Raw genomic sequence first — 114487 nt, forward strand, 5'->3', positions numbered from 1 at the left:
CGCATCCCGAGCCAACCCCAGACTCACATTCAACTCCACCTGCCGCACCCGCAACCGATCCGCATCCCGCACCGCGAGCACCAGGCGCACCGCACCGACCAACAGAGTGCAGAACGAGACGAAGACGGCAAGCGAGGCGAGCGGCACGAACTCGTTCACGACGATCACGCCGAGTGCGCCGATGCTGAAAATCGCGGGTGCGGCGAGAGCGAGCGTGGCGCTCGCTCGGTCGGGCAGGGCCGAGACGCCCGGGCTCCATGCGGCAAGACCGAGCAGGACGCCGACAATGGGCCACGCGACATCGACGATTCCGCCCCGGACATAGCTGCCGTCGGCGACGCCGGCGACCAGGAAGGTGTTGGCCAGCGCGAAGCCCAGGAAAGCGATGACCAGGAGGTACCACGCCCGGCTCGGGCGTCGGCCGTAGACGGTGAGGGCGCACACGAGCAGGGCCACGAGGATGAGAGGCGAGACCGGGTAGGCGAGGCCCAGGATATCGTCCAGGACGATGTCCGACACCGGTCGGAACAGGACCGCCGCCGCAACCGCCACGAGCCCGAGGCCGGCAATGACACCGTCCAGCCACACTGTCGCCGACGTCGGGTTCAGCCGTCGCCGCATCAGAACGAGCAGGAACGACACCGACAACACCAGGAAGAGGGCGAAGAAAATGATGGCCGTCAGGGAAGCCGCGTGGGGAGCCCGCGGCGGGAAGAGAATCGACTCGACCGTGTCGGCCGCGGCGATGCACAGCATCGCCGCGCCGAGCAACGCCCAGGCGAGCCGTTCGGCCTTCACGAGAATGACGCGAGCCAGCACCAGGCCCGCCACCGCGAATTCCAGGCCGAGGTAGTACGCGTAGTCAACCCAGACCGGACGTTCGGCCACGCTGGTGGCCACGGTTGCCCAGGCATAGGCGGCGATTCCCAGGCTCACCGCGACGAAGACAACAAGCATCAGTCGAGGCATCACGAACGCGTCGCGCGGCGACGAGCGCGACGGGTCGGAGCCGGTGCGGTCAGGTCCCATGTCTGGGGCCTCTCTTCTTGGTCGAACGAGGAAACGGGTAGGTATGTGCACATTCCGGATCGACCAGATTTGCATACAAATTACCCTGAGGATACGTCATACTGTCTCTGCACGGTACCCCCGAAGATGCCGCGCAAACACAGGAGCAAGTCAGGTGGCGCAGTGCCCGGTTTCACCACGAGATGTGCTCGGTTCCGAGCTCGTTGGGCAGGCAATTGAGTACAACGCGACCGCCGGCGAGCGCCGTTCCGGTTTTCACGATCCACAGGGGGTACGCATGAACCCAGACGCTCCAACGTCGTCGGGCCCGGTACCGGCCCGATGAGCGGGAAACTGCGGGTCGGTGTCGTCACGGCATTTCCCCCCGGCCGCAACAGCCTGAACGAGTTCGGCTTCCACCTCGTCAAACACCTCGCCCGGCAGGCCGAGGTCGCAGAGGTTCTGCTGTACGCCGACGTGACGGATGCCGGCACTCCCTCCCCCCTCGACGGCGTGACGGTGTACCCGAGCTGGACCTTCAACAGCGTCGCGAACATCGTGCGACTCACCCGGACGATCCGGCGCACGCGCCCGGACGCCGTGCTGTTCAACCTCCAGTTCGCCACGTTCGGGGACAAGCGCATCCCCGGAGCACTCGGCCTGCTGATTCCGGCGGTGCTCCGGATGTTCCGGGTGCCGACCATCGTCGTGCTGCACAACCTCGCGGACAACGTCGACATGCAGGATGCCGGCTTCGCAGGCTCCGCGGCGACGGCGCGCCTGATGAAGTTCGCGGGACGCATCCTCACCCGCGCCCTGCTTCGCGCGGACCTCGTGGCGCTGACCATCCCGCGCTATGTCGAATACCTGCAGGAGAGCTATGGCGCGACGAACGCCCTCCTCGCACCGCACGGGAGTTTCGAGGAGGTCGCCCTCCCGTCTTTCGGCGTACCGGCCGGACGCCGGCGCATCCTCGCGTTCGGAAAGTGGGGCACGTACAAGACCGTCGACGTGCTCGTCGAGGCATACCAGGAGCTCCTCGACCGCGGGTACGGAGACCTCGAACTCGTACTCGCGGGCACGGACAGCCCGAATTCCGCCGGCTACATGCAGTCGGTCGCTGAACGCTTCTCCGACCTGCCCGACCTCGTCTTCACGGGCTATGTCGCGGAGGAGGAGGTGGCGCCGCTTTTCTCCTCAGCGACCGTCGTCGCCTTCCCATACACGTCGACGACCGGGAGTTCGGGTGTGCTGCACCAGGCCGGCGAGTACGGTCGCGCCGCCGTGCTGCCCCGCATCGGCGACCTGGTCGACATCATCGAAGAAGAGGGCTTCCTCGGCGTCTACTTCGAACCGGGCGACGCGACCAGCCTCGCCGACGCCCTTGCCGAGGTGCTCGACGACCCCGAACAGCGGGTGTCCCTCGGCCGCCGCAATTTCGCGGCCGCCTCGGGCATCCCGATGTCCGAGGTCGTGCACTGGCACCTGATCCACATCCAGCGCCTGATCGACAGGCGGACCATGCGATGACGAAGGAATCTTCCTCTACACGCCCCTCCCTGGTGGGTGGCGGAACCGCTCTTGCGGTGGCCATGATCGTGGCCAATGCCGGGAATTATGTGCTCAACCTGTTCCTTGGCCGGGTACTGACACCTGCCGAGTTCTCGGATGCCAATCTGATGGTGACGCTCATGCTCACGATCACCTCGATCGCGCTCTGCCTGCAGCTCGTGGCGGCCCGGTTCGTCGGGATCTATGACGAGTCGGGCCAGCCGGACCGCTCCGACCGGCTCGCCCGCACCCTGCGCGGCTATGCGCTCGGCGCCGGGATCCTGACCGGGTTGGTCCTCGCGGGAGGGAGTGCACTCTGGTCGCAGGTATTCCACACCGCCTCATTCTGGCCATTCGTCATCCTCGGCGCCGGGATGCCGTTCTACCTCGTGCAGTCTGTCGGCCGGGGCGTGATGCAGGGGCGGCTGCGCTTCCCCGGCCTCGCCACGTCCTTCGTGGTGGAGATGGTCGTGCGTCTCGGCTGTGGCGTGGCCCTCGTGGCGCTCGGCTTCGGCGTCAACGGCGCGACCGTCGGTCTCACTGCATCGTTCGTCGCGACCTGGCTCGCCGTGAAACTGCTCGCCAGGACCGGACCAGGGCGGACCGGGGTCGCCCCCGACCTGGTCGCGGTGCGCGGCTACGCGGTCCTGGTGTCCGTGCTCCTGCTCGGTCAGATCATCGCCAACAACAGCGACGTCCTCGTTGCAAAGGCATTCTTTTCCCCCGATGCCGCCGGGATCTATGCCGCGATAGCCCTCGTCGGCCGGGCGGTGTTCTTCCTGGCGTGGTCGGTCGCGACCGTCGTGTTCCCGGTCGTGGCGCGACGCCACGCGAGCGGTGGTGACACCGGGTCGCTCCTGACCGGCGGCATCGCGGCCGTCGCCGGAATCGGTGCGGCGTGCACACTCGGTGCTCTACTCCTCGGCGGCCCCGTGCTGGGCTTCATCCTCGGCCCGGCCTATGGTGACCTTGCTGCGCCCCTCGCCGCATACGCGGGGATGACGACCCTCTTCGCCATCGCGAACCTCGTGGCCAGCCACGAGCTGTCGCAGGGACGGAACACCCAATCGTGGCTGCTGCTCGGAGCCTCGCTCGTGCAGCTCATGCTGCTGCTGGTCTGGCACGAGTCGACCGCGCAACTGATCATCGTGCAATTCGTGGCGATGGTGCTCCTGCTCGGCGTGATGGTCGCCCGGCACCTTCTCACCAGATCCTCTCCCTATATCCCCACCGAAGAAGGGCTGCCCAGATGAGCGCGGAGACCAGCACCTACCAGGCGTACCGCAGGTGGGTCACCGAGAAGTCGACGGTGCCGCCGCGCGTCTCCGTTGTGATCCCCGCCTACAACGAGGAATGGCGGATCCTGCCGACCGTCGGTGCTATCGCCACCCACATGTGTTCGAGGGGCGAGCCCTGGGAATTGATCATCGCCGATGACGGCTCGACGGACACGACGGTATCCCTCCTGCAGGACCTCCGCTTTCCGAACATGACCGTGCTCGTCGCAGCCAAGAACACGGGCAAGGGCGACGCCGTCCGCCGGGGAATCCTCGCGGCCCGCGGCGAATTCATCCTGTTCGCGGATGCGGACCAGTCGACGCCGATCGAGCAATTCGACCGGCTGATGGAGAAGATCGATGCCGGCTACGACGTCGTCGTCGGCTCCCGCGCGGCCGCAGGCGCCGCAGTGAGCGGCAAGAGCGCCCTGCGCAAGGTCCTGAGCCGGGGCCTTCACCTCGTGGTCTCCGTCGGGTTCGGCATCGAGATCGCCGACACGCAGTGCGGCTTCAAGCTCTTCACGGCCCCGGCGGCCCGGTCGCTGTTCAACCTCCAGGTCGTCGACGGCTTCTCCTTCGATCTCGAGGTGATCTACCTCGCCGGACGTCTCGGGCTGAGCACGGCCGAAGTCCCCGTCGAATGGATCGACGCGCCAGGCTCCACAGTCGACGCCGCCAAGGTGAGCCTGCAGTTCGTTGCGGACCTCGTCAAGATCAAGGTCCACGATCTGCGCGGCGGGTATACCGTCACCGGCCATTCGCCGGTCTCGCGCGCCTCCTCCCCCGCATCCGTCGCATCGATCAAATAGGAAACCACGATGAGAATACGCACCGAATCCGGAATCGGCCACACGACCGTCAGCCTTGCCGGTCGTTTCGACGCCCACGAAATCGGGGACTTCCGCAAGGTCGTGGACCTTCTGATCGGCCCGGGTAGCGCAACCCTGCGACTCGACCTCTCGAACGTCGTGTTCGTCGACTCGAGCGCCCTCGCCGAGATGTTGCGCTCCCAGAAGGCAGCCAAGGCGGTCGGCGGCGAAGTCATTCTCGTGAACGTCTCAGACCCCGTCCGGATCATTCTCGAGCTGACCGAACTCCAGCAGGTGTTCACCCTGGAGTCCCGGACGGACCCGACCACGACCACGACCACGACCACGACCACGACCACGACCACGACCACATCATGACGCCGGCTTCCACCGAAACCCACCTGATCGAGAGCGACCTCGCCGACGCCGCTCTCGAACGTTTGCTGGTGGCGGCAGGGGCCGGAGAGATCCACCGGTCACCCGGTTCCGACTGGACCGTCTCCGGGGATACGGCCCCCGATGCCATCGACGCAGCCAACGCCATCCGCCGCGCGATCCACGGGATCTACTCTGCGCAGGACGACGTCACGGAAGCCCTGATCACAAGCCAGGACCATCTGAGTGCCCTTCGGGCGCTCACCCAGGTGAACCTGAGCACCCTCGGCAGGTCCGAGGCCATTGACGACCTGCTCGAGCAAGCCAGGGCGCTGACCGCGTCGGACCTCGTCGCGATGGTCGACGATCGCCTGGTGCACACCACGGGAGGCCGGTCCGCGGACTCGCCCGAGCTCACGGCGGTCATCCGCGAGGCGACGAAGGGAACGGACGACCCGGAGCCGAGGCTCGTCGGCCAGGGGAACGCCGTGATCGCACCCCTCAGCGACCAGAGTGGAGGCATCCGCGCCCTCGCATTCGTCAGGACGAACGGACCGGTCTACAGCACGGGCGACCTGCGCCTCGTCAGGGCGGCCGTTGCCGCCACCGACATGCAGTTCACGCTCACCCGGCTGCATCTCCAGGAGATCAAGCGCGCCACGTTCGAGCGCGAGCACCAGGTCGCATCAAGCCTTGCCCAGGCGGTCTTCTCCCAGCCGGCGCCGACCCTCTCCGGGGTCGAGGTGTTCTCCCACACCACTCCGGCGAGCCTCGCCGGCGGGGACTTCTTCGCCTTCGCCGTGGTGGGCGACGTGCTGTGGTTCACCGTGGGCGACGTCGCTGGAAAGGGTCTTCCCGCGGCGATGGTGATGACGCGCGCCGTCAGCGCCGCCCGGGTGGCCTTCCTCACCCACGACGCAGACGATCCTGCGGGGGCGATGCGGGCGATGGGTATCGAACTCTACGACTATCTCGACGATGTCGGCCTGTTCATCACCGTCGCCCTCGGCACATACCGGCCCAGCTCGGGCGCCCTGCACGTGTGCAACGCCGGCCATTCCCCGGTGATGCTCGTGCTGGGCGGCACCGTCACGCTGATCCCGGCGTCCATGCCGCCGCTCGGCGTATTGCCCGAGCCACGGGGTCGGACAGTGCGCTTCGACCTGCAGCGGAACGACGCGCTGGTGCTCGGTTCCGACGGACTCGCCGAACAGGAGGACTCCGGCGGGGTGATGCTCGGCTACGACCGCCTGGCCGAACTCTGTGCCGAACTCCCGGAAGAGTCCGCCGAGCGGCTCGGACACCATATTCTGGATGCCGTGGAAACGCACGCGGATGGGATCCCGCCCTCCGATGACCGCACCCTCGTCATCCTCCGAGCAGTGGAGGCGATTCATGACCGCGACAGCTGACCCGATCGACCTCGTCATCGAGGGCACCACCGCGATGGTCCGCAAGATCGGTCCGTGGCTGCACGGGGTGCTCGGCGAACTCCCCGACGATGAGGCCGGCGCGATCGCCGCACGCCTGGAACTGGCCGTACACGAGGTCGCGATGAACATCATCGACCACGCCGGCTTGCCGGTCGCCGCGGAGATCCGCTTCACCGCGGGAATCACCGATTCCGCCGTCGAGATCTGCGTGTCCGATCCCGGCCGGCCCTTCGACCCCACCGGGGTCAGGATCCCTGTTGCCGGGGTCCCCCAGGAACGCGGATACGGCCTCATGCTCGTCCGCAAACTCGTCGACGATCTCGACTACCGCCGGCTCGACGCCGGGAACCGATGGACCCTTCGTGTCAACCGCACCGCGCCGGCCGACCCTCAGCAGACCGGAAATGAGCACCAGCCATGATCGACCCAGACACCTTCCACACATCTCGTCACACTGGCCTCACGGTCGGCGTCGCGACGCCGGCAGCGGGACTCTCCATCGTGACGCTCGGCGGTCGACTCGACGCTGTCGCCGCGCCCGACCTGCGCGCCAGGCTCGACGAATCCGACGTGGCCGGATGCCCCCAGATCGTGTTCGACCTCGCCGCCGTCGATTTCGTGGACAGTGCCGGCCTGGCCGTGCTCGTCTGGCAGCGGCGTACCTGCCGGGCGCACGGCGGCGACGTTGCGCTCGTGCGTCCGGACTCGGACAATGCGATGCGGGTGTTCCGGCTCACCCAGTTCGACCAGATCTTCCGGATGCTGCCGCAGCAGCAGAACGACTGAGGACGCCCCATGAACGCCGAACCCCTGTCGAAGACCGCCCTGGTCGTCGACGATGAAACAGTGTCCCGCCTCGTGCTCTCCCACATGTTGCGCAGGGCGGGCTGGGACGTCACCGAGGCAGACGATGTCGCCCCGGCGATCGCGCTCGCCCGATCGGGCACCTTCACGGCGATCTTCTCCGACTTCTCCATGCCGGGCGGCACCGGTGTCGACCTCCTGGACGCGCTGCCACCGACGCCGGCTCGCCCGCTCTTCGTGCTCGTAACCGGCATCGTGGAGCACTCCTCCGTCGGACTCGACCTCGCGAGCATGATCGATGGGCACCTGATCAAGCCGATCAGCTCCCGCGCGCTCTCCGAGTGCCTCGCGGCGATCCTGCCGCGCCAAAGGGACCGGTGACTCGCGGCGTCACGCGTGCCCTGACCCGGACTGCGTGCGGCCTCGGCTGGCTGGCGGCAGGCGGCATGACCGCGATCGCCCTGGCCCGGGCGCTCTCCAGTGAAACCGAACCGCTGCTGATCGGGGTGCAAGGGATCGCGGCATGGCTGCTCCTCCCGGCGTACCCTCTGCTCGCGTGCGCGGGAATCGTGGCCGTACGGCGGGCCCGCAGACGTTCCGACGGCGCGGCCCCCCTCCGATGGCCGCTCGCCCTCGGCACGGTTGCGCTTGCCCTCGCGGTCGCGCAGGCCACCCTGCTCGTCCCGGCCATCGGCTGGAACGGCCCGCGCACGGCACCCGTCGGCGCCACTCCGCTCCGGATCGTGAGCGCCAACGTCCTCCTCGACAACACCGAGCTCGCCTCGCTCGCCGGCGAGCTCGTTGCGACGGATGCCGACGTGATCGTACTCGAAGAGGTCACCCCCGAACACCTCGCCACGCTCGCGGCCTCGCCGCTCTGGGCGGCCTACCCGGAACGGCTGCTCGACGCCCTGCCCGGATACCAGGGCTCGGCGATCTTCTCCCGTCTGCCGATCGAAGACGGCGGCCCGATCGACGTGGCCGGGTCCCCGATGCTCGAGGCGCGCATCCGCACCCCCGCGGGGCTCGTACGGGTCATCGATGTGCACGCGGTGGCGCCCGTCACCGTTGAGAACACCGTGCTCTGGCGGGGACAGTACGCCGAGCTGGCCCGGATCGCGGCACGTGACACCGGCACCCTCATCCTCGCGGGCGATTTCAACGCGACCCTCGACCATGGGCCGCTGCGCCGGCTCGTCGCCACCGGGCTGCGGGACGCTTTTATGGAGTCCGGCCGCGGTTTCGGGGCGACCTGGCCGCGCTGGGACGGCCTCGTACCGCCGCTGATGCGGATCGACCACGTGCTCGTGAGCCAGCAGGTCACGGTCGTCGCCGTGACCGACCAGATGAGCGCGGGGAGCGACCACCGCCGGCTCGTTGTCGACCTCGCCCTTCCGCAGCCGCAGGGTCCTTCGTCGCTGAAAACCCCGACGCCATGACCCTGGTCGCGGAGCCGGCCCCGGTCCCCGTGCCGGCGGCGGAGAAGGCGAAGGTACACCGGCCGGAAGAAGCGCCGGACGGGCGCTCGCGCAAGGGCTTCGTGCGCCGTCACCGCCTGCTCTTCATCGCGCTCATCCTCGTGCTCGTGTTCCACGGCTCTTTGCTGCTTGCCGGAAGCTACCAGCGCACGTACGACGCCTACGTGCACATCTTCTTCGCCGACCACTACGCCAGAGACTGGTTCTCGAGCTGGGACACCCGCTGGTACACCGGGTTCTCCACCCTGAGCTACCCGCCGGGCGGCCACTTCCTGATCGCGGCCCTGAGCAAGATCATCGGGTTGCGCCCCGGCTTCGTGGTCGTTCAGGTCTTCGCCCTCCTGAACCTCACCATCGGGGTCTACCGCTGGAGCGGGATCTGGGTCAACCGCACCTCAGCCGGCTGGGCGGCCATCGCCCTCGTGCTGGCGTCGTCCATCGCCGAAACCGTGCACGTCTTCGGCCAGCTTCCCACCACGCTCTCTCTCGGGTTCCTACTCAACGGGCTGCCTTTCGCGAATACCTGGGTGCGCACGGGCAACCGGAAGGCCCTCCTCGCCGGGGTCGGCTGTATCATGGCCACCACGGCCTGTCACCACGTGACGACCCTGTTCGGATCGCTCTTCTTCCTCGGGCCCGTGCTGCTCGGGGCACTCGTGTTCGCCGTGCGCACCCCGCTCGCCGGCGAAAAGGACGGACACCCGCCCCGGTTCAGTTTCCGGCTGCTCTGGCCGTTGATCGCCCGTCGGATTCGCCGGGTGATGCCTTCCCTGGTGCGGACCGGGATCCTCGGTGCGCTGGTGGTCACGGCCCTGCTCTGCGTCGTCCTGCCGTACTGGCTGTACTCCAAGAGCGACCCGATCACCCAGGTCTCCATCCCGCACGCCAGCCGCGACAATTTCCTGGTCAATGTCAATGCCGGCCTGGTCTTCTGGCTGGTCCCGTGGGGCACGACGCTGCTCGTGCTGCCATACGCATTGATTCGCGGCATGGCGGGCAAGGCGTGGCCGCTCACCCTCTCGCTCGGCGTGCTCGCGTTCCTCGGCACCGGCGGCACCACACCGTTCCCCAAGATCCTCCTGGGCGGCGCGTACGACATTCTCACGCTCGACCGCTTCACCTTCTGGGCGACCATCTCCATCCTGCCGCTCGTCGGGCAGTTCATATCGAGCGTCACGAACGGTTCGATCCGAGCGTGGCTCCTCGCGCATGTCGGACGGACGCTTTCGGTGGTCCTGCCGGCCCTCCTGCTCGCCGCACACCTCACAACGACCCTCTATGCGGCGAACCTCACGCAATACCGGGCATTCCAGCCGGCCCCGATCGACGTCACCCCGATCACCACCTTCATGGACAAGGACCAGCACTCCCAGTGGCGATACCTCACGCTGGGATTCGGCGACCAGATGGCGTGGCTCGGCGCCAATATGACGGCCGGCACCGTCGACGGCGACTATCACTCCGCCCGGCAGCTGCCCGAGCTGACGTCCCGGCCGATCGAGCGCCTCGAGGGCGCAAAGTACTCGGGTGTGCCCGGGATCGGGAGCCTGCAACAGTTCCTCGCGGTGCCCGGCCGGTACTCGCTCAAATACGTCTTCAGCAATGACGCCTTCTACTCCCCGCTACTCGACGCGAGCGGGTGGACCGACCTGGGTCCCCTCGAGAACGGCATCGAAATCTGGGAGCGCTCCGACGTTGCCCCGCTACCGACGAACGAGGTCTCGCATCAGGCGCCGCTCTGGGAGCGCCTGTGGTGGGGACTGATCCCGCCCGCGTCCATCGCCCTCGCGCTCATGCTCATGGTGTGGTCGTTGATCGGAGCGCCCACGCGGGCGCCCGGCGTCGGCGCCGTCGCGCGCCGTCTCGTGCCGGCCAGGCTGCGACGGATGCTGTCACGCCCGCCCCGCGCGGTCGCCCACCTCGTGCGCTCCGCACTGAAGAGGCTCACGAGCCCGGTGACCCGAGCGGTCGGCACCCTCGACGCCGCCCTCGCCAGGGCGAGCGACCGCATCCCGCACACCGAGGAGCCCGCGCCCCCGGCCGGCGGCTGGCTGCCCTGGGGTGCGGCGCTTCCGCGCCTGCGCACGCGGGCACGCGCCCGGGTGCGGAAGCGCCGCCGCCGCTGGCAGGCCGCCGTCGTGACCGTGATGCTCGTCCTTGTCGCTGCCGGCGGCGCCCTCGCGGTGGCGAAACCGCGACAGCCCACGGCTGCCGAAGTGGTCGAGGACTACTACGGACACCTCGATTTCCGCCGCTTCGCCGCCGCATACGCCCTGCTCGACCCCTCGACCCGGCCGGACTACACGGTGTACCAGCAGGAACTCGGCAGGGACGGAGGCCTTGTCGCTTCCTTCGCGAAGCTCGCATCCGTCACCGCAGTGCCGGCCTCGAGCACGCCGGGCAGACAGGTGATGACCGCAACCCTCGATTACCTCACCTCCCTGCAGTCCTATCGGGTGACCTCGCCCGTGACCCTGATCCAGGAGCCGACCGGATGGTTCATCGACCTGCCCGCCGCAGACGCGACATCTCCGCCCGACCAGTTCACCAGCCGACCCGCCGTCGGCTTCCTCTCGCAGGGTCGTCGCGCGCTCAGCTCGGACGGGACCTCCACGATGGATGTGCTCGACCGGCCGGAACTGACCCTCGGCAACGTCAGCTCCCTGCTCGTGAATGGTCGCTGGGTCGTGATCGGCGAGGTGACGAACACCGACGTCGACCCCGCAGACGTCACCGTCGAAGCACAGCTGCGCGATCCGGACGGCGCGCTGCTCGCCAGCTGGGACGCCTCCCAGGTACTCGTTCACAAGCTGCTGCCCGGAGCGACGAGCCCCTTCCGCATCGAGTTCCAGAGCATCGCCGGCACCGGCGACTACGGCCTCGAAGCCGACGGCGGCCTGAAGAACACGACGGCGGTAACGCCCCCCTCTGCGACAAGCGTCACCGTCGCAGCACCGGCCACGTCCTCCAATATTCGCGGCCCTGTCGAGTTCGACCCGCAGACGATCACGCCCTTCGTGCTCGCCGCCGGCGCGAAGGTGTCGTCGGTGGCCGTCTACGCGCGCGCCGTTGTGACCCCACGGGCGAGCGCGCGCGGCCTTCAGGTGCAGCACCTGCGGCTCACCGGCTCGGCCGCCGACGGCTACGCCGTTGTCGGCGAGCTGCGCAATGACGGCACGGTCGAAGCCGCCGTTCCGCACCTCCTGGTGTCCTATACAGCAGCGGACGGCAGCCTGGCGTGGGTCGACCACGCCTATCTCGAGCACAGCATCGCTCCGCAATCGGTCAGCGATTTCCGCATTCCGCTCGCGTCGAGCACCCCGATAGCGGCCTCCGGGGTGGCGACGACCGGCTACGCCGGACCTGCCCACTCTCCGCCGGTGTCCGCGCTCGCCGCCTCGATCGCCCTGCCCGCCGACACGGGCTTTTCCGGGCTGTCCCTCACGGCGACGACATACGCCAGAGCGAGCCAGCCGTGACGCGGCCGGGCACGCGCCGCACCGCCGGCATGATGGTCGCCCTTTCCCTCGGCCTGGCGATCGGGCTCGCGACGGAATCCGGCACCGGCTTCCGCGCGGACGCGCGAGCCGACCAGGACGCCGCGGCCGCCCTCGTGTTGCAGGTTGCGCCGACCGCGCCCGCCGGCGTGGAGCTTCCGGTGACCGTCGCAGGGGCCGCCGACGGCGCCCCGGTGCAGCTCCTCGCGGTCGGTTCCCTCGGCCAGCTCGTGCTCACCGCCGTGAGCAGGGACGGCACGGCGGAATTCCGGCTTCCCGTCGCCCTGACCCGCAGCGCAGGGTCCGTCACACTCGTGGCGAGTTCCGCAGGCTCGATCGGGCGGGGGACGGCCGAACTCACCCCCGGGGATGCGGTCGGCCCTGTGCAGGCTGTCGTCGGCGCCCGCTCCATCGTGGCCGACGCCGCAGACATGTCCATGGTCGTCACGATCCCGGTCGATGCCTGGGGCAATTCCATCGCGGAGGGTTCACCGGTGCTGGTCTCCCGCGAGAACCCCGTCGGAGTGCAGAGTTCGAGCGGAGCGGTCGTGTCGCACCTGCTCGCGTTCCAGGAACTCTATTCGGGCACCCTCGCCGGTCGAGGCCTGGTCTGGGTCGCCACCGGCCCCGTCACCGGGCCAAGCGTCAGCCTCGACGAAGTCGCCGGGCCGCCGCTGCCCTTCTACCTCGAACCCGTCGAGCCCGTGCTTGCCGCAAAGGCCGGGGCCGACGGCCAGACGCTCGTCCCGATCCGGACATCCGTGCTGCGGGATCGCTACGGCAATGTCGAGCCGGACGGCACCCAGGTCACGGTGGAATGGACGGGCCCTGAGGGCGCGGGGCGCACGACCGCGGCCACGATCTCGGGCGTCGCCCAGCTCTCGCTGCAGGCGCCGGCGATGCCCGGCGCGTTCCAGATCACCGGGTTCTGCCGCGGCGTACACTCGGCGAGCGCCCTCACGCTGCCGTTCGCGGCCACCGTCGGCATAGTGAAGATGAGTGCACGCCTCGTCGACGCCGGCGTCTTCGTGAGCATCGGCCCGGTCAACCGCTTTGGCGGCACCTTCGTACCGGATGGCACGACGGCCCGCGTCTCCGTGGCCGACGCCGACGGCGAGGCCGGCTTCGCGAGCGCCGGTCTCGTGGACGGGCTGCTCGACATCCTCGTCGCGACCAGGCCGCTCGTCAGTCCGGTCACCGTCACCGTCTCGGTGCTCGGAGCAGAAGACGTGGAGACGCTTCGATGACGAGGCCCAGGCTCCCGTTCCGCACAGCGCGGAACTTCCGGCGCAGCCGTATCAAACGGCTGATCGCCGCGCTTCTCGGCCTCGGCCTCATCGCCGCGACCATGGGGTTCCTCGTGCTCAGCGGGCAGATCACCCTGCAGAGTTCGACGGGGGCCAAGGTCTCGTCCGGACTTCACGAAGTCGCGACGGTGCCGGTCAACGCGAGCCAGCTCGTCACCTGGCTGCCGGATGCGTGGCAGCGCGAACGTGTCCTCGAGCCGGCGACGCGGATGATGATCGCAGCCAGCTATATCCGGGCCTGGGCGGCGATCGGGCGCTTCCAGTCCACGGGCGAGCGGCCTGCCGTCATAGACACCTTCAGCGGTGCGGCCAGGCGGGCGGTGCTCGAGCTGCCGCGCACCGGCCCGAGCGCGACCTGGGACCTGCGCCACTCCCTCGAGCTCGAGTTCTACGCCCTCGACGGCGCCACCGTCGCGTTCCACGACGGGGGTGCGAACATCGCACGCACGGTCGGCACCGGGGTGAGCGAGACGGTTCTGCTCAGCCACGAGAGCTATGACGTCGTGATGGTGCTCGAGGACGGGTTCTGGCGCATCCGCCAGCTTCGGCGCTCCGCAGGGAGCGACACCGCCACACTGACGACGGATGCCGCCGGTGCGACCGCGATCACCGGCGCCGCGGCGACGACCCCCCGCGCCATCCCGGCGAGCCTGGCCACCGAATACCGGCCGGCCGGCTGGGCGCCCGTTGTGCCGGTCGCCGTCAAGGCGACAGCCACGCCGACTCCGACTCCCGGTGCGACCCTGACCCCTGCGCCCTCCGTCACTCCCACACCCGCACCCGCACCCGCACCCGCACCCGCACCGACCCTGCTCGCCCCGGCCACTCTGGGGACCGACTTCGCCCGCCTGCGGGCTCTCGGTTTCGACACCATCCGGGTTCCGCTCCCGTACACCGAGCTGGGCGGCGCGACACCCACCGATGACGCCATCACGGGCCTGATCACGTTGCTCGAGCAGGCTGACCGGCACGGACTGCGGGTCCAGCTCGTCCTCTTCGACGGCTTCCCGGACCTCACCCCAGCGAACTGGCTCGCTGCCGACGCCCACCTCACGGCCATCGCGACCGCGGTGCGCGGCCAACCGGCCCTCGCCCTCTGGGACCTCGCCGACCGGCCGGAGCAGCGCACGATCGGGTCTCCGAGCCCCGCCGAGATCCGCGCGTTCCTCCTGCACATCGGTGCCACCCTGCGGGAGCTCGACCCGGGCACGCCGCAGACCATCTCCTGGGCGACGAGCACGGCCGCGGCCGATCCCTCGATGGCGGGCCTGGTCGACGCCGTGTCCCTGCACCTGACCGGCGGCGGCGACCCGACCGCAGCGATCGAGGCTGTGCGCACCGCGCTCCCCGACCGGGCCATGCTGCTGACGGTGACCGGGCTCAGCACCGAGGGCGGCTGGGGACCCCTGCCGAAGACCGAGACCCGACAGGCCTCCGACGTCGCCCGGGTCCTCCTGGCCGCGGAGCGGGCCGGGCTGTCCCACCTCAGCGTGGCGACCTTGACCGACACGAAAACGGATGCCGGTGGGCTGCTCCGCACAGACGGCTCTGCCAAGCCCGCCGCCGCGCTCTTCGAGGCCGGCGCCCCCCTCACCACGATTCCGGCAGCGGGCGTGCTCGACTACGCCACCTCGAAATTCTGGATCCTGGTGGTCGCGGTCCTGCTCGCCGCCGCCGGGGCGCTGCTGTGGGCCCGTCGCCTTCGGCGCACGCGCATGCCGCAGAAACCGGGGTCAGCGGACTCCCCGACGACGGAGCTGCACAAGCACCCAGGGGACACACCCGAATGACGACCACGCGCCGCCCTCGCCCACGTCGTGGGCGCAATCTCGGCTTCCGTCCCGACCTGTTCGACACCTCCCGGTCCGTGGCCCTGTTGCTCGGCGGAATCGCTCTGCTCACGGGAACGACCGTCGCGGTCTATACCCTCCGGGAGGTCGCCAGCCTGGGGTCTGTCGGGCTCACGACCCTTCGGAGTGTCGCCTCCGCCCTCCTGGTCGGCGGATTCGCCATCCTCGTTCTTCGGAGGCGCATCACGCTCCCGCTGCGTCACGTCATCCTCTGCGGGCTCATCGCCCTCGCCGTCGCGAGCGTTGTGGCGACCACCGGCACTCCCATCGCATCCACGTTCTCCGGAGGCCTCGGTGTCACGATCCTGCTCGCCTTCGCGGTCATCCGGTCCCGCGCGATGCTCTGGTATCCCCTCGTCGTTATCCCCCTCGGCATCGCTGCAACGGCGTGGCAGCCGGGAGCGCAGGCAGGCGACGTCGCGTTGACCGGTCTCCTCGCCGTTGTGACCACCTCGGTGCTCACCTGGTTCGTGCGCAGTGCGTCCGCATTCGACACGGACTGGCTCACCGGCATCCTCAATTTCGGCGGCTTCGAGCGAGCGACCGCGACCACCGTGCAGGATGCCCGCGCGAACGCACGAACAGGCGTACCGCTCACCCTCGCCCGCCTCGACATCGACGAGTTCGCCCTCGTCAACCAGCGCTTCGGGGCGGATGCCGGTGATGACGCCCTCGGCGAGTTCGCGACCGATCTCGCCTCGCTCCTCCCCGCCGACGCCGTCTTCGGCCGGATCGAGGGGGACGCCTTCGCCGTCCTGATCTCCGGGAGCACCGCGGACGAGGTCCGGGGCCTGCTCCGGAAGGCGCGGTCCACCGTCCGGGGGTTCTCGGCCGGTATCGCCCAGCACGAGGGGGACGAGTCCGCCTCTGAACTGTTCGGCCGGGCCGGCGCCGCCCTCTACGAGGCCAAGCGCGGCGGCCTCGGCCGAATCACCGTCCACGGCGGCTACTACGCGTCGCCCATCGAGGTGCGTCATGGCATCGAGACCGGTGAGATCTTCGTGGTGTACCAACCCTGCGTCGACATGCGAACGGGAGCCATCGTCGGGGTTGAGGCCCTCGCCCGCTGGCACCACCCGACCAGGGGTGCGATCTCTCCCGTCGAGTTCATCCCGCTGTGCGAGGCCAGCGGATCGATCATGATTCTGGGCGACTGGGTGCTCGGTCAGGCGATCGCCGCGGCGGCCGGCTGGAACCGGGGCTTGCCTACCGGCCGCTCGGAGGTCGCCGTCGCCATCAATGCCTCGGCCAGGGAGCTCTCCACGGCCGGCTATGCCGAGCGAGTGATCGCCCTGTGCACGGCGGCGGGCCTGCGCGTGTCGCTGCTCAGGATCGAAGCGACGGAGTCGGACTTCGGATCGGGGTCGGAGGAGGTCGCCGTGAACATTGCGCAGTTGCGCGGCTCCGGTGCCCTGATCTCGATGGACGACTTCGGCACGGGATTCTCCAGTCTCGAACGCCTGACCCGAACCCGCGTGGATGTCGTCAAGATCGACCGCCAATTCGTGTCCGCGATCGACTCCCTCGCGACGGAGGCCCCTGTCATCGACCTCGCGATCGGCCTCGCAACTGCCCTGTCGCTCGGGATCGTCGCCGAGGGGGTGGAAACACCGGTACAGGCACAGTGGCTGGTCGAACGCGGCTGTTATTTCGCGCAGGGCTTCCTCTACTCCCGGCCGATCCGCTACGGCGAACTCGTCCAGGTCCTGCGTGACAATGAGTTCTGACGCCGTGTCGTCGACAGGGTGATCTGGCACCAGGGTGATGTACTGTAACGACGCCATCCACCGAGACTGCCCACCGAGAGAAGAGCCCGATGAGCGACGCAGACGACGCCGGTCACCGCAGGGCCGGAAGGCCGCTTGAGACGGTTCTGACAAGACCGCGCATCACCGCTGCGGCCCTCCGGCTGATCGGGGCGACCGGCTACGAGAGCTTCACGATGTCCGGCCTGGCCAGGAGCCTCGGAGTCGCTCCGTCCGCGCTGTACAACCACGCGGCATCGAAGCAGGTCGTGCTGCAGTGGTTGCAGGACCACGTGATGACGATGGTCGATGTGGCCGGCTTCGGCGCAGAACCGTGGGACACGGCCCTGCGCCGCTGGGCCTGGTCGTACCGTGACATCTTCGCGACGCACGTTCCGTTGATCTCGATCATGGCGGTGCTCCCGGTGACGGGCGCCCCGCAGACCCTGCGCATGTACGAGACCGTCGCGGCCGGACTAGCCTCCGCCCGGGTGCCTACGGCACAGATCGTGCCCTCGATCGTCGCCCTCGAGTCGTTCATCTTCGGCTCGGCGTTCGATGTAGCGGCCCCTGCTGACATCTTCGAGACCGGTGCGCTCGCCGAGTCGAGCCCGATCTTCAGCGCGGCGGTGCGGCAGGGGGAGCAGATTCAGGGCAAGGCGCGGGCGGATGTCGCGTTCGAGTTCGGGCTGGAGGCCCTCGTTGACCGGATCGGCCGCCTGCGCCGACCCTGAGCATCCACCCGGCTTGTCGCGCTGTGCACGGTGCCGCGGGTGCCACCGGTCGTGCGCACCTTGGGGCGACCGCTCAGGCGCAGGGCTTGAGTGCCGCCACGTCGCCCGTGAGCGCGGTCGCCGTCCCGATCAGAACCACCCGGGTCGCGCCGAGGCGGGTGATCGCGGCAAGCGTCGCCCGCGGCACACACGTCGCGGGCGTGAGATACAGCGGCGCCGACTTCGCCCCGGCGAGCGCCGAGCCGACCAGGGCGTCCTGGTAGCTCGTGCCGCTCGCGAGGTACACAGTCGTCGCGGACGTGAAGGCGTTCAGGTTGAGCGCCGCGTTCGTCGCGTAGCGATCTGCGCCGCCGTACCTGCTCACCGAGGCGCCGCCGAGTTGCAGCTTCAGCCAGAACTCGGTGAGGCCCGTCACGTCGGCCGTCCCGCCCACAATCTTCACGGTCTTGGTGTGCAGCGCACGGAGCAGTCCGGCCGTCGCGAGGTCGGGCAGGAAGCCGCCGGCCGGCACGAGAACGACCGGTGCTCCCGCCCGGGCGGCGGCGGATGCTGCCGCGAGCGCTCCGGGGTAGTCGGCGCCGGTCGCGACGTAGGCCGTCGCCGCGAGGCTGCCGAAGGCATCCGCTGCCACGAGGCGGGAGGTGGCGTACCGGTCGGCACCGGCGAGCCGTGCGACGGGGGCGATGCCCACGAGCTGGGCCGCGACCGCCGCGGAGACGCTTGCGGTTCCGCCGACGATGACGATCTTGCCCGGGTGCAGCCGGACCAGTTCGGCCCTGACCCCGGCCGGAAGCGCCGTGAGCGTGGTCAGGAGCACGGGGCCGCCGAAGTGCGCAGCGGCGGGCCCGGCGCTGAGGGCGTCGGCGAAGCTCGTGCCACTGACGAGATAGACGCGGGAGACTCCGGGCGCGAAGCCCTGGGAGACGGATATCGCCGTCGAGTACGGGTCGGTTCCCGCGATCCGGGTGACCGTCGAGAGGGAGACCGGGGCTGTGGGCGCCGAGACCGCTGACGCCGACTGATAGCCGGGAGCGGTTCCGGTGACCCGGACGGTGAGGGCCTTGCCGGCATCCGCGGCGACCGGGGTGTACCCCGCGGCGGTAGCCCCCACGATGGGAGTGCCGTTCGCGAGCCACTGGTAGGCGAAGCTCACCCCGGCGGGCGTCCAGGTTCCCGGGCTCGCGGTCAGGAGCGCGCCGACCGAAGCCATTCCGGAAATCACCGGTGTCGCCGTTCCGATCCCGCCGGTCGCGACCGCGCCGGTGGGCGCCGAGACCGCTGACGCGGACTGGTAGCCGGTTGCCGTTCCGGTGACCCGGACGGTCAGCGTCGCGCCGGCATCCGCTGCGACCGGCGTGTAGCCGGCGGAGGTGGCGTCCGCGATGGGCGTGCCGTTCGCGAGCCACTGATACGCGAGGCTCAGCCCGGCCGGAGTCCAGGCGCCCGGTGTCGCGGTCAACAGTGCGCCGACGGCGGCCGTCCCCGTGATCGCCGGAGTGCCGACGCCGAGTGCGCCGGCGACGACGACCGCTGTCGGTGCCGAAGTCACCGCGGCGGCGGGCGGCAGATAGCCGGAGGCCGATCCGGTGACGCGCACGGACAGGGCCTTGCCCAGGTCACCTGCGACGGGCGAGTACGTGGCGGACGTAGAGCCCGCGATCTCGACCCCTCCTGCCAGCCACTGATAGGCGAAGGCGGTGTCGGCCGGCGACCAGGCGCCGGGATCCGCGGTCAGGGTGCCGCCGACGACGGCGGAACCCGTCACGGTCGGGGTGGCAGGCACCAGGATTCCCGGGGCGCCGACGCTGTCGTAGAGGGCGTAGTCGTCGGTCACGAGGGTTCCGTTGAGGATCAGGTTGAGGCCGAAGCTTAGGCCGGTCGTGCCCGCCGGGATGGCTGCCGTCGTGTAGAGCGCTTGGGCATAGTCGGTGCCGGCCGGGAAGTACGGGCTCGACGTCCAGTAGCTCCAGCTGCCGATCGCGTTGCGCAGGTAGACGTCGAACTGGGTCGTGACCGTCGAGGTGTACCAGGCGCGGAGCGAGTAGGTGTGGCCAGGGGTGACCGTGGGGGCGCACGCGCCCAGGTCCTGGGTGAGGATGAGTTTGGAGTCGCCGCTGACGAGGTTGCTCACGACCAGTTGCTCGGCCCTGGTGCCGGTGTGTGCGGTGGAGACCGTGCTGAAGCTCGCGGTGTTGGTGCCGAAACCGCCGACCGCCCAGCACTGCGGGAGGCCGTTGGTGCCCGCGGTCTCGAGGCTCGGGTTGACGACTCCGTTCACGCCGGGGCCGGGGGCCGCGGTCGACGTCGTCGCCACGGGAACCACCGGCTTGACGGCGCCGCCGATGACGTCTCCGACGGTCTTGACCGTGGTGTTGTTGGAGGCTGCTCTCAGGGAGAGCCAGGCGGCGAACTGGGCGAAGATCGCCGGATCGACCGAGAGCGCGTCACAGGTGCCTGCGCAGACGTGGTGGAAGGTGAGCTGCACCCAGCCCCCGCCCGCCGTCTCGGCGTTCGTGACCGTGTTCTCGAGGTCCGCGAGGGTCCAGGTCGTGTCGACCTCGTCCGGGGCGCGGGTGAGAAAGGGGTCGGCCGGCGGAAGGGTTTCGGCGAATCCGCAGCCCGTGCAGCCGAACCGGGTGTCGATGTCGCCGAGGCCGCGGGCGCTGTTGAAACCGCAGGCTTGGACGATCGCCTCGGTCGCGGCATCCGTCGTTGCGAAGGGGTAGGCGAAACTTCTCGTCGGGAAGCCCCAGTCGGCGAGGGTCGCCCGGCCCTGGCAGACCTGCCGGGTCGCTTCGTCGGCGGTCAGGGTGATGAGATCGGGGTGGGTGACCGTGTGGCCGGCGATCTCGTGACCGGCGGCGGCCATGGTCGTCAGGTCTGACCTGGTCAACCAACCGGGGTTGTCGATGAAGCCGGTCGTGATGAAGAAGGTGCCCTTCATTCCGAACTGATCCAGAGTGGCCACCGCGGCGAGCTGGTCGGCGTTGCCGTCATCGAACGTCAGGCTGACGACGGTCGGCGGGTCCGTGACCGCGGCCCGCGCCGAGGTCGCACCCAGGGGGATGCCCAGGGCGACGGTGGCGAGGACGGCGATCGCCGTGAGCACGCGTGCGGGAGCGAGCGAAGATCCGGTCATGGAGGAACTCCTCGTGAATCGTGAGTGATCCTGGAATCCCAGCACCCGCGCTAAGTGTGCTGAGCGAATCGCAGCCGAACAACAGGTGCGCCCAAAAAAGGCGGTTTACCTGCGAATTACCACGCAAGTATGCGGTTAACCACACGCGCGGCGCCCGCGTCTGCCGGTGAATCTGCGCTAAGTGCTTGCAATCGGCCCGATGCACCCCCAGAATAAACGAACTCAATTCATTTAGTCCATCGGATACACCGCAGTACCCGAACGGGCCGTTCGCGCATCGATGCGCCCGGCCCGAGGAAAGGGACCACACATGACGGAACAGTCCACGCGAGGGTCGGCACCGACCTCATCGCAGCCGTTCACCGACATCCACCTCGTGCACAGCGCCACGACGCATGACGAGGCCGGCAGCAAGCACGGCATCACCAAGAAGGGCCTCAAGGGCGGCCAGCTCGGCCTGCTCGCCGTCGTCGTGCTCGGCATCTCCTCTGTCGCCCCCGCGTACAGCCTCACGAGCTCGCTCGGAGCGACCGTGGCCGAGGTCGGCAAGCAACTGCCGGCCGTTTTCATCGTCGCGTTCATCCCGATGATCCTCGTCGCGCTCGCCTACCGGGAACTCAATGCCGATTCCCCGGACAGTGGCACATCGTTCACCTGGACCACCAAGGCCTTCGGGCCGTTCGTCGGCTGGATGAGCGGCTGGGGGATGCTCGCGGCCAACATCATCGTGCTCTCGAGCCTCGCCGGCGTTGCCGTCAGCTTCTTCTATGTGTTCCTCGGGGAGGTCTTCGCCAACCCGGACCTCGCTGCGCTCGCCGACAATACCGGCATCAACATCGTCACCTGCCTCGCCTTCGTCGCCCTCGCCGTCTGGGTGAGCTACCGCGGCCTGCACGCCACCAAACTCGTGCAGTACAGCATGGTCGGTTTCCAGATCCTGGTCCTGCTCATCTTCAGCGTCTCCGCCGTCGTCAACGCGACCAACGGAGCATCCACGACCGCGCTCGCCTTCGACTGGTCCTGGTTCGACCCGACCCAGGTCGGCAGCTTCAGCCAGTTCGCCGCCGGGATCTCCCTCGCGATCTTCGTCTACTGGGGCTGGGATGTCTGCCTCACCGTGAACGAGGAGACGAAGGGAAAGAAGGGCACGGCGGGAAAGGCGGGAACCCTCACCGCTCTCGTCGTGCTCGGCCTCTACCTCGTGCTCATCGTGGCCACCATGATGGTGTCCGGTGTCGGGACAGAGGGAATCGGCCTGAGCAACCCGGACAACCAGGGCAACATCTTCGCAGCGATCGCCGGACCCGTGATGGGGCCCATCGCCATCCTGATGTCGATGGCCGTTCTGGCGAGCTCCGCGTCCTCGCTGCAGTCGACGATGGCCTCCCCGGCCCGCACCCTGCTGTCGATGGCGCACTACCACGCGCTCCCGCCCCAGTTCGCCGGCGTCAGCAAGCGCTTCGGCTCGCCCGGCTTCGCCACGATCGCGGCCGGGTCCATCGCCGCCGGGTTCTACGCCGTCATGACGCTCATCAGCGTCAACGTGCTCAACGACACCATCCAGTCGCTCGGGCTGATGATCTGCTTCTACTACGCGCTCACCTCCTTCGCGTGCGTCTGGTACTTCCGCCAGAGCCTCTTCTCGAGCGTGCGCAATTTCTTCATGCGCCTCCTGGTGCCGGCGGCCGGCGGCCTGATCCTCACGATCGTGTTCGTGCAGACGGCCGTAAGCGCGTGGAGCCCCGACTTCGGCAGCGGCTCCGAGCTCTTCGGCGTGGGACTGGTCTTCGTGATCGGCGTCGGGCTCCTCGTGCTCGGGCTCGCCGTGATGGGCCTCACCTTCCTGGCCCGGCCGAGCTTCTTCCGCGGGGAGACCCTGCGCCAGGACACCCCCGCACTGGTCGTTCCCGAGTAACAGCCGCGCCGGGTAGCCTCGGGGCATGAGCACCAGTACCGCGGCTACCCCGCACCTGTCGTCCGTCCTCCCGAAGCACATCCTGACCAGCGGCGACCACCACCCGATCGTGCTCGCAGAGGCGAAGCGACGTGCCGCGAGCGTGCAACTGCGCATCGCGGATGCCGTCACCGCCTTCGCCGGTTCGATGCGGTTCGTGTACCTGCATGCCGTCGTCTTCGCCGCGTGGATGCTGTTCTTCGAACCGAGCCCCTGGCCGACCCTGACCCTCGTGGTGTCACTCGAGGCCATCTTCCTCTCGACGTTCGTGATGATCGGCCAGAACCGCCAGGCCGGTTTCCAGCAGGCGAAGGCGGATCACGACTTCAAGATGAGCGACCAGGAGCTGCTCACCAACACCGAGCTCACCCGGCGCGTGCACGAGCTCACCAAGGAGATTCACGCTCACATCGTCGGAGTCACCCCGGCCGTCGGAACGACCGCGGACACCGCCACGGTCGCCACGGGTCACCTCGGTTCACCCACGAGTTGACCTCGCGGCGTAGGGTGGCGGCTCTAGGGAAGGCATACCACCATGACCGACGTTGAACTCCTCGTCTACGCCGACCGCATCGGCGGTACGTTCCCCGCGCTGACCGCGCTCCTCGACGGGCCGCTGCAGGCCTTCGGCAGCGTGCACGTTCTGCCGTTCTACGTCCCGTTCGATGGGGCGGATGCCGGCTTCGACCCGGTCGACCACACCGCGGTCGATCCCCGCCTCGGCGGCTGGCCCGAGGTGCGGGACCTGGCCGGCAGCCGCGGACTGACCGCCGACCTCGTCGTCAATCATGTCTCGGCGTCCTCGGTGGAATTCACCGACTGGCTCGCGCGCGGCGCGGAATCGCCCTGGGACGGCATGTTCCTCACCTATGGAACCGTCTTCCCCCACGGCGCGACCGAGGCAGAGCTCACTGCGTTCTACCGGCCCCGGCCGGGGCTGCCCTTCACGGGGTACCGTGGGGCCGACGGCTCCCGACACCTCGTCTGGACGACGTTCCTGCCGAGCCAGATCGACCTCGACGTCGCCCACCCTGTCGCCATCGCCTACCTGCGCCGGGTGCTCCGCGTGCTCGCCGCCGGCGGCGTCACGACGGTGCGGCTCGACGCGGTCGGCTACGCCGTGAAGACCCCGGGAACCGACAGTTTCATGACCCCGGAGACGCTCGCCTTCGTCGAGGTCATCGGGGACCTCGCCCGCACGGAGAACCTGGCGGTGCTCGTCGAGGTGCACGGGCACTACACCGAGCAGCTCGCGATCGCGCCCCTCGTCGACTGGGTCTACGACTTCGCGCTCGCGCCGCTCCTGTTGCACTCCCTCGGCACCGGCACGGTCGACCGCCTCGCCGACTGGTTCGAGATCCGCCCGGCCAACGCGGTCACGGTGCTCGACACCCACGACGGCATCGGTGTGATCGACGCCGGGCCCGCCGGAGGGCGGCCGGGGCTGCTGAGCGAGGTGGAAATGGCGGAGGTGTTCGCGCGAGCGGCGGAAGCCACGCACGGACACTCATCCGTCGCCTCTGTCGTACCGGAATGGGCGACGCTCCCGCACCAGATCAACGCGACGTTCTTCAGCACGCTCGGCGGTGACGTCGTCGCCTACCTCGTCGCACGCGCCGTGCAGCACTTCCTGCCCGGACGCCCGCAGACCTACTACGTCGGTCTGCTCGGCGGGCTCGACGACCGGGAGCTCTTCGCCGAGACCGGGAACGGACGCGACGTGAACCGGCACCGCTATTCTGCCGCCGAGGCGGAGGAGGCGCTCGCGAGCGAGGTGACCCGCGCCCAGCTCGGCCTCGTGCGGCTCCGTTCCGCCCATCCCGCGTTCGACGGCCAGTTCACCTGGTCGGCATACGGCAGGGACGTTCTCGAGTTGCGCTGGGTGAATGCGGCCCGCAGCGCCCGCGCTGTCCTGACGGTGTGCACCGCGCGAGGCGCGACGAGTTTCCGCATCCAGCTCGCGGATGCCGACGGCAGCGAGGTCCTCGACACGGTCGAGTCCCTCGCCGCCTGGAGGCCGGGGGCCTGAGGCCTGAGGGAGGCCACACTATCGGGACGGATGCGTGGTGTTGAGTACGACAGGCACCGTGGCTTTCAGCAGCCAACCGTTGGGGGTAGGACCGGACTCCAGGCGTCCGCTGAGCTGCTCGAGGCGCTGGCGAGACCGGACCATGCCGCGTCCGCCTCCTGACCAGGTCCGAGATGCGGCGCCGGACGGGGCGGCATTTGTCACGATGAGCTCGACGACATCAGATCGATCGGTGATGTCTATGCGGGCTGACCCTGAGGTCGGCGCGTGCTTGATGATGTTTGTCACGGCCTCAATAGCGATCTCCGTGAGCATGCGCTCGCCTGCTGGAGAAAGCGGGCACGACGTAACGGGTAGTGCCACGATTGTCGGTATTCCGGCGTTTCGCAGCAAGGTCGCCAGCGACGAGATCACGTCCACCAGACGTCCCTGGTAACGGGTGGTCTCATCGCCGTGCCGTGACGTTTCCCCGTCACGGATCAGTGTCAGCAAGGACTGAATATTCGCGAGGGCCCGTTCCGCATACTCCTCGATCGTGGTGAGCGACACGTTCCGCGCGGGCTCATCCGGTTGGAGAGGGAGAGCTCGGGCATGGAAGAGTACGAGTGTGAGGTCGTGCGCAATGCCATCGTGCAATTCATCAGCGATCTTTTCCTGTTCCTCACGTGCGAGCAGCCCCAGTTCTGTCATCACCCGCCCACGATCGGCGATAAGAATGGACTCGCGAGCAGCCACTATCCGAAAAGTGAGTCCGGCCAGGAGCGCAATCACGGCGATACCGACGACACCGTAGAGTCCACCTTCGGCAAGAGCCGACCCGGTGACCGAGATGTGCACGGTGAGTACGGTCAGGAGCGCCGCGTAAGCAAAGAGCACGCGTGGAACACAGGTTGCAGAAACAAGTGCTGCGGCAAGAGCGAGTTCGAGCAGATCGCCTCCGCTCCCGAGGAAGATCACTCCGACGGCACAGACAGACATCACCGCGAATGCTGCAGCGTTCGGGTTCCACGCGAAGGCTGCGAGCCCCGCGTAGAGAACGATCGCCAAGAGATCGGATTGAGTGAATTCCCGAGCAGCCACGATGAAGCCGACGGTGATGCACACGAGTATGGCGACGGTGACGATCAACAGAACCCGAACCACCGGATGCAGTGCGTGCTGCTGCCAGAATTTGCGCGTGCGAAGAATACGTCGGACGGACGTCAGAGGTGCGTCGACGGCAGACAGCGTTCGACCGCCTAGAGTCGCGCGTGAATCACGCGCATATGCCGCTGAACTTACAGAGCCAGTCGCCAAAATCAGCAACTGCAAAGGTTGCGGAGGCAACGACGGGGGCCGCTGTATAGAAAGAGAAGCGCATTGTGCTCATTTCCTCGGTCGTTCAGCCCATGGATCGGGACCAGTCGTGCAACACGGATGTCTGGAACCTACCCTACGTGTCGGCACGCACCAGCAGGCTACGCCCCAGGCTCGGTGCCGATGAAGTCCCCTGCGATATCGTGAGTACATGGGGGATGTGGTCAGAGTGCTCATCGTCGATGATGATGCCTTGGTGCGTCATGCGCTGCGAGCCTTTCTCGCGAGCGACGACCGTATTGCTCTGGTTGGCGAGGCTGCTGACGGCTCGGAGATCGTCGAGTTGTGCACGGCGGTGTCTCCCGATGTGGTGCTGATGGACGTCAGGATGCCCGTCGTCGGCGGAGTCGAGGCGACCAGACGTGTGCTGCGTTGGAATCCGCGCTGCCGTGTTATCGCTCTGACCACCTTCACAACCGAGTTGACGGCAATTGAAGTTCTGCGCGCGGGGGCCTGCGGTTATCTCCTCAAGAATTCCACGCCGGCCGAGATCATCGACGCGGTCCTCGTGGCTCACACTGCCCACCGAGTGGTCTCCCCTGCAGTGCAGACACCGACGATCAGTGACGCGGTCAGGTCACGTGATCCGTCACTCATCCGCTCGACCAGTCTGAATGATCGCGAACGGCAAGTCGTCGTCCTGATCGCCGCAGGTTTGTCCAACGCGGAAATCGCACACGCGCTGTGCTTCGCCGAAGGCACGGTCAAGGCGGACATCCGTCACATCAATCGGCTGTGGCACGTGCACAACAGGCTGCAGATTATGCTGCGTGCGACCGAACTGGGAATCGTCACGATCTGACGGATGCCTGCCGATCTTCATTCTGCATCGATCCGTCTCCCACGAATACTGATCGATAGACCTAGGGCTAGAGATCATCGTTTCCACTTGATGCACTGCGCCGGCGGGAGTCAGACTCACAGTGACAGGCACCTTCAGTGCTGGTCTACTAGGGGATGAAAAATTGAAAACGATGTCGCTACGAAGTCATGCGAGAACGAGATACACAAGCGCTCTGTTGGCCGCCGCGTTGGCCGTCGGACTGACGGTCACGGTGCAGGCTGGGCCGGCCTCAGCGGCCACCATTCCGGAGAACGATCCCGTGTCCGCAACCACGACCGCTACTGCACAGACGCAGGCCGTCGGTCAGTGCGCTGCTCTCAGTACTGGTGCCGGATCAGTCCGCGAGGCTCCGGCGCCTGAAATGATTCAACTCGATCAGGCAGCATCCACCGCGCTTGCAACGAGCGTTTCTGTACTCGCAGAGGCAGCAGGGATAACGTCGCATACCCCGGCGGAGTTCGTGCAGCGTGAGGGAGTCAAGGCCTACGCCATCGATGTCGACGGGGTAAAGGCCACTTCGGTGACTTTCCCGATCGTCGGAGAGCACTTCGTGCCGCCGAGCAACCTGACCTTCGTGCTGGACGAGACGGGCAACCTCAACCAGTACTCGGAGTCGACGGTCGTTGAGCGTGACAGCGGCATCCTGGACCTGACGACGTATCGTGACGGGGTGCAGGTGCATTCGGCGGAACTGGATCCCAGCACTCTCTTGGCCGCAGGCGCGGCGGAGCCCTTGTTCGCTGCGGCGGCTATCAGCCCGCAGCAGTGCATCGGGGCCGTGCTCGGAGTCGGCGCCATCACCGCCGGCATAATTCTGGTGTTGTGTGGCGGTTCCTGCAGTGTTCCGATTACGCCTCCCACCGCGATAGTCTGTGCCGCCTGCATCGGCGGAATCGCGGCCGTGGGTGGCGCCTCGATTGCCGCCGTCATGGGCTGCTTCAACTAGGGTGGTGGCACGATGAAACGATCTGTTGGGTGGTTCCTGGTCTTCTTCACCATCGTGGTGGTGACTGCTGTTTCCCTCATATTGGTGTTGCCCGCAAGTCTGGGTTCGGACGCCTTGATCCAGGCCTGGATACCCGCCACGCTCGGTGCACTCTTCGCGGCGAGCGCCTACGTCGCCTGGCTGGTTCGGCCGAACTGGAAACGGCTGTCCTCACAGTCGTTGGAGTAAGTGGGCCACTCCGCTGGCTGAATGGGCAAGCAGGTCGTGAACGTCGTCGTCAGACATTCTCTGGGACGTGGAGCGCTCGACTGACGGGCACGGTGAAGCGGTGCCGGGATGACTATTCCCGGCACCGCTTCTGCTTTTCCTTGTGGTGGTCCTCTGAATTTGCCGCGGGCCGCCGGCGGGCGGCTAGCCGATGATCTCGGCGAGGGTCAGCACGGGGGCACTGAACGCGGCGGCCACATGCTCGTTGGTGATGCGGCCGGCGTGCACGTTCAGGCCCTTGGCGAGCGCGGCGTCGTCGGCGACGGCCTGCTTCCAGCCCTTGTCGGCGAGCGCGATCACATAGGGCAGGGTCGCGTTGGTGAGTGCCCGGGTCGAGGTAGCGGGGACGGCGCCCGGCATGTTGGCGACGCAGTAGTAGATGCTGTCGTGCACGGCGAATGTCGGGTTGTCGTGGGTCGTGGCGTGCGAGCCCTCGAAGCAGCCGCCCTGGTCGATCGCGATGTCCACGAGCACGGAACCCGGCTTCATCGTGGCGACCATGGCGTCGGTGACGAGCTTCGGTGCCTGGGCGCCCGGGATCAGCACGGAGCCGATCACGAGGTCGGCGCCACGGACCTGCTCTGCGATCTCGTACCGCGTGGATGCGCGGGTCTGGATGGCCCCGGCGAACCGGTTCTCCAGCTGCCGCAGCCGGGCGATCGACAGGTCGATGATCGTGACGTCGGCGCCCATGCCGAGGGCGTTCGCGGCGGCGTGCTCACCGGCGACGCCGCCGCCGATGATGACGACCTTCGCCTTGGGCGTGCCGGCGACGCCGCCGAGCAGGATGCCGTTTCCGCCGTTCGCGCTCATCAGGTGGTACGCGCCGACCTGCACGGAGAGTCGCCCGGCGACCTCGCTCATCGGGGACAGCAGCGGCAGGCTGCGGTCGGCGAGCTGGACCGTCTCGTAGGCGATCGCCGTCGTGCCGGAGGTGAGGAGGGCATCCGTGGTCGGGCGGGACGCGGCGAGGTGCAGGTAGGTGAAGAGCACCTGCCCCGCACGCATCAGGGGGTATTCGGCCTCGATCGGCTCCTTGACCTTGAGCAGGAGGTCGGCGGCCGCCCAGACCTCGGCGGCCGTGCCGAGGATGGCCGCGCCCGCGACGCGGAAGGCGTCGTCGCTGAATCCCGAGCCGACGCCCGCGCCCTCCTGCACGAGGACCTCGTGGCCGCGGATGGCGAGCTCGTGCACCCCGGCCGGGGTGATGGCCACGCGATTCTCGTTGTTCTTGATCTCGGTGGGGATGCCGACCTTCATGGGGAGCTCCGTCTGCGGTGGATGGCCGGACTTACCGGTGGATAGGGAAAATAATGCTTGGTATTCGTTTCGTACACGTGACAAGCGTGGAATCCGCGATACTTGGTCGAAAGACAGCGCGATATTCAGTTGAGAGGGGCCCACGCATGACGGAAACGAAGAGGATTCGGGGCCGCGATGAGCTCGATACCGTGGACAATACGCTCGTGGCACTGCTCCAGGCCGACTCCCGGATGAGCAACAGCCGCCTCGCGACCGCGGCGGGGATCGCGGAATCGACGTGCATCGCCCGGGTGCGCTCCCTCGTCACGCGGGGCATCATCACCCGGTTCACGACGCTCGTCGACCCGAAGGCTCTCGGACTCGGCCTGCAGGCACTGATCAGCGTCAGCATCCGCTCGGGGGCGCGCACGCAGATCCCGGCGTTCCGGGACGAGATCCGGGCGATGCCGCGCGTCGTGCAGGTCTTCTTCCTCGGCGGCACCGAGGACTTCATCATCCATCTCGTGGCGCGCGACTCCGACGACGTGCGCGACTTCGTGCTCGAGAACCTGTCGGCAAACCCCGCGGTCGCCTCGACGCGCACGAGCCTGGTCTTCGAGCACCACTACAACGGGCTCTCCTCGGGCAAGTAGCAACCGGGCGCCGCGGAACCCCGCCGGTTCGTGCCGGTCGGCCGCGCCGGTCGGTCTGGTCAGTCCGTGATGCTGGTGGGCTTCCAGAAGCCGGTCATCCCGAGCAGCCGGGTCTCCTTGTCGGCGTCTGCAGGAACCTCGACCGCGGGAGGGAAGACACCATACTGGCGCCACTCGTCCACCTGCGGCAGGATCTGCTCCCAGAGCAGGTCGACGAGCGAAGCCGGCAGCGCGTACTCCAGGCCGAGGTAGTTCGCGATCGACCAGGCCTGGAACGCCCGGTAGATGCTCGTGTGCTGCAGGTACTCGGCGAGTGGGTAATCGCCATACTGAAGGTGCACGATCGCGGCAGGATCGAGGTCCTGCTGCACGACGGCTGTGGCCTCGTCGTTGATCCGGTCGTAGCTCGCGATCGGGTCCGACCCGAGCAGGTCGCCGTTGAAGCGGTCACCGACCTCCTCGATGGTGCGGCCCGCGAGCACGTCCCCGACCCAGGCCTCGTCGCGTGCGTGCGCGGCGAGGATATCCCTGATCGTGGGATTCTCTTTACTGGTCCACTCCGCGGGAGCCGGCAGGCTCAACTGCTCCGGCGTGATCCGGTCGATGACGGAGCGCAACGCGGCATCCGACTGAAGAAATAGCTCTCTCTGCTCCATGCCGCAAAAAGTAGCACGGGCCACTGACGCTGACCAGCGTTCGGCCGTGATCGGACAGAGGACCGACCAGCGAAGCTGCCAGACTACGAGAGGAGGCACGAGTATGACGACACACTTTTCCGGTGAGGCACTGCAGTTCCTGCGCGAGTTGGAAGGCCACAACGACCGGGGCTGGTTCGACGACCACAAGCCGGTGTACCTGAGCGAGGTCCGGGAGCCGATGCTCGACCTGATCGACCGGGTCAACGAGTCCCTCGCCGGGTTCGCGCCCGGGCACGTGCGACCGCCGCAGAAGGCGATGATGCGCATCTACCGCGACGTGCGGTTCTCGAAGGACAAGTCGCCGTACAAGACGAACGTCGCCGCGTCCTGGCCGCTCGCGGGTTCGGAGAAGACCGGTGCGAGTTACTTCCTCAGCGTGTCCGGCCATGAGGTCCTCATCGCGGGCGGCTGCTACGCACCCTCCCCCGAGCAGCTCACGGCGATTCGCGACCACATCGTTGCGCACCACGGCGAGCTTCGCGCCCTGCTGGCCGATCCCCGCCTCACGGGGATGTTCGACCCCGCGGACGGCAATCCGCTCGTGCGTCCACCGCGCGGGTACCCCGTCGATCACCCCGCGGTCGACCTGTTGCGCCGCCGCCAGTGGGCCACCTTCGCGACCCTGCCGGCATCCGTCGCCGAAACGGATGCCTTCCTCACGCTCGTGACCGAACGTTTCGAGGCGCTGACGCCCCTGATCGACTTTCTGAACGTGCCGCTGGCCACGCTCCGCCTCGAGCGGCGTCGCTGACCGGGGCCGTGCCGCTTCGCGCCTATCGCATCGGGTCTACCGTGCCGGGTCGTCGGCCGCCGGCGCGAGCACCTGCCAGCCGTGCGGCGCGATCGTGACACGCGACCCCTCGGGCTTCGGCGTACCGCCGGGGACGAGCGCGACCAGCCCGGACCGGCCCACGTCGACGCCGCACGGCTGATCGCCGAGGTTGAGCGCGACGACGAGGGCATCGTCGCCGGCCCTCGCCTCGTACACGAGGTGGTCGGTGCCGACGTCGAGGATGCGGGTGCGGGCCTCATGCAGCCACGGATGCCGTCGGCGCAGCCCGATCAGGTCCTGGTGCAACCGGTAGACCGCACGTTCGGTGTCGGTCAGCGCCGGCGGGCCGTCCGCAGGGAACTCCGGCCGGATCGCATCGTCGCCGCCGTACTCCTCGGTCTTCAGGCCCGAGTAGCCGTATTCGTCGCCCGCGTAGACCGAGGGGGTCCCCCCGGTTGTGAACAAGACGGCGAGAGCGTGCGCGAGGTGCCGGGGGTCGTCGAGGCGGCTTTCGATTCGCGTGACGTCGTGGTTGCCGACGAAGGTCGCCGGGGTGAAGCTGTCGAGGAAGCCGTTGTGCCGGCCGAGCGACCAGGCGAGCTCGTGCGGGTTGTGATCGTTGATGCTGCTCCAGATCGCCTTCCAGAGCTCGTACTGCGTGACGGAATCGAGGGTGGTCTCCGAGACGATCTCCGGGTAGTCACCGTGGATGACCTCGCCGAGGAACCACGCCTGCGGGTGCCGCTCCCGCACCCGCGGCAGGACCCGGGCCCAGAATTCGGCGGGGACGGCGTACGCGGCGTCGAGCCGCCAGCCGTCCCCGCCGCGGTCGAGCCAGTGCTCGAGCACTCCGGTCACGTAGTCGGCGACCTCCGGGTTGCCGTGGTCGAGGGCGATGAGCCCCGGATGCCCTTCGAAGGTTCCGAAGCCCGCCCCGCCTCCCGGGGTTCCGGCCTGGGTGCCGGCCTCTGCCCCGCCCTGGAACCACGCGGCGGCCGCGCTGCCCGGGCCCTTCTCGAGCGCCTCGCGGTAGCGCGGGAAGTCCGGCCCGACATGGTTGAACACCCCGTCGAGGAGCACCCGCAAGCCGCGGGCATGCGCTTCGGCGACGAGGGTGTCGAAGTCGGCCTCGTCGCCGAGCCGCGGGTCGATGCGGTAGAAGTCGCTCGTGTCGTACCCGTGGGTCGACGATGCGAAGATCGGGCCGAGCGCGATGCCGGAGGCGCCGAGCTCGATCGCGTGGTCGAGCCAGGCCACGATCCGGAGCAGGCGATGCTCGCCGGCCGTCGGGACGGTTCCGCCGGGGGCGATCGGGTAGCTGCCGACGAATCCGAGCGGGTAGAGCTGCCACCAGATCGCGTGGCGCACCCAGTCGGGTTCGACTCGCCCGACGGCATCCGTGTTGCTGATCATCATGTCACTCAGCTTTGCACTCCCCCGGGCGGCGTCGCACCGGTGGCCTAGGGTGTTGAGCATGTCCGACCAGACCGAGATCCTGCGCCTGACCGCCTTCGCCGCCGACCCCTCCGGCGGAAACCCGGCCGGTGTCGTGCTCGATGCGAGCGCACTTCCCGACGCCGAGATGCAGCGCATCGCGGCATCGCTCGGCTATGCGGAGACCGCGTTCCTGACCCGGCCGCCGACCCGGGAGTATCCGGGCCGGGCCGGCATCCGTTACTTCTCCCCCACGGCGGAAGTGCCGTTCTGCGGTCACGCGACGATCGCGACCGCCGTCGCGCTCGCCGGTCGCGGTGACGCCGATGACTTCGTGTTCGAGACGAAGATCGGGGAGGTGCGGATCGACACCCGGCGCACCGCTGACGGGATCGTGGCCTCGTTCACGAGTGTCGAGCCGCGGGTGGAGCCGATCGGGGCATCCGTGCTCGAGCACCTGCTGCGGCTCCTCGGCGTCGACGCCACCGACCTGCACCCGGACTACCCGCCCCGGCTCGCCTTCGCCGGCAACGTGCACCCGGTGCTCGTGTTCGCGGAGACGGCGACCTTCGACGGTTTCCGATTCGACCCGGCCGAGGTGCGTGCCCTGATGGATGCGGAGGGCTGGGCGGGCACCGTGACGACCCTCCGCGTGTTGGGCCCGCTCGAATTCGAGGCGCGGAACCTCTTCCCCGTCGGCACCATGACGGAGGACCCCGCAACGGGCTCGGCTGCGGCCTCCGTCGGCGGCTACCTCCGGGCGCTCGGCCTCGTCGACCCCCCGGCGCGGGTGCTGATCCGACAGGGCCGTCATGTCGGGCGCCCGAGCCTGCTCACCGTCGACATCCCGGCGACGGGCGGCATCGTGGTGTCCGGGACCGCAACGGTCATCTCCTGAGCCCGGTTTCCCCGACCTCCACCCCGGGCGTCCGACCCCGGCCTTCGTCCCGGACGTCCGGACGGCACGACCGGGTTACCGTGGAAGACCGAACCTCATCCCGGGAGTAGAACCATGAAACCAGCACTCAACAAAGACACACAGTTGTGCATCTCGCTCGCGGCCCGCCCGAGCAACATCGGCACCCGCTTCCACAACTATCTCTACGACGAGCTCGGCCTCGACTTCATCTACAAGGCGTTCACGACGACAGACATCACGGCGGCGATCGGCGGCGTGCGGGCGCTCGGCATCCGCGGCTGCTCCGTGTCGATGCCCTTCAAGGAGGACGTCATCGCTCTCGTCGACGAGATGGATGCCTCCGCGACCGCGATCCGGTCGGTGAACACCATCGTCAACGACCATGGTTTCCTGCGCGCGTCGAACACCGACTACCTGGCCGTCGCCGCCCTGATCGCGGAGCACGGCATCGATCCGGGCACTTCGTTCCTGCTCCGCGGCAGCGGCGGAATGGCGAAGGCCGTCGGTGCGGCGTTCCGCGATGCCGGCTTCGCCGACGGCGTCGTCATCGCCCGCAACGAGACCAGCGGCCGACGGCTGGCCGACGAGCTCGGCTATCGGTGGCTGCCCGACCCTGGAGCCGAGACCGCTCCGCTCATCGTCAACGTGACACCGATCGGGATGAGTGGTGGCGCGGAGTCCTCGAGCCTCGCGTACCCGCTCGGCACCGTCGACGCGGCCACGACCGTCTTCGACGTGGTCGCCCTTCCGGCCGAGACGCCGCTGATCCGGGCCGCCCGGGCGGCGGGGAAGCGGATCGTGACCGGGGCAGAGGTCATCGCGCTGCAGGCCGCGCACCAGTTCGAGCTGTACACCGGGGTGCGGCCGACGCCGGAGCAGGTCCTGGCGGCATCCGCTTTCTCGCGTCAGTAGATCAGTAGACGAACAGATCAGTAGAGGAACGCGGCGTCGAAGGAATTGAGGTCCACCCTGACACCGTTCAGCGTGCGCTCGAACTCCTGCTGCACGCCGATCCGGAGATTCTCCGGGTCGTTCCAGCCGCCGTAGGGCACCGGTCGGGGGGCGAGGACGTCGGCGGTCCAGCTCGGATAGTCGAGCGGGCCCGTCGACGTGTCCCAGAGCGCGACGTCGGAGAACTCGGTCGAGGTCCCCATCAGGAGCGGCCACATCGCGGCCCCGCTGTAGATGACCGGGCGCACCCCGAGACCCTGCACCCCGGTGATCATGTCGCGGGTGAGCGGCGGGCTGCCGGTTTCGATGTCGAGGGCAAAGAACTGGAGCACCGTGCTGTACGGACCGGTTGCCGCGATGCCGGCCTGCCAGCAGGCGGGGTCACGGGTGTACGCGGCGACCTTCAGCCCGGCATCGAGCGCCAGCTGCAGTTGCGGCTGGGTGCGGGCCGCGGGGGTGCAGGTGCCCCACTCGGTCGTGGCGAGAATGTAGAGGCGGAATCCCTCGGCGTACGCGGCGGCGAACCAGGCCGGGTCGGTGATGACCTGGTCGGAATCGAGGGCCTTCACCGAGGGGATGGCCGCGGAATCGGGGGAGCTGGTCGCTGCGGCCACCGCTACGGGGACTTCGGCGTCCGCCCGCGGCGCCGCCGTCGTGATGCCCGCGACGCTGAGCAGCACCGCCAGGATGCCGACGCCGGCTCTCCACCCGATCTGACGGCCCGACCACGTCGCCGAGGCCCGATTATGCCTGCCCATTCGTCACTCCGTGTTCGGCTTGTGCGAGATCTGAGCTGCTTCTGTCGGTCTCGATTCTGCCGCGACCCGGCGGACCATGAAAGGCCGTCCCGGCGACCTCACAGGTCCCGTGCCGCGACGCTCCCTCCCGCCGACCTGGCTCAGTCAGGAGAGCGACGTGTCGAATTCAGGAGATCCGGGTCCGGTGGCCGTCACTGCCCCGGAATACCGGGGGTGCCCGTGCTCCGGTCAGCGGATTCTCCTGAATTCGGCACGGGGGCGGCCTCTTCGGCGCCCTCATCGGCGGCGGCCGGAACCGGCTCCGTGAAGTCGAGGTCGGCCGTGGTCACCGTGCCCGCGGTCCGCCCCGGCGCCGTGTGGTACTCCCAGTACAGGTTGGTGTGGGCGATCACGAGCTCCGGAGCCGGCGCACCATACTCCTGGAGGTCTTCGGTGGTGTGGGCGTCGCTGACGAGGAGGGCGTCGTAACCGCGGACGATCGCGCCGTGAAGCGTCGACCGGATGCACTCATCCGTTTGCGCCCCGGCGATCACGAGCCGACCGATGCCGCGTTCGGCGAGCACGGACTCGAGATCGGTGTCCTCGAAAGCGTCCGCATACGCCTTGTGCACGAGCGGTTCGGCGTCGAGGCGCACGAGTTCGGGCACGAGCTGCCAGGGCGCGCTGCCCTGCGGCTGGTCGTCATCGTGGTGCTGCACCCAGACGACGTCGGCGCCGGCCGCACGCGCCTTGTCGACGACGGTGCCGACGTTCCCGACGATCGCGTCCCGATCGTAGGCGTCCTTCACGAAACCGATCTGGACGTCGATGATGACCAGGGCGGTGTTCGGCCGGTTGTCGAGCGTGGTCACTGTTCCTCCTCTGAGGCTGTCTGACGGTGTGAACAGCACACGCTACGCCACGCCGCCTCCCGCTGCGAGTGCCTGTCGCACCTTGATACAGTGACGACCATGGACATGCGACTGGAGCTCGTGCCGTTGCCCGTTGCGGACGTCGAACGGAGCAAGGCCTTCTACGTGGATGTCGTCGGTTTCCACCTGGATCACGATGTGCAGCCCGGCAACGGGATGCGGATCGTGCAGCTGACCCCGCCGGGCTCGGCGTGCTCCGTGGTCATCGGGACCGGCATGGGCAACGGCCCTGAGCAGGGCACGGTCAAGAACCTGCACCTGGTCGTCGCGGACATCGCCGCGGCACGGGACGAACTCGTGAATCGTGGCCTGCAGATCACCGAGATCCATGACATGGGCGGCGTCAAGTACGCCTACTTCAGCGACCCCGACGGGAATTCCTGGGCGCTGCAGGAGATCGGCCAGTACGCGAAGCCTGCCTGACCCCGCCAGAACCCACTTCGCACCAGCTCGTGGAGCTTCCCAGGCTGATCCCGTGATCCACGCCGAAAGGAAGCACCATGAAGGCCTTCGTCATCACCGCGCCCGGGGAAGCATCCGTGCAGGATGTCGCCCCACCGATTGCCGGGCCGGGCCAGGTCGTCGTCGATGTCGCGAGAGTCGGCGTCTGCGGCACCGACGTGGAGTTCTTCACCGGCGAGATGCAGTACCTGCACGACGGCAAGGCCCGGTATCCGATCCGGATCGGCCACGAGTGGACCGGGACCGTGACCGCCCTCGGCGCGGGCGTCGACCGGCGGTGGCTCGGGCGCCGGGTGACCGGAGACACCATGCTCGGTTGCGGTGTGTGCCGTCGGTGCCTCCGCGGACTGCAGCACGTCTGTGAGTTCCGCTTCGAGGTCGGCATCCTCGGAGGCTTCCCCGGAGCCCTCGCCGAGCAGCTCGCCGTGCCCGTCACGTCACTGTTCGAACTTCCCGACACCGTCGACGACGTGCTCGGCGCGCTCGTCGAACCGGGCGGCAACGCACTGCGTGCGGTGCGGGGTGCCGCCCTCGAGCCCGGCGACCGGGCGCTCGTTCTCGGCGCGGGCACGATCGGCCTGCTGATCGCGCTCTTCGCTCGGCAACAGGGCGCAGAGGTGCACCTGATGGGGCGATCCGCCCGGTCGCTGGACTACGCGCGAAGCCTCGGCTTCGACGGCGTCTGGACCGACGCCGACCTGCCGGACCTGCCGTTCGACGCCGTCATCGACGCCTCGAACGCGGCAACCCTCCCCGCCCGTGCGCTCGACCTGGTCGAGCCGGGCAAGCGCGTGGTCTACGTGGGCCTTGCCGGCAGCCCGAGCCTCGTCGATACCCGCACTCTCGCCCTCAAGGACGTGACAGCCGTCGGCATCCTGAGCGCCTCCCCGGGGCTCAGGGGCGCGATCGACCTCTATGCGAGCGGCGCCGTCGACCCGCGCCCGCTCGTCGCCGCGACGGTCGGACTCAGCGGCACCCGCGAGATCCTGGCCGGGAATCGCCCCGCCGGCGCCGGGCTCGGCCCCAAGCTGCACGTCGATCCCCGGCTCGCCTGACCTCGGCCCCCTCCCGATGACCGAGACCTCCCCAGGCACTCATCACCGCACCCAGTCCTCATCACCGCACCACGCAGTAAGGAATCCCATGACCCGCATCGGCACATCAGACCTCGACGTCTTCCCGCTCGCCCTCGGCGGCAACACCTTCGGCTGGACCTCGGACGAGGCCGCCTCCCACGCCGTACTCGACGCTTTCGTCGGGGCCGGAGGAAACTTCATCGACACCGCGGACGGCTATTCGGCCTGGGCTCCCGGCAACCACGGCGGCGAGTCCGAGACCATCATCGGCAGCTGGCTTGCGGCCGGGGGCCACCGCGACGACGTCGTGATCGGCACCAAGGTCAGTCAGCACCCCGACTTCCGCGGACTCTCCGCACGCAACGTCGCCGCGGCCGCCGCGGCATCCCTCACCCGCCTCGGCACGGACCGGATCGACCTGTACTACGCGCACTTCGACGACGCCAATACCCCACTCGAGGAGACCGTGACCGCGTTCAACGATCTCGTCGCCGCCGGCAGCATCCGCTACGTGGGCGTCTCGAACTACAGCGCCGCCCGGGTGAGCGAGTGGATCGAGATCGCCACCCGCAACGGCTTCGCCCTGCCGGTCGCGCTGCAGCCGCACTACAACCTCGTGCACCGCCAGCCCTTCGAACGCGAACAGCTGCCCGTCGTGCAGCAGAACCACCTCGGCGTTGTGCCGTACTTCGCCCTCGCGAGCGGATTCCTGACCGGAAAGTACCGCACCCTGGCCGACCTCGAGGGCAGCGCCCGCCGGCAGATGGCCGGCGGCTACCTCAACGCGGCGGGACTCGCCGTCGTCGCGGTGCTCGACACCGTCGCCCAGGCCCACGGGGTGTCGCTCGCGACCATCGCCCTCGCCTGGCTCCGCGCCCGGCCCGGCGTCGTCGCCCCTCTCGCGAGCGCACGCACGGTCGGGCAGCTGCCCGACCTGATGGCCGCCGCGACCCTCACCCTCACCTCCGAGGAGACCGAAGCCCTCGACGCCGCGTCCGCCCGCGTCCCCGAGTAGCCGGCCCCGACTCGACGAAATACCCGTCGCGGGCTCCCGCGAGAGTACGTTTTTGGCCCTTAAGACGCGGTTTTAAGGGCCACAAGTGCGCTCTCGCGGAAGGGCGAGCGGATGCCGCGGGCGACGCGGAATGGTGGGGAGGGCGGGTCAGGCGAGGAGCTTTTCGAAGCAGAAGGAGTGCGGGATCGCCTCGATGTACGGTTCGTAGATCGGGATCGGCGTGTAGCCGATCTTCTCGTAGAGGGCGACGGCATCCGGTTGCTTGCTTCCGGTCTGCAGGATGAGGCGCGGTACGCCGGCGGCCCGGGCGATGCGCTCGAGCTCGTTCATCAGCGCACGGCCGACGCCGCGGCCGCGCTGGTCGCCGGCGACGATCACGCGCTTGACCTCCCAATCGCCGTCGTGGGTGCGCAGGGCCGCGTGGGCGATCGGGGTTCCGTCGGAATCGAGCGCGAGCACGGTCGCGAGGATGTCGGCCGGGTCGATCCTGAGCGCCTCGGTCACGGCAGCGTCGAGTTCGGGGTTGCTCGGGCCGGCGTAGCGCGCGGTCATCTCCACGTCCATGCGAGCGCGCAGCAGGGCGGCGCGCGGGTCGGTCCACTCCACCTGTTCGAAACGGAACGGGCGTTCGGTACTGCCACTCATGGTGAATCCCTCGGGTGTCTGGCTGGGCCGTCTGGCTCGGGTGTCTGGCTCGGGTGTCCGGCTCGGGTGTCCGGCTCGACTGGGTGTTGTGGCCGTCTGCCGCGCAATCGTCGCAGACGCACAGCCTACCGAGCCGGGGGCGGATGCTGTCGCGTCCGCCCCCGGGCCTGGCCAGGTCGGAGAGATGCGAGTTACAGGCTCGCGGCGAGGCCCTCAGCGAGCGGGGTCGTCGGCCGGCCGGTCAAGCGGGCCAGGTCGCCGCTCGTCTCGCCGAGCAGCCCGTCGCGAATGTTGGCGTCGAGTCCCACGACGAAGCCCACCGTGCCCGCGTCGAGGCCGAAGGACGTGAGCAGCTCCGCGTGCTCGGCGGGGGCCAGGTTTCGGAACGCGACGGGCGAACCGATCAGCGTGCCGATCGTGGCGGCGAGTTCGGCGAAGTCCCAGGCGTGGTCGCCGGAGAGCTCGAAGGTCTGGCCCGCGAGCGAGTCGTCGAGGATGGCCGCGGCCGCGGCATCCGCGTAGTCTGCCCGGCTGGCGCTCGCGACCCGGCCGTCGCCGACGCTCGCGACGATCTCGCCGGGCTGGCGCGCCTTCTCGATCTCTCCGGTGTAGTTCTCGGTGTACCAGCCGTTGCGCAGGATGGTGAAGGGGACCCCTGAGGCGATCAGGAACTCCTCGGTGGCCTTGTGCTCCGGCGCCAGCAGGAGCGCGGAAGTCGTGGCCTTCGGGGCGCTCGTGTAGACGATGCGGCCGACTCCGGCGGACTGTGCGGCCGCGATGACAGTGGTGTGCTGCGGGACGCGCTGGCCGACCTCGGAACCGGAGACGAGCATCAGCACGTCGCCCGGTTCGACAACGGCCGTCACGGTCTCGGGCTTGCTGTAGTCGAGGACCGCGGTGCGCACACCGAGCGCGGCGAGAGCGGAAAGCTTGTCGACGTTGCGGGCCGTCGCGACGATGCTGTCCGGGGCCGCACCGCGGGCGAGGAGGGCCTCGACGATGAGGCGGCCGAGATGACCTGAAGTGGCGGTGACGATGTATGACATGTGTTGTCCTTTCGGTGGCGTGTCAGAGTCAACCACGAACCGGCCGAGTACCTTCCCACGCGCGGGTACCCACCTTTAGGTAAGCTACCTGCATGAAGGTAAGTTTTGATGTCTCGCGGGTGCGTCCCGGCGCCGTTGCAGGGGTCTACCCGGCCAAGTGCGCGACGCGCACGGTGCTCGACCACGTCACGAGCAAGTGGGGAGTGCTGGTGCTGCTCGCACTGCAGCAGGACTCGCTCCGCTGGGGCGAGCTGCGGCGGTCCATCGAGGGCATCAGCGAGAAGATGCTCGCGTCGACGCTGCGCACCCTCGAGTCAGACGGCTTCGTGAACCGCGAAGCGCAGGCGACGATCCCGCCGCGGGTCGACTACGAGCTGACCGCCAGGGGCCACGACCTAGCCGACCGCCTCGTCCCCCTCATGGACTGGATAGCCGACAACGCCGACGAGATCACCGGGGCACCGGCTTTCCCTCTCGCGAAAGCGGGCGAATCGTCGTTCTGACGGCGCCAGAACGACGATTCACCCGCTTTCGCGGACGGAGTGAGTGCTCGCGGTCAGCTGGTGGTACTGCCGGTCGAGGGCGCGGGCGCGCGAACGCACGAGCTTCATCTGCTCTTCATCCTCGCGGCATTGGCGCTCCCGGTCGAAGTCGTCCCTGCACCCCGTGCCGTAGGCGAGGGCGATCGCCCGCAGCGCCCGGCCGCTCCGTTCGGCGGCGAGGATCACCGCCAGTCGCTCCGATTCAGCGGCCAGTGACGCCCGCTCTGCTGCGAGATGTTCGAGTCGGGGATCCATATGCGCGCCTTTGCTCACGGGAGGATTGACGGCCTCGTGTGCCGTCAATGTCAAATGATTATAGAGAGTGGATTCTCGATGCAGGCCACGAACTGCGCCATCCATTCTGCGGCCACCGCCCCGTCGACCACCCGGTGGTCGGCCGACAGCGTCACCGTCATCGCCGTGCCGACCGAAAGCTGCCCGGAATCGACGACCGGCCGTTGTTTCGCGGCACCGACGGCGAGGATGCCCGACTGCGGCGGGTTCAGGATGGCCGAGAACTGGTCGACCCCGAACATGCCGAGATTCGAGACGGCAAAGCTGCCGCCCTCGAGCTCCTGCTGCCGCAGCTTCCCCTGTCGCGCCCGTCCAGCGAGGTCGGCGACCCGTTCGCTGATGTTCGTCAGCGTGAGGCCCTCGACGCCACGCAGGACCGGCGTGAGCAGTCCCGTTTCGGTGGACACCGCGACCGAGAGATCGACATGCTCGAATCGCCTCGTGGCGGTCTCGGTCCAGATGACGTTCGCCGCAGGCACCCGGACCAGCGCCACCGCGACGGCCTTGACGATGAAGTCGTTGACCGAGATCTTCCGCGGCGAGGTCGCGTTGATCTCGCTGCGGAGGGCGAGCAGGCGCTCGACACGGCAGTCCGCCGTGATGTAGAAGTGCGGAACGGTCGACTTGCTCTCGGTCAGGCGGCGCGCGATGGCCCGTCGCATCCCGGTGTGCGGAACATCGGTGAACCCGGAGGCGTCGACCGCGGATGCGGCGGTGACGCCAACCGTGGATGCCGCCGGTGCGGAGACCGGCGGAGACGCCACGGGCGTGACGGGCGTGACGGGCTCCGGCCCGGTGGCAGCTGCAGCGACAGGCGCGGGCGCGGGCTGGAGGTTGTCGAGGTCCCGGCGCACGATCCGCCCGTTCGGGCCACTGCCCACGACGCGGGACAGGTCGAGTGCGCGTTCCCTGGCGATGCGCCGCACGAGCGGACTGGCGAATTGACGCCCGCCGGTGGCTGCGGCGAGCGGTGCCTGCCCGCCCGGGGCTGATTCGACCGGGACTACCCCGGCCGGCGCCGCCGCCACCCGCGTTGCCGTGTCCGGGCTTGCCGTGTCCGGGGTGGGCGCCTGCGGGGTGGCCGAATTCGGGTTTGCCGAATCCGGGTTCGCGGCCCCCGCGCGCTCCGGCACTTCCCCGGCGAGTAAAGCGTCGATGTCCGCCTCCGCTTCACCGACGGCGGCGATCACGCCGATCGGCACGCCCACTTCGACGGGAACACCCTCGGGGACGATGACCCGCGCGAGCACCCCGTCCGTCTCTGCACGGTATTCGACGACGGCCTTTTCGGTCTCGATCTCGGCGAGCGGCTGGCCGATCGCCACGGTTTCGCCCACCTGCACCAGCCAGGTCTGGATGGCGGCTTCCGCAGCGTTGGCGAGCACTTCCGGCATACGCACGAGCGTGGCCATCAGCGGGTGCCCAGACCGAGCTTGATGACCTCGAGGCCGGCGACGACGTCCTCGGTGCGGGCGATGGCGGCGCGCTCGAGCACCCGTGAGATGCTCGGGCTCGCCTCGCCGCCGGTCACGCGTTCGACCGGCTGGTCGAGGTAGTCGAAGAACCGGCGCTGGATCTCGTCGGACAGCCAGGCGCCGTACGACGTGCCGCGGGCCCCCTGCTCGACGATGAGAACGCTGTTGGTCTTGCGGATGCTCGTGCCGATGGTGTCCCAGTCGATCGAGGCTCGGTCGAGCCAGCGCAGGTCGATGACGTCGGCGCTCATGCCGGTCTGCTCGACGGCCTCGAGGGAGTGTTTGACCATGGACAGGTAGCTGATCACGGTGACGTCGGTGCCTTCGCGGCGCAGGGCCGCCTTCCCCAGCGGGATGCAGTAGTCGAGGTCGCCAGCGGGCACCTCGCCGCTTTCGGCATAGAGGTCGACGTGCTCGATGACGAGCACGGGATCCTGCAGGGCGAGCGCGGTGTTCATCAGGCCGATGTAGTCGGCCGCGTTCGACGGCGCGACGATGCGCCAGCCGGGGCTCGTCGCGAAGATGCCGGCCGGGTCCATCAGGTGCTGCGAGCCGTAGCCGCTTCCCATCGCGACTTTCGTGCGCAGCACGAGGGGCACCGGGTTCTCGCCGCCGAACATGTGCCGCGCCTTGCCGATCTGGTTGAAGACCTGGTCGGCGGCCACCCACATGAAGTCCGGGTACATGAATTCGACGACCGGGCGGTAGCGCCCGTCGAGTGCCATCCCGCCGCCGAGGCCGGCGAACGCGTTCTCGCTGATCGGCGTGCCGAGCACCCGGCCCTCGAACTTCTTCGCCAGCCCCTTGGTGGCGCCGTTCGTGCCGCCGTTGAGGCGGTGCACATCCTCGCCGAGCACGACGATCCGGGCGTCCTCCGCCATGCGGCGGTCCATAACGCCGGCGACGGCATCGACGAACTTCTTCGTTTCGAGCTCGCCCCGGTAGTCGGTCGGCTCGAGCGTGCGCAGGCCGTCCAGCTCGCTCGCGTCGCCCCGCACGCCGACATTGACGAAGTCCACGTCCGGCCACAGTTCCGGGCGGATGCGGCGCTTACCCGCCGACTCCGGGTCTGCCTCGAGAAGTTGGGCCACGGCATCGCGCATCGCGGACTGGGCCTGCTCGCGTACCGCGGCGATGCCCGCCGGATCGATCTGACCGAGCGCGATCATCTCGCGGGCGACCCGGTCCAGCGGGTCGCGGGCGCGCCAGGCCGCCTCTTCCTCCTTGGAGCGGTATCCGAAGGCGCTGCCCGGGTACGGTCCGTTCTGGTGGAAGAACCGGTAGACCTCGACCTCGACGACCGCGGGCCCGTTGCCGGACCGCATCACCTGCTCGGCCTCCTTCGTCGCGAGGTGGACGGCGAGCGGGTCCATCCCGTCGACGCGCCAGCTCGGGATGCCGAAGCCCAGTGCCCGGGCCGAGAGCCGCGGCTCGCCGGTCGATTCGGCCACCGTGGTCGACACGGCGTAGAGGTTGTTCTCGATGAAGAAGGCGAGCGGCAGCTTCCACGCCGAAGCGAGGTTCATGGTTTCGAGCACCGAGCCGATGTTGGTCGCGCCGTCCCCGAAGTAGCTCACCGTGACATCCGTCGTGCCCGCGTGCTTCTGGGCCCAGGCGTTGCCGGCCGCGAGCGGAACGCCGCCGCCGACGATCGCATTGGTGCCGAGCGCGCCGGCCTCGAACCACTGCAGGTGCATCGAGCCGCCGCGGCCCCGGCAGTAGCCCTGGGCGAGCCCGAGGATCTCGGCGAGGGTGCGCTGCAGCACGGTCTGGATGTCCGCGGTCACCAGCGCGGCCGGATCGAGAGCACCGCCGGAGACGTGGTTGATCGCCTTGGCGAGGAACTGGTGATGTCCGCGGTGCGAGCCGTTGATCGCATCCGTCGACCCGAGGCCGACGATCGAGCCGACCGCCCCGCCCTCCTGCCCGATGCTGGAGTGGGCCGGCCCGTGCACGAGGCCCTCGCCGGCCAGTTCGAGCACGGTTTCTTCGAAGGCGCGGATGAGGTGCAGCTGGCCCAGCATGGTGGCCAGGAGCGCCGGGTCGGCACTCGCCCAGTCCTGTGCCGTGGTGCTGAGCTCGACCCAGGGGGCCAGGGGATCCAAACGTCGTCGTTCAGGCATGTGCCGGTCTCCATTGGTCGTGTCGATCGCGGGGATCGACTACATGTGAGGAACACTGTATCGTCGATTGAATCCAATGCCAAGGATTAGCCGCAACATATCCGATTGGGACGCGCTCAAATCATGCCTTTGGATACAATGAGAGAAATCAGCATCGAACGAAGGAGTTCTCGATGGTCACTGGCATCCCGGGTCTGCGCGGCACGGAGCACATCGGTTTCACAGTCCCCGACCTCGACGAGGCCGAGCGTTTCCTCGTCGACGTGATCGGCTGCGAGCTCGTCTATTCACTCGGCCCGTTCGCGCACCCCGACGACGAGTGGATGCTCGAACACCTCGGCGTGCACCCGCGCACAGTCATGCGCGAGCTCCGCTTCTTCCGCTGCGGCCACGGCCCCAATTTCGAGGTCTTCCAGTATGAACCGGCCACTGAAGCAGCCCCCGAACCCCGGAACAGCGACATCGGCGGGCATCACCTGGCCTTCTACGTGGACGACTTCGATGCCGCCCTCGGACACCTGCGGGCGCACGGCGTCGAGATCATGGGCGCCCCGACCGCGAGCTCCAGCTGGAGCACCGGCCAGCGCTGGGTCTACTTCCGCAGCCCCTGGGGCATGCAGTTCGAGCTCGTGAGCTATCCGGATGGCAAGGCCTACGAGAAGGATGCTCCCACTAAACTGTGGCATCCGGCCCACCCGGCCGAATGACCACCACCACCGACCGGACGGACCCCATGGCCAGCGCCCCCAGCCGCGACGGCAGCGCCGGCAGCCGGATCGCCACGCGACTGCGGGACGAGATCCTGTCCGGCGCCTACGCCCCCGGCGCCCGGATCCGCCAGGAAGACGTCGCCGAACAGTTCGGCGCGAGCCGGCTCCCCGTTCGTGAGGCCCTGCGCATCCTGGAATCCGACGGCCTCGTCACACTCGTGGCGAACACCGGCGCCTGGGTCTCCCACCTGAGCCTCGCGGAGTGCGAAGAGATGTACCAGATCCGCGAGCGCATCGAACCCCTGTTGCTGCGCTACAGCCTGCCCCAGCTGTCGCCGGAGACGCTCGGCCGCCTGCAGCACCTCGCCGATGAGATGCAGGCCGGACCGGACGTCGAGACCTTCCTGCGTCTCGACCGCGAGTTCCACCTGCTGTCGTACTCCGGTGCCGTGACATCCATCCTCGGCGAGACCATTCACCGGCTGTGGAACTCGACCCAGCACTATCGACGCGCCTTCACGACCCTGATCGGGCCAGACGTCAACCGCGCCGTGCACTACGAACACCAGTTGCTCGTCGGGGCCCTGCGGCGCGGCGACGGGGAGGAGGCCGAGCGGATGCTGGCCGGCCACATCCGCCGCACCCGGCTCGAGCTGTCCCAGCATCCCTCGCTCTTCGCTCAGTAGGCGGCCGCCCGGGACGTGGCGTCACTCCCCTCCGGCGCGCACCAGGACCTTGACCTGGTCGCCGGTCGGCGACAGCAGCGTGTCGAAGCCCTGAGCCACGACGTCCTCCAGTGCGATCTGGGCCGTGACGACCTTCTCCACCGGGTACCGGCCCCGGTCGATCAGGTCGATGATGCGCGGCCAGTCGGTGACCGGGAAGCACCAGGTGCCCGAGATCGTGATGTCGTGCTCGGAGATGACCATCGGGTCGATGGCCGCGGCCTGGGTGTGCAGCCCGGTCTGGGAGATCCGCCCGGCCGAGCGCACCGAGGCGATCGCCGCCTGCAGCGCCCGCTCGTTCCCCGAGCATTCGATCACGGCGTCGACACCGATGCCGTCGGTCCGGTCGCGAAGCCAGCCCGGCACGTCGACGGCCGTCGGATCGAGCACCACCCCGACGTCGAAGCTGCGCACGAGCGCCGCCCGCACGGGATTGACCTCCGAGACGAAGACGTTCGCCCCGAGCGAGGCGGCGTAGAGCGAGGCAAGCGCCCCGATCGGACCGGCCCCGGTGATGAGCACGTTGTCGCCGGGGCGCACGCCTGCGGTGTCCACCCCGTAGGCGGCGACGGCGCCGGGTTCGACGACGGCGCCCTGCAGGTCGGAGACGCCGTCGGGGAGCACCGTGAGGTTCACGGCGGGCACTATGGCGAGGTCGGCGATGCCGCCCCACTGGTAACTGAGCCCGACCGCGGCCATGGTGCGGCAGAGGTGGTTCAGTCCCCTGCGGCAGAAGTAGCAGTGACCGCACGACAGCAGCGGCATCACCGACACCCGCTCGCCCGGTCGCACCGCGGTCACCCCGTCACCGACCTCGACCACTTCGGCCGAGAATTCGTGGCCGAGAATCTGCGAGCCGCACGCCCCGGTGAGCGGATGCGGCTCCCGTGGGATCACGATCGGGCCCTGCGCGTATTCGTGCAGGTCGGTGCCGCAGATACCGCACCACAGCGGCCTGACCAGCACCTCGCCGGCGCGAGGCGCGGCGGGAGCCGTGATCTCCTCGACGCGGATGTCCCCGGCTCCGTGGAAGACGGCGGCCCTCACGGCCGGGGGTCCAGCAGCTCGCCGCGGACGAACTCGAGTTCGCGGGTCACGTAGTCGGTGATGTCACCGGTCTTGAGATGAGCCGGGAGCACGTCCCAGGTGTATGTCTCGATCTCCAGGTGGTCGGAGAGCGGTGTCTCGCGGTGCAGCTGCAGCGCCTGCTGCACCGCGAACCGCGTCGTGACGAACGGGCCGAGTTCCTCGAGGAAGACCGGAACGTGGAAGTGGGTGCGGATCTCGGTGGGCACCGGGTTCGCCTCGTACGCGTCGAGCGCGTCGCCGAGGGTGAGGAATTTCGTGACCGCGCCATCCTGGCGCATCGTCGTCTGGCTCAGGTAGATCGTGTCGGTGAAGACGCGCAGCTGAGGCACGACCCCCGGGGTGAGGTCCCTGACCCAGAGTGCGGCAGCCTCCTGGAGCTTGAAGATCGGAATCCCGGCGTCGACCAGGCTGCGCAGCGAACCCGGGATGTCCTCGAAGCCGACGGACTGGTGGCCGATGTCGAAGACGATGCCGAGGTAGCGGCGCATCGCGCCCTCGGCCTCGGACAGCGGTAGCCCGGCGAGCCGGGCGAGCTCGGCGATTCCCTGCGGCGAGTAAACCCGTTCGGCGAAGAACGCGACGGTCTCCGCCGTGGTTTCGAGAAAGCAGGCGGGTTCCGGCTCGAGCGCGAGCTTGACCCGGCGTCCCGTGCGCGCCTCGAGGTCGACGAGGTGGGCAACGACCTGGAACAGGTTGGTGGTGAACCGGGCGATGTAGTCGTCGTCGGTGACGTTGGGGGCGAACGCGAGCGGGGCCGTCTGGATGCTCGGGCTCACGTCCGCCGGCGCGATCTCGGCGAGGATGTCCGCGACCGAGTTCGTGTACGCGACCCGGTCATCGGTCGACCAGTCCGGCTCGTAGACCCGCTCCATCACGACGTCGCCCTTGAACGGCCCGTACGGGAAGGCGTTGACGGTATAGACGTACATGTCGTTGTCGTCGAGGAATGTCCGGAGCTCCGCCCTTTCGGCCGGGCTGTCGGTCAGGGTCCTGGCCGAATCGGCCGAGATCCGCAGCGACACTCCGAACCGCTGGCCCGGTGAGACCCGGGCCTTGACGGCGGGAACGAAGGTGTGGAGGCTCTCCTTCATCTCGGCCCAGGTGTCACCCGCGTGCACAAGCGTGGAATACGAGAGATGGCCGAGGCCGTGTCCGAGATCCATCAGGTCTGGTCCTTTTCTGCCGGTCGCCCGGCTCACATCGTTGTGATTCAAGGAACGGGCAGCCAGCGCCGAAGGCGAGACTGAACACCTGTTAAGTATTCCTTAACAGACAGGCTATGACGGCCCTTCGGTCGCTGTCAACCACGACGACGTCCCGGGCTCCGGCGGCGGGCTAGTCGTGCTTGCCGTGCACGAACCAGATTCCGTGGAAGTCGACGACGCCGGTGTTCTTCAGGCTGTGCGGGATGGAGGAATCGAAGCCGAGCGACTCGCCTTCGTGCAGGGTGAATGCCTCGTCGCCGATCGTGATCTCCAGCTCGCCGGAGATCACGTAGCCGTACTCGTAGCCCGCGTGGGTGACCGTGTCCCCGCCGTCCGTGGAGGTCGCCCCCGGCGCGTAGCTGATCTTCATGAAGTTGACGTCGCGTTCGGGCGTGGCCGCGAGGCGTTCCCAGTTGACGCCGGCCGCCATGTTGAGCCGCGACCGGTGGGACGGGTGCACAACGGACACCCGGTTGGCATACTCCGACGGATGCCACGCATCGGAGGGGTTCCTCACGTCGCCCCGGTTCAGTTGCCCCCCGTCCTCGACAGCGTGCGGGTGGGGTTCCGCGGCCGGTTTGCTCTCGAACAGGTCATCGACGGAGACGTTCAACAGCTGGGCGAAGGCGTAGAGGGTGGCGACGGAGGGCTGCGACTTGCCGTTCTCGATCTGGGAGACGAATGACGGTGATACGTCGACCTGCCTGGCCAGCTCACGCAACGTCAGCCCGGCTTTGAGCCGGATGTCTTTCAGCCGAGACCCTAAATTGTCCATCATGTTCCTCTGTCACACATCAGCATGACGACGACGAGGACTGGCCTCGCATCATCATTGAAGCCCGGCTGTACACCTCACGCTCCAGAAAAAGGTGAGTATGGTCAAATATACACAGCATGAGGCCCAGTTACCCCGTCATTCGGGCTATTTCGGCGGTTCCGGCAGTGCCGATGCGGCTTGCCGGGGCGTTCTTTGTTAAGTATCATTGAACACCTCAGGACGGCGACAAGGAAGTCCCCGTCCATCAGGAAAGGATCGACTTGTGACATCCCCCTCAACAATTCCCCGGCAACGCGCGCTCATCGTCGGAGCAACGGGCATCACGGGCCAGACGGTCGCGAAGCAACTGGTCGACGCGGGCTGGGACGTGACCGGACTGTCGAGGCGAGGTCATTCCGAGACCGCGGGCGTGACATCCGTGACGGCGGACCTCCTCGACCCCGCGTCTCTTGCCACCGCCCTCACCGGAACTCGCCCGGAACTCGTCGTGATCACGGCCTGGGTGAAACGCGACACGGAGACCGAGAACATCGAGGTCAACAGCGCCCTGGTGCGGAACGTGCTCGCGGCCCTCGAAGGAGAGAAGTCCGTGAGGCACGTGGCCCTGATGACCGGGCTCAAGCACTACCTCGGCCCGTTCGACAACTATGCGACCGGCGTCACCGCGGAGACCCCGTTCCACGAGGACGAACCACGACTCCCGCAGCCGAACTTCTACTATGCGCAGGAGGACGAGCTGTTCGGGTCCGCCGCCCGGAACGGCTTCACCTGGAGCGTGCACCGCGCCCACACGGTCTTCGGGTTTGCCACGGACAACGCGATGAACATGGTGCTCACCCTCTCCGTCTACGCCGCGATCTGCAAGGAACTCGGGCTGACGTTCACCTTCCCCGGCTCGGCCACCCAATGGAACGGCGTCACCGACGTCACCGACGTCGACCTGCTCGCCGAACAGATCATCTGGGCAGGCACGCACCCGGCGGGCGCCAACGAAGCATTCAACATCGCCAACGGCGACGTCTTCCGCTGGCGGTGGCTGTGGCCGCGGGTCGCGGCGATCTTCGACGTGCCCTGGGCCGGCTTCGAAGGAGAACCCCGCCCGCTGACCGTGCAGATGGCCGGCAAGGACCAGGTGTGGAGCGCCATCGCCGAACGGGAGGGACTCGTCGAGACGGACGTCACCCGCCTGGCATCCTGGTGGCACACGGACAGTGACCTCGGCCGGAACATCGAGTGCTTCACCGACATGAACAAGAGCCGTCAGGCCGGATTCCTGGGTTTCCGGTCCACCCCGGACAGCTTTCTCGACAAGGTCGAGCGCTACCGCGCGGCGAGGATCATCCCCTAGGCCGTTTCCCCCACCCCAACGACGGATGTCCCGGACAAGCAGCGCTCGTCCGGGACATCCGTCGTTCGGGTCGCTTCGCTATGCCGGCAGCACGGCGTCGAATTCGATGTGCGCCTTGATCGTGGTCGCCGGGTGGTGTGCGGCCTCGAGGGCGCCCAGGGCGTCATCGACCCCGAATCGCTGCGTGACGAGGGGACTCAGGTCGATTCCGGTGTGGGCCAGGAAGCGCAGGGTTTCCGGCCACACTCCCGGCGAGCCGACCGAACCGGTGATCTTGAGCTCCTTGGACTGGATGAGCCCGAGCTTCGCCGGCGCCTCGCGCCCGACGTCGATGCCGATGTAGGCGACCCTGCCCCGGAAGGCGGCGAGTTCGAGCGCCTGGGCCATCACGGCCGGCCGTCCGCTGGCCTCGACGACGACATCCGCTCCGCGCCCGTCCGTCTGCTCGTTCAGGAACTCGACGATGTCGTCGGGGTGCACGGCGTGGCGGGCGCCGAGGCGCAGCGCGGCGTCGCGCCGTTCGGGCGAGGGCTCCACGACGATCGTCACGGCGCCGAGGGCGGCGGATGCCGCGGTGACGGCGAGTCCGATCGGTCCGGCTCCGAGTACGACGAGGGTGTCGCTCGCGTTGACGTTCCCGACCCGCATCAGCGCGTAGTACGCGACGCTGAACGGCTCGACGAGAGCACCGTTCGTGTACGACACGCTCGCCGGCAGCGTGTGCAGCCATTCGGGCCTGGCCACGAAGAACTCGGCGGCCGCGCCGCTGATCGAGAACCCGAAATGGTCCTCTCCGATCACGCACTCGCCGACGACTCGGTCGCCGGCCGCGAAGTCGTGCACCCGGCTTCCCACCGCGACCACTTCGCCGGACCATTCGTGGCCGGGAATGATCGGGTACTCGAACGGGATGATGTACCGACCCTCGAGCAGGTCGATGTCGGAGTGGCAGACCCCGACGGACCGTGCGGCGACGAGCACTTCGTCGGCTCCGATCGCGGGGATGGGCAGCTCATCGATGCGGGGAACATCCTGTTCCGCGAAGCGCAACGCTTTCATAGTGGGGATTCCAATCGTGGGGACGAGGCCGGGTGCGCGGGACGCGCGGGGTGCGTGCGCCAGCGTGAATGAAGGTCAGCGCGGATGGACGTCAGCGCGCGTTGACGAGGACCTTGACCTGGTCGCCGGTCGGCGAGAGCAGGGTCTCGAAGCCCTTCTCGACGACATCCGCCATGCTTATCTGCGCGCTCACGACCTTCTCGACCGGGTACCGGCCGCGGGCGATCAGGTCGATGATGCGCGGCCAGTCCGTGACCGGATAGCACCAGGTGCCTGCGAGGGTGATGTCGTGCTCGGAGAGCACCATGGGGTCGATGGCCGCCTGCCGGGTGTGCAGGCCGGTCTGCGAGATGCGCCCGGCCGAGCGCACCGAGGCGATGGCGGTCTGGAGGGCTCGCTCGTTACCCGAGCACTCGATCACCGCGTCGACACCGATTCCCTCGGTCTGATCCTTGACCCAGGCGGCCACGTCGATCTTGGACGGATCGATCACCTCGCCGACGTCCAGGCTCCGCGCGAGCGCGACACGGGTCGGGTTGACCTCGGAGATGAACACGCGGGCACCGAGCGCCGAGGCATAGAGGGAGGCGAGCGCGCCGATCGGACCGGCGCCGGTGATGAGCACGGTGTCCCCCGGCCGCACCTGCGCGGTATCGACTCCGTAGGCGGCCACGGCTCCCGGTTCGACGAGGGCGCCCTGGAGGTCGGTGACGGAATCGGGCAGTACGCTCACGTGGCTGGCCGGGACGACCGCGAGTTCCGAGATCCCGCCGGAGGCGAAGCTCAGGCCGACGCAGGCCATCGACTGGCAGAGGTGGTTCAGGCCGCGGCGGCAGTAGTAGCAGCTGCCGCAGAACAGCAGCGGCATCACGGATACCCGCTGGCCGACGCGCACCGAACGCACGCCCGAACCCACCTCGAGCACTTCCGCCGAGAACTCGTGCCCGAGAATCTGCGGGGCGGTGGCGCCCGTGAGCGGATGCGGGTGCGAGGGAATGACGATCGGCCCCATGGCGTATTCGTGGAGGTCGGTGCCGCAGATGCCGCACCAGTACGGCCGCAGCAGCACGTCCAGGCTGCCGAGGGGCGGCGGCCCGTCCACCTCTTCGATGCGGATGTCGTGCGCGCCGTGGAAAACTGCTGCCTTCATACTGCTGCCCCTTGTCGTGGATCGAAGAGAACCTTGCCCTCGAGCCGGCCCGTCGCGAGTCGCTCGAGCTGTTCGGCGAGGTCGTCGAGAGGCCGGACAGAGTCGAGGAGTTCGGTGCCCAGAGTGGTCGTCGCCAGAATACCGAGCGCCGGGGCGAGGTCGGTGCCGCAGACGTGCGCGAGGGTCGTCTGAACGGTGATCTCGCGCATGACGAGCGCATGGATGTCCACGGACTGCTCCGTGGACGGCAGGCCGACCTGCAGGATAGTGCCGCCCCTGCGCACCATCGCGAGGGCGTTGTTCAGCTGCCCGGGTGCTCCGCTGGCCTCGATGACGACGTCAGCACCGAACGGCCCGATGGCCTCGGCGACGCGGGCTACGGCATCCGCACCCGCCTCGACCACCCGTGTCGCACCGAGGCGGCGGGCCCGTTCGAGGCGCGCGCCGGGGAAGTCGATGACGGTCACCTCGGCAGACACGAGTGAGTTCAGCCCGGCGAGCACGAAGGAACCGATCGCCCCGGCCCCGATCAGTACCACCCGGTCGCCGTCACGCACCCCGGACCGGCGGGCCGCGTGCAGGCCGACGGCGAGCGGCTGGGCCAGGCCGGCGAGGTCGATCGAGAGTCCCTCGGGAACGAGGACAAGCGTGCTCTCGGGGCAAGAGACGAACTCGGCCATGCCGCCGTCGGTGTTGAGCCCCAGCGTGTAGTACCGGTCGCAGAGGTTCGTGCGGCCTTCCACGCACCGATCGCACACGCCGCAGGACACTCCCGCACCGCTCGCGACGACGTCGCCGACGGAGAAGCGACTCGACTCGTCGACCTCGAGGACCTTCCCGACGAATTCGTGGCCGGGAATCATCGGGCCGGCCTGGCCGGTGACGGGGTGGCGGTGCTGCACCGGGAAGGTCAGCGGGCCGGCCTTCCACTCGGTGGCGTCCGTTCCGCACATGCCGCTGCGGAGCACCTCGAGCAGGGCTTCGCCCGGAGCCCGGGCGGGCACGGGCACCTCCTCGAGGCGGACATCGTGATCGGCGTGGTAGACGGCGGCGCGCATCAGCGCCCTACTCGGCTTCGCCGCGACCGGCGGCGGTGTTGAGGTGCGACTGGGAGTCGCGCACGAGGGACAACGGTCCGCCGACGCTGTAATAGCGCTGGCCGGCGACGAGCAGGTCCTCCGCAGGGAACTTGGTGATCACCTGGCACCCGGTGGCGGTGACGACGACTTCTTCCTCGATGCGGGCCGCCCCGATGCCGTCGGCGGACGGCCAGTAGGTCTCGAGGGCGAAGACCATGCCCTCCACGAGCACTTCGGGGTGGTCGAGGGAGACAAGCCGGGAGAAGATCGGCTTCTCCCAGATAGAGAGGCCGACGCCGTGGCCGTACTGCAACGCGAAGGCGGCCTCTTCGTCGGGGAAACCGAATTCCTGGGCGGTCGGCCAGACCTTGACGATGTCGGCGGTGGTGGCCCCCGGGCGCACGAGCGCGATCGCCCTGTCCATGTACTGGCGGGCGATCTTGTAGGCGTCGTGCTGCGCCCGGCTCGCCGACCCGACCGCGAAGGTGCGGTAGTAGCAGGTGCGGTAGCCCTGGTAGCTGTGCAGGATGTCGAAGAAGGCGGGGTCGCCCGGCCGGATCAGCCGGTCGGAGAAGACGTGCGGGTGCGGGGAGCAGCGCTCGCCCGAGATGGCGTTCACGCCCTCGACGTACTCGGACCCGAGGTCGTAGAGCACCTTGGACACGAGACCGACGGCCTCGTTCTCGCGCACGCCCGGCCGCAGGAATTCATAGAGGGATTCGTACGCGGCATCCACCATCGACGCGGCCTGCGTGAGCAGCGCGATCTCGTCACCGGTCTTGACCGCCCGGGCGTTGAGGAACACCTGCTGGCCGTCGACGACCCGGATCCCCTCCTTCTGCAGGGCCATCAGGATGGGCAGCTCGATGACGTCGACGCCGAGCGGCTCGTTCTGCAGGCCGAACTTCTCCAGTTCGCGCTTGATCTTCTTGGCGACGCCCTCTGCGATCCCCGCGTCGGGGTGGAAGGCCCCACGGAGGGTGGAGATGCCGGCCCTGGCGCCGTTCTCGGCCCGCGGCCTGACGGCGCCGTGGTGCGGGGCGTGCGGGTCGGCATCCGCCTCGGCCGTCGTGGTCTGCAGCCAGGGGTTGTAGAGCTGGTGGTGCTTGGCCGCGGAACCGAAGTCCCAGACGATCGGATCGCTGTGCCGGGTGAGCAGCGAGAAGCGGATCAGCTTGTCCATGGCCCAGGTGCCGATGTGAGTCGACGACATGTAGCGGATGTTGGAGAAGTCGAAGGCGAGCACGGCCCCGAGGTCGGAGGTGGCCAGCTCGCGCCGGAGCTTGGCGAGCCTGTCCGTGCGGAGGCGATCGAACTGGATGCGTTCCTCCCAGTCGACGGCGTTGGTTCCGAAAGTGGCTGTGGTCACGGTCGTGTCATTCCTTTGCTGAGTGTCGTGCAGGATGTCGGTGGGGCGGGCTGTGCGGATCAGACGAGGATCATGCCGCCCTCGATGGGGATGACCTGACCCGTGATGTAGTCGGAATCGCTCGCCGCGAGGAACACCGCGGTGGGCACGATGTCTTCGGGCACGGCGGGCCGTCCCAGCAGGATGTCGCCGGCCATCGAGTCGAAGCCGGAGTCACCGGCGCCCATCTCGGCGAGTTCGGCGTCGAGTTTCGTCCAGAGCGGCGTGGCGACGACGCCCGGCGCGAACGCGTTGACGGTGATGCCCTCGGGGGCCAGGGCACGTGCCGCAGCCTGGGTGAGGGAGATCACGGCCGCCTTGGCCGCGCTGTACGGTGCGAAGTTGGGGAAGCCGGTCCGGCCGGCGATCGACGCGGTGTTGATCACCTTGCCGGTCCCGCCCTGGGCGATGTACTGCTTCGCGGCCTCCTGCGTTCCGATCAGCACGCCGAGTGCGTTGACCTTCATCACGGTCTCGAAGTTCCGTTCGGTGATGTCGAGGAACCGCATCGGCGTGTTCATGCCGGCGTTGTTGAAGTAGACGTCGAGGCGGCCGAAACGGGCGACGGTCGACTCGATGGCGGACCGTACCGCCGCGCGGTCGGTGACGTCCGCCTGAACTGCCGCCGCCGCGCCGCCACCGGCGACGATGTCGTCCGCGATTCGCTGGCCTGCCGCCAGGTCGAGGTCGGCGATCATCACGTTGGCGCCTTCGGCGGCCAGGCCCCTGGCGATGGCGGCTCCGATTCCGGATGCGCCCCCGGTGACCACGACGGTCTTTTCGGCGAGTCGAGTGCCCACGTGTTCTGCTCCTTTGCAGTACGAAGTCTGGTGTCCGGCTGGGGCCGGGGTCTCGCAGTAATACTATTTTGTACAGTCTCACTGCACAAGGTGTTGCTTGACATTCAACTCAGCGGGGTTGTGCTTGTCAAGCGGATGCTGCGATCGCGAGGGAATCACGTTGAGCTGGCCGATATCTCGCGGTAGTGTTCACTGAAACTGTACACAGCGACCGGGTGTGCCTCGGGCTGGCGCGAAGAAGCCCCGGTCCGACACGGCGGCCTGTACCGAATTCCGTTCGAATCGAGGAAGATCCAATGGCCATCGCAACCGTCAATCCCACCACGGGAATCACCGAGCGGAGCTTCGAGCCCCATTCGCCAGAACACGTCGAGCGGGCCCTGGCCCGGGCGGAGGACGCTGTCTCCGCCCTGCGCTCCACCGACTTCTCCACGCGGGCGGCCTGGATGATCCGGTCGGCCGAGATCCTCGAGTCAGAGGTGGAGGCGGTCGCGGTCCTGCTGACCACGGAGATGGGCAAGACCCTGCGGTCGGCACGCGCCGAAGTGCAGAAGTGCGCGAAGAACATGCGTTTCTACGCCGAGCACGCCGAATCGTTCCTCGCCGACGAGCCGCTGGCCGATCCGTCGACGGTCGGCGCGAGCTCGGCCTTCGCCCGCTACGAACCGCTCGGCGTCGTCCTGGCGGTCATGCCCTGGAACTACCCGCTGTGGCAGGTGATCCGGTTCGCCGCACCGGCCCTGATGGCCGGCAACGTCGGCGTGCTCAAGCATGCCTCCAACGTGCCGCAGTCGGCACTGTACCTCGACACCCTGTTCACCAGGGGCGGGTTCCCGGCCGGCGCGTTTTCCACCCTGCTGATCGACGCATCGGCCGTCGCCGCGGTGATCGCGGATCCGCGCGTCAAGGCCGTCACTCTCACCGGCTCAGAGCCGGCCGGCCGCTCGGTCGCCCGAACCGCGGGCGAGAGCATCAAGAAAGCCGTGCTCGAGCTCGGCGGTTCCGACCCGTTCGTCGTGATGCCGAGCGCGGACATCGACGCCGCCGCTGCCGTGGCCACGACCTCCCGCACCGGAAACAGCGGACAATCCTGCATCGCCGCGAAAAGGTTCATCGTGCACGCCGACGTCTTCGACGAATTCGTGGCCGCATTCAGCGAGCGGATGCGCGCCCTGCGGGTCGGCGATCCGCTTCTCGATTCCACCGACGTCGGCCCGCTCGCCACCCGCAGCGGCAGGGACGAGCTGGCCGAACTCGTCGACGACGCCGTCGCCCACGGTGCGACGGCCGTCGTCGGAGGCACCACACCGGACGGGCCGGGCTGGTTCTACCCGCCGACGGTGCTCACCGGGATCACCGGGAGCATGCGGCTCCACCAGGAGGAGGCCTTCGGACCCGTCGCATCCGTCTACCGGGTGTCGTCGGCGAGCGAGGCGATCGCCCTGGCCAACGGGACGAGGTTCGGCCTCAGCTCGGCGGTGTGGAGCGCCGACCCAGCCGAGCAAGACCGGTTCTCGCGGGAACTCGACGCCGGAGCCGTCTTCATCAACGGCATGACCGTGTCCTACCCGGAACTCCCCTTCGGCGGGATCAAGGACTCCGGCTATGGACGAGAATTGGCCGCGGCCGGGATCCGGGAATTCTGCAACCTCAAGACGATCTGGAAGGCGTGAGCGCATGTCGGACATCAGCTTCATCGGCCTCGGCGAAATGGGCTCTGCCCTGGCGGGCCGCCTCCTCGAGACCGGTCATTCGGTGCGGGTCTGGAACCGGTCACCCGGCGCGGTGGACGCTCTCGTCGCATCCGGAGCCACCCGGGCGGCCTCCATCGCCGACGCCCTCGGCGTCGGAACCGTGATCTCCATGCTCGCCAATGACGAGGCCGCCGAGGCCGTCTTCAGCGCGGAGTCCCTCGCGGGCGCACCGGCCGGCACCCTGCACATCAACTGCGCCACCCTCAGCGTCGACGCCACGGACCGGCTGGCCGAGCTGCACGCCCTCACCGGAGTGGAGTATGTGGCCGCTCCTGTGCTCGGCCGGTCCAACGTGGCGGCGGCCGGGAAGCTCAACGTGATCGCTGCGGGAACGAAGAGCGCCACCGCCAGGGCGCAGCCCTGGCTCGACGCGATCGGCAAGCGCACCTGGGTCGTCGGGGAGCGACCGAGCACGGCGAGCCTGGTCAAGATCGGGGCGAACTACACCCTCATTCACGCCCTCCAGGCCCTCGCCGAATCGCTGACACTGGTCGAACACGGTGGCGTCGATGGCCTGACCTTCGTCGAGATCCTGACGGATGCCGCGTTCACGGGCAGCGTCTACACGGGCTACGGCAGCCTGATCGCCCGCAAGGCATACAGTCCGCCCGGTTTCACCGTCGGGCTCGGCCTCAAGGACCTGTCCCTCGCGGAACGGGCCGCTGCCGACAGCGGCGTGGTGCTCTCGACGGCGCCCGTCCTGCGCGACATGTTCGAGCGTGCGCTCGCCGATCCCGGCCTCGCACCGCTGGACTGGTCGGCCATCGCCGAGATCACGCGGGGGCTCAGCACCTCGGACTGATGCCTCTCTGGCACGACGAACCGCCGGGCACGATTCGTGCCCGGCGGTTCTGCATCCCAGGGACCAGGGCCCCTGCGGCCTACCTCAGCGCGAAGGACGTCTTCCTGCGCTTGTTGTTGCGTCGTGCGACCGAGTAGACGATCGCCGCAACCAGGATGAGCAGCCCCTGGAACAGGTACTGCCACATCTGGGACAGCCCGAGGAACGACGTCGCATTGAGCACCTGGACAAGCAGGATGGAACCGAGGAGCGTGCCGATGAAGGTACCCCGGCCGCCGAGCAGGCTCGTTCCGCCGAGCACGACCGCGGTAATGCTCGTGAGCGTGTACCCGACGCCCTGGGCCGGGTCGCCGACCCCGATCTGCGCCATCAGCATCACGGCCCCGACGAACGCGAACAGGGAGGTCGCCACGTAGGCGAGCACGACGGTCCGGTTGATGTTGATGCCGTTCCTGCGCGCCGATTCCTCATTGGACCCCGTCGCTCGCAGCCGCCAGCCCCAGCGTCGCTTCTTCAGGCAGTACTCGGTCACGAGGGTCGCGGCGACCAGCACGATGAAGGCAACGGGAACCGGCCCGAGCTGCGACCCGATGATTCCGGTCACCGTCGAGTTGATGTACCCGTCCGGGGAACTCCTGAGCAGGAAGCTGAATCCCTGCAACGCGATGTACACGGTCAGGGTGGCGGCGATGGGGGTGAACCGGGCGAACCTGATCAACGATCCGTTGACCACGCCGACGACCGCCGCCACGACGATCATCAGCACGACGCCGAGGACGATCATCAGCACGGACTTGTCATCGTTGATGAAGAACGACCCGATCACCACGAGGAACCCGGCCAGGGGCCCGACGGAGAGATCGATGCCGCCGATCAGGAGCGAAATGGTCTGACCGAGGGCGATGAAGCCCAGGGCTGTGACGAGGGTGAGTACAGAGTAGATATTGAAGTCGGAAAGATAGCGGGCGTTCTGGCTGAACAGGAACGACCCGAGCAGGGCGATGACACCGACCAGGAGCACCGCGGGCGCATAGTCGCCCTGCAGGAAACGACGAAGCCCGGAGTGCTTCGAGGCCTCGGCATCCGCGACGACAGACACGGATCGGGTCGTCGAGCGGACGGCGGCGTGGATCATGCGTTCTTCGCTGATCGCAGCACCCTGGAGCACCTCGAGAGCGTGCCCCCGCGACATCACGATGACCTGGTCGCACAGACCCTCGAGCTCCTTGGCGTCTGAGGACGCGACCACGACGGGGATGCCGGAGGCCGAGACCTCGCGCAGGATCCGGTAGATCTCCGCCCGGGCACCCACGTCGACGCCCTGTGTGGGCTCATCGGCCACGACCAGCAACGGCTCGGAGAGCAGCGCCCGCGCGAGGACCACCTTCTGCTGGTTGCCGCCGGACAGGGAGGAGACGACGGAATCCATCGACGCGGCCTTCACCGCGAGCGAACCGAGCGTCTCGGCGACGGTGCCCAGCTCGCGCTTGCGGCTGAGCAGTGGGCCTCGTTTGAACTTCGCCAGCGCAGAGACGGCGGCATTCTCGCGCACCGAGAGGGACATCAGGAGGCCCTCGCGGTGCCGGTCGGCGGGCATGTATGCCGCCTCCTGGAGGAGTTGCCGGGAGTTCAGAGTCGTGCCTGCGATGGCGACCGTTCCCGTGAAGTAGTCGAGACCGGCGAGGGCGCGCATCAATTCGCTCTGGCCGTTTCCGACGACCCCGGCGATGCCGATGATCTCGCCAGGACGGGCGCTGATCGAGATGTTCGCGAATCCAGAGCCGCTCAGCCCGTTGATCGAGAAGTTCGCCTCGTCGTCCGGCGAGCTGATGTGTTTGGGCGGGAACGTCGATTCGAGCTTGCGTCCCACGATCATCGCGAGCAGTTCGTCATCCGTGATGTCGACCACCCGTGCACTGCCCCGCACGCGGCCGTCCCGCAGCACGGTCACTTTGTCCGCGAGTTCGCGGACTTCGGCCAGGCGGTGGGTGATGTAGACCACGGCCGTTCCATTCGACACGGACCGGCGCACGCGTTCGAACAGGAGGTCGACGGATGCCTGGCCGAGGGGCGCGGTCGGTTCGTCGAGGATGAGGAGTTTCGGCTTGAGGGCAAGGGCCTTGGCGATCTCGAGCAGGTGCTTCTGGGCGACGGACAGGAGTTCCACGCGATCCTGAAGGTGCACGCTCAGGCCGGCGTCGGCGAGCAGCGCCGTCGCAGTGGCTTCCAGCGACGTGCCGGACGTGAGGACCTCGGCGGGCAGTGCGACCTGCAGATTCTCCAGTACGGTCATGTCCGGGAGCACTGCGGGATGCTGGTGGACGATCGCGATTCCGAGCTGCACGGCGATGGCCGGTGTCAGCACGCCGATCGGGGTGCCCTCGAAGGTGATGCTGCCCCCATCGGGCTGCGCAGTACCCGAAGCCACGTTCATCAGCGTCGACTTGCCCGCGCCGTTCTCACCGAGGATGGCGTGGACTTCGCCCGGCAGGATCTCGACGGAAACGTCCGAGAGGGCCGCGACGCCGGAGTAGAGCTTCGAGATGTTGGACATCACGAGGGTTGCGGGGGCGGCGGGCTCGACCTTGTCCGGCGTCGTCACGTCGACGGTGTCCTGGTTGTTCACAGTTTGACCTTTTCCTGTCTGTGCAATGTGGGGAAACGAACCAGCCGCCGGGTCGGTCGCGACAGTCGCGACCGACCCGACGGCGGCACCGGTTGGCCTACTTCTTGAGCAGGGCCGCCTGGTCCTCAGGCGACATCTTCGCCGAGAGGTAGATGTCACCGGGCAGGTCCTTCTTGCACTGCACCGTGCTCGGCTTTCCGCTCACGGAGTCTTCGAAGGCCGGGGCCTTGAAGACCGTGTCGGTCGGGAGCACGCCGCCGGTCGCCTTCGCGACCGCGTAGTCGACGGCGAGGCGCACGTTGTCGTTTCCGGTGGCGACCGTCATCAGCTTGAAGTCCGGGTTGGTCGCGCTGTTGTCCGCGTAGAAGCACCCGAGGGAGTTTCCGTCAGAGGTGACGATGGCCGGAACGGACCGTCCGCTCTTCGCGAAGGCCGGGAGGGCCCCCACGAGCGAAGGACCGAAGTCGGAGACGATCGCGTCAATCTTCGGGTACTTCGCGATGTCCGCGGTGAGCACCTGCTGGGTGAGCGCCGGGTCCCAGTTCGTGACCTCGGGCGTCTCACCGATGAAGACGTACTTCGAGTCGGTGATGACCGTCTTCATGCCCTTCAGCTCGTCGACCGCCTGGCTGTTGCCCTTCGGGCCGCTGATGAAGAGGATGTTGCCGCCGTCGGGAAGGTTGGTCTTGAGCCAGTTGCCCCAGTTCTTGCCGTCGGTCACGAAGTCCGCGCCGATCCAGGCGTCGTAGTCCACTCCGTCCTTGCCGCCCGGGTCGACCCGGTAGGGAACGGTCACGACGCCCGCTTTGTACGCGCTGCGCAGGGCCGGCAGCATCGCCTGGCCGGCGTCCGGGAAGACGACGAGCGCGTTGACGCCCTTGGCGACCATGCCCTGGATGTCCGAGATGGCCTTCTGGGTGTCGCCCTGGCCGTCGGCGTATTCATAGCTTGTGACGCTCGGGCACAGCTTGGCCTCGTCGGCACCGGCCGCGGTGGTCACCAGGCGCCAGCTGTTTCCGCCGAAGCCGTCGAGAAGACCGAGGGAGATCTTCTTGGGACCGCACCAGGACGGTGCTCCTGCCACAGAGGTTCCGGCATCCGCCGTCGAGCCGGAGCCCGAGTTGGATGACGTTCCGCTGCAACCCGCGAGCGCCAGCGACGCGGCGGCGAGGGACATGACGAGCATTGCGAGACTCTTGGGACGTTTCATGTTTACTTTCCTCCATTGTGAGAGCGACGCCTCTGTCGCACTATTTCGACCGCTCCGTCGAAAACCTTGTCCCCGGTGTGTTGCGTCATGCCGGGGTGCCGATCCGGGGGGATCTGCGGATGAACCTCTGGCGGAACGCCGCCCAGTCCACCGTGTACAGCGCAACGCCCACGGCGAGCGCTGCCGCCTGCACGAGGGTGCGCACCGCGTATGGCACGCCGAGCGACAGCACGAACTGGTCGAGCTGGCTGAGAAACAACGCCGCGATCACCGTGGCGATCGGATACCCGCGGCCGCCGAGCAGGGAGGTCCCGCCCAGGACGACGACCGCGACCGCCGGCAGCAGGTATGCGTCGCCCTGGAACGCGGTGGGCTGGTTGGTGATGCCGGCGAGCAGGATTCCGGCCAGGCAGTACAGAAGCTGCGCCCACACGAAAGCCAGGGACTGATGGATCGTCACGCGCAGGCCCGTCGCACGGGCAGTGAGCGGGTTCGCCCCGACGGCTTCAAAACGCCGCCCGGCGACGGTGCGCTTGACCACGACGGTCACGATCGCCAACGCGGCGAGAGCGAAGAAGGCCGAGTTCGGGATGCCCCAGGTCAGGCCGCCGGCGATTCCGGCCAGCAGGCTGGTGGTGCTGCGCGGCGTGCCGCCGGAAATGCCCAGGACGGCCCCGAAGAGGAGTGCGTTCGTTCCCAGGGTGGCGATGATCGAGTTGAGCCCGAGACGGCCGACCATGAAGCCATTGAGCAGGCCCGCCCCGATCGCGTATGCCAGGGCCAGGATGACCGCGGGCAGCAGCCGGCTGTTGTCGCCATCGGGTTCGTGACTCACGATCACGATGGCCAGGGACACTGCACCGGGAATGGAGAGGTCGATGCCGCCCTGCTGCACGACGAGCATCTGGCCGAGGCCGACGATCGCGAGGACCGCGGCGAACGGGATCATCCCGAGCACGGCCCCGCCAGAGACGCTCGTCGGAGCGACCAGGGCGCAGACGACGAAGAGCAGAACCGTGGATACGCCGACGGTGACGAATCCCTTGGAGACGACAAGCCGCGAACTGAGTAGCTTCGCGGGCTCACGCACCGTTGCGTCGATCATGCTTTCTCCCAACAATTCTCACCGGGCAACATCGATGTCACGCGGTGTGTGTTGAGCGTCACTTTACAAAAGTCCTGGGCTGTTCACAAGTGGTTGCCGGTAACAATTCGGAATGGCTCGCAGCGGGCCTGGGTGCGATCTATTTTCCGCAGGCACAGCGCGGGCAAGCATTCCCCACCGATCCGGTGACCGTTGACTGTGCACACCTGTGTAGTGACACTGTACAGATCACATCAGACGCAGCAGAATGTGAATCGAGCGGCAACAAACGACCGCCACCCGCAGCGCTGCGGGGACGCAGAGGAGAGAGTCAGATGGCCTTCCAGGTTCTCGGCGTGCACCACGTCGGAGTAACGGTGCGCGACATGAAGCGTTCGTTCGAGTGGTATTCACGGATGTTCGGGCTCGCTCCGGGCCCCGTCAGCGAGGGATCTGGCGAGGCTCTCTCCCGCAGCGTCCAGGTCGAGGATGCCGCCCTGGCCTTCTCGATGATCATGATCGGGAACACCCGCCTGGAATTCCTCGAATACCACCACCCGGAGGGGCGCGACTTCGACCGCAGCAATGGCGATGTCGGCAGCGCCCATGTGTGTCTCGAGGTGTCGGACCTCGACGCGGCATACCGGGACCTGACCGAGAAGGGCGCGGTGTTCAACGCCCCGCCCGTCACTCTCGATTCCGGTGCCCTGATCGGTTCCAAATGGGCCTACCTGCGCGACCCGGACGGCATTCAGCTGGAAATCTGGGAGTCGCCCTAGTCCTCGCGAAAGCGGGTGAGCCGTCGGTATAAGCGCCGTGAAGCGACGATTCGCCCGCTTTCGCGGACGGGAAACGGGCTGCGTGTTCGTGACCAGAGCGGAAGCCAGTACTGTTCAAGTGGCGATAGGCACCAATGCCCGGCCGTAGGGAGTGCGGTGGTGCGGGTCAGTTTCTGGGGTCGTGGTGTTTCCGCACTCGTTGCCCTGGTGACCCTGGGCTCACTCATCCGGTGGTACACGCTCGATCTCTCCGCCGGGGCGGCGTTGCCGCACGACGTCATGAAGCCGACGGCGATTGTCGCGCTGCTCCTGCTCGCCGTTGCGCTCGCCCTCTCCAACCGGCCGGCGGTCGCGACCACTCTGGGCGCCGTCGTGACGCTCATCGGCGTGCTGACCCTCGCCGAATACGCCTCCGGCCTGGGCCTGGGCGTCGACGTTCTCCTGCCGGGGCTCCGCCTCGGCGACACACCGCCCAGGATGGCGATCGGGACCGCGCTCGCCCTGGTGCTGCTCGGACTCGCCTTCTGCCTCCGCGGTGTGGCCGGCGCCGCCGTGACCGCCGGCTTCGCTGTCCTCACCCTGCTGCTGGTGCTTCTGACCATCCTCAGCGCCGCGTACGGGGTCTCGGCAGTGAGTGATGCCGGTCGGCCGTTGAATATCTCCACGCTCTCCGTCCTGTGCGTGAGCGCGATCGCAGCGGCCATCCTGGTCGAACGGCCGGATATCGGGCTGGTCGCCCTGGTCCGCGACGACCGGAGTGCGGGCCGGCTGCTCCGAAGCGGCCTCCCCGTCATCGTTCTCGGCCCGTTCTTTCTGGGGTGGCTCCGGCTCTGGGCCCAGCGAAAGGGCTGGTTCGACACGGACCTGGGCACAGCGCTCCTCGTCGCATCGACCATCGGGCTCGTCCTGGGCATCGCCTGGATGGCGGCCGTCCAGTTGCGAGCGCTCGACATCCAACGCGACGGCGCGTTCGACGCCCTCGCCGTGGCCAATGCGACCCTGGAGAACGCGGTGCACGACCGCACCCGCGAACTGGCCAGGACGGCCGAGCGCCTGCACGCGCTCATCCGCATCGCGCCCGTCGGCATCGTGCAATTCGACGCACACGGCCGCGTTGTCACGACCAACGAGCAGTGGATGCGGATGACCGGCCTGAGCGTCGAGGCGGCACGGGGAGACGGCTGGGGCCGGAACATCCACGCCGACGATGCGGAGCGGGTGATCGACGCGTGGCGGACCACCATCGCGGACGGGGTCGCCTTTGAATCGACGTTCCGATTCCAGACCGTCATCGGTGAGCCGAAATGGGTGCAGGCGAGTGCCACCCGGATCCTCGACGCGACCGGCATCACCGGCTATCTGCTGAGCGTCACCGACGTCACCGCCGTGCGCGCAGCCGAAGCACGTGTGGAGCACCTCGCCTACCATGACCCCCTGACGGACCTGCCGAACCGCCTGCTCCTGCTCGACCGGCTCGACCAGGCGCTTCTCTTCGCTGCCAGGACGCACCGCGGGGTCGGCGTGCTCTTCATCGACCTCGACCGTTTCAAGGTCGTCAACGACAGCCTTGGCCACCACGCCGGCGACGCGGTGCTCGCCCAGATCGCGGTGCGGCTGCGCGCGGCGGTGCGAGCCTCTGACACGGTCGCCCGGATCGGCGGCGACGAGTTCGTCGTGCTCTGTCCCGACATCGGCACGGCCGCAGAGGCGCGCCAGATCGCGCAGGCGGTGCAGGCCGCCGTGGCCCAGCCGATCGCGATCGGCGACCAGACCGCGCTGGTAGACACCAGCATCGGCATCGCCTTCAGTCTCGGCGCCGAGGACGCCGAGACCATGCTCCGGCACGCCGACCAGGCGATGTACCTCGCGAAGGAGCAGGGCCGCGCCCGGTACGAGGTCTTCAATGACGACCTGCGCGGGCGCATCCGCCGCCGGGTCGACACGGAGATCGGGCTGCGCACCGCTGTGGCCCGCGGAGAGATCGAGACCTGGTACCAGCCGATCATCGACCTGCAGAACCCGCGGGTGGCGGCGGCAGAGGCCCTGGCACGCTGGCGGCGACCGGGAATCGGAATCGTTGCGCCGGGCGATTTCATCCCGATCGCCGAGGAGACCGGGCTGATCAAGGACATCGGCCGCACCGTGTTGCAGCAGGCGTGTTCGGCGGCGACCTCCCTCCGCCCCGACCAAGCCGTCAGCGTCAACGTGTCCGCGCGCCAGTTCGTGCGCTCGGACTTCGGCTCGGTGGTGCGCCGGGCCCTTCTCGAGTCCGGACTGGCACCCGGCCAGCTCTGGCTCGAACTGACCGAGAGCGCCGTCATCGACGTGATGGATTCGGCGACGCGCACGTTCGACGAGCTGCGCGATCTCGGCGTTCGCCTCGCCATCGATGATTTCGGGACCGGCTATTCCTCATTCGCCCAGCTTCGTTCCCTGGAGGTCGATCTGCTCAAGATCGACATGACCTTCATCAACGACCTTGTCTCGTCCGACCGGGATCAGTCGATCGTGCGGGGAATCCTGCACCTGGCCGATTCCCTCGGACTCGACGTCGTGGCCGAGGGAATCGAAACCAGCGAACAGTACGAAATCCTCCGTGACATGGGCTGCCGGTACGGCCAGGGCTACCTCTTCGCGCGGCCTCAGCCGGACATTTCGGGCGCTGCGCTCGGTCCGGACCTGATCGGCAGGGTCGAACCGGCGCCGAGCACTCCGTAGCACCAGGGACAGGCACGGCCGTGGCACCGTCACGGAGTCCAGGCGCAGCCCTCCGGCACGTCGATCAGCCTAAGTCGATGCGTCAGGCCAGGCAAGCGCCGCCCGGGGCATGCCGCATGGACAACCCCGGGCGAATTCCGCGGGTGAGCTCAGTACCGCTGCGGGGCGGATGGTTCGTTGCCGAGGATCTCCTCGATCGCAGCGAGCACTTCGGGGGTCAGAGCGGCCTTCGAGTCCAGGGCGGCCAGGTTGTCGGCCAGTTGCGCCCTCTTGCTCGCTCCCAGGATCACCGTCGACACCCGCGGGTTGCGCAGGCACCAGAGCAGCGCCAGGTGCGTCAACGGCAGCCCGGCATCCGAGGCGACGGTCGCCAGCCTGCGGACCTTCTCGAGTTTGGCCCTCCCGGCCTCGGATTCCCACTCCGCCCTGAGCCACTCGTAGCCAGGGAGGTTCATCCGGCTGTCGGCGGGGACCCCGTCGTTGTACTTGCCGGTGAGGACCCCTGAGGCCAGCGGCGACCAGATGGTCGTGCCGAGGCCGAAGGTGTCGTACAGCGGCAGGAACTCGCCCTCCACCTTGTCGCGCGAGAACATGTTGTACTGCGGCTGTTCCATGGTCGGCGGCGTGATGTGCAGCGCCCGGGCGACCGCGTGCGCCTCGGTGATCTGCTGGGCACTCCACTCCGAGGTGCCCCAGTACAGCACCTTGCCCTGCGTCACGAGGTTGTGCATCGCCCAGACCGTCTCTTCGATCGGCGTATCGATGTCCGGGCGGTGACAGAAGTAGAGGTCGAGGTAGTCCACCCGCAGGCGCTTCAGTGCGGCATGGCAGGCTTCGGTCACGTGCTTGCGCGACAGGCCTCGCTGCGTGGGCTTCGATCCGCCCCAGAATACCTTCGACGACACGGCGTAGGAATCACGGTCCCAGCCGAGCTTCTCCAGCGCGGCCCCCATCAGCGCCTCCGAGGCCCCGGCCTCATAGCCTTCGGCGTTGTCGAAGAAGTTGATCCCCGAGTCATAGGCGAGCGTCATCAACGCGAGCGCGTCGTCCTCGCGCACCTGCTTGCCGAACGTCACCCACGACCCGAGGGAGACCTCGCTGACCTGCAGTCCGGACTTGCCCAAACGGCGATACTCCATGGTGAATCCCTCTCTGTCGTGATCGGCCCGCACCACGCGTCGCGGCGATCGGACCCTCACTGGAACACTACGGTCCGCAGCTGCACGGATGCGCCGCGCGGCCCTCCGGAGCCGGGGCTACACTGTCGTCGTCGCGGGGGACGCACGAGAAACCAGACACCGACTCTCCGGAAGGCACGGGCCAGACATGCTGCACACAGACATCCCCACTCCAACGTCGATCCGCCAGCTGGCGGCCGTACGGGAACCGTTCTGCGTGTCGATCTATCTGCCCACGAGTCCGGTCCCGACCGAATCCGAACCGTCCCGGATCGAGCTCCGCAACCAGGTCGCGGCCGCCGCCCGCCAGCTCACCGAGGCCGGGGCGGGACGGGCCGTCGTCGAAGAACTCGAGGACGCGATCGCCGATCTCATCCAGGACCGCCAGTTCTGGTCCTACCTGTCGCGGTCGCTCGCGATCTTCCACTACTCGGGCCACCTGCAGACCTTTCGGGTCCCCAACGTACTGCCCTCCGTGCTCGAGGTGGCCGATCGTCTCTACATCAAGCCGCTGCTCCGGGCGATCACCTTCCCGCAGACGGCGTTCGTGCTCGCCCTGTCGCAGAATGCGGCCCGGCTGGTCGAGGTCTCGCCGGACGCGGGAGCCTATGTCGTCGATGTGCCCGGCCTGCCTGCCGACGCGGCGAGCGCCGTCGGTCTTCCGTCGATCAGCGGCCGGTCACCCTCCGGGCGCCTCCAGGGCTCAGAGGGACAGAAGGTGCGCCTCGCCCAGTATTCCCGCTCGGTGGATGCCGCGATCAGGCCGCTCGTGACCGGTTCGGGCCTGCCACTCATCCTGGCCACCGCGGAACCGTTGAACGGCATCTTCCGCGGTGTCAGCGCGTATCCCCTCCTCGCCGCCCCGACCATCGAAGGAAACCCGGACGAACGGACGCCCGAGGAGCTCGCGGCCGTCGCTCGTCCCGTGCTGGATCGGCTCTACACCGCCCAGCTCGGCGAACTCTCCGATCTGATCGAGGCGCGCTTCAGCGAGGGGCGCGGCGCCACCGACCTCAGCGATATCGCCCGTGCCGCCACCTACGGCGCCATCGACACCCTCGTTGTCGACATCGACCGGAAGATCCCCGGGTACGTCGACGAGGCATCCGGTGCGATCACCTTCGACGACGAGGACGACGCCCACAACTACGGCGTCGTGGATGAGATCGCCCGCCGGGCCCTGCTCTCCGGTGCGCGGGTGCTCGCGGTCCGCGCCGACGACGTTCCCGGCGGCGGCCCGGCCGCGGCGATCACCCGATTCGCCGTGTGACCGATTTCGCCAGGCGCGTACTTTTCGCTGATGCGGGAACATTTCCCGCCCGGACCTCGTTGTGCGGAACATGACAACAATTGGAATCATCGGAGCAGGAAACATCGGCAGCCAGATCGCCCGCAAGGCGATCCAGAGCGGCTATGACGTCGTGATCAGCAACTCTCGCGGCCCGGAGACCCTCGCGGACCTCGTGGCCGAACTCGGCCAGAAGGCGACGGCCGGAACCGCAGTGCAGGCCGCGGAGGCCGCCGACGTCGCCGTCGTCACCGTGCCGCTCAAGGCCTACGCAGACGTGCCCGTTGAGCCTCTCGCCGGCAAGATCGTGATCGACACCAACAACTACTACTTCGAACGCGACGGCCACATCGACGCCCTCGACAAGGGCGAGGCGACCGTGACCGGCATGCTGCAGGCACACCTGCCCACCTCCCGTGTGGCGAAGGGCTTCAACCACATCATGGCCGTCGACATCACCGGAGACGCACACCCCGCCGGCGACCCGGCGCGGCGCGCGCTCGCGACCGCTTCCGACTTCGCCGATGCCTCCGACTTCGTCACGAAGCTCTACGACGAATTCGGCTTCGACACCGTGAACATCGGCCCGCTCTCCGAGAGCTGGCGTGTCGAGCGCGACCGCCCGGCCTACGTCATCCGCCAGAACACCGCCGAGCTCGAGGCGAACCTCGCGAAGGCCCCGCGCACGGTCTGACCGTCAGCGGCCTCTCTGTCGGTCGCCTGCGCATCCGCCTCAACCGCGAGAGCGGAGTTTTGGCCCTTAAACCCATGGTTTAAGGGCCAAAACTCCGCTCTCGCGGACACGGACACGGACTGCAAGGTCCGAGCTGCGGGGACGTGACCGTCAGCGGCGGCGCTCGGCCGGCAGGAGCTCGGTCGCGCCGTAGCTGTTGTCGTCGGGGTTCAGGGTGACGCCGGGGGCGACCAGTTCGTCGATCCGGTCGAGCACCTCGGTCGAGAGCGTCACGTCGGCGGCGGGAAGCTGCGAGACGAGCTGCTCCATCGTGCGCGGGCCGATGATCGCCGAGGTGACTCCCGGGTGGTTGATCACGAACGCGATCGCCAACTGGATCAGGGTGAGCCCGGCCTCGTCGGCGACCCGGGCCAGGGCGTCGACGACCTCGAGCTTCCGCTGGTTCGCGACGCTCGTCATGTCGAACCGGGCGCTCGGCCGCGCCGCCGAGGTGGGAACGGGGGCGGCGTCCGTGCGCCACTTGCCGGAAAGCCACCCGCCGGCGAGCGGGCTGTAGGTGAGAGTGCCCATGCCGTACCGGAGTGTGGTGGGCAGGACATCCTGCTCGATGCCGCGGACGAGGAGCGAATAGGGCGGCTGTTCGGTGACGAAGCGGGCGAGGTTCCGGTCGCGAGCGGCGACCTGCGCCTCGACGATCTGGCTGCCGGAATACGACGATGAGCCGATGTAGCGGACCTTGCCCTGCCTGACCAGGTCGGTCAGTGCGCCGAGAGTCTCGTCGACGTCCATCACGGCGCTCGGGCGGTGCACCTGGTAGAGGTCGAGGTAGTCGGTGCCCAGGCGGCGCAGCGAGCCTTCGACCGCCTGCATGATCCACTTGCGCGACCCGCCACCCTGATTCGGGCCCTTCCCCATCGGCATGAAGAACTTCGTGGCGAGGACGACATCGTCGCGGCGGCCCGTGAGCGCCTTCCCGACGATCTCCTCGGACTCGCCCCCGGAGTAGACGTCGGCGGTGTCGACGAAGTTGATCCCGGCATCCAGGGCGTGGTGGATGACGCGGATCGAGTCGTCCACGTCCTGGTTGCCCCAGGGGCCGAACATCATCGTGCCCAGGCACAGCGGGCTCACTTCTACTCCGGTGCGTCCCAGAAGTCGGTAGTCCATCGGGTTCTTCCTTTCGTTGGCGGCTGAGTGCTGCTCAGCCCGCGTGGTGCTCATCGATCGGCATGGCGAGAGATTCCCGCACCACTGTCGCCGCCCAGCTCGCCAGAAGGCCGAGGGCGTCTGCGGACTTCGATCCCGGCTCTGCGCCGTAGACGAGCAAAGTGAGACCCTCGTCCGTCACGAGGTGCATGGCCTCGTAGGTGAGTTCGAGGTCCCCGACAACGGGGTGATGGAGTCGTTTCTCCCCCGACGTGTGCTGATAGACATCGTGGGCGGCCCAGCGGATGCGGAACTCCTCGCTTCGTGTCGAGAGCTCGCCGACCAGATCGGTCAGGCCCCTGTCATACGGGTTCTTCCCCGCTTCCGCCCGGAGCGTCGCGACCACGCCGGACGCGATCAGGTTCCAGTCGGGCCAGAAATCGACCGCCCTCGGATCGAGGAACGCAAACCGTGCGGTGTTGGGGGGCGTCAACGGGCCGTCGAAGACCGGCGCGTACAGCGCGCGGCCCAGAGCGTTGGTCGCGAGGATGTCCATCCGCCCGTTGCGCAACCAGGCGGGTGCGGCAATCGAATCCAGCAGCCTGAGGACGCCAGGGCGAACCCGACTGGCGGTCGGTCGCCGCCGCGTCCCCACGGAGGCATTGGCCGTCCTGGCCAGGTCGAAGAGGTGTGCCCGCTCGGTTTCATCCAGCTGGAGAGCGCGGATCAGGGCCTCGAGAACGCCCTCGGAGACACCGCCGAGGTTGCCGCGTTCGAGCCTCACGTAATAGTCCACGCTCACTCCGGCGAGCATCGCGACTTCTTCGCGGCGGAGTCCGGCGACGCGCCTCGTCCCACCGTAGTCCGGCAGTCCGGCCTGTTCGGGTGTGATGCGCGCCCGCCGCGTCACCAGGAAGTCACGGATGTCGGTCTTGTTGTCCACGACAAAACGGTACGTCACATCCGTGGCGGCTGGGAGGCCCTGCCAGTACCCGGAATGACATGGCCTCTCGCGCTCCCACACGAAGGAGTGTGCTGGTCACACGTTTGACGGATCCGCCCAAGAACCTCGTCCGCCCGTGACGTCAGTAGACGATGACACCATCGCGGTCGCTGAACAATCCGCTCGGACCGGCTGCATCGATTGTCGCCATCGCGATCACGGCATCCGTGCCCTCTGTCACGGTCTGGTGTCCGCTGTGACCGTTGAGATCTGTGGACGTGTAGCCGGGATCGATCGCGTTCACCCGCATGGACGGCAGCATTTTGCTGTACTGAAGGGTCAGCATGATCACCGCGGCCTTGGACGTCATGTAGCCGAGGCCGGTGATCGTCGATTCGACGCGGGCGGGGTCTGTGACAAAACGCGGGAACCCGAGGCCACTCGCGACGTTGACGATCACGGGGTTGCCGGACGCCCTCAGCAGCGGCAGGGCGGCCCTGGTGACACGCACGATCGAGTAGACGTTGGTGTCGAAGACCGCGGCCAGGTCCTCCGCACCGAATTCGTCGACTCCGGCGTGCGAGCCGACGATCCCGGCATTGTTGATCAGTACGTCCAGTGCGGGCAGTGAGGCGAGGGCGGATGCTACCGACTCGTCATTCGTCACGTCCAGGTGCACGACATGGGCACCGAGTGCGGCGGCCTCCGTTCCCTTCGAGAGGTCGCGCATGCCCGCATAGACCGTGTGGCCGGCCTCGAGGAGACGGCGCGTGGTTTCGAGTCCGAGGCCCTTGTTGGCGCCGGTGATGAGTGTTGTTGTCATGAATCCAGCCTGCGGTCGTGGCCGCGACACTTGCTGGCACTGTCAGTACCACCCGCCGTCCAGCCAGGAAGGCCAGAGTGGAGCCATGCCAGAACTCGCTTCCCTGCTCCGCGCCTGGCGCGACCGAATCACTCCCGTCGAGGCGGGACTGCCCTCCGGTGGAGACCGACGTTCTCCGGGGTTGCGCCGTGAGGAGCTCGCGATGCTGGCCAACCTCAGCGTGGACTACATCGTGCGTCTCGAGCAGGGCCGCGCCACGCATCCGTCAACGCAGGTGCTCGGTTCCCTCGCCCGCGCGCTTCGCCTCACCGACGACGAACGGGACCACCTCTTCCGGATAGGGGGAGTGGCGGTGCCGACGAAGACCATGGTCCCCCGGCACGTGACGCCGGGAGTTCAGCACATCGTCGACCGGCTCAGTGAAGTGCCGGTTGCGGTCTTCTCCGCGGCGTGGGACACCCTTCTGGTCAATGACCTCTGGCAGACCTTGTTCGGTGAGGTTCGGGCGGCGGGACGCGGTTCCAACCTGCTCTGGAACCGGTTCGCCGGTGGCCCGTCGTTCGTCGAGCACAGCCCAGAGCATCTGGCCGAGTTCCACCGCGACCTCGTCGCCGACGTGCACGTGGCCTCGACCCGGTACCCGGACGACACCGCGCTCTCCGATCTCATCGCCGACCTGCGCGCGACCTCGGCCGAGTTCGAACGGTTGTGGAGCTCGGCGACATTCGGGGAACACCGCGAGTCCCGGAAGACCGTGCAGAACGCCCTCGTCGGACCGATCACCTTCGACTGCGATGTGCTGGCCATCCCAGGGGGCGACCTGAAGATCGTCGTGTACACCGTGGTTCCCGGCTCAGCGGATGCCGCCAGGCTCGACCTGCTGAAGGTGAGCGCCATCCGGACCTTCGCCTGATGCCCTGTTGTCACCCGGGGTCGGTCGGGCTACGGTCGTGAATCGACGTCTCAGGGAGTGCGCATGACCGATGAACCCAGGCCCTTCGAAGTCCACGAATCGGGGGCCCTGTTCCACGGAACGAAAGCGAACCTCGCCGTGGGGGACCTGTTGGTGCCCGGGCGCGGCTCGAACTTCGAGGCGGGACGGACGACGAACTACGTCTACCTGACGGCGACACTGGATGCCGCGACGTGGGGGGCCGAACTGGCCGCGGGAGACGGCCGCGGCCGCATCTACATCGTGGAACCGACGGGTGCCCTCGAAGACGACCCCAACGTGACGGACAAGAAGTTCCCCGGCAACCCGACCCGGTCGTACCGCACCACGGAACCGGTCACGATTGTCGGCGAGCTCATGGACTGGACGGGACACTCCCCCGATCGGTTGCAGGCCATGCGCGACGGCCTCGCCGAGCTGAAGCGTCGGGGCCTCGCGGTCATCGACGATTAGGAGCACCAGGGCCCCGCACCGGGTACGTCACCGCGCGTGACGTACCCGGGCGCCTCAGTTGCGCAGCTCGAGGTACTTCGAGATCAGGGCCTTCGTCGAGGAGTCCTGGGCCGCGAGAGCGTCCGCATCCCCGTCGACGGCGGGAGCGACCTGAAGCGCCAGCTGCTTTCCCAGTTCGACGCCCCACTGGTCGAACGAGTCGATGCCCCAGATCGTGCCTTCGGTGAACACGATGTGCTCGTAGAGCGCGATGAGCTGGCCGACGACGCTCGGAGTCAGGGCCGGCGCGAGGATCGACGTGGTCGGACGGTTCCCGCTGAACGAGCGAGCCGGAACCACGGACTCATCGGTGCCTTCTGCCCGCACCTCCGCGGCCGTCTTGCCGAAGGCGAGCGCCTTGGTCTGGGCGAAGAAGTTCGCCATGAACAGCCCGTGGACGTCCTGGCCTGGCTCGACGGCGGCGCCGTCGCCCGTCTCGTCCTTCAGCGGGTGGGCGGGATTCGCGACGGCGATGAAGTCAGCCGGAATCAGGCGTGTGCCCTGGTGGATGAGCTGGTAGAACGCGTGCTGGCCGTTCGTGCCCGGTTCGCCCCAGAAGATCTCGCCGGTGTCGGTCGTGACGGGGGTCCCGTCCCAGCGGACGCTCTTTCCGTTCGATTCCATCGTGAGCTGCTGGAGGTAGGCCGGGAAGCGGTGCAGGTACTGCGCGTACGGGAGCACGGCGTGGCTCTGGGCCTTGAGGAAGTTGGAGTACCAGACGTTGAGCAGGCCCATCAGGACGGGCACGTTCTGTTCGAGGGGCGCTGTGCGCATGTGCTCGTCGACGGTGTGGAAGCCGGAGAGGAATGCACGCCAGTTGTCCGGGCCGATGGCGACGACCACGGATGTCCCGATGGCGGAGTCGATGGAGAAGCGGCCCCCGACCCAGTCCCAGAAGCCGAACGCGTTCTCCGGGTCGATGCCGAAGGCGGCGACCTTGTCGAGGGCGGTCGACACGGCGACGAAGTGCTTGGCGACGGCGTCGGAACGGGCGGCGTCGGTGTCCGCGATGGCGCCGGAGGCGAGCAGCTGGTTCCAGAGCCACTCGCGGGCGAGGCGGGCGTTCGTGAGCGTCTCGAGGGTGCCGAACGTCTTGGAGGCGACGATGAAGAGAGTGGTCTCCGGGTCGAGGTTCGCCGTCTTCTCGTAGACATCCGTCGGGTCGATGTTGGAGACAAAGCGGCATTCGAGGCCCGCCTGAACATACGGCTTCAGTGCTTCGTAGACCATGACGGGGCCGAGGTCGGACCCGCCGATCCCGATGTTGACGACGGTCTTAATGGCTTTGCCGGTTATACCGGTCCACGCGCCGGACCTCACCTTGTCGGCGAATGCGTAGACCTTGTCGAGGGTGGCGTGCACGTCGGCGTCGATGTCCGCACCGTCGACGACGAAGCCGGCCGGCGGCACGAGGCCCACGCCGTCCTTCGGGCGGCGGAGGGCGGTGTGGAGAACCGCGCGGTCTTCGGTCACGTTGATGTGTTCGCCGGAGATCATGGCACTGAAACGGCCGGGGACGTCGACGTCCTGTGCGAGCTGCAGGAGCTGGGCCAGGATCTCATCCGTCAGGAGGTTCTTCGACAGGTCGACGGTGAGGTCCCCCGCCTGAAACGTATAGCGACCGGCTCGTCCCGGGTCGGTGGCGAACCACTCGCGGAGATCAGGCGAGAATCCCTCGGCGATGCCGGCGAGCTGACTCCACGCGTCGGTGGACGTGGGATCAACGGGGGCGAATTCGGTCATGGATTCCTCCTGGACTATGGATCGGTAAATCGCCCGCGACTCCCGCAATTCAGCGAGGCGGACCGCTTACAAGCCTATGACCGTGTTCGACGACGGTGGAACGCTTCGGCAAGCCGTCTCGGTGGCGCTCGTCTCATGCATCAGGGGTGTCGTGCGAGGGACGGCGTCAGCAACCAGGCGCCCGCCGCACAGGCGAGCGGCGTTGCGCCCGCCACGATGACCAGCAGAGCCCAGGGTGGGGCGAATACACTACCCGACCCGGGGAGATCCATCGCGAACACGCTCACCAGACCGATGACCGTCCCGAGGGCCGTCCCGGTCCCCACCACGGTCAACGCCTGCCATGCTGCGACCGTGCGCAGCGTCGATGGAGCTGCCCCGATGGAGTGGAGCGTCTGCGAATCGCGACGACCTTCCGTTCGAGCCAGGGTCATGGCCACGACAGCGGCAGCGAAGACGATTGCCAGGCTGGAGACGAGCGTCAGCCACGCGGACGCACCGTCCTCGGCCGGACCGGCCTCGAAATATGCTGCGAGCCCTGCGGCTCCCGGGATGCCTGCCAGCCCGTCGGCGAGTGCGCGCAGTTCCGCGTTCGTGGGGTTCCGAGTCGTTGTCGCGAGGATCTGGCTGGGCTCGGTGGGGAGCCCCAGACGCTCGGCCGTCTCCCGGGAGATCACCACTCCGTACGGGAGCACAGGAGTCACGTCCGCGAGGACCGCCTCGAGGTGCACGGACTTCAGCCCGCTCGTCGCGGAGCCGCCCGACACGGCGAGTTCGATCGACCCGTCAGCGTCGACGAGCTGCGGGTGCAGGGCCACGGCTTCGCCCTGGTCCAGGGCGGCGAGGGCTGCCGGACTCGGCTCCCTGCCGAGAATCGCCGCGAGAGTCGATGAGTCGTCGACGACGATGTCCGCAGGAACAGCACCGACCTCATGTCCCGCGGTGTACCAGTCCCGACAGTGCGGGTCCGGGGCGAGCGGCGTGAACCGGTCGTTCCCGGGCGCATCACTCGTGCACCGGTTGGCAGGGGGCATGAGCACCCCCGACATCCGCTTCACGGTGCCATCCATCGCGGCCGTCCGGGCGGTCTCGACGATGGTCAGGCGACCGACAGGCAATTGGTCCGCGAACACGGTCTCGACGGCTTTCGCAAGACCGTCGGCATCCGTTCCTGGGGCGAGAGTCGGACCCAACGTGGTGTTCTGCTCTCCCGGGTAGGAGATCAGGGCCGCCTGCACACCGCCCGGCATCATCAGATACGGATACGTGACCCGGTTGGTGGCGTCCGCGGTGCCCTGGGAGCACAGCACGAAGACCGCCAGAAACGTCGTGCCCATGATCGCGGCGATGACCGGCTGGTGGCGCGCTCGATTGCGGTCGGCGTCGCGCGCTGCAATCCGCGCGGCAAGTCCCCATTTCCCGGATGCGACGCCCCAGCGCCGGAGGAGGAAAGGCGTCGCAGTGATGGCACCAGTGAGCAGCACGATCGCCGCCACGAAGGGTGCGGGACCTGTGACGGCACTGAGCCACGGGAACGTGCCCGCTGCCGACTGCCGCGCACTGACGCCGAGGATGCCGGAACCCAGCGCGACGATGCCGCCGCCCACGCAACAGACGACGCTGAGGACCAGATGCCGCGGGCGAGGTGCGGGCAGGGTGCTCCCGCGAATGGCCATCACCACGTCCGGTCGGGAGGCAGCGAAGGCGGGAGGCAGGGCCGCGAGCCAGCCGAGACCGGCGGCGAAGGCGATCAGCACAGCGATGAGGAGCGCCGAGACCGACGGCTCACCGCCGGAGGTCGTGACGAGCACGCACCCGATGCCCGTACCCGCCAGCGCTCCGACAGCACCTCCGAGCCCGCCGATCAGCGGGCCGGTCAGGCTCACTATCGCGACGAGGACCGCACGGCTCGTGCCGACACTCGCGACGATGCCCAGCGACCGCTGTTGCGCCTGTGCCGCGACGAGGAAGGCCGAGCCGGCGAGCAGGCAGACCAAACCGACCACGAACGCAAGCACCAGGACGAGGACACCGCCCTCCGCCCCGGCGGCGATACCCCGATCCGTGAGCCGAGGCGCTCCGGGGCTTTGGAGCACCACACTGCCAACGGCGAGGATGCTGACCGGAATCGCGATCAGGGTTGCGATCAGCGCGGTTCGCGCCACCTCACGCTTCACTTCACGGAGTGCGATCCGCAATGCCAGCCGTGCGGTGCTCATGTCGAACCTACCGACCAGCCTTGCGATTCACGGAATGAACGGACATCCCCGCCGCAGCGAGAGCGAACATCACCGCGGCGATCAGCACGATCCAGAGATTTCCTGCGGCCTGGGAGAGGGAGAAGAGTCCCAGGATGACCAGCCCGACGCCCTGCACGTACGGGATGTCCAGGTGGCGTTGCCACGCGGGCCTCGCCGTTCCGGAGGGTTTGGGCATGTGCACGCCGTCCTGATCGCCATTCACAACTTGGCATCGTGGCCGTCGCCAGCCGAGGAAAATATCCAGTTCACACGGGATAATTGCGAGGATACTCTCTCGTCGTCGATTCGAATGGACCGCAACGCGTACGAGACCGTGCGATTCGCTGCTTCTTCCCGTCCGCATCCTGTTGACCAGTCGGACGACTCGCGTCCAGCGAGTTCCGCTGAGAGGTGACATGCAGAACTGTGTGACACTCGAGTGTTCCGCTCCACGAAAGGATGATCGATGTCGTCAGTGCCCACTGCATTCGCACTTCGCCGCACCGCAGGTCTGACCATTGCGGCCGGTTCGCTGTTCGTCGCGGTCGGAGCAGGTGCGTGGATCACGGTCACGAAGCAACTCCGCGACGAAAAGATCACAGTGCCCGGCAATGCCCCCATTCTCGCGGGCAAGCCGGTGCAGGGTCCGGTGACGGCCTACGTCGAAGCGCTCGTCATCAAGGGCAATGCCGAGCGCGGAGCAGGCGGGCGCACATTCGCCGACATCAGTGCGGCACTGAGAGGTGTTGATGCGAGCAGCGACGAGGCAGTCGAGCTGCGCAAACAGAGCGCGGCGCTGTCAACGGGGGCGTCGCTGCGCACCTCGCTACTGACGTCGGTGCTCGCGTACGGGGTCAGCGCCTTCGCCGGCGGGCTCGGCGTCTTCTTTCTGATCGTGGGCACGCAACTGCGTCAGGTCGACGCAGCTGGCTAGGGAGATTCGCCAATCTGCCGCCTGAAGTGTCGGGACTGTCCCCGCTGGATCCGTGCCGCTTCAGGAATGAACTACACCCCAGGCCCTGTTGGTGCGGAAGATCCTCGGTGTTGGGGCCGACGTAAAGTCACTTGTCGGCATGATTGGACGTATGAACTCACGTGCGACGACAATGCGGGCAGTGCGGAACACCACACACGGTGGACCTCGGCTCCTCGAAACACACACGATCCCGATTCCCGTCCGCGCACGAGGCGAAGTCCTCGTTGAAGTTCATGCCGCCGGGGTCGCCTACCCCGACGTACTCCAATCTCGAGGCGAGTACCAGCTGCGCGTGCCTGTTCCGTTCACCATTGGGAGCGAGTTCTCCGGGGTCGTCGCCGACGCCGACGCCGATTCGGGATTCGCGGCCGGGGACCGCGTTCTCGGCGTTGCCGGTTCTGGCGCGTTCGCAGACTTTGTGGTCACGCCTGCGGATCGTGTCCTGCCGCTTCCGGATGAGATCGACTTCATAACGGCGGCGGCCATGCCCATCAATGTCCTGAGCGCAGAATTCGCCCTGGGGGAACGCGGCAATCTGCGTGCGGGCGAGACGGTGCTCATCCACGGCGCCGCCGGCGGGCTCGGAGTCGCACTCACCCAACAGGCGAAGTTGCGCGGCGCCGAGGTCATCGCCGTCGTCTCCACGCCGGAAAAGGCCCAACTGGCGCGAGACGTCGGGGCAGACCACGTCATCCGGCCTCACGACTTCCTCAGCGAGACTCGCAGGATCACGAACGGCCGCGGGGTGGACATGGTGCTCGATCCAGTCGGTGGCGAACGGTTCACCGACTCGCTGCGTGCGCTGGCGACCCGCGGCCGGCTTCTCGTTCTCGGGTTCACGGGCGGCAGCATCCCCACTGTGAAGGTGAACCGCCTGCTCCTGAACAACACGACCATCATCGGCGTCGCGTGGGAGGGACTGATGCCGACCTGCTCCGTCTCGCTTACGGCCCAATGGGAACGCCTGGCACCCTCCGTCGTTCGAGGCGCACTCGCCCCGGTGATCCACGAGGTGGTGGCGTTCGAGGAGGCCGCCGAAGCAGTCGCCGCTCTTGACGAACGACGGGCTGTCGGAAAGACCGTCCTCGCGGTACACGCCCGCCGTTAGAGGCCCGGGCTGCTATCGGAGACTCCGCCCCGGTCGCTGCGTTCCATGCGGGTGACGGCCATATCGACCAGGGCTCGATAGGCGTTGCGCACTATGACGGCATCGAGCGGATCGTCCGGGTGGAGGGAGCGGTATCCCCACCACCCCCACATCAGGGCGTCGACAGCGCGGGCCGTGGCCTCCGACAGAGAGCGACGAAGAATCATGATGGAGTCCTTCTGGAGGCCACGGAGGATTTCCGCAACCCGCGGACTCCGCGCCCCGTAGAGGTGCATCTCTTCATACAAGCGGATGTCCGCGAGCGCTGGAGCGGTTGAGCCACACGTCGCGGACACAAGGGCCTCAACGACGTCAGCGTCGGTACGGGAGCTGCGCATCGGGGCCGCGTATCGCGGCTCGAGTCCGTCTCGCAAGGTCTCGAACGCGCTGACGATCAACGTCTCCAGGTCGCCGAAATAGTACGTCGTCGATCCGAGCGGCACGCCGGCCTGCGCTGCGATGCGTCGATACGACGCCGCGCGCACGCCTTCTGTCGCAATGACCTCCAGCGCTGCACGAAGGATCCGGGTTCGGCGCTCCGGGTCATTCGGCTTACCCTTCCTCACGCGCCCTCCTCGATGCCAGACAAAGTATGTACCATTGTACGCAGATTCAGATAGCCCAGAAATGGGCAGTGACCCCAGGAGGATGACATGCAGGGCGACATACTCCAGCAACACGCCCGTGATATCGCGGCGTCGCTCGAGGACGTCACCAGTGGGCACCCGTTCACTCCGCACCTCGAAGTGTGGAAGGTGCACGAGAAGGTTTTCCTCATCGTCACCGACGATGATCCGGATCTGCAGATCATTACCGTGAAAGTTGATCCCCACCAGGCGGACGCGCTCCGTCGTGACGTCGACACAATCACGAGCGGTCGCTATCTTGACAAGCGGCATTGGATCTCTATCGGACCCGGTGCCGGGATCACGAAACAGCTGATCGAATACCTGGTGCACGCCTCCTACGACCTCGCAGACGACCGCGAACTGGGGCGGCAGCCGTGAGCGAGACACCGTCACTCTTCGACATCGACGACGACTCACGACCGCTTGCTGATCGGCTCGGGCCGCGCACCCTGCACGACGCGTCGGAGAAACCCGCCGGCACACCATCCACGGTTGCCACGTAACTGTTCCGTGCCTGCATCGCCGAGTGCCATGTGGATAGCTCGCGTGCTTCTGGCCGAGCCCATGCCTGTATCTGCTCCGGCGAGTAATCGGCGGCAGCGGTTTCGGTCACGGCGGAAAGAAAAATGGCCAACGTGTCTGCGGCATCCGCTTCACAATATGGCCGAATGACAACGACCGGTCCGTCGGCACGTGTGTTCAATTCCACAGAGTCAGCATCCCACGCTGACTGTTCATAGCCTTGCAGCGCTTCAGCGCTTCAGCTCTCCGGTCGTCGAAAGCCCTACGGGACGAGCTCCTTGAGTCGAGGTCGTCTCTCGCGCATCGCACGAAATGCTGCCGATGAAGAAGAGTGGTTAAGTATGTTTCACAAATCCATCAAAGGGAACGGGCGCAAGAGGGGGGGGTCCCATGACTAAAGCGCCATCAATAGGATGGGGCCATGAGCAATAAGAGCACCAGGCGTCTTCTCCCGGTCGTTTCTGCATCGTTTGTCGCCGTTTTTTTTCTTTTTGCGGCGCTCTGGGTGAACGGTAATTTTCCGTTCCCCATTGCGCTCAGCATTGCAATCGTGCTCGGCACAGGGACCTATCTTGCTATGGCTAAGGGCACGTCCCGGAAAGCCTAGTCCGACCTAAGCAACCGGAACGGGTCCGCAGGCGAACCTTCGCCGGGACCTGTTTCCCTGGGGACGGTTCAGCTGGTGGGCTGTCCTGCTCGCCAGTTGCGTGCATGGGTCAGTATCTGCTGGATGACTGCACTCTTGGCGTCGGCGTAGTGGTTCATGTCGCGCCATGTGTTCGCCGCGAGCGTCCGCTTTGTGGATTCGTAGAGTGCACGGTCTGCTGCGCTGACCCGGAGCCAGTCGCGGAGATCGAGGTAGTCGACCTGCTCAGCGGTCTCTGGCGAAAGAACGTGCACATGGAAGTCCAACCCCGCCGTGCGGAGCATCCGGTGACCGTATTCCCGGACCCGGAGCCGCAACCCGATGGATTCCAATGGCACAAGGTAGGCCTCCTCGTCGTCAATGTCGGCCACGACAACCAGCATGTCGATCACCGGTTTCGCCGCCAGTCCAGAGACTGAGGTCGAACCAATGTGTTCGACCGACAGCGCAGCCGGGCCCAAGGAGTCCTGGATCTTTTGAGCCATGGAAGCTGCCTTCGAGGGCCATGTGTCGTCGTAATCGACGATGAGGATCGCCCGTTGCTCACGACCACCGATCAAGATGGCGTCTAGTTCCGTGTCTCTTGCCGCCTGGCCCATCCTGCGAGTCTGGCACGACAGACTCGGCCTTCGGGGCCTGACTGAAGTCCGTCAGCAGGGGAACCCCTGCGAGACACTTCCGCCAGGGGCCTGCTCCGAGTGCCTCGTCGATCTCACCACGGTGCAACTATTCCCTCGCATGTATGGTCGCCCATATGACGACCGACACCACGAGTCCCGCTGACGAAGGGCCCGTCAGCGTCAAGACCGAGTATTTGCCCGACGACGCGATCGCCGTTCTAGGCGATCGAGACGCTACGCCAAGCGTCGTACTGAGGGCGATCGTCGGAACCATTGTTCAAACTGCGCCAGATGCGCTCATCGTCATCACCGGCGACTTTATTCAGTCGGTCAGGACAACTTCGACGCTCGAGGCGTCAAGGTCACCTAGGGGACGAAACGAGGAACCAACTTTGTGAGCGCGAAGACCATGCGAAACGCAGAGGGCGGGGCGACCGTCTATCTTCCCCTCGGATTGGTTTTCGGAAGTGACGACGAGTCTCAGGAACAACTCACCTGGCGCGTGTCATACGTTCTTGGAATGGCGGCGCATGAAGCCGTGCACGCACTGAATCACAATCAAGCCGAGGATAGCGAGGCGGTCTTCAATGAGATGCAAATCACGACCGCTTCGGAGGTCTACTACGCGACCGAAGCGGGAACAATCGTGGAGGAATATCGAGCCCAGGTCAGCGCGGAACTCGCGTTCCCCTACCCAGGATCCTTCATTGAAAATCTCTGCGACGATACCGATCATTTTGGAGGCGCCGTTGACGAGGCGAGACGATTCGTCCCGTCCGACGTGCCGGCAGCGGCCGCGATCCAGGGCGCGGCAGGCACCAATCTATGGAAGGCGATGGCACTCGCCGCCGCTGAGTCCAGAGTCCGCGGCGGAGAGCTGCCTGTATCAGTGGCGGAGAATGCGCACTGGCGGCTTTACGTCGCGCCGCTTTGGGTGGCATGGGTTGCCGTTCTGGCTCAGCTTCCCCCGGGGAATGAACGGGCCGGCCTGGACCGGTTGACTGCCGTCACACGGCAACTGATGAAGCTGTTGGCCGCGTCAGAACGCCTCGCCGGGGTACAACGCAGCTGGGATGACGGCGGCGGCGCATATATGCATTGGGTGACGCCTGCCGGGAATCCCCGAACCTGAAACTGAGGCTCCCAAATGTCACAAGGAACCGTATGCGGGACACTGTCCAGATAGCGGAGGCGAACTCGACGTCCGCGATCGCCTGGTAGGCGCTGTCGTGGGGGATCCGTTCGGCTCTCCAGAGCCCGTCATCGTCTCCATCAGGGCGTTTTCGTACTCGTCACCAACCGTCCCGATCGAGGCCGTGATCTGCCCGAGCGCAAGATGCTCGGTCAGGACAATCGAGGCGCCTTGGGCGAGCCGGCATCGGAGTGATGAATCAGCTGGTTCAGCCCGATGGTGTGGCCTTGCCGCTCGCGTTCCCACAACGTCATGCGTGTTGACGTTCTCATGGTGCGAGCGTGTCACGAAGCGACGACAGCTCAGCTGGATGCCGCCATCGACGAGTGGTCGAGCGCCGGCGCTGACCGCGGTGCAGAAAACCTCGTCGTGCACATAGCTGTGGCCAGGACGCCGGGCTCTCGACCTGCGCGCCCTGGCCACCAGCGGTTGCGATATTCGGTGAATCTACATGCCGTAGGAGCGCATCATCCGCACGGCCGCGCGGCCGCTTGTGCTCATCCGCATGGCGTTGAAGGCGGCCGTCTGCATGAACGAGTTGACACCGGTCAGCTCGAAGCTGATGACGACCGTTCCGAGCGAGAACAGCGCTACGCCGATTGGCGACATCAAGGCTGCTGTGGTCGCGATGATGGCATCCACCGTATCGGCGTTGCTCCAAGTGGAGGACAGGTCTGCCCGCATCTGGGTCACGATGGCTTCGGGGGTGCTGTTGGCGTTGAGCAACGTTGAGACGGTCTGGAACTCGCTGATGAGGGACCGCCCTGCCGTTGCTCGATCGGCGACGTTGACGGCTGCCCCGAGCCGAGCGCCTGGACCAGATGCAATGAACTTGGCGATCGACGTGGCCGGCGCCGCGAGGGTGTTGGCATTCAGGATCATCTGCGGGATCGTCGTGGCGAGCTGAACGTTGTTGCTCGTCGCGAGGTAGCTGTTGTAGACCGCCCGGTCATCGTTGGTGATCCAGTCGGGGTAGTACGCGGTGTTGTTGGCGCAGATGCTGGGTAGATCGTAGAAGTGAGACATGTACATGTACACCGTCTCCTGGCCAAGGGTCGTCGCGTTCGAGTCGATAGCGTTGTTCATCGCGGCAACCTGTTGCGAATAGGACACCAGCGCGCCTGTGTTGGAGCAATCGGTGGGCGGTGCTGAGAGTGTCGGTAGCGACGGGGTAGAAGCCGGGGCTGCAACCAGGTCGATCACGCCGCTGAGAGTCGCGGCCTGCGGCTGAGACGCAGTAGGAATGTTAGATGCTCCCACGCCCAACGCCGTATAGAAGTCGACAATGCGGCCAGATTCGGTGACCGCCTGCGCCCCTGCCGCGGTCAGTGTGAGATCGGTCGTGGTCGCGGAGGCCGGCGCGGCGACGAGACTGGTGCTCACGAGGGCACCAGCGAGGACGACGGAGATTTTCCAAGCGATCTGCATGTGGATCTTCCTTTTCTGAGTGGGTTACTGGACGGGCGTTCAAGGCGGCGGCAGGCGCAGGACCCTGCGGAGGTAGCGGTCGTATTCGTCGAAGTCGATCGGATTGAACAGGCGCGCGACCGCGATGAGGACGAGCACGAGCCCCGTGAGGACGAAGTACGTGGTCGTCACCTCAACGACGCCGTGCTGCAATGAGCTGGCCAGCTCACCGGAGGGCAGCCGGTTCACGTACGTCGGATCCACGGCGCGGCCCGCGAACACAGTGTGGACACCGAGGACGCCCCACAGGATCGCGACCAGTGTGAAGGCGATGAAGCCCCACGCGTCTGACACCCTGCTCCGCGGCACCCGCGTCTTGCGCAACGTGAGTTGGTATTGGAGCCCGTCATTGACGCTCAGGAGCTGGAACATCCACGCCCACATGATGAGAAAGAGCAGGTTGATGTAGTCGAAGGTGCCCCTCCCTAACTGGGCGATGGCCGGCGAAAAGTACAAGCCGACAGCACCAGACACCACCAGAAGAACGAATGCTCCTCCAGCCACAACCACGGTAATGGCGAGGAACAACCAACCCTGCACGTGGCTGTTTCTCCGCAGCCGCGCACCGTCAGCGGATTCCCCCCACATCCCAGCCCCCCCCCCGCCTGAATGGGTCCGGCTTGCGAGAGAGCCTCTGCTGCCCGAACGGGACATAGCATAGCCCCACTTTTACGCAGCTCGATAGGCCGTTGGGCATGTCTCACGGATGACACCCGAGGTGAAATCCGTCACTGCTCCACTGCCGGTCGAGACGCGGCCCGGACAGTTCAGGCAGCAAAGGCGACAATCGCGCGATGTCGCCAATGCCTCGTCATCCGTCAATTTCACAATGCGTCGCTAGCCAGATTTGCGTGGGTCCAGCGCTTCAAGCGGTGCCCGCAAGCGGGACCCTCAACGGACACTGCCCCACGAACAGAGGCATTCACGATGTGCGTGGGCACGGGGCGTCCGTATGATCCGCCCGTTAAGGTTTCGCACTCAGGTGCCTCTAGCGCGACAACTATTTGACACTGCCGGCTGTCTCAAAAACCGTGGGTTACGTGACAGCGAAGTTATGCGACACCTCCGCATCGCCTCACCGTGGGGCGGGCGATGCGTGAAACACACAAGAGATCCTCCGTTGGACGGATTTCTGTGCCGATGAAGCGAGATGCGCCGTTGTCGGGATCCCCTATCGGAATGTTTGGTCACCGACTTCATCAGCCGCCTGGACGTCGAGCCGGTGTGAGGAGAGAACGCCGTACGCAACGCGGGCGGTGACGCAAGCGAGGTCGTCGTCGAGGGCCGCAGTGCCTGGCAAGAGTGTCCGAGCAAGGAGCGGCCCGACGAGAACGTCGGAAACGAGTTCGAGGTCCCAGTCGGCGTGAACTCGTTCACCCCGTTCGATTGCCGTCTCGATTACTCGGCCGAGGTTCTCTCGACGGGGGGCGACGAAGGAGTCTGCGTAGAGCTGCCTGAGGACCTCGTCGGTTCGTATTGACTCGAGGAGACCGGGCAGGTTCTTGCGGAACAGATCGGAAGAAAACATCGCGACGTCGGCCCGTTGCAAGGTCTCGAGGTCACCGAGCAGCGAGCCGGTCGATGGCCGCTCTCCCGTGCCGAACTTCGATGCAATGACGTCCAATGCGAGGTGGGCGATACTCGGGTAGCGCCGGTAGAAGGACGGTCGGGTCGAGCCGATTGATCGAACCAAACCGTCGACAGTGAGCCGGGAGAAGCCGGGGCCGACCATGACGGCTTCAGCCGCCGCGAGCAGCGCGCTCTGAATTCCGGGGTCGATGGGTCTTCCCATGCGACGGTCGGTCATTTCGCACCGAGTTCGAAGACGCGGTCGCATCGGTCGGCAACCCGATGGTCATGGGTGACGACGAGCAGCGTTTTGCCGTAGTCCTTTTGCAGGTCGAGCATCTCGGTGACCGCGATCTCCGCCAGCGCATCATCAAGGGCTCCGGTGGGCTCATCCGCGAGGATCAACTCGCCCGGTTTCAGGATGCAACGCGCGAGCGCGACCCGTTGACGTTCACCTCCGGAGAGTGTCATGACTTTGTCGTGGGCGACGTGCTGCAGACCGAGCCGACCTAGCAGGTCCATGATCTGGTTCTCTTTCGTTCGCCGCCGCCCTCTCACGCCGTGGAGACTGATCAAGATGTTCTCCATGGCGGTCGAGGCGTTGATGAGGGCGAACGACTGGAAGAGATAGTTAATGTGGTCGCGGCGCAGGACCGACGCTGCCCGACCGTTGATACGCGGAAGAGGCTCGCCTCGGAACTGCACCGCGCCGCTGGTGTGTCTGTCCAGAAGTCCGACGATGTTCAGGAGCGTCGATTTACCTGAGCCGGACGGTCCCACGATCGCGACCGATTCGCCGTTGCTGACCTCGAGGTCTACCCGATCCAGCACGGTACGTGAACCGTACTGCTTCGTCAGGTCCTTGATTGCGAGAAGAGTGGTCATAGCCGGGTCCGTCCTATTCATTGAGTGTCGTGCTCAGCTGCAGCCGGGAATACCTCCGTGCGAGCAACACGAACACGATAAGTTGAGCCGCAAGCATGACGGCGTTTCCCAGGACGGCGCTCATTGAGAGAGCCAGTGCTGCCGCTGTTAGGGCGACGACACCAACCACGCCGATCAACGCGAGGGCGGGTGCGAAGATGCTGATCGATGAATAGCCGAGCATCCGTTTGACGGCTAAGGCTTCTCGATACGTGGTCGAGTACAGCTTCGTGAGCGCCACGAGCAGGATCAGACAGAACAGGCTGAGGGAGAGAATCACCGCACCGAAGAGCTGCAGCACGGATTGAATGGTCTTCGTGAGGCCGGCGACGAAATCGCTGACCGGGAGGAACTCGACCTGATTGTCATCGAGGTGGAATGGTGCCAGGTATGACGGGCTCGCGTAGCTCGTCGCGGCGTCCACGTCGAGCTTCACATAGCTGTTCTCCAACCCGACCGCAACCAGGCTCTCGCTTTCGAACGGAACCATGTTCTCCGGCGTGGTGACGAGAATGACGGCGTCGATGGCGCCTTGGCGCCCGGCCGGATCGGTGCTCCAGGAGAACAACGGCGCCGCGGGCCGATAGCCCTCGAAGCTGACGATCCGATCGTCGAAGAAGGCCGTGCGGATTGACGGTTCGTAAGAAATGTCGCTCTTCTCCGTTAGCCATCCCCGCATCGCGGCTTGCGTCGAATCGTCCCACGTCTCTGGGATCAGGAACACACGTTCGCCTGCTTCCGCGCGGGCCACGAGATCCGCGTTGACCGTGAAACCTTGTGCGGCGAGGTAGCTCGGAGAAGCAGCGACGTACCAGAATGGCTGTTCCGGGACGGATGTGTAGACGCCCGACCACGCGTTGAGCACGCTTTGGTCGAAGTGTTGAGTGTTGACCAGGCTTACGCCCGGATCGTCGGCTATCGCGCTGTACCAGTCGTAGAAATCGCGTTGGTATTCACTCGACTGCCCGGTGAAACTCGCCTGATCCTGTCCTGCGCTCGTGTGGTAGAGGATCTGCTGATCGGCGACGGCCGACCACGATTCACGGACATCTGCGAGCGTGCCGGCCTCCTTCAGTGGACCGTCGAGATAAACGAACGTCAGGGTGAAACCGGCCACCGCCACCACATAGAAGCCTGCGAGCACACCGAGCAGCAGTCGCTTCGAGAAGCGTCCGAGGATGGCATCGACGGGTTTGATCGCGATAAGAGCCACCGCCGCGATCGCAACGCACCCGAGCGCGGGGAAAGCCCCAACCGCCGCGGCGGGTCCGACCGCACTGAGCATCGTGAGATTCAGCTCATATCCCGGCGCCATCGCGAGCGTGAGAACCATCGAGAGCCCTGCCGCCACGACGACAGCCACCACCACGGGACGGAAGAGCGAGAACGCGAACCCCCACCGTGATCGTCCGAAAAGGAGATGCACTCCGAGAACACGGAACGCGCGAACAGCTTCGAACACAAGCACGAGAAGCAGCAGCAGGGCTGCGGCGATCACAAAGCCGCCAAGCAGGCCCGCGGTCAGCCCACTGTCCGTGTTCTGGCCGCGGAGGGGCGTGAGCATATCCTCCGAAGAAAGACCCGTCACGGGTTCGAGCGCACTGGACAATTGGGTTAGCCGTTTCTCGCCCCCTCCCACGACGCGGTAGGTGCCGTTGATCGTGCCCGAAGTCTCCACGAGTCGGGCCAGCTGCACAACGGCTATCCGCGGCGCAAACATGAGCTCCGGAACGTCGTGAATCACATCCGCCGCGTTGGCGTCGAGACCGATCGACGCCGCGGGATCGGCGCTGACGAGATCCTCGATCTGGCCGACGCCGAACAGAGTCGTACCGAGCAGGCTCAGTGCGAGCGACGGCGGAGCCTCGGACGCCGTCGCGACGCCGATACGCATTCCGGTCAGCGTGCCGTCGGCATCAGCCAGCTCGTGATCCACCCTGACGACAGCGCTCGTGGCGTCTTCGCTGAACTCGCCGATAACTGCGAGAACACCGGCCGCACGCTCCTCCGGAACGTTGTAGAGGTAGATCTGAGTCGAACCGCTCGGATACGCCTCAACCTCTTGGAGGAGGATGTTTCCCTGGTCGAGGATGAAGAGCACACTCATGAGCGCGCCGATGACAATCACGAGCGCCGAGCTCGTTACTTTCGACCATAAGGCCATGTGTACCCCCGTCGACTCGTCTCTACGCAGACATATCACCGGTCGGCAAAGACTCGGATGCGCCTTCCACGAACCCCGGCCTTCAACGAAGGCAACCTCGCGGGACGCGCATCCTCCGTGCGGAAAACCGGGCGCCAAGCGATCTTCTACGGCATCGCCGAGCTTCACCCTAACAGTTTCTTTACGCAATAATGCGGAACTGTAATGGGTGCGAGATGTCGCTCTCCAAGTGGTGCACGAGCCTGCTTCTATGGCAACGCGAACGATTCGCGCCTCGCGGACAAGTTGGGTGGCGAAGGACAGCTGTCCGGTAGCGGGTCGGCCAGCATCCCGCAGCGAATCACCGATCGCGCAGCGCACAGACGTCAACGACAGTGTCCGGATGCCCCACCCGATGAAGATGCCCGAGCGAGTGACGACGACCGTCAGGTCATTTCCTACCACTACGTCACACGACCCAAAACAACGGTGTCTCGTCACCCCAGCGCCTAGTTCGGGCCACGCCAGATGAATCCGAATCTCGTATCCCATGGCTTATGAGGCAGGCCAGTTACAAGACACAACCGCTCGGCGTCCTGGGAAGGGGCACGCGGGGAGAGAGGTCTGCCGCCATGCATCACTTGCTGTCGACGTGGCCGATTGGATCGGTGCTGTCGCTGAATGCGGCACGGGCACCGCGCCAGCTGTTGGCATCGACGTGCAGAGCAGTTCGAAGGTAAGCGGTGCTCATCCTCTGGAGGACAGCGACTCGCTCCGGATTTTCGTCGGTGGTCTCGGCGACCTCGTATCCGACGATCCCGCCAAGCGCGTGCTCGGCACCGTAGAAGGTCAGGAGGTCGGTGGCACCGGGACTGTACGTGTAGGCATCGGTGAACCAGTCGGGGCCGCGGCTGGACATATTGGACTGGTCGTGGTCGCCTGCGACGACGAGTGTCGGCGTGGTCAGCTGCTGGAACGAGGGGCGCATGAACGGGAAGTTCGCCTGAGCGAACGGATGCAGGTCCTCGCCGCCGACACCGGTTGCCGCGAACAGGATGCCCGCGGTAACGCGACTGTCGGACATATCCTCGCCGACCTGGCCCGCCTCATCGAAGATCCGCGCGCCGAGCAGCGATTGGGCGGTCTGCCCGCCCCAGGAATGGCCGACGGCGGCCACGCGGCTCCGATCCATACGGCCGGCAAGTCCAGGAACGGCGGCCTCGATAGTGTCGAGCTGGTCAAGGATGCGCGTGAGATCCGCGATCCGCTCGGTCCAGATTGTCGGGAAAACCGGGTGATCGAACCCGAAGCCGTTCCGGCGCGAGTCCAAGTGAGTGGGCTGGATCACGACGAACCCGCGGGAGGCCCAGAAGGCGGTGAGCGGCGCATAGCCGTCCAGGTTCCACCCGTTGCCGTGGGAGAACACCACGACGGGGAGGTTCGAGCCGGCAGTTGGCGCCGAAACGCGCACGTCCAACGGCACCGGTCGTTCTGGAGCAGACAACTCGATGGGAGCGACGGAGACGACCGGAGCGCCAGCGCCGACGATGTCGTCCAGGGCGTCAACGATTAATGAGTTCATAGCGATTTCCATTCCATGGGCGCCGCTCTGCGATACTGGTTATCGGAGCGTTGTTCCGTAACATTACGGAGCATTGTTCCGTAATGCAAGCACGCAACGCCCAGCGAGCGAGGAGAGGTCCATGGCTGATACCCAAAGCAAGCAGGCTCATGCTGCGGAGATCAAACAAGTAGGTCGTCCGCGCCAGAGCGAGCAGGCTCTGCTTGATGCGGCGGCGGCTGTATTTGTGGAAGCGGGAGTGGACGCTCCGGTCCGAACGATCGCGGCGAGAGCGGGCGTCGGGGTAGGAACCATCTATCGACACTTCCCAACTCGCCCGGAGCTTGTAGTCGCGGTCTACCGACACCAAGTGGAGGCGTGTGCAGAGGCAGGCCCGCGGCTGCTCGCCGAGAGTCCGACACCTGAGGCGGCCTTGCGGTCATGGGTTGCCCTCTTCGTGGACTTCCTGGTCACCAAGCACGGGTTGGCTGGCGCATTGCAAGGAGACACCGCCGGATCCGACGCCCTTCATACTTATTTCGTTGACCGTCTAGTCCCGGTGTGTGGCTCGCTCCTCGAGGCAGCGCTTGAGTCCCTTGACCCAGCTCCACCGATCGATGCGTACAACGTGCTCAAAGGCATCGGGAACCTCTGCATTGGTTCAGCAGGCGACGCTCGATACGAGGCCGAGGTTCTCGTGCAACTACTTATCTCGGGCGTGCTTGCCCGAGGAGTTCGTTGAGTCGCTACCCATCCCATCTCGCGCGGAGTGCGACGCAGAGCACTGTGTCTCGAAACCCTAGAGATGAAAGACATCTAACAACTCGCCTTCTCGCCCTGACCGATCGCCGGAATCTCGTGCCGCGGCGAGTCTCATAACCCACAGGGGACCTCTCACCGACAGACGGAATTGGATGGTCCGTGGCGCTGGTCACTCTCCGATGACGGATGCAGTGTCGGTCGTCCTGGATAACGTGAGCATTGAGCGAACCCACGAGCAGGTGCACCCTTGAGATCGAGATCGCCGCTGACGGGCACTGTCTCGGCGGTCGCACTCGTCCGACTGGAAGGCTGGGCTGATTACACATGGCATCGATCACCTCGTACACGACCGCAGCCGGCAAGCGCTACCGGGTGCGGTACCGCCGACCCGACCACACGCAGACGGACAAGCGCGGGTTCAAGACGAAGAGGGAAGCCGAGCTCTTCACCGCGACCGTCGAGATTGCCATGGCGAGGGGCGAGTACGTCGAGGCTTCGGCCGCCAAGGTCACCATTGGCACTCTGGGAGCTGACTGGCTCGTTTCGCAGACGCACCTGAAGCCATCCTCGCTCCGTCCCATCGAGATCGCCTGGCGGCTCTATGTGGCGCCGAGTTGGGCGAGGATCTCCGTCAGCGGCGTCCGCCACAGCGACGTCCAGGCCTGGGTATCGACGATGACGGGCACGCGCGGCGCCACGACCGTCATCCGGGCCTTCGGAGTCCTGGCGTCCATTCTGGACGTCGCGGTCCGTGACAAGCGCATTTCCACGAATCCCGCCCGGGGCGTGAACCTCCCCAGGAAGCCCACGAAGGAGCATCGGTATCTCACCCACGAGGAGGTCGTGCGCCTCGCCGACAATTCCGGGATCCACCGCACGCTACTGCTCGTGCTCGCGTACACCGGGCTGCGCTGGGGCGAAGCCATCGGCTTGCGCGTGCGAGACGTCGACCTGACCCGGAACCGGATCTCCGTCAGCGTGAACGCCGTCGAAGTCGGCGGGATCATCGAGGTCGGGACGCCGAAGTCCGACAAGCGCCGCACCGTCGTGTTCCCGGCATTCCTCACCCAGTCCCTGCTCGAGAACATCACCGGCAAGGGCCCCAACGATCTGCTCTTCTCCGACAGCTCCGGGGAGCACCTCAAGCGAACACGCGTCAGCAGCGGCTCGAGGTCGTGGTTCAAGACGGCGCTCGTCGCCTCCGACCTGCCCGCGATGACCCTGCACGACCTCCGACACACGGCCGCATCCCTCGCCATCGCGTCGGGAGCGAACGTGAAGGCGGTGCAGCGGATGCTCGGTCACGCGTCAGCGGCGATGACCCTCGACGTCTATGCCGACCTCTTCGATGACGATCTAGACGCCGTTGCCGTGGGCCTCAACCACGCCGCCGCTCCAGCAATTGTGGGCAAATGCGGGCAAACCCACCCGGACCATGAAAAAGACCCCCGGACTTCCGCGTAATTACGCGGATCTCGGGGGCCTTACAGTGCGGAGACGGTGGGATTTGAACCCACGGTACCCCGTGAAGGGTACTCCACCTTAGCAGGGTGGTGCACTAAGCCGTACTATGCGACGTCTCCTTGGCGTCTGCGGCAGAATTCACCGAGCAAACACACGAGTGTAATCATAACCGTACCGGCGGCATCCGTTTGCACAGCGCCCGAAGGCCCGCGCTTACTGGTTGTTGAGGGTACGTCCGACGGAGCAGGTCAGTTCCCCTGCTGTCTGGCCGGTCGCCGACTCCGATAGCGTGGCGGCATCCGTGGGGGTGGGGGTCGGGGTGGCGCCGGCGGATGCCGTGGGAGCGGGCGGCGCGGACGCATCCGTCGTCGCGGCGGGGGCCGGAGGCGCGGTGGCGCTCGGGTCGAGCGTCGCGCCTCGCCCTGTCGTACCGCCGAGTTTGAGTGCTTTGTCGGCCGCGACCGCGGTGAAGAGATCCTTGAAGTCGGGCTGGAGCGGGAGCACGCCGCCGGTCGTTCCGCCGGTGGGCACCTGCACGAACACGACCTCGTTCAGGTCGATGTCCTTGAGCGCGACGGCGATCGACGCGATCACGGAGACGTTGTTGAGGCTGTCGGAGAGCTTCATGTTGGCGGTCACGGCCTTCGCGAGCGAGTACACCTTGATCGGGTCCGACAGGGTGCTCGCGCTCTTGATCGTGCGCACAAGTGCCGACATGAAGACCTGCTGGTTGTTGATCCGGGTCAGGTCACTGCCGTCGCCCACGCCGTGGCGGGTGCGGAGGAACTGCAGGGCCGCAACACCCTCGAGGGTGTGCATCCCGGGCTTGAGGAAAGTGCCGGTGTACTCGTCCTGGATTTCTTCGGCGACGCAGACCGGGACACCGCCGACGGCGGTGGACATCGCCATCACGCCGCTGAACTGCACCTCGGCCGCGAAGGGGATGGTCAGGCCGGTGAGCTTCTCGACGGTGAGCACGGTGCAGGCGAGCCCGCCATAGGTCAACGTGGTGTTGATCTTCTGACGGCTCATCGAGTTGAACGTGCCGCCGCTCGGGTCGGGGCAGGCCGGGATCGGGACGAACATGTCGCGCGGGAAGCTGATCACGGAGGCGTTGGTGTGGTCCTGCGAGATGTGCAGGAGCATGGTCACGTCGTTGAGGTCGCCGGTGGAGTCGTCCGGTCCGAATGCGGCGTCCTGGCCCTTCCGGCTGTCGCTGCCGACGATCAGGAGGTTGACGCCGCCCGTGATGGCACCGATCTGCGGAACGGGGCCGTTCGTCTCATTGGCGAGGTGCACACCGGGCTGCGCGCTCGACGCCACGTCGAGGGTGGCGATCGCCGCGACGGAGACGCCGCTGACGAGCACGACGGCCATCGCCGCAGCGAGAAACTTGACGACGGTGACGACGGGATTCGAGTGCTTCAACCGGCCGTGCCGCGCGATGGTACTGAGCTTGTGCGATCGTGCGGAACGGAGAATCGGTTGGTCGCTCACTCAGATCCCTTCTGTGGTGCGGGCCGCTAACGGGTTCGTGCGGAGGGCGTGGGATTCGAACCCACGAGACATTTCTGTCCACCAGTTTTCAAGACTGGCTCCATCGGCCGCTCGGACAGCCCTCCCGTTCGCAGTCAGGTCCGGCGAAGAACGCCCGGTCGACAACACACGAATACCGACCGATTCTAGCCGATCACACCTTCCCCACCCTGCCAGCCGGCTGGGACGGCCGCCACGGAACGGTTCGGAGCAGTTGTGGAGCGGTCCCGGAGGAGCGTCGGAGGCGCGTCAGAGCGACGCGAGAACCGTGGCGAGGCCGTCGTCGAGCACCGCACCGGTGATCTCCCCTGCCGCCTCGAGCACCTCGCGGGGGGACTGGCCCATGGCCACGCCGCGGCCCTCGAGTCCCGCCCACTCGAGCATTTCAATATCGTTGCGCCCGTCGCCGACCGCCATCACCCGGGCACGGGGGATGTCGAGCTCGGCCCGGACCCGCTCCATCGCGGTGGCCTTGTTGACGCCGTCAGGGGCGATGTCGAGCCACGCCGTCCAGCCGATCGAATAACTCACCCGGTTGAGGCCCATCTGCTCGACGACCTGCAGGAAGTCTTCCATCTCGTGGTCGGGCGAGATGACGACGACGCGGGTGGCCTCATGGCGGAGCAACTCGTCGAAGTCGACGTGTTCGCTGTCGAGGCCGATGGTGGCGTCGGGGAAGGGCTCGGTGTACCGGTAGAAGCCATGCTCGTCCTCGACGGCGAAGCGCGCATCGCCGAGGTGCGAGCGGATCGAGAGCAGGACCTCGCTCGGGTCGAAGGTCTCGACCCATTCGCGGCGGTACCCCATCGGCGCGGTCAGGTCGCGGCGCAGAGTGATCGCACCGTTCGAGCAAACCACGTAGCGCGGCGTGATGTCGAGCCGCTCGAGCACCGGCAGAGTGGCCGCCGCCGAACGACCCGTTGCGAGCATGATCTCGTGCCCCGTGCGAGTGAGTCGCTGCACCTCGGCCAGGACCGCCGGGCTGATCGAACCGTCTTCGTGCACGGTGGTTCCGTCGATATCGAGGGCGACGAGCCAGGGCGAGACGGTCGCGCTCATCGGATCGGCTCGAGGATTTCGAGGCCGCCGAGCCAGGGCCGGAGCGCCTCGGGAACGAGCACCGAGCCATCCGCTCGCTGGTGCGTCTCGAGGATCGCGACGATCCAGCGCGTGGTGGCCAGGGTGCCGTTGAGGGTGGCGACCGGCGCGGTCTTGCCCGATTCGGTGCGATAGCGGATGTCCAGGCGGCGAGCCTGGTACGTGGTGCAGTTGCTCGTGCTGGTGAGCTCGCGGTAGGCGTTCTGGGTGGGCACCCACGCCTCGATGTCGAACTTGCGGGCCGCGCTCGACCCGAGGTCGCCCGCCGCGACGTCGATCACGCGGTAGCTGAGGCCGAGGGACTGCAGCATGCCCTCCTGCAGGGCGACGAGGCGGTCGTGCTCGGCCTCGGCGTTCTCGGGGAGCACGTAGGTGAACATCTCGAGCTTGTTGAACTGGTGGACTCGGATGATGCCCCGGGTGTCCTTGCCGCCGGAGCCGGCCTCGCGGCGGTAACAGGTGGACCAGCCGGCGTAGCGCAGCGGGCCGTCATTCAGGTCGAGGATCTCGTCGGAGTGGTACCCGGCGAGCGCGACCTCGCTCGTGCCGGTGAGGTAGAGGTCGTCTGCGGGGAGGTAGTAGATCTCGTCGGCGTGCTCGCCGAGGAAGCCGGTGCCGTCCATGATCTCCGGGCGAACGAGGGTCGGGGTGATCAACGGGATGAAGCCCGCCTGGAGGGCCCGGTCGAGGGCCATGTTCATCAGGGCGATCTCGAGCCGGGCACCGATGCCGCGCATGAAGTAGAACCGGGCACCGGAGACCTTGGCGCCGCGGGCCATGTCGATCGCGCCGAGCATCTCGCCCAGCTCGAGGTGGTCCCGGGCCTCGAAGTCGAAGGTGGGGATCTCGCCGTGGGTGCGGAGCGTGGTGAAGTTCTCTTCGCCACCGGCCGGGACGCCATCGATGATGGGGTTGGCGAGGGTGCGGACGATCCCGGTGAAGTGCGTCTCGGCATCCGTCGCGGTTGCGGCAGCGGCCTTGACCCGGGCGGCGAGCGCCTGGGCCTCGGCGACGAGGGCCTTCTTCTCGGCGGGCGGCGCGCTCGCGACCTGCTTGCCGAACTGGTTCTGGGCGGCGCGCAGGTCTTCGTAGGCCTTGATCGACGTGCGTCGGGCGGTGTCGGCGGCGAGCGCGGCGTCGACCGCCTCGACCGAAGCACCCCGCGCCTTCTGCGAACGCTTGATCAGATCGGGATTCTCTCGCAGCAGTACAGGATCAATCACCGTGCCAGTCTACAAGCGCCCGCCGGAACGCCTTGCTAGCCTGAACCCGTGAATACTCCCGGTGAAACTCCGAGCGGTCGCCGAGCGGCCGTCGTGTACAACCCGATCAAGGTCGACGTGGACAAGCTCCGCGCAAGCGTCGCAGCGGCGGAGTCCGCCGCCGGGTGGGCGGGCACGGTGTGGCTCTCGACGACCGAGACGGATGCCGGGCAACGGGCGACCCGGACGGCGATCGAGCAGGGGGCATCCGTGGTGCTCGCGGCGGGCGGGGACGGCACCGTACGCGCGGTCGCCGAGGCCCTGCGCGACACGGGCGTGGCGCTCGCGATCGTGCCGTCCGGCACCGGGAACCTGCTGGCCCGCAACCTGCAGTTGCCGCTCGCGAGCCTCGATGCCGCGGTGGAGATCGCGTTCGGCGGCGTCGACCGGGCGATCGACCTGGGCGTCGCGGTTCTCACGGACACCGACGGCGAGAAGGCCGAACACGTCTTCCTGGTGATGGCCGGCCTCGGCCTCGACGCCCAGATGATCGCGAACACGAGCGCCGACCTCAAGAAGCAGGTCGGCTGGCTCGCCTACGTCGACGCCGGAATGCGGGTGCTGCCGAAGTCGAAGCCGTTCCGGATCCGGTACAGCCTCGAGGGTCGCACCGACCGCCCGGCCCACGTGAGCACGATCCTGGTCGCGAACTGCGGGGTGCTGCCGGGCAACATCCAGTTCCTCCCCGACGCCCTGGTGGACGACGGGATCCTCGACATCGCCGTGCTGCAGCCCAAGGGCGTGCTCGGCTGGCTGACCATCTGGCGCCGGGTGACCTGGGAGAACGGCGTGCTGCGCCGCTCGGCGGTCGGGCGCCGGATCATCGCCCAGAGCGAGTCGAACAACGAGCGGGTCATGACGACGCTGCGCGGCTCACGGATCAGGATCGTGCTCGAGCACCCCCAGGAGTTCGAGATCGACGGCGACGAGTTCGGCCCGGTGCGCGCGGTCTCCCTGCGGGCGGACCCCGGCGCGCTCACGGTGCGGATGCCCGCGCCCGCTTCCCCTTCCGCCTAGCGCCCGGCCCCGCCCCTCTTCGCCCGCCTTCCTCCTCGCGAGAGCGCACTTTTGGCCCCTAAACCGCGGGTTTAAGGGCCAAAAGTGTACTCTCGCGAACCCTCCCGAGGCGGGCGGGGGCCGGCGGGGCGAAGGGCGGGGTCAGGCGCCGCGAAGGAGGGCGTCGAGCCAGGCGCGCGCGCCGATGTAGACGTCGTCGTCGTAGCGCTTGGTGTACTCGTTCTGCTGCAGATCGGCCCGGGGGTATGAGCCGAGGAAGATGACCTTGGGGCTGAACCGGCGCAGGCCGAGCAGGGCATCGGCGACACGTTCGTCGTGGATGTGCCCGTCGGCGTCGATCACGAACCGGTACCGGCCGAGCGCGTCACCGATCGGGCGCGACTGGATCAGCGAGAGATTGACGCCGCGGGTCGCGAACTGCTCGAGCAGTTCAAGCAGCGCCCCGGAGCGGTCCTCCGGCAGCTCGACGATGAGGCTCGTCTTGTCCGCGCCGGTCCGCTCGGGGATCGCGGTGGTCCGGCTGACCAGCACGAACCGGGTGACGGCGTTCGGGTTGTCGCCGATATCGGTGGCGAGAACGGTGAGGTCGAGATGGTTCTCGATCCCGGGTGGGGCGACCGCGGCATCCGCCTGCTCGGTCTCGAGCAGCGACGCCGGCGCCGCCACATTGCTCGAGGCGGGAATGTGGCCGTGGTGCGGCACGTGCGTCTCGAGCCAGTCGCGGCACTGGGCGTATGCGACCGGATGCGCGGCGACGATCTTCACGTCGGCGAGCTCCGTGCCCGGCCTGGCCACGAGGACGAAGTTCACCGGTACGAGATACTCGCCGATGATCCGCAGGTCCGGCACCTTCGCGAGCGCGTCCTGGGTCGCGGACACGCCGCCGTCGACGGAATTCTCGATCGCGATCATCGCGGCGACGCTCCGGCCGGAGACGACGTCGGCGAGCGCCTCGCCCACGTTGTTGACCGAGCGCCACGCCTGGCCGCGTGCCTCGGGAACCTGGGCGAGTGCCGCTTCGGTGAAGGTGCCCGCCGGCCCCAGGAAGCTGTAGCTGAGTTTGCGCGTCTCGGACATGGCTCACAGCCTACTTGCAGTGCCAGACTGGGGACATGAATGAACGTGCGGGCACTCCGGCCCTGGAAACCGACCTGATCGATGTCGACGCGCTGGTCAAGGCGTACTACGACTTGAAACCCGATGTGACGGTGCCCGAGCAGCGGGTGGCGTTCGGCACCTCCGGGCATCGTGGCAGTTCGCTGAACACGGCCTTCAACGAGAACCACATCATCGCGACGACGCAGGCCATCGTCGAATACCGCACCAAACAGGGCATCACCGGGCCGCTGTTCATCGGGACGGACCCGCACGCGCTGAGCGCGCCCGCGTACACGACCGCGCTCGAGGTCCTCGTCGGCAACGGCGTGCGCGTGCTCGTCGATCAGTTCGACGACTACGTGCCCACCCCGTCCCTGTCGCACGCGATCCTGGCGTACAACCGGGCCGGGAACACGGACGAGGCCGACGGCATCGTCGTCACCCCGAGCCACAACCCGCCGACAGACGGCGGCTTCAAGTACAACCCCCCGCACGGCGGACCGGCCGACAGCGACGCGACCTCCTGGATCGCCGCCCGCGCCAACGAGCTCATCGCCGGCGGCCTCGTCGACGTGAAGATGAGCGAGCCGAGCGCGGTCGAGACCTACGACTTCCGCGGCGCCTATGTGGACGACCTTGAGAACATCATCGACATGGCCGCGATCAAGGCCAGCGGCATCCGCATCGGCGCGGACCCGCTCGGCGGCGCGAGCGTCGGCTACTGGGGAGCGATCCGCGACCGCTACGGCCTCAACCTGACGGTCACGAACCCCAAGGTCGACCCGACCTGGCGCTTCATGACGCTCGACTGGGACTCGAAGATCCGGATGGACCCGTCGAGCCCGTCCGCGATGGCCTCGGTGATCGCACACAAGGGCGACTTCGACATCCTCACCGGCAACGACGCCGACGCCGACCGGCACGGCATCGTCACGCCGGACGGCGGCCTGATGAACCCGAACCACTTCCTCGCCGTCGCGATCGACTACCTCTACAGCCACCGCGAAGGCTGGCGGGCGGATGCCGCGATCGGCAAGACGCTCGTCTCTTCAACCATGATCGACCGTGTCGCCGGCTTCCTCGGCCGCGACCTATGGGAAGTTCCCGTCGGCTTCAAGTGGTTCGTCCCCGGCCTCATCGACGGCTCGGTCGCCTTCGGTGGCGAGGAGAGCGCGGGCGCGAGCTTCGTGCGCTTCGACGGAACGGTCTGGACGACGGACAAGGACGGCATCCTGCTCGCCCTCCTCGCCTCCGAGATCCTCGCCGTCACCGGCAAGACCCCGAGCCAGCGCTATGCCGAGCTCGTCGAGCACTTCGGCGACCCGGCGTACGCCCGCGTGGATGCCGCTGCGACGCCCGCCCAGAAGGCCCAGCTCGGCAAGCTCGACGGCGACGCGATCACCGCGACCGAACTGGCCGGCGAGAAGATCCTCGCGAAGCTCAGCCACGCCCCCGGCAACGGTGCCGCGATCGGCGGGCTCAAGGTCGTCACCGAGAACGCCTGGTTCGCGGCTCGCCCGAGCGGAACAGAGGACGTCTACAAGATCTACGCCGAGTCCTTCAAGGGCCCGGAGCACCTGCGCCAGGTGCAGCTCGAGGCGAAGGCGATCGTCGACGCCGCCATCGCGTAGACGCGTTCGACGACGGATGCCGCCGCCCACGTTCGCCGGCCGGCGGGCGCGGGCGGCGGCATCCGTCGTGTGAGACGACCGGTCGGGCTCGCTCCACTCGCCGCCGCACCCGTTTCGGCACACCGCTACCGAAACGGCGGGCGCGGGCTGCCGAAACCGGCGCGGCCGCACCCGCAAGCGGGCGCGGGCTGCCGAAACGGGCGCGGGCGCGATGTCCGAACAGTCGGGCGGCGGCATCCGTCGTGTGAGACGACCGGTGGTTAGGGGATGCTCCAGTAGTAGGCGGTGGCGCCCGGGTGCTTCACGGTGATCGCGTAGTCGACGGAAAGATAGTCGGTGTCGTCGGTGTGGCCGGCGTAGTAGATGACGATGTCGTCGCCGCTGCCCTCGATGCGGGTCACGACGCCGGTGTGGTCACGGTCGCCCGAGTTGTCCCAGTCGAACTGCACGACGTCGCCGACCTTGACCTGGTCGCGCTGCTGGTCGGTGAGCGCGGTCGCGCGCCCCGAGCTCGCGAGGTAATTGCGGAACGCGGTCGAGCTGACCCACGCGTTCGAGTGGGTGAACGACGAGCCGGTGCCCTTGGACCACCAGCTGCCGTCCATGGTCCAGCCGCGTTGGATCAGGGACTGGCTGGTGAAGTTGACGCAGTCGTTGTCGGTGATGATGCCGTAGTCCGCCGTGTTGTAGTCGGTCCAGTACTTGATCATGTAGTCGACCTGGGCCTGCACTCCGCCGGTCGAGGCCGCCGCGACGGGGGCCGGCGCCGCGGTCGTGACGGGCGCCGGAGCGGGTGTCGGCGTTGCGGTGGCGACAGGCGCGGTATCGACGGCTACGGGAGCACCGGCATCCGCCGGCGTCGCCCGGGAGGTCGCGGTGTCGGTCGGGGCCGCCGACGTGGCGATCTCCGCCCGCGCTGAGTCCGAATCGTCGGTGCCCCATGAGGCGACGGCGGCGGTGCCGATCACGAGAACGGCGAACGCGAGCGCGGCGGCGCTGATGCGAAAGCGTCGGGTGAACTGCACGAATTCCTCGTCTCATTCGGGGGGTAGGGGTACATCCAGATAAACACACTTAAATGGGAAATACGTCCTTCAAGCTATGAAGTGTCGCTGAATCGCGGGGCTAGGCGACGCTCCAGTAGCTCACCGTTCCGCCGGTGTTCGCGAGGGATTCCTCGACGGACTTGTCGAGGCTATCTTCGGTGTGACCTGCGTAATAGACGTGGGTTCCCGAGGAATCCTTGACGACTCGGGTGACGATTCCGGTGTGGTCTTTATCACCGGAACGGTCCCAGTCGAATTGCACGATATCTCCGACTTTGACCCGGTCGCTCTGACCGGCGGCGAGCGGCGTGGCACGCTCGGGGTGGGCGGCCAGGTACGCGGCGAACGCGGTCGAGCTCGACCAGGCGGTGCTGTACCCGGCTCCGGTCGCGTTGTACGACCACTCGGCATCCATCGTCCAGCCGCGGGCGATCAGCGACTGGCTCGTGAAATTGACGCAGTCGTTTCCGCCGATGGAGCCGTAGACGGCGGAGTTGTACGAGCTCCAGTGGGCACGCACGTAATCGACCTGGGCGGTGATGCGCGGGTCGGGGACGTACTGGAAGGTGAGTGCGCTCACGCTGGGGGCGGCCACTGCGGCCGTGGTCTCGGCGGCCGTGGTGCCGGTGCTCGCGAGGGCGCCCGGTGCGCTGCTCGGGGCCGGGGTCGGGGCGACGAGTGGTGCCGCGGCATCCGCCAGGGGCGTGATCGCCTGCGACAACGAGGCGACCGACGATGACTTCGCCGCTGCGGCTGCCGTGGCGGCCTGGGCAGCCGCGTTCGCGGCGTTCGCGGGAGTGCTTGCGACGGGAACGACCGCGCCGGTGCCGTCGACGAGCGAGACCGGTACGGAACCCGTGCCGTAGTCCGTCGACGCGGGCGTCGAAATGGTGACGGTCGTGTCGGTCGCCGACAGCACGGTGCCGGCGTTGCCGCCGAAGCTCACGCCCGACACACCCGCGAGCCCGGAACCGGTGACGCTCACGATCGTTCCGCCGGTGACCGGTCCGGCCGACCCGCCGTCTCCGGCGCTCACGGCGCTGTAGATCACGGGGCTGCCCGCCACGACGGGCACGGCGGGGGCGACGCTCGCCGGCACCGGTCGGGAGACGGCGAGGGGGGCGGATGCCCCGGTGGCGGCCCCGGGGGACGCCTGGCTCGAGAGCGGCACGAAGAGGCCGAAGCACAGGCTGGCGGTTGCGGCCGCGCCCGCCAGCCAGATCAGCGGGCGGTGACCGCTCGGCGCTTTCTCGAGGCGGTTCCGGGAGCGGGTCGCGGGGGTGTCCGGGGTGGCGTTCGGGGTGGACGGGGCCGGACTGGTGGAGCGGAGGGGCAGTGGATCTTCCCGGCGATGGCGGGAGCGGACGGGACTTTCAGGACGTGTAATGGGGCGCACAAAATCGTTTCTGGACGGCGAACGGGGACCCGACATGCGAACACGCGCACATGCCAGAACCCTGTGCAGAGCCTCCGAAACCCATGCATGAGCATGGAACTAGTGATAGGTCGGGGCCGCCGGGAGACCGAAGAATTCCTCGAGCGTGGTCACGCCCTCCGTGTGCATTTCGGTCGCGAGATCGATGCCGATGTAGCGGAAATGCCACGGTTCATACGCGTAGCCGGTCACGGCAACCTTGTCCTCCGGATAGCGGAGCAGGAAACCGTACTTCCAGGCATGCTGCGCGAGCCAGGTTCCCTGGGGAGTCGCGCCGAAGCACGCGTCGAGGGAGCACTTCGACGGCAGCGCGCTGATGTCGATCGCGAGTCCGGTCTGGTGTTCGCTCGTGCCCGGGCGGGCCGTGCTCGTGTCCGCGACGGCCTGACCGTGCGCGGAGACATCGTCGTTGTACACCGAGACCTGGGTGGGATAACTGCGGTAGGAGCTCTGCGACTGGAGTTGCAGCCCGGTTTCGGCCGTGAACGCGGCGAAAAGCGCCACGACGGCGTCGGATGCCTCCCGGCGGAGCTGCGGTTCCCAGACGTGCGGCACGGGTACGACGACGAGGTCCGGCGGGGTGAAATCGACCGGCTGCAGGGGCCGGTACTTGTCGACGACGACCCAGATGCTGGCCGGGTCATCGTGCGAACGTGCCGCCTTGTCGAAGCGCGGAACCAGCGCTATCGGGGTCGGCGATGCGGTCGGCGCCGGACGCGCGGCATCCGTGGGTGCCGACCGGTCGCCGGGCGTGTGCGTCGCCCCGGGAAGCGCCGTCGCGACGGATGCCGGGGCGTGCGTCGCGAAGAAACCGATCGCGACAGCCCCGCCGGCCACGAGAACGGCAGCGAGGGAGAGAGCTGTGACCCGTCGCCAACCCATCCCGTGTGACTCCCCCGTTTGTCGTTCTGTACGCACGCTCATGAGCCTAGTCCCGGGACCCGTCCGATGCGGGGACGGCACCACCCCGACGGCCGGAAGCGGGGCCCGAGAAATCTGTTGAGGATCTCCTGCCCGTCGTGTAACTTTGCAGACAATGCAAACTCCTCCCGCCTCCGCCCCCTCGCCGACCTCTGCGCCCCTGATGACGCACCGGCAGATCCTGTTCGTCATCTTCGGCCTGATGGCCGGGATGTTCCTCTCGGCCCTCGACCAGACCATCGTCGGGACGTCGATGCGCACGATCGCCGACGACCTCGACGGCATGTCGCTGCAGGCCTGGGTCACGACCGCGTACCTCATCGTCTCGTGCATCAGCACGCCGATCTACGGCAAGCTCAGCGACATCTTCGGCCGCCGGCCGCTGTTCCTGATCGCGATCACCGTCTTCCTGATCGGGTCGCTCCTCGCCGGGATGTCGCACTCGATGTACGAGCTCGCGGTGTTCCGGGCCATCCAGGGTCTCGGCGCCGGCGGCCTGATGGCCCTGCCGCTCACGATCATGGGCGACATGCTCGCCCCACGGGAGCGGGCCAAGTACCAGGGCTACTTCCTCGCCGTCTTCGGCATCTCGAGCGTGATCGGCCCGCTCATCGGCGGCGTGCTCTCCGGGGCGACGACGATCCTCGGCATCACCGGCTGGCGCTGGGTGTTCCTGATCAACATCCCGATCGGCATCGTCGCTCTCTTCATCGTGATCCGCTTCCTGCACATCCCGCACTTCAAGCGACCGGTGCGGATCGACTGGTGGGGCGCCGTCACGGTCATCGTCGCCGCGGTCCCGCTGCTGCTCGTCGCCGAACAGGGCCGAACCTGGGGCTGGTGGTCGTTCACCTCGGTCGCCTGCTACGTCACCGGCGTGCTCGGCATCGTGCTGTTCATCGTCGCCGAGCGGCTGATGGGAGACGACGCACTCATCCCGCTGAAGCTCTTCCGGTCCTCGACCTTCTCCATGGCGACCGTGCTCGGCGTCTTCGTCGGATTCGGCATGTTCGGCGCGATGATGACCGTCCCGCTCTACCTGCAGCTCGTCAACGGTGCCACCCCGACCGAGAGCGGCTTCATGATGCTCCCGATGATCCTCGGCCTGATGATCTCCTCGATCGCGAGCGGCCAGGTCATCGCGCGCACCGGCAAGTACCGGCTCTTCCCCACGCTCGGCACCGCGTTCATGGCCGCCGGCTTCCTGCTCTTCACGTTCGCGACCGCGGACAAGCCGGTCTGGTTCATGATGGCGGGCATGCTCCTCGTGGGCCTCGGCCTCGGCCAGCTCATGCAGACCCTCACGATCGCGAGCCAGAACTCGGTGGGGCCGCGGGATATCGGCGTTGCGACATCCGCTTCGACGTTCTTCCGCCAGATCGGTGGCACGCTCGGCACCGCCGTGCTGTTCTCGGTGCTGTTCACGCGCATCCCCGACACCCTGGGCGCCGCATTCGGCAATCCGACGATCGTCGCCGGCGTCAAGGCGGCCGCCTCCGATCCCGCCGTGCTCGCCGACCCCGCGAACGCCGGCATCCTGGCCCTGCTGCAGAACCCGGCCGGGCTCGGTACGGCGCTCGACGGCGACACGTCGTTCCTGAACGCGGCGGACCCGCGGCTCTCGCAGCCGTTCCTCGTCGGGTTCAACGACGCCACGGTCACGGTGTTCTGGGTGAGCCTCGTCGTCGTGCTGATCGCCTTCGTGCTGAGCCTCTTCCTCAAGGTCGATCCGCTGCGCAAGACGAGCGCCCTGCAGGAAGCCGCAGACGAGCACGCCGCGGCCCAGGCGACCGAGCGGGCCTCCGAGGCCATGATCGCGCAGCACGCCGCAGACACGATGGGCGCCCTCGTCGAGCCGGGGCTCGACAGCGACGAATTCGAGCGCCCGGGCCGCGCCTGACGCGGGCGGTTCACGGGCGGTTGCCGGGCGGATGCCGGGCGCGGGAATTCGGGAGCGCCCGGTGGCGTTCTCCTTGAGATGCGTATTGTAATTGCAGGTGGACACGGAAAGATCGCCCGGCTTCTGACTCGGGACCTCACGGCTGACGGCCATGACGTGATCGGACTGATCCGGAACCCGAACCAGGCGGACGACCTCCGCACCGACGGCGCGACCCCGGTCGTGCTCGACCTCGAGGCGACGACGCCGGCCGAACTCGCGGAGGTCCTGTCCGGGGCCGATGTGGCCGTCTTCGCCGCAGGCGCGGGCGGGGGCAGCGGCGACGGGCGCAAGACGACCGTCGACCTGGGCGCATCCGTTCTGCTCGCCGATGCCGCCCAGGCCGCCGGAGTCCCCCGCCTCGTGCAGGTCTCATCGACCGGGGTGGACCTCGTGCGCGCTGGGGCCGAGCCGGCCGAAGTGCCCGACGATATGCTCGCCTACCTTCAGGCCAAGCTCGCCGCCGAAGAGGATCTCGTGCGCCGCGACCTCACCTGGACCATCGTGCGCCCCGGTACCCTCACCGACGAAGCGGCGACCGGGCTCGTCAGCCTCCAGCACACCGGACCGGGCATTCCCGAGGTACGCGGCACGGTCCCGCGCGCGGACGTCGCGGCGGTACTGGCGGCGCTCATCCTCTCGGGCTCCGGCGCCCTGGAAACCCTCTACCTGGTCTCCGGCCGCACGCCGGTCGATTCCGCGGTCGCCGCACTCGCCTGACCCGGAGCCGCACGCACAGACTCGCACACACAAACCGGCCCACCCCTGTTCGGAATTCAGGAGGTGGGCCGGTTTTTCCCCGTTACGGGGGTGTTTTGGGCCGAAAACAGGGTGAACTCCTGAATTCGGAACGGGGCCGTGCGGGAGGGGGCGGTCGGGAGCGGCGATCAGCCCTTGACGGCACCCGCCATGATGCCGGAGATGAGCTGCTTGCCGGCCAGGACGAACAGGATCAGCAGGGGCAGCGTCGCCAGCACGGCGCCCGCGAGGACGACGGAATAGTCCACGTACTTGGCGGACTGGAGCTGGCTGAGTGCCACCTGGAGCGTCGGGTTCTGCGGAGACACGATCATCGGCCAGAGGAAGTCCGTCCAGGCCATCATGAAGGTGAACAGAGACAGGATCGCCATCGCCGGGCGGGCTGCGGGAACGGCCACGTTCCAGAAGGTCGTGATCATGTTCGCGCCGTCGACACGGGCGGCTTCGATGAGTTCGTCGGGGATGACGTCGACGAGGTACTGCCGCATGAAGAAGACGCCGAAGGCGGTGACGAGGGTCGGGATGATGACGGCACCGACGGTACCGGTCCAGCCGAACTGGCGCATCAGGATGAACAGCGGGATGATGCCGAGCTGGGTGGGGATCGCCATGGTTCCGACGACGAAGACCATCAGCCCGTTGCTGCCGCGGAAGCGGAGCTTGGCGAAGGCATAGCCGGCGAGGGTGGAGAAGGAGACCACCGAGACGGTGATGATGGTCGAGATCACGATGCTGTTGAGCAGCGCCTGCCAGAACGGAATCGTGTCGAAGACGGCGGCGACGTTGATCCAGAACTGTCCGCCCGGGAGGAGCGGCGGCCATTCCTGGCTCAGGACGGATGACGAGCTCGAGCCGACGACGACCGACCACCAGAGCGGGTAGGCGCCACCGATGAACAGGGCGAGCAGGATGCCGTACGTGAGGAAACCGGGTCGTCTGTCGATCCCGAGGCCCTTGTGGCCCTTCATCCGCCCGGCCGGGTTCTTCTCGGCGCGGACCTTGACGGGCCGGGCCGGCCGAACCGGTTCGGTGGGAGTGGGGGTGAGTGTGCCGGTCATGATATGGGCTCCTTCGCGCCGGTGGGGACCGTGCTGGATGGCGGGGAATCAAGGGGCTCGCCCGCAGCGGAGGACGCCAGGGCAGCCTCGCGGTCGGCCGCGGCCTTGCGCCGCAGCACCCGTTTCGCGGTCTTGACGTCCGTGCGGGAATCAGTGGTGGCGATGCGCTGCGAAATCAGGAAGTTCAGCACGCCGAACGCCACGATGATGATGAACAGGATGAACGCGACGGCCGAGGCCTTGCCGAAGTTCTGCCGCTGGAACGCCATCTCCCAGAGATAGAGCACGGTGGTCTGGAATTGCCGGTGGGCGCCGCCGGGCGTCGGGGTCGTCGCATCGTACAGGCGGGGTTCCGTGAAGATCTGCAGGCCACCGATGGTGGCCGTGATGATCACGAAGATCATCGTGGGGCGGATGCTCGGCAGCGTGATCGAGAAGAACCGGCGGAAGAATCCGGCACCGTCGAGGGCCGCCGATTCGTGGATATCACGCGGCACCGACTGCATGGCGGCGAGCAGGATGAGGGCGTTGTACCCGGTCCAGCGCCAGTTCACCATGCTCGCGATCGCGATGTGGCTGGGGAAGACATCCGTCTTCCACATGACCGGATCGACGCCGACGAAGCTGAGGAGGTGGTTGATCATGCCGTTCTGCTCGCTGAACATGTTCGAGAAGATCAGGGCGACGGCCACCGGGGTCACCACGTACGGGATCAGGACGCTCATGCGCCAGAAGGTCTTGGCCCGCAGGTTCTGGTCGAGAACCGCGGCGATGAAGGTCGCGGCGATCAGCTGCGGGATGCTCGAGAGCAGGAAGATGCTCATCGTGTTGAACAGCGAGTTCCAGAACAGCGGGTCGTTCAGCTCGGCGGCGTAGTTGTCGAAGCCGATCCACTCCCCCGGTCCGCTCAGCAGGTTCCACTTATTGAGCGACACCACGAAGGTGTACACCAGCGGGAACAGACCGACGACGCCGAAGAGCACGAAGAACGGCGAGATGTACAGGTAGGGCGAGAGCTTCACGTCCAGGCGGCTGAGCCGATGCTTGTAGGTGAGGGCGCTCTTCCGACCGGTGCGGTCGGGCCGCGGCGGGCTGCTGAGTTCTGGTTCACGTGTGAGTGTCATGGTGGCTTTCTGCATTCAAGCCGGGCCCTCCTGCGCCGGAGTGCGGCGTGGGAGAGCCCGGCAAGCGGATGCTGGCTACGTGCCTACTTGTTGACGATGAGCTGGTTGAACAGCGTCATGGCGTCGGCCCAGGCCTTGTCGCCTGACACGCCCTGGTCGAGCGAGATCGCGGACGGTCCGAAGACCTTCTCCTGGATCGTCGAGTCGTCCGGGCCCTTGTACTGAGCCTTCACGCCTTCGGCGCGCTTGCTCAGGATGGCTGCGATCGGTGCGTCGTTGAAGAAGGCCGAGATTCCGGTGCTCGCGGCAAGCGCGGGATCGGTCTGAGCGGCCTTGACGCTCGGGAATGCGCCGGAAGCCTGGAATTCGGCGACTTCCTGCTTGGCGTCGGTCAACCAGGTGGCCAGTTCAGCGGCTTCCTTCGGGTGCTTCGACTGTGTCGGAACGGTCAGGAAGGTTCCGCCCCAGTTGGTGGCACCGCCGGGGAAGACGTCGGCGAAGTCCCAGCCGGCCGTCGCGCCAACGGCGTCGCCGCCGGCGGTCTTGACCTGACCCTGGACGACTCCGAGCATCCAGCCCGGGCACATGAAGGTCGCGAAGGTGCCGTCGGTGAACGACGTGCCCTTGTTCCAGTCCCACTGGGACTGCTTGGCGGAGAGGCCGGCCGCGTTTGCGGAGGCGAGCTTCGTCCAGGCGGACTTCAGTGCTGCGTTGTTCTCAACGTTGAGCTTGCCGTCCTTGGTGTAGTAACCCTCGGGAAGCTGGTTGACCATCGAGTTCCAGATGAAGCCGGACTGGTCGAACCATGCCTTGCCGGTTGCCTTCTGGTACTTCTCGCCGACGGAGAAGTAGTTGTCCCAGGTCGAGCCGCTGCCCCCGAGCAGGGTGGCGACCGCGGCGCGGTCGGTCGGGAGACCGGCTGCTGCGAAGGCCTTGCTGTTGTAGCAGATGCCCTCCGGGCCGATGTCCGTGCCGTATCCGATGATGCGGCCGTCCTTGTCGGTGGCCTGGTCGACCTTCCACGACACCCAGCGGTCCTTGACCGCGTCGGCGCCGTAAGCCTTGAGGTCGGTGAACTGGCTCGAGACGTTCTGAATCGCGCCCAGCCAGCCTTCCTCGACCGCGGTCACGTCGGAGAGGCCGCTGCCTGCCGCGATCTTGGTGAAGGCATCCGTCTGTGCGTTGCCGCCGGTGTCGATGTTGTTGGCCTTGATGGTGATGCCGGGGTGAGAAGCCTCGTACTGTGCGTAGAGAGCGTCCATGCCCATGGTGCCGAACGTCGTGACGGTCAGTTCGACCGGCGAGGCACTGGCAGTGGTGCCGGTTCCTGCCGATGAACAGCCCGTTGCAATGAGGGCGAAGGATGCGGCGCAGGCTACTGCTGCCCCAACCTTGGTGCGTCGTGAGAACTTCACTGTCACTCCTTTGTGTGCGTGTTTGCGCGCGTGTGTGTACTGCGTGAAATGTGTACTGCAGGCGACCGGCGCCCGATGTGCGGCACTCAGGGTGAGGCAGACATCGAACGGGTTGTGAGAGCGCTCTCATTTTGGGTATGAGAGCGCTCTCACTGATCAACGCAACACTAGGTCACCCACCGAGTCCTTGTCAAGGCAGCGTGAAACCGACTGGCCCGTGCACCGGGCACGAGCCCGCCCCGACTGCCCGGGACGGGTGCAGGCCGTGCACGCGCGCGCCGCGCATCCAAATAGAATGACCCCATGACAACGGGAGTCCGCAACGCGCGTCCGCCGCAGCCGACGCTCGAAATGGTGGCGGCAGAGGCAGGCGTTTCCCGCGCCACCGTGAGCCGCGTCGTCAACGGATCGCCCAAGGTGCGTCCGGAGGTCGTCGTATCCGTCACGGCCGCGATCGAGCGCCTCAACTACGTCCCCAACCGCGCCGCCCGCTCGCTCGCGAGCCGGCAGACCCAGTCCGTCGCCCTCGTCGTTCCGGAAGACATGACGAAGTTCTTCGGCGATCCCTACTTCGCCGCGGTCGTGCAGGGCATCACCCAGCGCCTCGACGAGAGCGATTACACGCTCAACCTTCTGGTCGCCTCGAGCGACCCGCGACACAAGACCATGCGTTACCTCCGCGCCGGGAACGTCGACGGTGCCCTGGTGATCTCGCACCACACCGGGGACAACTTCGTCGCCGATCTCGAATCCACGATGCCGGTGGTCTTCGGTGGACGCCCCACCAACGATTCCGGCGCGAACAACTACTTCGTCGACGTCGACAACATCGCGGGCTCCATGAGCGGCGTCCAGCACCTTGTCGACATCGGCAGGCACCGGATCGGCACGATCACCGGGCCCGTCGACATGCCGGCCGGCATCGACCGCCTGACCGGGTTCCGCCAGGTGCTCGAGAGCGCGGGCCTGCCCACGGATGCCGTCGAACACGCCGACTTCACGGCCTCCGGGGCCGCGGCGGCCACCCGCCGCCTGCTCGAGCGCTTCCCGGACGTCGACGCCATCTTCGTGGCGAGCGACCTGATGGCGACCGGCGCGCTCGGCGTCCTCGCTGAGCAGGGCCGTGCCGTGCCGGGGGACATCGCGGTGGTCGCATTCGACGACAGCCCCGCGGCCACCTCGGGGCCGATCGGGATGACGACCGTGAGCCAGCCCTCGAAGGAGATGGGTTTCGCGATGGCGGACCTGCTCCTGCGCCTGCTCGCGGACGACGAGACCGTGCCGCACCGCAACATCATGCCGACCCGCCTGATCCTGCGCGAATCCGCCTGACCCGCGCCGCGGCATCCGCCCGCCGGCCCGCTCACGAGCTACGTGAGGTGTCGCAGATCGACGTTCCCGGCGCCCCGGAACCTCGATCTGCGACACCTCAGCTGAGGGGCGAACGGGGTCGGGGGGAGCTCAGGGCAGCTGGGGCGCGACCTCGCGGGCGATGAAGTCCAGGTGGTCGAGGTCGGCGAGGTCCATGATCTGCAGGTAGACCGTGTCGACGCCGGCCTCGGCGAGGGCGCCGAGCCGGTCGACGACCTCTGCGGCCGTGCCGGCGAGGCCGTGCTCGCGCAGCTCGGCGGGTTCCCGGCCGACCGCGGCGGCACGGCGCGCGAATTCGGCCTCGTCACGCCCGGCGACCGCGATGAGCGCAACCGAATAGTGCAACTCCCCCGGGTCGCGCCCGATCGCCGTGCACGCCGCCCGCACCCCGGCGAATTTGCCGGGAACGTCAGCGAACTCGGGGAACGGCAGGTTGAACTCGGTCGCGAACCGTGCCGCGAGGGCCGGTGTGCGCTTCGCTCCGCCGCCGCCGACGATCACGGGAACCCGCGCCTGGGCGGGTTTCGGCAGGGCGGGCGAGTCGACGAGCGTGTAGTGCTCGCCGGCAAAGTTGTAGCGGTCGCCGACCGGGGTCTCCCAGAGTCCGGTGACGATCTCGAGCTGCTCCTCGAGCATGCCGAAGCGTTTGGCCGGGAACGGGATCCCGTAGGCGAGGTGCTCCTCCTCGAACCAGCCGGTGCCGAGGCCGAGCTCGACCCGCCCTCCCGACATCTGGTCGACCTGGGCGACCTGGATCGCGAGGATCCCCGGCGCGCGGTAGGTCACCGAGGAGACGAGGGTGCCCAGGCGGATGCGGCTGGTCTCGCGAGCAAGTCCGGCGAGCGTCGTCCAGGCATCCGTCGGGCCGGGAAGCCCGCTGCCGCCCATGGCCAGGTAGTGGTCGGAGCGGAAG

The 114487-nt window shown here is 67.4% G+C and carries 102 protein-coding genes and 2 tRNA genes (1 of these 104 cut by a window edge); 52 read left to right on the forward strand and 52 right to left on the reverse strand.

The annotated features are described in order from the left end of the window. The coding region (locus tag MQH31_RS14185; RefSeq protein WP_243012600.1) for a hypothetical protein at positions 1-1029 on the reverse strand (1029 nt) is incomplete at its 3' end. 321 nt (positions 1030-1350) lie between these two features. Between MQH31_RS14185 and MQH31_RS14190 the strand changes: the two genes are divergently transcribed. From MQH31_RS14190 to MQH31_RS14255, 14 genes are all read left to right on the forward strand, one after another. Beyond that, a complete protein-coding gene (locus MQH31_RS14190) occupies positions 1351-2538 on the forward strand; it encodes a glycosyltransferase (RefSeq protein WP_243012601.1) in 1188 nt (395 codons plus the stop codon). Next, positions 2535-3812 (forward strand): oligosaccharide flippase family protein, encoded by a 1278-nt coding sequence (locus MQH31_RS14195; RefSeq protein ID WP_134534493.1) that lies wholly within the window; start codon positions 2535-2537, stop codon positions 3810-3812. Before MQH31_RS14190 ends, MQH31_RS14195 begins: the two co-directional genes overlap by 4 nt. Beyond that, positions 3809-4645, forward strand: a complete 837-nt coding sequence (locus tag MQH31_RS14200) for a dolichyl-phosphate beta-glucosyltransferase (RefSeq protein ID WP_243012602.1) — start codon at positions 3809-3811, stop codon at positions 4643-4645. The genes MQH31_RS14195 and MQH31_RS14200 overlap by 4 nt, the downstream gene beginning before the upstream one ends. 9 nt (positions 4646-4654) lie before the next feature. Further along, entirely contained in the window at positions 4655-5023 is a 369-nt protein-coding gene (locus tag MQH31_RS14205; RefSeq protein ID WP_243012603.1) for an STAS domain-containing protein, read from the forward strand. Beyond that, the gene (locus MQH31_RS14210; RefSeq protein ID WP_134534496.1) at positions 5020-6432 is read left to right on the forward strand and encodes a PP2C family protein-serine/threonine phosphatase; all 1413 of its coding nucleotides are present in this window, start codon (positions 5020-5022) and stop codon (positions 6430-6432) included. The genes MQH31_RS14205 and MQH31_RS14210 overlap by 4 nt, the downstream gene beginning before the upstream one ends. Then, complete coding sequence (locus MQH31_RS14215; RefSeq protein ID WP_166792600.1) at positions 6416-6874, forward strand: ATP-binding protein; 459 nt, start codon at positions 6416-6418, stop codon at positions 6872-6874. The genes MQH31_RS14210 and MQH31_RS14215 overlap by 17 nt, the downstream gene beginning before the upstream one ends. After that, positions 6871-7239, forward strand: a complete 369-nt coding sequence (locus tag MQH31_RS14220) for an STAS domain-containing protein (protein WP_243012604.1) — start codon at positions 6871-6873, stop codon at positions 7237-7239. The genes MQH31_RS14215 and MQH31_RS14220 overlap by 4 nt, the downstream gene beginning before the upstream one ends. Before the next feature lie 9 nt (positions 7240-7248). Continuing rightward, positions 7249-7638, forward strand: coding sequence for a response regulator (locus MQH31_RS14225; RefSeq protein ID WP_134534499.1), 390 nt, complete (start codon positions 7249-7251; stop codon positions 7636-7638). Then, positions 7635-8696, forward strand: a complete 1062-nt coding sequence (locus MQH31_RS14230; RefSeq protein WP_134534500.1) for an endonuclease/exonuclease/phosphatase family protein — start codon at positions 7635-7637, stop codon at positions 8694-8696. Before MQH31_RS14225 ends, MQH31_RS14230 begins: the two co-directional genes overlap by 4 nt. After that, positions 8693-12214, forward strand: coding sequence for a putative glycosyltransferase family protein (locus tag MQH31_RS14235; protein WP_243012605.1), 3522 nt, complete (start codon positions 8693-8695; stop codon positions 12212-12214). The genes MQH31_RS14230 and MQH31_RS14235 overlap by 4 nt, the downstream gene beginning before the upstream one ends. Next, entirely contained in the window at positions 12211-13479 is a 1269-nt protein-coding gene (locus tag MQH31_RS14240) for a hypothetical protein (RefSeq protein ID WP_243012606.1), read from the forward strand. Before MQH31_RS14235 ends, MQH31_RS14240 begins: the two co-directional genes overlap by 4 nt. Then, positions 13476-15329, forward strand: coding sequence for a hypothetical protein (locus tag MQH31_RS14245; protein WP_243012607.1), 1854 nt, complete (start codon positions 13476-13478; stop codon positions 15327-15329). Before MQH31_RS14240 ends, MQH31_RS14245 begins: the two co-directional genes overlap by 4 nt. Continuing rightward, positions 15326-17116 (forward strand): putative bifunctional diguanylate cyclase/phosphodiesterase, encoded by a 1791-nt coding sequence (locus tag MQH31_RS14250; RefSeq protein WP_243012608.1) that lies wholly within the window; start codon positions 15326-15328, stop codon positions 17114-17116. Before MQH31_RS14245 ends, MQH31_RS14250 begins: the two co-directional genes overlap by 4 nt. A gap of 89 nt (positions 17117-17205) precedes the next feature. Beyond that, a complete protein-coding gene (locus tag MQH31_RS14255) occupies positions 17206-17868 on the forward strand; it encodes a TetR/AcrR family transcriptional regulator (RefSeq protein ID WP_243012609.1) in 663 nt (220 codons plus the stop codon). 73 nt (positions 17869-17941) lie between these two features. Here MQH31_RS14255 and MQH31_RS14260 read toward each other — a convergent pair whose 3' ends face one another. Beyond that, positions 17942-21007 (reverse strand): cell wall-binding repeat-containing protein, encoded by a 3066-nt coding sequence (locus tag MQH31_RS14260; RefSeq protein WP_243012610.1) that lies wholly within the window; start codon positions 21005-21007, stop codon positions 17942-17944. Positions 21008-21317: 310 nt separating this feature from the next. Between MQH31_RS14260 and MQH31_RS14265 the strand changes: the two genes are divergently transcribed. Genes MQH31_RS14265 through MQH31_RS14275 form a run of 3 tightly spaced genes read left to right on the forward strand, consistent with a single transcriptional unit; the run spans position 21318 to position 24990 of the window. Beyond that, on the forward strand, positions 21318-22922 hold the full coding sequence (locus MQH31_RS14265; protein WP_134534507.1) for an APC family permease: 1605 nt from the start codon (positions 21318-21320) through the stop codon (positions 22920-22922). 25 nt (positions 22923-22947) lie between these two features. After that, positions 22948-23454, forward strand: a complete 507-nt coding sequence (locus MQH31_RS14270) for a DUF1003 domain-containing protein (protein WP_243012611.1) — start codon at positions 22948-22950, stop codon at positions 23452-23454. A 42-nt stretch (positions 23455-23496) separates the two neighbouring features. Beyond that, entirely contained in the window at positions 23497-24990 is a 1494-nt protein-coding gene (locus MQH31_RS14275; protein WP_243012612.1) for an alpha-amylase family protein, read from the forward strand. A gap of 18 nt (positions 24991-25008) precedes the next feature. Here MQH31_RS14275 and MQH31_RS14280 read toward each other — a convergent pair whose 3' ends face one another. After that, positions 25009-26118: a sensor histidine kinase gene (locus tag MQH31_RS14280; protein ID WP_243012613.1), complete on the reverse strand. Its 1110-nt coding sequence runs from the start codon at positions 26116-26118 to the stop codon at positions 25009-25011. A gap of 379 nt (positions 26119-26497) precedes the next feature. On the opposite strand from MQH31_RS14280, the gene MQH31_RS14285 reads away from it, so the two are divergent. From MQH31_RS14285 to MQH31_RS14295, 3 genes are all read left to right on the forward strand, one after another. Further along, positions 26498-27148 carry a response regulator transcription factor gene (locus MQH31_RS14285; protein WP_243012614.1) on the forward strand — a complete coding sequence of 217 codons (651 nt, stop codon included), beginning with the start codon at positions 26498-26500 and terminating at the stop codon, positions 27146-27148. Between the two features lie 217 nt (positions 27149-27365). After that, positions 27366-28136 carry a hypothetical protein gene (locus MQH31_RS14290; protein WP_243012615.1) on the forward strand — a complete coding sequence of 257 codons (771 nt, stop codon included), beginning with the start codon at positions 27366-27368 and terminating at the stop codon, positions 28134-28136. A gap of 12 nt (positions 28137-28148) precedes the next feature. Next, positions 28149-28364 carry a hypothetical protein gene (locus MQH31_RS14295; protein WP_243012616.1) on the forward strand — a complete coding sequence of 72 codons (216 nt, stop codon included), beginning with the start codon at positions 28149-28151 and terminating at the stop codon, positions 28362-28364. A 183-nt stretch (positions 28365-28547) separates the two neighbouring features. Here MQH31_RS14295 and ald read toward each other — a convergent pair whose 3' ends face one another. Then, positions 28548-29663 carry an alanine dehydrogenase gene (gene ald, locus MQH31_RS14300; RefSeq protein ID WP_134534510.1) on the reverse strand — a complete coding sequence of 372 codons (1116 nt, stop codon included), beginning with the start codon at positions 29661-29663 and terminating at the stop codon, positions 28548-28550. 146 nt (positions 29664-29809) lie between these two features. Here ald and MQH31_RS14305 point away from each other — a divergent pair, with 146 nt between their 5' ends. Further along, positions 29810-30298: an Lrp/AsnC family transcriptional regulator gene (locus MQH31_RS14305; protein ID WP_134534511.1), complete on the forward strand. Its 489-nt coding sequence runs from the start codon at positions 29810-29812 to the stop codon at positions 30296-30298. A gap of 59 nt (positions 30299-30357) precedes the next feature. Here MQH31_RS14305 and MQH31_RS14310 read toward each other — a convergent pair whose 3' ends face one another. Next, a complete protein-coding gene (locus MQH31_RS14310; protein ID WP_243012617.1) occupies positions 30358-30954 on the reverse strand; it encodes a DinB family protein in 597 nt (198 codons plus the stop codon). A gap of 103 nt (positions 30955-31057) precedes the next feature. Here MQH31_RS14310 and MQH31_RS14315 point away from each other — a divergent pair, with 103 nt between their 5' ends. Further along, positions 31058-31747, forward strand: coding sequence for a DUF2461 domain-containing protein (locus tag MQH31_RS14315; protein WP_243012618.1), 690 nt, complete (start codon positions 31058-31060; stop codon positions 31745-31747). A 36-nt stretch (positions 31748-31783) separates the two neighbouring features. Here the strand turns inward: MQH31_RS14315 and MQH31_RS14320 are convergent, their stop codons facing one another. Continuing rightward, positions 31784-33184 (reverse strand): alpha-amylase family glycosyl hydrolase, encoded by a 1401-nt coding sequence (locus tag MQH31_RS14320; RefSeq protein WP_243012619.1) that lies wholly within the window; start codon positions 33182-33184, stop codon positions 31784-31786. Between the two features lie 58 nt (positions 33185-33242). On the opposite strand from MQH31_RS14320, the gene MQH31_RS14325 reads away from it, so the two are divergent. Continuing rightward, positions 33243-34100, forward strand: a complete 858-nt coding sequence (locus tag MQH31_RS14325; RefSeq protein WP_243012620.1) for a PhzF family phenazine biosynthesis protein — start codon at positions 33243-33245, stop codon at positions 34098-34100. Positions 34101-34214: 114 nt separating this feature from the next. Further along, positions 34215-35033: a shikimate 5-dehydrogenase gene (locus tag MQH31_RS14330; protein WP_243012621.1), complete on the forward strand. Its 819-nt coding sequence runs from the start codon at positions 34215-34217 to the stop codon at positions 35031-35033. 17 nt (positions 35034-35050) lie between these two features. Here the strand turns inward: MQH31_RS14330 and MQH31_RS14335 are convergent, their stop codons facing one another. Then, a complete protein-coding gene (locus MQH31_RS14335) occupies positions 35051-35830 on the reverse strand; it encodes a glycoside hydrolase family 25 domain-containing protein (protein ID WP_243012622.1) in 780 nt (259 codons plus the stop codon). 191 nt (positions 35831-36021) lie between these two features. After that, the gene (locus MQH31_RS14340; protein WP_243012623.1) at positions 36022-36681 is read right to left on the reverse strand and encodes an isochorismatase family protein; all 660 of its coding nucleotides are present in this window, start codon (positions 36679-36681) and stop codon (positions 36022-36024) included. A 99-nt stretch (positions 36682-36780) separates the two neighbouring features. Between MQH31_RS14340 and MQH31_RS14345 the strand changes: the two genes are divergently transcribed. From MQH31_RS14345 to MQH31_RS14355, 3 genes are all read left to right on the forward strand, one after another. Beyond that, positions 36781-37164, forward strand: coding sequence for a VOC family protein (locus tag MQH31_RS14345; RefSeq protein WP_243012624.1), 384 nt, complete (start codon positions 36781-36783; stop codon positions 37162-37164). A 77-nt stretch (positions 37165-37241) separates the two neighbouring features. Further along, positions 37242-38258, forward strand: coding sequence for a zinc-dependent alcohol dehydrogenase (locus MQH31_RS14350; protein ID WP_243012625.1), 1017 nt, complete (start codon positions 37242-37244; stop codon positions 38256-38258). An 88-nt stretch (positions 38259-38346) separates the two neighbouring features. After that, complete coding sequence (locus MQH31_RS14355) at positions 38347-39294, forward strand: aldo/keto reductase (RefSeq protein ID WP_243012626.1); 948 nt, start codon at positions 38347-38349, stop codon at positions 39292-39294. 147 nt (positions 39295-39441) lie between these two features. Here the strand turns inward: MQH31_RS14355 and MQH31_RS14360 are convergent, their stop codons facing one another. After that, positions 39442-39939 (reverse strand): GNAT family N-acetyltransferase, encoded by a 498-nt coding sequence (locus MQH31_RS14360; RefSeq protein WP_243012627.1) that lies wholly within the window; start codon positions 39937-39939, stop codon positions 39442-39444. A gap of 191 nt (positions 39940-40130) precedes the next feature. After that, the gene (locus tag MQH31_RS14365; RefSeq protein ID WP_243012628.1) at positions 40131-40985 is read right to left on the reverse strand and encodes an NAD(P)H-binding protein; all 855 of its coding nucleotides are present in this window, start codon (positions 40983-40985) and stop codon (positions 40131-40133) included. Positions 40986-41077: 92 nt separating this feature from the next. On the opposite strand from MQH31_RS14365, the gene MQH31_RS14370 reads away from it, so the two are divergent. Next, positions 41078-41488 (forward strand): winged helix-turn-helix transcriptional regulator, encoded by a 411-nt coding sequence (locus MQH31_RS14370; protein WP_243012629.1) that lies wholly within the window; start codon positions 41078-41080, stop codon positions 41486-41488. Positions 41489-41506: 18 nt separating this feature from the next. On the opposite strand, the gene MQH31_RS14375 is transcribed toward MQH31_RS14370, so the two are convergent. The 3 genes from MQH31_RS14375 to MQH31_RS14385 are packed head-to-tail and all read right to left on the reverse strand — an operon-like array spanning position 41507 to position 45419. After that, positions 41507-41782: a hypothetical protein gene (locus MQH31_RS14375; protein WP_134534524.1), complete on the reverse strand. Its 276-nt coding sequence runs from the start codon at positions 41780-41782 to the stop codon at positions 41507-41509. Positions 41783-41832: 50 nt separating this feature from the next. Then, entirely contained in the window at positions 41833-43233 is a 1401-nt protein-coding gene (locus MQH31_RS14380) for a 2-oxo acid dehydrogenase subunit E2 (RefSeq protein WP_243012630.1), read from the reverse strand. Then, entirely contained in the window at positions 43233-45419 is a 2187-nt protein-coding gene (locus MQH31_RS14385) for an alpha-ketoacid dehydrogenase subunit alpha/beta (RefSeq protein ID WP_243012631.1), read from the reverse strand. Before MQH31_RS14385 ends, MQH31_RS14380 begins: the two co-directional genes overlap by 1 nt. Before the next feature lie 173 nt (positions 45420-45592). On the opposite strand from MQH31_RS14385, the gene MQH31_RS14390 reads away from it, so the two are divergent. Both MQH31_RS14390 and MQH31_RS14395 read left to right on the forward strand, forming a co-directional pair. Continuing rightward, entirely contained in the window at positions 45593-46126 is a 534-nt protein-coding gene (locus MQH31_RS14390) for a VOC family protein (RefSeq protein WP_243012632.1), read from the forward strand. Next, a complete protein-coding gene (locus tag MQH31_RS14395; RefSeq protein WP_243012633.1) occupies positions 46123-46815 on the forward strand; it encodes a GntR family transcriptional regulator in 693 nt (230 codons plus the stop codon). Before MQH31_RS14390 ends, MQH31_RS14395 begins: the two co-directional genes overlap by 4 nt. Before the next feature lie 21 nt (positions 46816-46836). Here MQH31_RS14395 and MQH31_RS14400 read toward each other — a convergent pair whose 3' ends face one another. The 3 genes from MQH31_RS14400 to MQH31_RS14410 all read right to left on the reverse strand — a co-directional run bounded on the left by MQH31_RS14400 (position 46837) and on the right by MQH31_RS14410 (position 49926). After that, entirely contained in the window at positions 46837-47901 is a 1065-nt protein-coding gene (locus tag MQH31_RS14400; protein ID WP_243012634.1) for a 2,3-butanediol dehydrogenase, read from the reverse strand. Then, entirely contained in the window at positions 47898-49106 is a 1209-nt protein-coding gene (gene eboE / locus MQH31_RS14405; protein ID WP_243012635.1) for a metabolite traffic protein EboE, read from the reverse strand. The genes MQH31_RS14400 and eboE overlap by 4 nt, the downstream gene beginning before the upstream one ends. Before the next feature lie 172 nt (positions 49107-49278). Beyond that, entirely contained in the window at positions 49279-49926 is a 648-nt protein-coding gene (locus MQH31_RS14410; RefSeq protein ID WP_134534530.1) for a helix-turn-helix domain-containing protein, read from the reverse strand. Between the two features lie 262 nt (positions 49927-50188). On the opposite strand from MQH31_RS14410, the gene MQH31_RS14415 reads away from it, so the two are divergent. Next, positions 50189-51274 carry an SDR family oxidoreductase gene (locus MQH31_RS14415; protein ID WP_243012636.1) on the forward strand — a complete coding sequence of 362 codons (1086 nt, stop codon included), beginning with the start codon at positions 50189-50191 and terminating at the stop codon, positions 51272-51274. Between the two features lie 78 nt (positions 51275-51352). Here the strand turns inward: MQH31_RS14415 and MQH31_RS14420 are convergent, their stop codons facing one another. From MQH31_RS14420 to MQH31_RS14440, 5 genes are all read right to left on the reverse strand, one after another. Further along, positions 51353-52333, reverse strand: coding sequence for a zinc-dependent alcohol dehydrogenase (locus MQH31_RS14420; protein ID WP_243012637.1), 981 nt, complete (start codon positions 52331-52333; stop codon positions 51353-51355). A gap of 91 nt (positions 52334-52424) precedes the next feature. Further along, a complete protein-coding gene (locus MQH31_RS14425; protein ID WP_134534533.1) occupies positions 52425-53483 on the reverse strand; it encodes a 2,3-butanediol dehydrogenase in 1059 nt (352 codons plus the stop codon). Next, positions 53480-54541 carry a zinc-dependent alcohol dehydrogenase gene (locus tag MQH31_RS14430; protein WP_243012638.1) on the reverse strand — a complete coding sequence of 354 codons (1062 nt, stop codon included), beginning with the start codon at positions 54539-54541 and terminating at the stop codon, positions 53480-53482. Before MQH31_RS14430 ends, MQH31_RS14425 begins: the two co-directional genes overlap by 4 nt. Positions 54542-54548: 7 nt before the next feature. Beyond that, positions 54549-55931, reverse strand: coding sequence for a M24 family metallopeptidase (locus MQH31_RS14435; protein WP_134534535.1), 1383 nt, complete (start codon positions 55929-55931; stop codon positions 54549-54551). Between the two features lie 59 nt (positions 55932-55990). Next, positions 55991-56770, reverse strand: coding sequence for an SDR family NAD(P)-dependent oxidoreductase (locus tag MQH31_RS14440; RefSeq protein WP_243012639.1), 780 nt, complete (start codon positions 56768-56770; stop codon positions 55991-55993). Positions 56771-57066: 296 nt separating this feature from the next. On the opposite strand from MQH31_RS14440, the gene MQH31_RS14445 reads away from it, so the two are divergent. Both MQH31_RS14445 and MQH31_RS14450 read left to right on the forward strand, forming a co-directional pair. Next, complete coding sequence (locus MQH31_RS14445; RefSeq protein ID WP_243012640.1) at positions 57067-58443, forward strand: NADP-dependent succinic semialdehyde dehydrogenase; 1377 nt, start codon at positions 57067-57069, stop codon at positions 58441-58443. 4 nt (positions 58444-58447) lie between these two features. Further along, positions 58448-59326: an NAD(P)-dependent oxidoreductase gene (locus tag MQH31_RS14450; RefSeq protein WP_243012641.1), complete on the forward strand. Its 879-nt coding sequence runs from the start codon at positions 58448-58450 to the stop codon at positions 59324-59326. A gap of 79 nt (positions 59327-59405) precedes the next feature. Here the strand turns inward: MQH31_RS14450 and MQH31_RS14455 are convergent, their stop codons facing one another. The 3 genes from MQH31_RS14455 to MQH31_RS14465 all read right to left on the reverse strand — a co-directional run bounded on the left by MQH31_RS14455 (position 59406) and on the right by MQH31_RS14465 (position 64267). Continuing rightward, positions 59406-61952 carry an ATP-binding cassette domain-containing protein gene (locus MQH31_RS14455; protein WP_243012642.1) on the reverse strand — a complete coding sequence of 849 codons (2547 nt, stop codon included), beginning with the start codon at positions 61950-61952 and terminating at the stop codon, positions 59406-59408. 97 nt (positions 61953-62049) lie between these two features. After that, a complete protein-coding gene (locus tag MQH31_RS14460) occupies positions 62050-63162 on the reverse strand; it encodes a substrate-binding domain-containing protein (protein WP_134534539.1) in 1113 nt (370 codons plus the stop codon). A gap of 85 nt (positions 63163-63247) precedes the next feature. After that, positions 63248-64267, reverse strand: coding sequence for an ABC transporter permease (locus MQH31_RS14465; RefSeq protein WP_134534540.1), 1020 nt, complete (start codon positions 64265-64267; stop codon positions 63248-63250). A 314-nt stretch (positions 64268-64581) separates the two neighbouring features. Here MQH31_RS14465 and MQH31_RS14470 point away from each other — a divergent pair, with 314 nt between their 5' ends. Together MQH31_RS14470 and MQH31_RS14475 are read left to right on the forward strand one after the other, a co-directional pair. Beyond that, positions 64582-65025, forward strand: coding sequence for a VOC family protein (locus MQH31_RS14470; protein ID WP_243012643.1), 444 nt, complete (start codon positions 64582-64584; stop codon positions 65023-65025). Positions 65026-65184: 159 nt separating this feature from the next. Further along, positions 65185-67743, forward strand: a complete 2559-nt coding sequence (locus MQH31_RS14475) for a putative bifunctional diguanylate cyclase/phosphodiesterase (protein WP_243012644.1) — start codon at positions 65185-65187, stop codon at positions 67741-67743. Positions 67744-67892: 149 nt separating this feature from the next. On the opposite strand, the gene MQH31_RS14480 is transcribed toward MQH31_RS14475, so the two are convergent. Continuing rightward, entirely contained in the window at positions 67893-68882 is a 990-nt protein-coding gene (locus MQH31_RS14480; RefSeq protein WP_243012645.1) for a potassium channel beta subunit family protein, read from the reverse strand. 187 nt (positions 68883-69069) lie between these two features. Here MQH31_RS14480 and MQH31_RS14485 point away from each other — a divergent pair, with 187 nt between their 5' ends. Then, the gene (locus MQH31_RS14485) at positions 69070-70191 is read left to right on the forward strand and encodes a baeRF11 domain-containing protein (RefSeq protein ID WP_243012646.1); all 1122 of its coding nucleotides are present in this window, start codon (positions 69070-69072) and stop codon (positions 70189-70191) included. Between the two features lie 70 nt (positions 70192-70261). Then, entirely contained in the window at positions 70262-70903 is a 642-nt protein-coding gene (locus tag MQH31_RS14490) for an NADPH-dependent F420 reductase (RefSeq protein ID WP_243012647.1), read from the forward strand. Positions 70904-71053: 150 nt separating this feature from the next. On the opposite strand, the gene MQH31_RS14495 is transcribed toward MQH31_RS14490, so the two are convergent. The 3 genes from MQH31_RS14495 to MQH31_RS14505 form a co-directional block, all read right to left on the reverse strand. Next, positions 71054-72070, reverse strand: coding sequence for an aldo/keto reductase (locus MQH31_RS14495; protein ID WP_243012648.1), 1017 nt, complete (start codon positions 72068-72070; stop codon positions 71054-71056). Between the two features lie 34 nt (positions 72071-72104). Further along, positions 72105-72992 carry a helix-turn-helix transcriptional regulator gene (locus tag MQH31_RS14500; RefSeq protein WP_243012649.1) on the reverse strand — a complete coding sequence of 296 codons (888 nt, stop codon included), beginning with the start codon at positions 72990-72992 and terminating at the stop codon, positions 72105-72107. 142 nt (positions 72993-73134) lie between these two features. Continuing rightward, on the reverse strand, positions 73135-73815 hold the full coding sequence (locus MQH31_RS14505; protein ID WP_134534547.1) for an SDR family NAD(P)-dependent oxidoreductase: 681 nt from the start codon (positions 73813-73815) through the stop codon (positions 73135-73137). Positions 73816-73900: 85 nt separating this feature from the next. Between MQH31_RS14505 and MQH31_RS14510 the strand changes: the two genes are divergently transcribed. Together MQH31_RS14510 and arr are read left to right on the forward strand one after the other, a co-directional pair. Beyond that, on the forward strand, positions 73901-74728 hold the full coding sequence (locus MQH31_RS14510; RefSeq protein WP_243012650.1) for a helix-turn-helix transcriptional regulator: 828 nt from the start codon (positions 73901-73903) through the stop codon (positions 74726-74728). A gap of 63 nt (positions 74729-74791) precedes the next feature. Then, complete coding sequence (gene arr, locus MQH31_RS14515; protein ID WP_243012651.1) at positions 74792-75220, forward strand: NAD(+)--rifampin ADP-ribosyltransferase; 429 nt, start codon at positions 74792-74794, stop codon at positions 75218-75220. Between the two features lie 54 nt (positions 75221-75274). On the opposite strand, the gene pgi is transcribed toward arr, so the two are convergent. The 3 genes from pgi to MQH31_RS14530 all read right to left on the reverse strand — a co-directional run bounded on the left by pgi (position 75275) and on the right by MQH31_RS14530 (position 79438). Then, the gene (pgi, locus tag MQH31_RS14520; protein WP_243012652.1) at positions 75275-77002 is read right to left on the reverse strand and encodes a glucose-6-phosphate isomerase; all 1728 of its coding nucleotides are present in this window, start codon (positions 77000-77002) and stop codon (positions 75275-75277) included. 140 nt (positions 77003-77142) lie between these two features. After that, positions 77143-79221: an FtsX-like permease family protein gene (locus tag MQH31_RS14525; protein ID WP_243012653.1), complete on the reverse strand. Its 2079-nt coding sequence runs from the start codon at positions 79219-79221 to the stop codon at positions 77143-77145. Positions 79222-79228: 7 nt separating this feature from the next. Then, entirely contained in the window at positions 79229-79438 is a 210-nt protein-coding gene (locus tag MQH31_RS14530; protein WP_243012654.1) for a hypothetical protein, read from the reverse strand. A 270-nt stretch (positions 79439-79708) separates the two neighbouring features. Between MQH31_RS14530 and MQH31_RS14535 the strand changes: the two genes are divergently transcribed. Then, positions 79709-80176, forward strand: a complete 468-nt coding sequence (locus MQH31_RS14535; RefSeq protein WP_243012655.1) for a hypothetical protein — start codon at positions 79709-79711, stop codon at positions 80174-80176. A 172-nt stretch (positions 80177-80348) separates the two neighbouring features. Next, complete coding sequence (locus MQH31_RS14540; protein WP_243012852.1) at positions 80349-81326, forward strand: NADPH:quinone oxidoreductase family protein; 978 nt, start codon at positions 80349-80351, stop codon at positions 81324-81326. Here the strand turns inward: MQH31_RS14540 and MQH31_RS14545 are convergent. Next, positions 81323-81931, reverse strand: coding sequence for a TetR/AcrR family transcriptional regulator (locus MQH31_RS14545; protein WP_243012656.1), 609 nt, complete (start codon positions 81929-81931; stop codon positions 81323-81325). The genes MQH31_RS14540 and MQH31_RS14545 overlap by 4 nt on opposite strands. An 87-nt stretch (positions 81932-82018) precedes the next feature. Between MQH31_RS14545 and MQH31_RS14550 the strand changes: the two genes are divergently transcribed. Further along, the gene (locus MQH31_RS14550; RefSeq protein ID WP_243012657.1) at positions 82019-82372 is read left to right on the forward strand and encodes an MmcQ/YjbR family DNA-binding protein; all 354 of its coding nucleotides are present in this window, start codon (positions 82019-82021) and stop codon (positions 82370-82372) included. Positions 82373-82937: 565 nt separating this feature from the next. Continuing rightward, positions 82938-83123, forward strand: coding sequence for a hypothetical protein (locus MQH31_RS14555; protein ID WP_243012658.1), 186 nt, complete (start codon positions 82938-82940; stop codon positions 83121-83123). Between the two features lie 68 nt (positions 83124-83191). Here the strand turns inward: MQH31_RS14555 and MQH31_RS14560 are convergent, their stop codons facing one another. Then, positions 83192-83761 (reverse strand): GrpB family protein, encoded by a 570-nt coding sequence (locus MQH31_RS14560; RefSeq protein WP_243012659.1) that lies wholly within the window; start codon positions 83759-83761, stop codon positions 83192-83194. 155 nt (positions 83762-83916) lie between these two features. Here MQH31_RS14560 and MQH31_RS14565 point away from each other — a divergent pair, with 155 nt between their 5' ends. After that, positions 83917-84180: a hypothetical protein gene (locus MQH31_RS14565; RefSeq protein ID WP_243012660.1), complete on the forward strand. Its 264-nt coding sequence runs from the start codon at positions 83917-83919 to the stop codon at positions 84178-84180. After that, a complete protein-coding gene (locus MQH31_RS14570) occupies positions 84177-84914 on the forward strand; it encodes a hypothetical protein (RefSeq protein ID WP_243012661.1) in 738 nt (245 codons plus the stop codon). Before MQH31_RS14565 ends, MQH31_RS14570 begins: the two co-directional genes overlap by 4 nt. Positions 84915-85421: 507 nt before the next feature. Here MQH31_RS14570 and MQH31_RS14580 read toward each other — a convergent pair. The 6 genes from MQH31_RS14580 to MQH31_RS14605 form a co-directional block, all read right to left on the reverse strand. Continuing rightward, positions 85422-86402: a hypothetical protein gene (locus tag MQH31_RS14580; protein WP_243012662.1), complete on the reverse strand. Its 981-nt coding sequence runs from the start codon at positions 86400-86402 to the stop codon at positions 85422-85424. A 39-nt stretch (positions 86403-86441) separates the two neighbouring features. Continuing rightward, on the reverse strand, positions 86442-86897 hold the full coding sequence (locus MQH31_RS14585) for a hypothetical protein (RefSeq protein ID WP_243012663.1): 456 nt from the start codon (positions 86895-86897) through the stop codon (positions 86442-86444). 715 nt (positions 86898-87612) lie between these two features. Beyond that, positions 87613-88233, reverse strand: coding sequence for a TetR/AcrR family transcriptional regulator (locus MQH31_RS14590; protein WP_243012664.1), 621 nt, complete (start codon positions 88231-88233; stop codon positions 87613-87615). Positions 88234-88244: 11 nt separating this feature from the next. Next, the gene (locus tag MQH31_RS14595; RefSeq protein ID WP_243012665.1) at positions 88245-88895 is read right to left on the reverse strand and encodes an ABC transporter ATP-binding protein; all 651 of its coding nucleotides are present in this window, start codon (positions 88893-88895) and stop codon (positions 88245-88247) included. A 13-nt stretch (positions 88896-88908) separates the two neighbouring features. Continuing rightward, positions 88909-91062: a bacteriocin-associated integral membrane family protein gene (locus MQH31_RS14600; protein WP_243012666.1), complete on the reverse strand. Its 2154-nt coding sequence runs from the start codon at positions 91060-91062 to the stop codon at positions 88909-88911. A 652-nt stretch (positions 91063-91714) separates the two neighbouring features. After that, entirely contained in the window at positions 91715-92659 is a 945-nt protein-coding gene (locus MQH31_RS14605; protein WP_243012667.1) for an alpha/beta hydrolase family protein, read from the reverse strand. Between the two features lie 121 nt (positions 92660-92780). Here MQH31_RS14605 and MQH31_RS14610 point away from each other — a divergent pair, with 121 nt between their 5' ends. Further along, positions 92781-93380, forward strand: coding sequence for a TetR/AcrR family transcriptional regulator (locus MQH31_RS14610; RefSeq protein ID WP_243012668.1), 600 nt, complete (start codon positions 92781-92783; stop codon positions 93378-93380). Between the two features lie 344 nt (positions 93381-93724). Further along, on the forward strand, positions 93725-94864 hold the full coding sequence (locus tag MQH31_RS14615) for a site-specific integrase (protein WP_243012669.1): 1140 nt from the start codon (positions 93725-93727) through the stop codon (positions 94862-94864). A gap of 28 nt (positions 94865-94892) precedes the next feature. Here MQH31_RS14615 and MQH31_RS14620 read toward each other — a convergent pair. From MQH31_RS14620 to serS, 5 genes are all read right to left on the reverse strand, one after another. Beyond that, a tRNA-Ser gene (locus MQH31_RS14620) sits at positions 94893-94983 on the reverse strand. 94 nt (positions 94984-95077) lie between these two features. Continuing rightward, complete coding sequence (locus tag MQH31_RS14625) at positions 95078-96361, reverse strand: LCP family protein (protein ID WP_243012670.1); 1284 nt, start codon at positions 96359-96361, stop codon at positions 95078-95080. Positions 96362-96401: 40 nt separating this feature from the next. After that, positions 96402-96486 (reverse strand) — tRNA-Ser (locus MQH31_RS14630). 163 nt (positions 96487-96649) lie between these two features. Next, positions 96650-97459 (reverse strand): HAD family hydrolase, encoded by an 810-nt coding sequence (locus MQH31_RS14635; protein WP_134534579.1) that lies wholly within the window; start codon positions 97457-97459, stop codon positions 96650-96652. Further along, entirely contained in the window at positions 97456-98721 is a 1266-nt protein-coding gene (serS, locus tag MQH31_RS14640; RefSeq protein WP_243012671.1) for a serine--tRNA ligase, read from the reverse strand. Before serS ends, MQH31_RS14635 begins: the two co-directional genes overlap by 4 nt. A 48-nt stretch (positions 98722-98769) precedes the next feature. Between serS and MQH31_RS20900 the strand changes: the two genes are divergently transcribed. Continuing rightward, a complete protein-coding gene (locus tag MQH31_RS20900) occupies positions 98770-99777 on the forward strand; it encodes a diacylglycerol/lipid kinase family protein (protein WP_243012672.1) in 1008 nt (335 codons plus the stop codon). A gap of 141 nt (positions 99778-99918) precedes the next feature. Here the strand turns inward: MQH31_RS20900 and pheA are convergent, their stop codons facing one another. Then, on the reverse strand, positions 99919-100854 hold the full coding sequence (gene pheA / locus MQH31_RS14650) for a prephenate dehydratase (protein ID WP_243012673.1): 936 nt from the start codon (positions 100852-100854) through the stop codon (positions 99919-99921). Between the two features lie 35 nt (positions 100855-100889). Here pheA and pgm point away from each other — a divergent pair, with 35 nt between their 5' ends. Then, on the forward strand, positions 100890-102506 hold the full coding sequence (pgm, locus tag MQH31_RS14655; protein ID WP_243012674.1) for a phosphoglucomutase (alpha-D-glucose-1,6-bisphosphate-dependent): 1617 nt from the start codon (positions 100890-100892) through the stop codon (positions 102504-102506). Between the two features lie 260 nt (positions 102507-102766). On the opposite strand, the gene MQH31_RS20905 is transcribed toward pgm, so the two are convergent. The 3 genes from MQH31_RS20905 to MQH31_RS14670 all read right to left on the reverse strand — a co-directional run bounded on the left by MQH31_RS20905 (position 102767) and on the right by MQH31_RS14670 (position 105869). Further along, positions 102767-103531: an amidase domain-containing protein gene (locus tag MQH31_RS20905; protein WP_243012675.1), complete on the reverse strand. Its 765-nt coding sequence runs from the start codon at positions 103529-103531 to the stop codon at positions 102767-102769. Positions 103532-103631: 100 nt separating this feature from the next. Further along, positions 103632-104948 carry an amidase domain-containing protein gene (locus MQH31_RS14665; protein ID WP_243012676.1) on the reverse strand — a complete coding sequence of 439 codons (1317 nt, stop codon included), beginning with the start codon at positions 104946-104948 and terminating at the stop codon, positions 103632-103634. A 99-nt stretch (positions 104949-105047) separates the two neighbouring features. Beyond that, positions 105048-105869, reverse strand: coding sequence for a M15 family metallopeptidase (locus MQH31_RS14670; protein ID WP_243012677.1), 822 nt, complete (start codon positions 105867-105869; stop codon positions 105048-105050). Positions 105870-106023: 154 nt separating this feature from the next. Here MQH31_RS14670 and MQH31_RS14675 point away from each other — a divergent pair, with 154 nt between their 5' ends. Both MQH31_RS14675 and MQH31_RS14680 read left to right on the forward strand, forming a co-directional pair. Then, entirely contained in the window at positions 106024-107808 is a 1785-nt protein-coding gene (locus MQH31_RS14675; RefSeq protein ID WP_243012678.1) for an MDR family MFS transporter, read from the forward strand. Between the two features lie 78 nt (positions 107809-107886). After that, positions 107887-108567 (forward strand): SDR family oxidoreductase, encoded by a 681-nt coding sequence (locus tag MQH31_RS14680; RefSeq protein ID WP_134534586.1) that lies wholly within the window; start codon positions 107887-107889, stop codon positions 108565-108567. Positions 108568-108734: 167 nt separating this feature from the next. Here the strand turns inward: MQH31_RS14680 and MQH31_RS14685 are convergent, their stop codons facing one another. From MQH31_RS14685 to MQH31_RS14695, 3 genes are all read right to left on the reverse strand, one after another. Beyond that, positions 108735-109664, reverse strand: coding sequence for a carbohydrate ABC transporter permease (locus tag MQH31_RS14685; protein ID WP_174775064.1), 930 nt, complete (start codon positions 109662-109664; stop codon positions 108735-108737). Then, complete coding sequence (locus MQH31_RS14690; RefSeq protein ID WP_243012679.1) at positions 109661-110788, reverse strand: carbohydrate ABC transporter permease; 1128 nt, start codon at positions 110786-110788, stop codon at positions 109661-109663. The genes MQH31_RS14685 and MQH31_RS14690 overlap by 4 nt, the downstream gene beginning before the upstream one ends. An 83-nt stretch (positions 110789-110871) precedes the next feature. Further along, positions 110872-112203, reverse strand: coding sequence for an ABC transporter substrate-binding protein (locus tag MQH31_RS14695; RefSeq protein WP_134534588.1), 1332 nt, complete (start codon positions 112201-112203; stop codon positions 110872-110874). Between the two features lie 303 nt (positions 112204-112506). On the opposite strand from MQH31_RS14695, the gene MQH31_RS14700 reads away from it, so the two are divergent. After that, entirely contained in the window at positions 112507-113535 is a 1029-nt protein-coding gene (locus MQH31_RS14700) for a LacI family DNA-binding transcriptional regulator (protein ID WP_134534589.1), read from the forward strand. A 129-nt stretch (positions 113536-113664) separates the two neighbouring features. Here the strand turns inward: MQH31_RS14700 and MQH31_RS14705 are convergent, their stop codons facing one another. Beyond that, positions 113665-114487 carry the 3' portion of an LLM class F420-dependent oxidoreductase gene (locus tag MQH31_RS14705; RefSeq protein WP_243012680.1) on the reverse strand. It continues 98 nt past the right edge of the window, so 823 of the gene's 921 nt are visible here — the last part of the coding sequence; its start codon lies beyond the right edge, outside the window — the gene reads right to left on this strand; it ends in the stop codon at positions 113665-113667.

This window comes from Cryobacterium zhongshanensis (assembly GCF_022760445.1).
Lineage (GTDB): Bacteria > Actinomycetota > Actinomycetes > Actinomycetales > Microbacteriaceae > Cryobacterium > Cryobacterium algoricola.

Excerpts from the sequence above, each read along its gene's own strand:
- MQH31_RS14190 (WP_243012601.1), top strand. The coding sequence starts at position 1,351 with ATGAGCGGGAAACTGCGGGTCGGTGTCGTCACGGCATTTCCCCCCGGC.
- MQH31_RS14195 (WP_134534493.1), top strand. The coding sequence starts at position 2,535 with ATGACGAAGGAATCTTCCTCTACACGCCCCTCCCTGGTGGGTGGCGGA.
- MQH31_RS14200 (WP_243012602.1), top strand. The coding sequence starts at position 3,809 with ATGAGCGCGGAGACCAGCACCTACCAGGCGTACCGCAGGTGGGTCACC.
- MQH31_RS14205 (WP_243012603.1), top strand. The coding sequence starts at position 4,655 with ATGAGAATACGCACCGAATCCGGAATCGGCCACACGACCGTCAGCCTT.
- MQH31_RS14210 (WP_134534496.1), top strand. The coding sequence starts at position 5,020 with ATGACGCCGGCTTCCACCGAAACCCACCTGATCGAGAGCGACCTCGCC.
- MQH31_RS14215 (WP_166792600.1), top strand. The coding sequence starts at position 6,416 with ATGACCGCGACAGCTGACCCGATCGACCTCGTCATCGAGGGCACCACC.
- MQH31_RS14220 (WP_243012604.1), top strand. The coding sequence starts at position 6,871 with ATGATCGACCCAGACACCTTCCACACATCTCGTCACACTGGCCTCACG.
- MQH31_RS14225 (WP_134534499.1), top strand. The coding sequence starts at position 7,249 with ATGAACGCCGAACCCCTGTCGAAGACCGCCCTGGTCGTCGACGATGAA.
- MQH31_RS14235 (WP_243012605.1), top strand. The coding sequence starts at position 8,693 with ATGACCCTGGTCGCGGAGCCGGCCCCGGTCCCCGTGCCGGCGGCGGAG.
- MQH31_RS14245 (WP_243012607.1), top strand. The coding sequence starts at position 13,476 with ATGACGAGGCCCAGGCTCCCGTTCCGCACAGCGCGGAACTTCCGGCGC.
- MQH31_RS14250 (WP_243012608.1), top strand. The coding sequence starts at position 15,326 with ATGACGACCACGCGCCGCCCTCGCCCACGTCGTGGGCGCAATCTCGGC.
- MQH31_RS14255 (WP_243012609.1), top strand. The coding sequence starts at position 17,206 with ATGAGCGACGCAGACGACGCCGGTCACCGCAGGGCCGGAAGGCCGCTT.
- MQH31_RS14260 (WP_243012610.1), bottom strand. The coding sequence starts at position 21,007 with ATGACCGGATCTTCGCTCGCTCCCGCACGCGTGCTCACGGCGATCGCC.
- MQH31_RS14265 (WP_134534507.1), top strand. The coding sequence starts at position 21,318 with ATGACGGAACAGTCCACGCGAGGGTCGGCACCGACCTCATCGCAGCCG.
- MQH31_RS14270 (WP_243012611.1), top strand. The coding sequence starts at position 22,948 with ATGAGCACCAGTACCGCGGCTACCCCGCACCTGTCGTCCGTCCTCCCG.
- MQH31_RS14275 (WP_243012612.1), top strand. The coding sequence starts at position 23,497 with ATGACCGACGTTGAACTCCTCGTCTACGCCGACCGCATCGGCGGTACG.
- MQH31_RS14285 (WP_243012614.1), top strand. The coding sequence starts at position 26,498 with ATGGGGGATGTGGTCAGAGTGCTCATCGTCGATGATGATGCCTTGGTG.
- MQH31_RS14295 (WP_243012616.1), top strand. The coding sequence starts at position 28,149 with ATGAAACGATCTGTTGGGTGGTTCCTGGTCTTCTTCACCATCGTGGTG.
- ald (WP_134534510.1), bottom strand. The coding sequence starts at position 29,663 with ATGAAGGTCGGCATCCCCACCGAGATCAAGAACAACGAGAATCGCGTG.
- MQH31_RS14305 (WP_134534511.1), top strand. The coding sequence starts at position 29,810 with ATGACGGAAACGAAGAGGATTCGGGGCCGCGATGAGCTCGATACCGTG.
- MQH31_RS14310 (WP_243012617.1), bottom strand. The coding sequence starts at position 30,954 with ATGGAGCAGAGAGAGCTATTTCTTCAGTCGGATGCCGCGTTGCGCTCC.
- MQH31_RS14315 (WP_243012618.1), top strand. The coding sequence starts at position 31,058 with ATGACGACACACTTTTCCGGTGAGGCACTGCAGTTCCTGCGCGAGTTG.
- MQH31_RS14320 (WP_243012619.1), bottom strand. The coding sequence starts at position 33,184 with ATGATGATCAGCAACACGGATGCCGTCGGGCGAGTCGAACCCGACTGG.
- MQH31_RS14325 (WP_243012620.1), top strand. The coding sequence starts at position 33,243 with ATGTCCGACCAGACCGAGATCCTGCGCCTGACCGCCTTCGCCGCCGAC.
- MQH31_RS14330 (WP_243012621.1), top strand. The coding sequence starts at position 34,215 with ATGAAACCAGCACTCAACAAAGACACACAGTTGTGCATCTCGCTCGCG.
- MQH31_RS14335 (WP_243012622.1), bottom strand. The coding sequence starts at position 35,830 with ATGGGCAGGCATAATCGGGCCTCGGCGACGTGGTCGGGCCGTCAGATC.
- MQH31_RS14345 (WP_243012624.1), top strand. The coding sequence starts at position 36,781 with ATGGACATGCGACTGGAGCTCGTGCCGTTGCCCGTTGCGGACGTCGAA.
- MQH31_RS14350 (WP_243012625.1), top strand. The coding sequence starts at position 37,242 with ATGAAGGCCTTCGTCATCACCGCGCCCGGGGAAGCATCCGTGCAGGAT.
- MQH31_RS14355 (WP_243012626.1), top strand. The coding sequence starts at position 38,347 with ATGACCCGCATCGGCACATCAGACCTCGACGTCTTCCCGCTCGCCCTC.
- MQH31_RS14360 (WP_243012627.1), bottom strand. The coding sequence starts at position 39,939 with ATGAGTGGCAGTACCGAACGCCCGTTCCGTTTCGAACAGGTGGAGTGG.
- MQH31_RS14365 (WP_243012628.1), bottom strand. The coding sequence starts at position 40,985 with ATGTCATACATCGTCACCGCCACTTCAGGTCATCTCGGCCGCCTCATC.
- MQH31_RS14370 (WP_243012629.1), top strand. The coding sequence starts at position 41,078 with ATGAAGGTAAGTTTTGATGTCTCGCGGGTGCGTCCCGGCGCCGTTGCA.
- MQH31_RS14375 (WP_134534524.1), bottom strand. The coding sequence starts at position 41,782 with ATGGATCCCCGACTCGAACATCTCGCAGCAGAGCGGGCGTCACTGGCC.
- MQH31_RS14380 (WP_243012630.1), bottom strand. The coding sequence starts at position 43,233 with ATGGCCACGCTCGTGCGTATGCCGGAAGTGCTCGCCAACGCTGCGGAA.
- MQH31_RS14385 (WP_243012631.1), bottom strand. The coding sequence starts at position 45,419 with ATGCCTGAACGACGACGTTTGGATCCCCTGGCCCCCTGGGTCGAGCTC.
- MQH31_RS14390 (WP_243012632.1), top strand. The coding sequence starts at position 45,593 with ATGGTCACTGGCATCCCGGGTCTGCGCGGCACGGAGCACATCGGTTTC.
- MQH31_RS14395 (WP_243012633.1), top strand. The coding sequence starts at position 46,123 with ATGACCACCACCACCGACCGGACGGACCCCATGGCCAGCGCCCCCAGC.
- eboE (WP_243012635.1), bottom strand. The coding sequence starts at position 49,106 with ATGGATCTCGGACACGGCCTCGGCCATCTCTCGTATTCCACGCTTGTG.
- MQH31_RS14410 (WP_134534530.1), bottom strand. The coding sequence starts at position 49,926 with ATGATGGACAATTTAGGGTCTCGGCTGAAAGACATCCGGCTCAAAGCC.
- MQH31_RS14420 (WP_243012637.1), bottom strand. The coding sequence starts at position 52,333 with ATGAAAGCGTTGCGCTTCGCGGAACAGGATGTTCCCCGCATCGATGAG.
- MQH31_RS14425 (WP_134534533.1), bottom strand. The coding sequence starts at position 53,483 with ATGAAGGCAGCAGTTTTCCACGGCGCGCACGACATCCGCATCGAAGAG.
- MQH31_RS14430 (WP_243012638.1), bottom strand. The coding sequence starts at position 54,541 with ATGCGCGCCGCCGTCTACCACGCCGATCACGATGTCCGCCTCGAGGAG.
- MQH31_RS14445 (WP_243012640.1), top strand. The coding sequence starts at position 57,067 with ATGGCCATCGCAACCGTCAATCCCACCACGGGAATCACCGAGCGGAGC.
- MQH31_RS14450 (WP_243012641.1), top strand. The coding sequence starts at position 58,448 with ATGTCGGACATCAGCTTCATCGGCCTCGGCGAAATGGGCTCTGCCCTG.
- MQH31_RS14460 (WP_134534539.1), bottom strand. The coding sequence starts at position 63,162 with ATGAAACGTCCCAAGAGTCTCGCAATGCTCGTCATGTCCCTCGCCGCC.
- MQH31_RS14465 (WP_134534540.1), bottom strand. The coding sequence starts at position 64,267 with ATGATCGACGCAACGGTGCGTGAGCCCGCGAAGCTACTCAGTTCGCGG.
- MQH31_RS14470 (WP_243012643.1), top strand. The coding sequence starts at position 64,582 with ATGGCCTTCCAGGTTCTCGGCGTGCACCACGTCGGAGTAACGGTGCGC.
- MQH31_RS14480 (WP_243012645.1), bottom strand. The coding sequence starts at position 68,882 with ATGGAGTATCGCCGTTTGGGCAAGTCCGGACTGCAGGTCAGCGAGGTC.
- MQH31_RS14485 (WP_243012646.1), top strand. The coding sequence starts at position 69,070 with ATGCTGCACACAGACATCCCCACTCCAACGTCGATCCGCCAGCTGGCG.
- MQH31_RS14490 (WP_243012647.1), top strand. The coding sequence starts at position 70,262 with ATGACAACAATTGGAATCATCGGAGCAGGAAACATCGGCAGCCAGATC.
- MQH31_RS14495 (WP_243012648.1), bottom strand. The coding sequence starts at position 72,070 with ATGGACTACCGACTTCTGGGACGCACCGGAGTAGAAGTGAGCCCGCTG.
- MQH31_RS14505 (WP_134534547.1), bottom strand. The coding sequence starts at position 73,815 with ATGACAACAACACTCATCACCGGCGCCAACAAGGGCCTCGGACTCGAA.
- MQH31_RS14510 (WP_243012650.1), top strand. The coding sequence starts at position 73,901 with ATGCCAGAACTCGCTTCCCTGCTCCGCGCCTGGCGCGACCGAATCACT.
- arr (WP_243012651.1), top strand. The coding sequence starts at position 74,792 with ATGACCGATGAACCCAGGCCCTTCGAAGTCCACGAATCGGGGGCCCTG.
- pgi (WP_243012652.1), bottom strand. The coding sequence starts at position 77,002 with ATGACCGAATTCGCCCCCGTTGATCCCACGTCCACCGACGCGTGGAGT.
- MQH31_RS14525 (WP_243012653.1), bottom strand. The coding sequence starts at position 79,221 with ATGAGCACCGCACGGCTGGCATTGCGGATCGCACTCCGTGAAGTGAAG.
- MQH31_RS14530 (WP_243012654.1), bottom strand. The coding sequence starts at position 79,438 with ATGCCCAAACCCTCCGGAACGGCGAGGCCCGCGTGGCAACGCCACCTG.
- MQH31_RS14535 (WP_243012655.1), top strand. The coding sequence starts at position 79,709 with ATGTCGTCAGTGCCCACTGCATTCGCACTTCGCCGCACCGCAGGTCTG.
- MQH31_RS14540 (WP_243012852.1), top strand. The coding sequence starts at position 80,349 with ATGCGGGCAGTGCGGAACACCACACACGGTGGACCTCGGCTCCTCGAA.
- MQH31_RS14550 (WP_243012657.1), top strand. The coding sequence starts at position 82,019 with ATGCAGGGCGACATACTCCAGCAACACGCCCGTGATATCGCGGCGTCG.
- MQH31_RS14555 (WP_243012658.1), top strand. The coding sequence starts at position 82,938 with ATGAGCAATAAGAGCACCAGGCGTCTTCTCCCGGTCGTTTCTGCATCG.
- MQH31_RS14560 (WP_243012659.1), bottom strand. The coding sequence starts at position 83,761 with ATGGGCCAGGCGGCAAGAGACACGGAACTAGACGCCATCTTGATCGGT.
- MQH31_RS14565 (WP_243012660.1), top strand. The coding sequence starts at position 83,917 with ATGACGACCGACACCACGAGTCCCGCTGACGAAGGGCCCGTCAGCGTC.
- MQH31_RS14580 (WP_243012662.1), bottom strand. The coding sequence starts at position 86,402 with ATGCAGATCGCTTGGAAAATCTCCGTCGTCCTCGCTGGTGCCCTCGTG.
- MQH31_RS14590 (WP_243012664.1), bottom strand. The coding sequence starts at position 88,233 with ATGGGAAGACCCATCGACCCCGGAATTCAGAGCGCGCTGCTCGCGGCG.
- MQH31_RS14595 (WP_243012665.1), bottom strand. The coding sequence starts at position 88,895 with ATGACCACTCTTCTCGCAATCAAGGACCTGACGAAGCAGTACGGTTCA.
- MQH31_RS14605 (WP_243012667.1), bottom strand. The coding sequence starts at position 92,659 with ATGAACTCATTAATCGTTGACGCCCTGGACGACATCGTCGGCGCTGGC.
- MQH31_RS14610 (WP_243012668.1), top strand. The coding sequence starts at position 92,781 with ATGGCTGATACCCAAAGCAAGCAGGCTCATGCTGCGGAGATCAAACAA.
- MQH31_RS14615 (WP_243012669.1), top strand. The coding sequence starts at position 93,725 with ATGGCATCGATCACCTCGTACACGACCGCAGCCGGCAAGCGCTACCGG.
- MQH31_RS14635 (WP_134534579.1), bottom strand. The coding sequence starts at position 97,459 with ATGAGCGCGACCGTCTCGCCCTGGCTCGTCGCCCTCGATATCGACGGA.
- pheA (WP_243012673.1), bottom strand. The coding sequence starts at position 100,854 with ATGTCCGAGACGCGCAAACTCAGCTACAGCTTCCTGGGGCCGGCGGGC.
- pgm (WP_243012674.1), top strand. The coding sequence starts at position 100,890 with ATGAATGAACGTGCGGGCACTCCGGCCCTGGAAACCGACCTGATCGAT.
- MQH31_RS14670 (WP_243012677.1), bottom strand. The coding sequence starts at position 105,869 with ATGGGTTGGCGACGGGTCACAGCTCTCTCCCTCGCTGCCGTTCTCGTG.
- MQH31_RS14675 (WP_243012678.1), top strand. The coding sequence starts at position 106,024 with ATGCAAACTCCTCCCGCCTCCGCCCCCTCGCCGACCTCTGCGCCCCTG.
- MQH31_RS14680 (WP_134534586.1), top strand. The coding sequence starts at position 107,887 with ATGCGTATTGTAATTGCAGGTGGACACGGAAAGATCGCCCGGCTTCTG.
- MQH31_RS14685 (WP_174775064.1), bottom strand. The coding sequence starts at position 109,664 with ATGACCGGCACACTCACCCCCACTCCCACCGAACCGGTTCGGCCGGCC.
- MQH31_RS14690 (WP_243012679.1), bottom strand. The coding sequence starts at position 110,788 with ATGACACTCACACGTGAACCAGAACTCAGCAGCCCGCCGCGGCCCGAC.
- MQH31_RS14700 (WP_134534589.1), top strand. The coding sequence starts at position 112,507 with ATGACAACGGGAGTCCGCAACGCGCGTCCGCCGCAGCCGACGCTCGAA.